This is a genomic window from Algibacter sp. L4_22 (genome assembly GCF_023473045.1).
In the GTDB taxonomy this organism is placed as follows: domain Bacteria; phylum Bacteroidota; class Bacteroidia; order Flavobacteriales; family Flavobacteriaceae; genus Algibacter.
On the sequence record NZ_JAMCOK010000001.1, the window covers coordinates 461,373 to 576,715 of the forward strand.

98 protein-coding genes and 1 tRNA gene (2 of these 99 cut by a window edge) are annotated in these 115,343 nt (G+C 31.6%); 75 read left to right on the top strand and 24 right to left on the bottom strand.

What is annotated here, in order from left to right:
* The 4 genes from M4I23_RS02015 to M4I23_RS02030 all read right to left on the bottom strand — a co-directional run.
* Positions 1-240: the beginning of an aspartate-semialdehyde dehydrogenase gene (locus M4I23_RS02015; RefSeq protein ID WP_158846354.1), read on the bottom strand. The gene continues 750 nt to the left of window position 1, outside the view; 240 of the gene's 990 nt are visible here — the first part of the coding sequence; it begins with the start codon at positions 238-240; its stop codon lies off the left edge, out of view.
* Between the two features lie 135 nt (positions 241-375).
* On the bottom strand, positions 376-783 hold the full coding sequence (mscL, locus tag M4I23_RS02020; RefSeq protein WP_158846356.1) for a large conductance mechanosensitive channel protein MscL: 408 nt from the start codon (positions 781-783) through the stop codon (positions 376-378).
* 87 nt (positions 784-870) lie between these two features.
* The gene (gene alr / locus M4I23_RS02025) at positions 871-1,980 is read right to left on the bottom strand and encodes an alanine racemase (protein WP_249753261.1); all 1,110 of its coding nucleotides are present in this window, start codon (positions 1,978-1,980) and stop codon (positions 871-873) included.
* Positions 1,973-2,620 (bottom strand): thymidine kinase, encoded by a 648-nt coding sequence (locus M4I23_RS02030; protein WP_158846360.1) that lies wholly within the window; start codon positions 2,618-2,620, stop codon positions 1,973-1,975. Before M4I23_RS02030 ends, alr begins: the two co-directional genes overlap by 8 nt.
* Before the next feature lie 97 nt (positions 2,621-2,717).
* Here M4I23_RS02030 and M4I23_RS02035 point away from each other — a divergent pair, with 97 nt between their 5' ends.
* The 10 genes from M4I23_RS02035 (at position 2,718) to lepA (ending at position 12,804) form a co-directional block, all read left to right on the top strand.
* Positions 2,718-3,461 carry a hypothetical protein gene (locus tag M4I23_RS02035; RefSeq protein WP_158846362.1) on the top strand — a complete coding sequence of 248 codons (744 nt, stop codon included), beginning with the start codon at positions 2,718-2,720 and terminating at the stop codon, positions 3,459-3,461.
* Positions 3,461-4,135, top strand: a complete 675-nt coding sequence (gene rsmI / locus M4I23_RS02040) for a 16S rRNA (cytidine(1402)-2'-O)-methyltransferase (protein WP_249753262.1) — start codon at positions 3,461-3,463, stop codon at positions 4,133-4,135. Before M4I23_RS02035 ends, rsmI begins: the two co-directional genes overlap by 1 nt.
* A gap of 3 nt (positions 4,136-4,138) precedes the next feature.
* Positions 4,139-4,483 carry a HopJ type III effector protein gene (locus M4I23_RS02045; RefSeq protein WP_249753263.1) on the top strand — a complete coding sequence of 115 codons (345 nt, stop codon included), beginning with the start codon at positions 4,139-4,141 and terminating at the stop codon, positions 4,481-4,483.
* 5 nt (positions 4,484-4,488) lie between these two features.
* Positions 4,489-5,058 carry a uracil-DNA glycosylase family protein gene (locus M4I23_RS02050; protein WP_249753593.1) on the top strand — a complete coding sequence of 190 codons (570 nt, stop codon included), beginning with the start codon at positions 4,489-4,491 and terminating at the stop codon, positions 5,056-5,058.
* 125 nt (positions 5,059-5,183) lie between these two features.
* Positions 5,184-6,194, top strand: a complete 1,011-nt coding sequence (locus M4I23_RS02055; RefSeq protein ID WP_158846368.1) for a dipeptide epimerase — start codon at positions 5,184-5,186, stop codon at positions 6,192-6,194.
* Complete coding sequence (locus M4I23_RS02060; protein ID WP_249753264.1) at positions 6,194-7,243, top strand: aminotransferase class I/II-fold pyridoxal phosphate-dependent enzyme; 1,050 nt, start codon at positions 6,194-6,196, stop codon at positions 7,241-7,243. The genes M4I23_RS02055 and M4I23_RS02060 overlap by 1 nt, the downstream gene beginning before the upstream one ends.
* A 76-nt stretch (positions 7,244-7,319) precedes the next feature.
* The gene (locus tag M4I23_RS02065; protein WP_158846372.1) at positions 7,320-7,742 is read left to right on the top strand and encodes an OsmC family protein; all 423 of its coding nucleotides are present in this window, start codon (positions 7,320-7,322) and stop codon (positions 7,740-7,742) included.
* A gap of 116 nt (positions 7,743-7,858) precedes the next feature.
* A complete protein-coding gene (gene recJ, locus M4I23_RS02070) occupies positions 7,859-9,553 on the top strand; it encodes a single-stranded-DNA-specific exonuclease RecJ (protein WP_158846374.1) in 1,695 nt (564 codons plus the stop codon).
* Between the two features lie 69 nt (positions 9,554-9,622).
* Positions 9,623-10,891 carry an MFS transporter gene (locus tag M4I23_RS02075; RefSeq protein WP_158846376.1) on the top strand — a complete coding sequence of 423 codons (1,269 nt, stop codon included), beginning with the start codon at positions 9,623-9,625 and terminating at the stop codon, positions 10,889-10,891.
* A gap of 116 nt (positions 10,892-11,007) precedes the next feature.
* Positions 11,008-12,804 carry a translation elongation factor 4 gene (gene lepA / locus M4I23_RS02080; RefSeq protein WP_158846378.1) on the top strand — a complete coding sequence of 599 codons (1,797 nt, stop codon included), beginning with the start codon at positions 11,008-11,010 and terminating at the stop codon, positions 12,802-12,804.
* 63 nt (positions 12,805-12,867) lie between these two features.
* On the opposite strand, the gene M4I23_RS02085 is transcribed toward lepA, so the two are convergent.
* The 3 genes from M4I23_RS02085 to M4I23_RS02095 are packed head-to-tail and all read right to left on the bottom strand — an operon-like array spanning position 12,868 to position 17,020.
* Positions 12,868-13,632, bottom strand: coding sequence for a LytTR family DNA-binding domain-containing protein (locus M4I23_RS02085; protein ID WP_249753265.1), 765 nt, complete (start codon positions 13,630-13,632; stop codon positions 12,868-12,870).
* 7 nt (positions 13,633-13,639) lie between these two features.
* A complete protein-coding gene (locus M4I23_RS02090; RefSeq protein ID WP_249753266.1) occupies positions 13,640-14,650 on the bottom strand; it encodes a sensor histidine kinase in 1,011 nt (336 codons plus the stop codon).
* Between the two features lie 15 nt (positions 14,651-14,665).
* Positions 14,666-17,020, bottom strand: coding sequence for a TonB-dependent receptor (locus M4I23_RS02095; RefSeq protein WP_249753267.1), 2,355 nt, complete (start codon positions 17,018-17,020; stop codon positions 14,666-14,668).
* A 739-nt stretch (positions 17,021-17,759) separates the two neighbouring features.
* Between M4I23_RS02095 and glgA the strand changes: the two genes are divergently transcribed.
* From glgA to M4I23_RS02125, 6 genes are all read left to right on the top strand, one after another.
* Positions 17,760-18,962, top strand: coding sequence for a glycogen synthase (gene glgA / locus M4I23_RS02100; RefSeq protein ID WP_249753268.1), 1,203 nt, complete (start codon positions 17,760-17,762; stop codon positions 18,960-18,962).
* Positions 18,963-18,995: 33 nt separating this feature from the next.
* Positions 18,996-20,261 (top strand): glucose-1-phosphate adenylyltransferase, encoded by a 1,266-nt coding sequence (locus M4I23_RS02105; RefSeq protein WP_158846388.1) that lies wholly within the window; start codon positions 18,996-18,998, stop codon positions 20,259-20,261.
* A 116-nt stretch (positions 20,262-20,377) separates the two neighbouring features.
* Positions 20,378-22,315 (top strand): alpha-1,4-glucan--maltose-1-phosphate maltosyltransferase, encoded by a 1,938-nt coding sequence (locus tag M4I23_RS02110; protein WP_249753269.1) that lies wholly within the window; start codon positions 20,378-20,380, stop codon positions 22,313-22,315.
* A 73-nt stretch (positions 22,316-22,388) separates the two neighbouring features.
* On the top strand, positions 22,389-24,296 hold the full coding sequence (glgB, locus tag M4I23_RS02115; RefSeq protein WP_249753270.1) for a 1,4-alpha-glucan branching protein GlgB: 1,908 nt from the start codon (positions 22,389-22,391) through the stop codon (positions 24,294-24,296).
* A 325-nt stretch (positions 24,297-24,621) separates the two neighbouring features.
* Positions 24,622-27,018, top strand: a complete 2,397-nt coding sequence (locus M4I23_RS02120; protein ID WP_158846394.1) for a glycoside hydrolase family 31 protein — start codon at positions 24,622-24,624, stop codon at positions 27,016-27,018.
* Between the two features lie 266 nt (positions 27,019-27,284).
* Positions 27,285-27,683, top strand: a complete 399-nt coding sequence (locus M4I23_RS02125; RefSeq protein WP_158846396.1) for an MFS transporter — start codon at positions 27,285-27,287, stop codon at positions 27,681-27,683.
* Positions 27,684-27,719: 36 nt separating this feature from the next.
* Here M4I23_RS02125 and M4I23_RS02130 read toward each other — a convergent pair whose 3' ends face one another.
* A complete protein-coding gene (locus M4I23_RS02130) occupies positions 27,720-28,388 on the bottom strand; it encodes a hypothetical protein (protein WP_158846398.1) in 669 nt (222 codons plus the stop codon).
* A 90-nt stretch (positions 28,389-28,478) separates the two neighbouring features.
* Complete coding sequence (locus M4I23_RS02135; RefSeq protein WP_249753271.1) at positions 28,479-30,314, bottom strand: sodium:proton antiporter; 1,836 nt, start codon at positions 30,312-30,314, stop codon at positions 28,479-28,481.
* Positions 30,315-30,415: 101 nt separating this feature from the next.
* On the opposite strand from M4I23_RS02135, the gene M4I23_RS02140 reads away from it, so the two are divergent.
* The 11 genes from M4I23_RS02140 to M4I23_RS02190 all read left to right on the top strand — a co-directional run bounded on the left by M4I23_RS02140 (position 30,416) and on the right by M4I23_RS02190 (position 43,896).
* The gene (locus M4I23_RS02140; RefSeq protein WP_158846402.1) at positions 30,416-31,258 is read left to right on the top strand and encodes a universal stress protein; all 843 of its coding nucleotides are present in this window, start codon (positions 30,416-30,418) and stop codon (positions 31,256-31,258) included.
* Positions 31,255-33,450 carry a SulP family inorganic anion transporter gene (locus M4I23_RS02145; protein ID WP_249753272.1) on the top strand — a complete coding sequence of 732 codons (2,196 nt, stop codon included), beginning with the start codon at positions 31,255-31,257 and terminating at the stop codon, positions 33,448-33,450. The genes M4I23_RS02140 and M4I23_RS02145 overlap by 4 nt, the downstream gene beginning before the upstream one ends.
* 54 nt (positions 33,451-33,504) lie before the next feature.
* The gene (locus M4I23_RS02150; RefSeq protein ID WP_158846406.1) at positions 33,505-34,365 is read left to right on the top strand and encodes an MBL fold metallo-hydrolase; all 861 of its coding nucleotides are present in this window, start codon (positions 33,505-33,507) and stop codon (positions 34,363-34,365) included.
* Between the two features lie 24 nt (positions 34,366-34,389).
* Positions 34,390-35,997 carry a S8 family peptidase gene (locus M4I23_RS02155; protein WP_158846408.1) on the top strand — a complete coding sequence of 536 codons (1,608 nt, stop codon included), beginning with the start codon at positions 34,390-34,392 and terminating at the stop codon, positions 35,995-35,997.
* 53 nt (positions 35,998-36,050) lie between these two features.
* Positions 36,051-37,898 (top strand): M1 family metallopeptidase, encoded by a 1,848-nt coding sequence (locus tag M4I23_RS02160; RefSeq protein WP_249753273.1) that lies wholly within the window; start codon positions 36,051-36,053, stop codon positions 37,896-37,898.
* A 240-nt stretch (positions 37,899-38,138) separates the two neighbouring features.
* Positions 38,139-38,984 carry a hypothetical protein gene (locus tag M4I23_RS02165; RefSeq protein ID WP_249753274.1) on the top strand — a complete coding sequence of 282 codons (846 nt, stop codon included), beginning with the start codon at positions 38,139-38,141 and terminating at the stop codon, positions 38,982-38,984.
* Between the two features lie 6 nt (positions 38,985-38,990).
* Positions 38,991-39,383: a hypothetical protein gene (locus M4I23_RS02170; protein WP_249753275.1), complete on the top strand. Its 393-nt coding sequence runs from the start codon at positions 38,991-38,993 to the stop codon at positions 39,381-39,383.
* A 108-nt stretch (positions 39,384-39,491) separates the two neighbouring features.
* Entirely contained in the window at positions 39,492-39,866 is a 375-nt protein-coding gene (gene rnpA / locus M4I23_RS02175; protein ID WP_158846416.1) for a ribonuclease P protein component, read from the top strand.
* Positions 39,867-39,877: 11 nt separating this feature from the next.
* Positions 39,878-41,512: a S41 family peptidase gene (locus M4I23_RS02180; RefSeq protein WP_249753276.1), complete on the top strand. Its 1,635-nt coding sequence runs from the start codon at positions 39,878-39,880 to the stop codon at positions 41,510-41,512.
* Between the two features lie 101 nt (positions 41,513-41,613).
* The gene (locus M4I23_RS02185; RefSeq protein ID WP_249753277.1) at positions 41,614-42,483 is read left to right on the top strand and encodes an OmpA family protein; all 870 of its coding nucleotides are present in this window, start codon (positions 41,614-41,616) and stop codon (positions 42,481-42,483) included.
* 6 nt (positions 42,484-42,489) lie between these two features.
* Complete coding sequence (locus M4I23_RS02190; RefSeq protein ID WP_249753278.1) at positions 42,490-43,896, top strand: T9SS type B sorting domain-containing protein; 1,407 nt, start codon at positions 42,490-42,492, stop codon at positions 43,894-43,896.
* 4 nt (positions 43,897-43,900) lie between these two features.
* Here M4I23_RS02190 and M4I23_RS02195 read toward each other — a convergent pair whose 3' ends face one another.
* From M4I23_RS02195 to M4I23_RS02205, 3 genes are read right to left on the bottom strand one after another with little or no spacing between them, the layout of a single operon-like run.
* Positions 43,901-44,344 (bottom strand): GNAT family N-acetyltransferase, encoded by a 444-nt coding sequence (locus M4I23_RS02195; RefSeq protein ID WP_249753279.1) that lies wholly within the window; start codon positions 44,342-44,344, stop codon positions 43,901-43,903.
* Between the two features lie 41 nt (positions 44,345-44,385).
* Entirely contained in the window at positions 44,386-45,303 is a 918-nt protein-coding gene (locus M4I23_RS02200) for a cation diffusion facilitator family transporter (protein ID WP_249753280.1), read from the bottom strand.
* A gap of 41 nt (positions 45,304-45,344) precedes the next feature.
* On the bottom strand, positions 45,345-45,779 hold the full coding sequence (locus M4I23_RS02205; protein WP_158846428.1) for an RpiB/LacA/LacB family sugar-phosphate isomerase: 435 nt from the start codon (positions 45,777-45,779) through the stop codon (positions 45,345-45,347).
* 896 nt (positions 45,780-46,675) lie between these two features.
* Between M4I23_RS02205 and M4I23_RS19900 the strand changes: the two genes are divergently transcribed.
* From M4I23_RS19900 to M4I23_RS02215, 3 genes are all read left to right on the top strand, one after another.
* Positions 46,676-46,765, top strand: coding sequence for a T9SS type A sorting domain-containing protein (locus tag M4I23_RS19900; protein WP_368736170.1), 90 nt, complete (start codon positions 46,676-46,678; stop codon positions 46,763-46,765).
* Positions 46,766-47,012: 247 nt separating this feature from the next.
* Positions 47,013-49,208 (top strand): ribonuclease R, encoded by a 2,196-nt coding sequence (rnr, locus tag M4I23_RS02210; protein WP_249753281.1) that lies wholly within the window; start codon positions 47,013-47,015, stop codon positions 49,206-49,208.
* Positions 49,209-49,706: 498 nt separating this feature from the next.
* Positions 49,707-51,926, top strand: coding sequence for an FUSC family protein (locus tag M4I23_RS02215; protein ID WP_158846433.1), 2,220 nt, complete (start codon positions 49,707-49,709; stop codon positions 51,924-51,926).
* Positions 51,927-51,934: 8 nt separating this feature from the next.
* On the opposite strand, the gene M4I23_RS02220 is transcribed toward M4I23_RS02215, so the two are convergent.
* Positions 51,935-52,462: a sigma-70 family RNA polymerase sigma factor gene (locus M4I23_RS02220; protein WP_249753282.1), complete on the bottom strand. Its 528-nt coding sequence runs from the start codon at positions 52,460-52,462 to the stop codon at positions 51,935-51,937.
* 291 nt (positions 52,463-52,753) lie between these two features.
* Here M4I23_RS02220 and M4I23_RS02225 point away from each other — a divergent pair, with 291 nt between their 5' ends.
* The 4 genes from M4I23_RS02225 (at position 52,754) to M4I23_RS02240 (ending at position 57,144) form a co-directional block, all read left to right on the top strand.
* On the top strand, positions 52,754-53,053 hold the full coding sequence (locus tag M4I23_RS02225; protein WP_249753283.1) for a heavy metal-binding domain-containing protein: 300 nt from the start codon (positions 52,754-52,756) through the stop codon (positions 53,051-53,053).
* A 111-nt stretch (positions 53,054-53,164) separates the two neighbouring features.
* A complete protein-coding gene (locus M4I23_RS02230) occupies positions 53,165-53,839 on the top strand; it encodes a head GIN domain-containing protein (protein ID WP_158846439.1) in 675 nt (224 codons plus the stop codon).
* Positions 53,840-53,965: 126 nt separating this feature from the next.
* Positions 53,966-54,559: a DUF3575 domain-containing protein gene (locus M4I23_RS02235; RefSeq protein ID WP_249753284.1), complete on the top strand. Its 594-nt coding sequence runs from the start codon at positions 53,966-53,968 to the stop codon at positions 54,557-54,559.
* 170 nt (positions 54,560-54,729) lie between these two features.
* Complete coding sequence (locus tag M4I23_RS02240) at positions 54,730-57,144, top strand: ATP-binding protein (protein WP_249753285.1); 2,415 nt, start codon at positions 54,730-54,732, stop codon at positions 57,142-57,144.
* Here the strand turns inward: M4I23_RS02240 and M4I23_RS02245 are convergent.
* The 3 genes from M4I23_RS02245 to M4I23_RS02255 form a co-directional block, all read right to left on the bottom strand.
* Positions 57,137-58,471 carry a sigma-54 dependent transcriptional regulator gene (locus M4I23_RS02245; RefSeq protein ID WP_249753286.1) on the bottom strand — a complete coding sequence of 445 codons (1,335 nt, stop codon included), beginning with the start codon at positions 58,469-58,471 and terminating at the stop codon, positions 57,137-57,139. The two genes, M4I23_RS02240 and M4I23_RS02245, sit on opposite strands and share 8 nt — an antisense overlap.
* A 114-nt stretch (positions 58,472-58,585) precedes the next feature.
* Positions 58,586-58,906 (bottom strand): hypothetical protein, encoded by a 321-nt coding sequence (locus tag M4I23_RS02250; protein ID WP_249753287.1) that lies wholly within the window; start codon positions 58,904-58,906, stop codon positions 58,586-58,588.
* A gap of 44 nt (positions 58,907-58,950) precedes the next feature.
* Positions 58,951-59,280 carry a hypothetical protein gene (locus tag M4I23_RS02255; RefSeq protein ID WP_249753288.1) on the bottom strand — a complete coding sequence of 110 codons (330 nt, stop codon included), beginning with the start codon at positions 59,278-59,280 and terminating at the stop codon, positions 58,951-58,953.
* Between the two features lie 302 nt (positions 59,281-59,582).
* On the opposite strand from M4I23_RS02255, the gene M4I23_RS02260 reads away from it, so the two are divergent.
* Positions 59,583-60,272: a LysE family translocator gene (locus M4I23_RS02260; RefSeq protein WP_158846452.1), complete on the top strand. Its 690-nt coding sequence runs from the start codon at positions 59,583-59,585 to the stop codon at positions 60,270-60,272.
* Positions 60,273-60,438: 166 nt separating this feature from the next.
* On the opposite strand, the gene M4I23_RS02265 is transcribed toward M4I23_RS02260, so the two are convergent.
* The 3 genes from M4I23_RS02265 to M4I23_RS02275 all read right to left on the bottom strand — a co-directional run bounded on the left by M4I23_RS02265 (position 60,439) and on the right by M4I23_RS02275 (position 61,131).
* Positions 60,439-60,509, bottom strand: a tRNA-Cys gene (locus M4I23_RS02265).
* A 50-nt stretch (positions 60,510-60,559) separates the two neighbouring features.
* Positions 60,560-60,922, bottom strand: coding sequence for a dihydroneopterin aldolase (gene folB / locus M4I23_RS02270; protein ID WP_249753289.1), 363 nt, complete (start codon positions 60,920-60,922; stop codon positions 60,560-60,562).
* A complete protein-coding gene (locus M4I23_RS02275; RefSeq protein WP_249753290.1) occupies positions 60,922-61,131 on the bottom strand; it encodes a zinc ribbon domain-containing protein in 210 nt (69 codons plus the stop codon). The genes folB and M4I23_RS02275 overlap by 1 nt, the downstream gene beginning before the upstream one ends.
* Before the next feature lie 114 nt (positions 61,132-61,245).
* Here M4I23_RS02275 and M4I23_RS02280 point away from each other — a divergent pair, with 114 nt between their 5' ends.
* From M4I23_RS02280 to M4I23_RS02295, 4 genes are all read left to right on the top strand, one after another.
* A complete protein-coding gene (locus M4I23_RS02280) occupies positions 61,246-63,255 on the top strand; it encodes a glutamine--tRNA ligase/YqeY domain fusion protein (RefSeq protein ID WP_249753291.1) in 2,010 nt (669 codons plus the stop codon).
* Between the two features lie 21 nt (positions 63,256-63,276).
* Positions 63,277-64,380, top strand: coding sequence for a YgcG family protein (locus M4I23_RS02285; RefSeq protein ID WP_249753292.1), 1,104 nt, complete (start codon positions 63,277-63,279; stop codon positions 64,378-64,380).
* 75 nt (positions 64,381-64,455) lie between these two features.
* Positions 64,456-64,941 carry a DUF1761 domain-containing protein gene (locus M4I23_RS02290; protein ID WP_249753293.1) on the top strand — a complete coding sequence of 162 codons (486 nt, stop codon included), beginning with the start codon at positions 64,456-64,458 and terminating at the stop codon, positions 64,939-64,941.
* Positions 64,942-65,008: 67 nt separating this feature from the next.
* Positions 65,009-66,169: a GNAT family N-acetyltransferase gene (locus tag M4I23_RS02295; protein WP_249753294.1), complete on the top strand. Its 1,161-nt coding sequence runs from the start codon at positions 65,009-65,011 to the stop codon at positions 66,167-66,169.
* Between the two features lie 73 nt (positions 66,170-66,242).
* Here the strand turns inward: M4I23_RS02295 and M4I23_RS02300 are convergent, their stop codons facing one another.
* Positions 66,243-67,175 carry an SPFH domain-containing protein gene (locus M4I23_RS02300; RefSeq protein ID WP_158846466.1) on the bottom strand — a complete coding sequence of 311 codons (933 nt, stop codon included), beginning with the start codon at positions 67,173-67,175 and terminating at the stop codon, positions 66,243-66,245.
* A gap of 77 nt (positions 67,176-67,252) precedes the next feature.
* On the opposite strand from M4I23_RS02300, the gene M4I23_RS02305 reads away from it, so the two are divergent.
* Positions 67,253-67,936 (top strand): hypothetical protein, encoded by a 684-nt coding sequence (locus M4I23_RS02305; protein ID WP_249753295.1) that lies wholly within the window; start codon positions 67,253-67,255, stop codon positions 67,934-67,936.
* Between the two features lie 16 nt (positions 67,937-67,952).
* Complete coding sequence (locus M4I23_RS02310; protein WP_249753296.1) at positions 67,953-69,068, top strand: glycoside hydrolase family protein; 1,116 nt, start codon at positions 67,953-67,955, stop codon at positions 69,066-69,068.
* A 54-nt stretch (positions 69,069-69,122) separates the two neighbouring features.
* Here M4I23_RS02310 and M4I23_RS02315 read toward each other — a convergent pair whose 3' ends face one another.
* Positions 69,123-69,761 (bottom strand): bifunctional 2-polyprenyl-6-hydroxyphenol methylase/3-demethylubiquinol 3-O-methyltransferase UbiG, encoded by a 639-nt coding sequence (locus M4I23_RS02315; protein ID WP_249753297.1) that lies wholly within the window; start codon positions 69,759-69,761, stop codon positions 69,123-69,125.
* Between the two features lie 409 nt (positions 69,762-70,170).
* Here M4I23_RS02315 and M4I23_RS02320 point away from each other — a divergent pair, with 409 nt between their 5' ends.
* Positions 70,171-73,287, top strand: a complete 3,117-nt coding sequence (locus tag M4I23_RS02320) for a BspA family leucine-rich repeat surface protein (protein WP_249753298.1) — start codon at positions 70,171-70,173, stop codon at positions 73,285-73,287.
* Between the two features lie 144 nt (positions 73,288-73,431).
* Here the strand turns inward: M4I23_RS02320 and gltX are convergent, their stop codons facing one another.
* Entirely contained in the window at positions 73,432-74,943 is a 1,512-nt protein-coding gene (gltX, locus tag M4I23_RS02325) for a glutamate--tRNA ligase (RefSeq protein WP_249753299.1), read from the bottom strand.
* A 191-nt stretch (positions 74,944-75,134) separates the two neighbouring features.
* Between gltX and M4I23_RS02330 the strand changes: the two genes are divergently transcribed.
* The 5 genes from M4I23_RS02330 (at position 75,135) to M4I23_RS02350 (ending at position 83,637) form a co-directional block, all read left to right on the top strand.
* Positions 75,135-78,563, top strand: a complete 3,429-nt coding sequence (locus M4I23_RS02330; protein ID WP_249753300.1) for a DUF4175 family protein — start codon at positions 75,135-75,137, stop codon at positions 78,561-78,563.
* Positions 78,556-78,966, top strand: coding sequence for an rRNA maturation RNase YbeY (gene ybeY / locus M4I23_RS02335; protein WP_158846482.1), 411 nt, complete (start codon positions 78,556-78,558; stop codon positions 78,964-78,966). The genes M4I23_RS02330 and ybeY overlap by 8 nt, the downstream gene beginning before the upstream one ends.
* An 84-nt stretch (positions 78,967-79,050) precedes the next feature.
* On the top strand, positions 79,051-80,922 hold the full coding sequence (gene mnmG, locus M4I23_RS02340; RefSeq protein WP_249753301.1) for a tRNA uridine-5-carboxymethylaminomethyl(34) synthesis enzyme MnmG: 1,872 nt from the start codon (positions 79,051-79,053) through the stop codon (positions 80,920-80,922).
* A gap of 967 nt (positions 80,923-81,889) precedes the next feature.
* Positions 81,890-82,750 carry a class I SAM-dependent methyltransferase gene (locus M4I23_RS02345; protein ID WP_158846486.1) on the top strand — a complete coding sequence of 287 codons (861 nt, stop codon included), beginning with the start codon at positions 81,890-81,892 and terminating at the stop codon, positions 82,748-82,750.
* Positions 82,751-83,106: 356 nt separating this feature from the next.
* A complete protein-coding gene (locus M4I23_RS02350) occupies positions 83,107-83,637 on the top strand; it encodes an OmpH family outer membrane protein (RefSeq protein ID WP_158846488.1) in 531 nt (176 codons plus the stop codon).
* An 87-nt stretch (positions 83,638-83,724) separates the two neighbouring features.
* Here M4I23_RS02350 and M4I23_RS02355 read toward each other — a convergent pair whose 3' ends face one another.
* Entirely contained in the window at positions 83,725-84,879 is a 1,155-nt protein-coding gene (locus tag M4I23_RS02355) for a DNA polymerase III subunit delta' (RefSeq protein WP_249753302.1), read from the bottom strand.
* A 205-nt stretch (positions 84,880-85,084) separates the two neighbouring features.
* On the opposite strand from M4I23_RS02355, the gene pgk reads away from it, so the two are divergent.
* The 3 genes from pgk (at position 85,085) to M4I23_RS02370 (ending at position 88,971) form a co-directional block, all read left to right on the top strand.
* Positions 85,085-86,272, top strand: a complete 1,188-nt coding sequence (pgk, locus tag M4I23_RS02360; RefSeq protein WP_158846492.1) for a phosphoglycerate kinase — start codon at positions 85,085-85,087, stop codon at positions 86,270-86,272.
* A 79-nt stretch (positions 86,273-86,351) separates the two neighbouring features.
* Entirely contained in the window at positions 86,352-87,938 is a 1,587-nt protein-coding gene (locus tag M4I23_RS02365) for a lytic transglycosylase domain-containing protein (RefSeq protein WP_249753303.1), read from the top strand.
* 25 nt (positions 87,939-87,963) lie between these two features.
* On the top strand, positions 87,964-88,971 hold the full coding sequence (locus M4I23_RS02370) for a DUF4837 family protein (protein WP_249753304.1): 1,008 nt from the start codon (positions 87,964-87,966) through the stop codon (positions 88,969-88,971).
* 72 nt (positions 88,972-89,043) lie between these two features.
* On the opposite strand, the gene M4I23_RS02375 is transcribed toward M4I23_RS02370, so the two are convergent.
* A complete protein-coding gene (locus M4I23_RS02375; RefSeq protein ID WP_158846498.1) occupies positions 89,044-89,232 on the bottom strand; it encodes a twin-arginine translocase TatA/TatE family subunit in 189 nt (62 codons plus the stop codon).
* 141 nt (positions 89,233-89,373) lie between these two features.
* Between M4I23_RS02375 and M4I23_RS02380 the strand changes: the two genes are divergently transcribed.
* From M4I23_RS02380 to M4I23_RS02500, 25 genes are all read left to right on the top strand, one after another.
* Entirely contained in the window at positions 89,374-90,243 is an 870-nt protein-coding gene (locus M4I23_RS02380) for a M23 family metallopeptidase (RefSeq protein ID WP_158846500.1), read from the top strand.
* A gap of 52 nt (positions 90,244-90,295) precedes the next feature.
* On the top strand, positions 90,296-91,141 hold the full coding sequence (locus tag M4I23_RS02385) for a S9 family peptidase (RefSeq protein WP_249753305.1): 846 nt from the start codon (positions 90,296-90,298) through the stop codon (positions 91,139-91,141).
* Between the two features lie 2 nt (positions 91,142-91,143).
* Positions 91,144-92,628, top strand: coding sequence for a GH3 auxin-responsive promoter family protein (locus M4I23_RS02390; protein WP_249753306.1), 1,485 nt, complete (start codon positions 91,144-91,146; stop codon positions 92,626-92,628).
* A 46-nt stretch (positions 92,629-92,674) separates the two neighbouring features.
* A complete protein-coding gene (locus M4I23_RS02395) occupies positions 92,675-94,366 on the top strand; it encodes a hypothetical protein (protein WP_249753307.1) in 1,692 nt (563 codons plus the stop codon).
* Between the two features lie 4 nt (positions 94,367-94,370).
* Entirely contained in the window at positions 94,371-95,438 is a 1,068-nt protein-coding gene (locus tag M4I23_RS02400) for a hypothetical protein (protein WP_249753308.1), read from the top strand.
* Between the two features lie 10 nt (positions 95,439-95,448).
* Positions 95,449-96,492 carry a dTDP-glucose 4,6-dehydratase gene (gene rfbB, locus M4I23_RS02405; RefSeq protein WP_249753309.1) on the top strand — a complete coding sequence of 348 codons (1,044 nt, stop codon included), beginning with the start codon at positions 95,449-95,451 and terminating at the stop codon, positions 96,490-96,492.
* A 13-nt stretch (positions 96,493-96,505) separates the two neighbouring features.
* Positions 96,506-97,372, top strand: a complete 867-nt coding sequence (gene rfbA / locus M4I23_RS02410) for a glucose-1-phosphate thymidylyltransferase RfbA (RefSeq protein WP_249753310.1) — start codon at positions 96,506-96,508, stop codon at positions 97,370-97,372.
* Positions 97,372-97,917 carry a dTDP-4-dehydrorhamnose 3,5-epimerase gene (gene rfbC / locus M4I23_RS02415; protein ID WP_249753311.1) on the top strand — a complete coding sequence of 182 codons (546 nt, stop codon included), beginning with the start codon at positions 97,372-97,374 and terminating at the stop codon, positions 97,915-97,917. Before rfbA ends, rfbC begins: the two co-directional genes overlap by 1 nt.
* A gap of 620 nt (positions 97,918-98,537) precedes the next feature.
* The gene (pseB, locus tag M4I23_RS02420) at positions 98,538-99,557 is read left to right on the top strand and encodes a UDP-N-acetylglucosamine 4,6-dehydratase (inverting) (protein WP_249753312.1); all 1,020 of its coding nucleotides are present in this window, start codon (positions 98,538-98,540) and stop codon (positions 99,555-99,557) included.
* Entirely contained in the window at positions 99,557-100,702 is a 1,146-nt protein-coding gene (gene pseC / locus M4I23_RS02425) for a UDP-4-amino-4,6-dideoxy-N-acetyl-beta-L-altrosamine transaminase (protein WP_249753313.1), read from the top strand. The genes pseB and pseC overlap by 1 nt, the downstream gene beginning before the upstream one ends.
* Positions 100,695-101,363: a pseudaminic acid cytidylyltransferase gene (gene pseF, locus M4I23_RS02430; RefSeq protein WP_249753314.1), complete on the top strand. Its 669-nt coding sequence runs from the start codon at positions 100,695-100,697 to the stop codon at positions 101,361-101,363. Before pseC ends, pseF begins: the two co-directional genes overlap by 8 nt.
* Complete coding sequence (locus tag M4I23_RS02435) at positions 101,364-102,185, top strand: aldolase/citrate lyase family protein (protein ID WP_262922210.1); 822 nt, start codon at positions 101,364-101,366, stop codon at positions 102,183-102,185.
* Between the two features lies 1 nt (position 102,186).
* Positions 102,187-102,642, top strand: coding sequence for a MaoC family dehydratase (locus M4I23_RS02440; protein WP_249753316.1), 456 nt, complete (start codon positions 102,187-102,189; stop codon positions 102,640-102,642).
* 4 nt (positions 102,643-102,646) lie between these two features.
* The gene (locus M4I23_RS02445; protein ID WP_249753317.1) at positions 102,647-103,531 is read left to right on the top strand and encodes a CoA ester lyase; all 885 of its coding nucleotides are present in this window, start codon (positions 102,647-102,649) and stop codon (positions 103,529-103,531) included.
* Positions 103,531-104,187 carry an acetyltransferase gene (locus tag M4I23_RS02450; RefSeq protein WP_249753318.1) on the top strand — a complete coding sequence of 219 codons (657 nt, stop codon included), beginning with the start codon at positions 103,531-103,533 and terminating at the stop codon, positions 104,185-104,187. Before M4I23_RS02445 ends, M4I23_RS02450 begins: the two co-directional genes overlap by 1 nt.
* A gap of 5 nt (positions 104,188-104,192) precedes the next feature.
* Positions 104,193-105,197 (top strand): hypothetical protein, encoded by a 1,005-nt coding sequence (locus M4I23_RS02455; RefSeq protein ID WP_249753319.1) that lies wholly within the window; start codon positions 104,193-104,195, stop codon positions 105,195-105,197.
* A 1-nt stretch (position 105,198) separates the two neighbouring features.
* Entirely contained in the window at positions 105,199-106,209 is a 1,011-nt protein-coding gene (gene pseI, locus M4I23_RS02460; RefSeq protein ID WP_249753320.1) for a pseudaminic acid synthase, read from the top strand.
* A 7-nt stretch (positions 106,210-106,216) separates the two neighbouring features.
* Positions 106,217-107,530: a hypothetical protein gene (locus M4I23_RS02465; RefSeq protein WP_249753321.1), complete on the top strand. Its 1,314-nt coding sequence runs from the start codon at positions 106,217-106,219 to the stop codon at positions 107,528-107,530.
* A 6-nt stretch (positions 107,531-107,536) separates the two neighbouring features.
* The gene (locus tag M4I23_RS02470) at positions 107,537-108,289 is read left to right on the top strand and encodes a hypothetical protein (protein ID WP_249753322.1); all 753 of its coding nucleotides are present in this window, start codon (positions 107,537-107,539) and stop codon (positions 108,287-108,289) included.
* On the top strand, positions 108,276-109,607 hold the full coding sequence (locus M4I23_RS02475) for an O-antigen polymerase (protein WP_249753323.1): 1,332 nt from the start codon (positions 108,276-108,278) through the stop codon (positions 109,605-109,607). Before M4I23_RS02470 ends, M4I23_RS02475 begins: the two co-directional genes overlap by 14 nt.
* Before the next feature lie 2 nt (positions 109,608-109,609).
* Positions 109,610-110,626, top strand: coding sequence for a hypothetical protein (locus M4I23_RS02480; protein ID WP_249753324.1), 1,017 nt, complete (start codon positions 109,610-109,612; stop codon positions 110,624-110,626).
* 508 nt (positions 110,627-111,134) lie between these two features.
* Entirely contained in the window at positions 111,135-111,848 is a 714-nt protein-coding gene (locus tag M4I23_RS19905; RefSeq protein WP_368736171.1) for an O-antigen ligase family protein, read from the top strand.
* Positions 111,849-111,859: 11 nt separating this feature from the next.
* Complete coding sequence (locus tag M4I23_RS02490; RefSeq protein ID WP_249753326.1) at positions 111,860-112,915, top strand: hypothetical protein; 1,056 nt, start codon at positions 111,860-111,862, stop codon at positions 112,913-112,915.
* Positions 112,916-114,184 (top strand): hypothetical protein, encoded by a 1,269-nt coding sequence (locus M4I23_RS02495; RefSeq protein ID WP_249753327.1) that lies wholly within the window; start codon positions 112,916-112,918, stop codon positions 114,182-114,184. It abuts the gene before it with no gap.
* Positions 114,184-115,343 carry the 5' portion of a hypothetical protein gene (locus M4I23_RS02500; RefSeq protein ID WP_249753328.1) on the top strand. Its footprint extends 85 nt past the window's final position, so the window shows 1,160 of its 1,245 coding nt (coding positions 1-1,160); its start codon is at positions 114,184-114,186; the stop codon falls past the right edge of the window. The genes M4I23_RS02495 and M4I23_RS02500 overlap by 1 nt, the downstream gene beginning before the upstream one ends.

Genomic DNA, 115,343 nt, shown 5'->3' on the forward strand with positions numbered 1-115,343 from the left:
AGGTGCCCATTCTTCAGATGTTTCACCACCTGCAGAAAAGATAGCGATATGTGGCTTTGCAGCAACAGCATCGGCTAAACCAATAACGGTATATTCTTTATTTTTGAAAGTTAATTTTTTTCCAACAGAACGCTCTGAAGCAACCAATAATAATTCGGTAACAGGAAAGTTACGTTCTTCTAAAACCTTTAGCATCACCTCACCTACCATTCCAGTAGCGCCTACAACTGCTATTTTCATAATTCTTTATTTATTAAAATTCTGTTAGCAAAATTAAGTATTAATTCCATTTTAAAATCTAAAAAAAGCCCTCATTTTATAAAAATGAGGGCTTTTTAACAACAAATAACAGCGTGTTAAATATTTAACAGATTGTTATTTTTTAAGTAAATCTCTAATTTCAGCAAGTAAATCTTCTTGAGATGGTCCAGCTGGAGCTTCTTCTTTAACCTCTACTGGTTTCTTTGTTTTATTATATGCTTTTACAATTAAGAACATTACAAGACCTACAATAATTAAATTAACAATAGTGTTAATCCAAGCACCATACATAATTGCATTTTCTGCAGTAGTTACCGCACCTTCAGCATTAACTGCTGCTTCTGTTAATACAATCTTCATGTTAGCAAAATCGGTTCCTCCTGTAAAATGACCAACAACCGGCATTACAATATTATCAACGAAACCTTTTACAACTCCACCAATAGCTCCTGCCATGATAACAGCGACAGCAAACTCTATAACGTTGCCACCTGTAATAAACTCTTTAAATTCTTTAAGCATAATTTTAAATTTTATAATTTTCTTGGTTAATAATAATTAAGACCCCAATATAGTTAAAAAGTCACAGTCTTAATAAAATGTATTCACTTAAGCTTCAATAATTCGTCGCTTTACTCGCTGGGAAATACTTGTAATCAGCTCATAAGAGATTGTGTTTGCCGTTTGCGCTAAAGTTTCTGCGGTAGAATTAGCATCGAAAACAATAACCTCATCACCCTCACAACAATCTATATCCGTAACATCCACCATAATCATGTCCATACAAACATTGCCAATTATGGGTGCTTTTTTATTATTTATAGTAACAAAACCTTTTCCATTTCCATAAATTCTACCAATACCATCGGCATGACCAATTGGTATAGTTGCACTTCTTAATACGGAATCACTTTTAAAAGCACGATTATAACCAACAGTTTCACCCTTTTCTAATTGATGAATTTGTGAAATGGCCGTTTTTAGTGTCGCAATAGGTTTAAAATTTTTATTTTCTTCTTCGGAATTTCCAAAACCGTACAATCCAATACCGCTACGCACCATATTAAATTGTGCTTCAGGATAATTTAAAATCCCTGAAGTATTACACATATGAAGCATAGGTTTGAAACCAAAAACGACTTCAAAATTATAAGCAATCGATTTAAAAATATCAATTTGATTTAAAGTAAACACTTTTTCTTCTAAATCTTCACTCGCAGCTAAATGCGAAAAGATAGATTTTACAGCAATATTTTTGGTTTCACCTATAATATTATGAATCATTTCAACATCACCATGCCAAAAGCCCAATCTATTCAAACCCGTATTAAACTTAATATGAATAGGGTAGTTTTGTGTTTTTTCCGCGGAAGCGATATCAATAAATTCTTTTAATATTTTTGAATTATAAATACTTGGTTCTAAATTATTTTCAATTAAGATTTTGAAATTAACAGTTTGTGGGTGTAGCACTAAAATAGGCTTAGTAACACCCGATTTTCTTAACGCAACACCTTCATCGATATAAGCTACAGCAAAATAATCGACTCCAAGATTTTCTAAATAATTTGCTATTTCCGAAGCTTCATTGCCATAGGCAAACGCCTTTACAACCGCTAAAAACAGTGTGTCCTTATTAAGTCTCGATTTTAAATACTCAAAATTATGTTTTAGTTTTTTTAAATCGATCTCAAGAACAGTTTCTTTTGCTTTAGACATCGGAATCTTTTATTTTAGATCCAACCTCCTCTTCATCTTTAACTTGCATGTTCCGCACCTTATCACGTTCCATAGCTTTGTAATAAGCCGCTCGACTTAAAGGTTCATACTCTTCAACTTCACCTAAAAGCACCAAACTATCACTTTTTGCTTTCCGGTAACTGTATTGTGCTAAATTCCCTGTTCGGGTACAAACAGCATGTACTTTGGTAACATAATCTGCGGTTGCCATAAGGTTTGGCATAGGTCCAAAAGGATTTCCTTTAAAATCCATATCCAATCCGGCAACAATAACACGCACACCTTTATTAGCTAAATCGTTACAAACGCGCACAATTTCGTCATCGAAAAACTGTGCTTCATCTATGCCAACTACATCACAACCATCGGCCAAAATAGGGATGTTTGCAGCTGCTGGCACTGGTGTAGAACGTATTTCGTTAGAATCGTGAGACACTACCATTTCCTCATCGTAACGCGTATCTACGGCAGGTTTAAAAATCTCAACACGTTGCCTTGCAAATTGGGCACGTTTAAGTCTACGGATGAGTTCTTCGGTTTTTCCCGAAAACATCGAGCCGCATATGACTTCAATCCATCCAAATTGTTCTTTATGATTTACCGTATTTTCAAGAAACATTTCGTAATTTTAACACTAAAATTGGTTTGTATAAAGGTGACGCAAATTTATTAAAAATCAAACGCCTTAATACCTTTAAATTTTAAATTTATAAACAATGAAGAAGAAATTAGAATCTGAACTTGTAAGCATAGCCCATAGAATTCTGAAACTGAAAGGTAAAGAAGATGTAATTAAAATGCATACCGAAGCTAAAGAATTATTTGAAAAGCTATCGGTTTTAAAATTTGCTCAGGAAAATTTTGAAGATAGCATCCCTAGTATTGGTAACGACTCGTCGTTTTTTAGCATGCTAGATACGGCTTTCAATAATAAATTTAGTGATAATATTGAGCATGAAGATAATATTTACACAAATTTAGAAGAAAATGAAAATGAAGAGATTACCGAACCTTTAATGGAAACTATTAAAGATATGGTAGCTCAAATGCCTTATGAAACGCAAGAAGTAGATGAATTGTTTGAAAGAACAGAACCTAAAACTCCTGTTATAAAACATAATTTGGAAGATCTTACTTTAGGCTTTGAAGAAACACCTATTTTTGATCCGGTTAAGAAAAATGAAAATGGCGTATTAAGCGATAAAAAATCGTTGAATGATAAGCTTAAATCGGGCGGATTGAAAATTGGCTTAAATGATAAAATAGCTTTTATTAAACATTTATTTGATGGTAAAAACGAAGATTACGATCGTGTAATATCGCAATTAAACACCAAGCAATCTTTTCCAAACGCCAAAGATTTTATTGAAACCATGGTTAAACCAGACTATAATAATTGGGCCAATAAAGAAGAATTTGAAACCCGCTTCATGGAAATTATTGAAGGTAAATTTGAATAATGAGTAAACTTTATATTGTACCAACACCGATTGGAAACCTAAAAGACATCACTTTTAGAGCTGTTGAAATTTTAAAAGATGTCGATTTAATATTAGCTGAAGATACCCGAACGTCAGGAAAACTTCTAAAGCATTTTGAAATTTCGACTCACATGCAAAGTCATCATATGCATAACGAGCATAAAACGGTCGAAAATATAATTCAGAAATTAAAAAGCGGTACTACCATTGCTTTAATAAGCGATGCCGGAACGCCTGCTATTTCCGATCCTGGTTTCTTATTATCGAGAGCCTGTATTGAAAACGGTATTGAAATTGACTGTTTACCTGGAGCCACAGCTTTTGTGCCAGCTTTAGTGAATTCTGGATTACCAAATGATAAATTTATATTCGAAGGTTTTTTACCCGTTAAAAAAGGACGCCAAACACGTTTACTTCTTTTAGCTGAAGAAACCAGAACCATAATTTTTTACGAAAGTCCGCATAAACTAATAAAAACTCTAGGGCATTTTTGTGAGTATTTTGGTGATGACCGACAGGTTTCGGTATCCCGCGAGCTTACAAAATTGTATGAAGAAACCATTCGTGGTACCGCAAAAGAAGTTTTAGAACATTACACCAACAAACCACCAAAAGGAGAAATAGTAATTATTGTTGGAGGAAAAAAGAAATAGAAAATGACATTAGAATTATTTATACAAAAATTAAAAAACACTCCTGAAACCATTGTTTTTACTGATACTACAAGTGCTATTGAAGCAAAATATAACTTTACACCAACCGCTTTTAAAAATGGAACATTAGAAAATGGTGTTGGAGAAAACTCAGGGTCTTGTAAACTATTTGCTTTTGCAAAACTCGAGAAACTAACTAAAGAAGACACTTTAGCATGTTTTGGTCAGTTTTATTTTGATGATGTTCTAAAAGATCCAAATGGAACCGGACACCAAAATATTAGAAACTTTATGAAAACCGCGTTTGATGGTTTAAGTTTTGAAGGTAATCCTCTAACCAAAAAATAATTATTCTGCAGGAACTTTTATCCAATATAAGACAATGTAAAATTTGCGAAGAACATCTCGTTTTAGGCGCAAGACCTGTGCTTTCTGCTCACCCAGATTCTAAAATTGTAATTATCGGGCAAGCACCAGGAATCAAGGTGCATTTGTCTGGAATTCCTTGGGATGATGCTAGTGGAAAACAACTGAGAAAATGGCTAAATGTTTCCGTTGAAGATTTTTACGATGAAACAAAATTCGCCATAATCCCGATGGGGTTTTGCTATCCTGGAAAAGGAAAAACAGGCGATTTACCACCAAGACCAGAATGTGCACCACAATGGCACGAGCTCTTATTTAATAAACTTAAAAACGTTGAGTTAGTTATTCTTATTGGTATGTATGCACAAAAATATTATTTAGAGAAAACAGCGAAAAAAACGTTGACAGAAACGGTTGATAATTTCCAAGAGTATCTACCCAAATTTCTACCCTTACCACATCCTTCACCTAGAAATAGGTTTTGGCTAACGAAGAATCCTTGGTTTGAAACAGAAGTTATACCCATGTTGCAAAAAAGGGTTGAAACGTTATTATAATTATGCTTCCTTCATTTTACGACAACAAAAACGCCCATTTCTGCAAAGATTTCAAATAAACGAATTCATGCATTCGTCACAAACATTATTTTCATTAACTTTATTTAAGTTTTAAAAACTCATACATGCAAATAGAATTAAAGCCGTACAACCTTAAACTAAAACACACCTTCACCATTTCTAGAGAGTCGCACGACATTCAACCTAGCTTAATCGCTTGTCTTACCCTAAACGGAAAAACAGGTTATGGAGAAGCAACATCTAACCCGTATTACAACATCACTGTTGAAAGTATGACGACAGAAATTAACGCGATTTCGAAGGATATTGAAAACTTCAACTTTACAACACCCGAAGTTTTTCATGCATTTTTAGTAAAAAAAGGCTTAACCAATTTCGCTATTTGCGCTTTAGATTTAGCTGCTCACGATTTATACGGCAAACTAGAAGGTAAACCTCTTTACGATATTTGGGGAACAACCTTAGAAGCATTCCCGACCACAAATTACACCATTGGCATTGCTAGCATAGATAAAATGGTTGCTAAAATGAAAGAAATGCCATGGCCTATCTACAAAATAAAACTAGGCACCAACGACGATGTTAACATTGTAAAAGCGCTAAGAAAAGAAAGCGATGCCGTTTTTAGAATTGATGCTAATTGTGCTTGGACAGCAGATGAAACTATTAAAAACGCACCTCTTTTAAAAGAGTTAGGAGTTGAATTTTTAGAACAACCGCTAAAAGCAGATGATTGGGAAGGCATGAAAAAAGTTATGAAACATTCTGTTTTACCCGTAATTGCAGACGAAAGTTGCATTGTTGAAGACGATGTAGAAGCTTGCTGCAAACATTTTAGCGGTATAAACATAAAACTTACTAAATGCGGAGGCTTAACGCCTGCACTACGCATGATTAAAAAAGGTAAAGCCATGGGCGTAAAAGTTATGGTTGGCTGCATGACGGAATCTACCGTTGGTATTTCGGCTATTGCCCAACTTATACCTCAACTAGATTATGTTGATATGGATGGTGCGCTTTTACTTAAAGAAGATATTGCAAACGGTGTAATTATTCAAGAAGATGCGAGTGTGATATTTCCAACTTTAGGAGGCAGTGGTGTAACTTTAAAATAATGATCTTTAATCTAAATTCTTTTCCATCTAGTCACATTTCAATTGAAGGTAAAACCTATCTTTATTTTGGCGGAACCTCCTATTTAGGACTTCAATCTGACATTGAATTCCAAAATATATTTATTGAAAACATTAGAAAGTACGGCACAAATTACGGTGCTTCACGAAAATCTAATATTCGTATTTCTATTTATGATGAAGTGGAGACTTACTTAGCAAAATATATTGGTGGTGAATCCTGCATTAGTTTATCTTCTGGATATCTAGCAGGACAACTTGTTGCTCAAGCTCTAAATACTGAAGATTATACTTTTTTTTATGCTCCAAACACACATTCCGCATTAAGTTTATCGGTTACAGAAAATAAATCTGCATCATCTTATCAAGAGTTAAAAACCGCTTTAAACCTTCATTTAAAAAGTAATAAAAAACAAACACCTGTTGTGTTTTTAGATGCTATTGATTTTCAAGGTAATAATTTCCCTGATTTTGAAGGGTTAAAAACACTTCCGCTTTCTAAAATTCTTTTAGTTATAGACGACTCACACGGCATTGGCATTGTTGGTGCAAATGGTGAAGGTATTTATAAAACTATTAAAAATTTAAACCCAATGGAATTAATAGTTTGCAGCTCCTTAGGGAAGGGTTTCGGAGTTCAAGCTGGTGTTATATTTGGATCAAAAAAGCGAATTACTTCATTTGAAAACACTTCATTTTTTGGAGGAGCAAGTCCTGCCTCACCCGCAAACTTAGCAACTGTAATTAATGCAAAATCTATATATGAATCTAAACGAAATGATTTAGAACGCAATACACAACTTTTCTTGAAACATGTAAAAAATCTTGAAGGTTTTAATTATATGAAAGGACACCCGGCGTTTACCTTTTCCGAAGAAAACTTAAATAAACACCTCGAAAACAACAACATTATAGTAACAAGTTTTCGGTATCCAGATGAAACTTCACCTATAATGAGTAGAATTGTTATAAGTGCAGCGCATACGGAAGATGATATCACTACGCTTTGCGAGGTTTTGAATGGGTATTGAAGCCATAGACCTTTACTTTAAGAAAAATCATTTTTACATTATTTTATACTATTTTTGAGCAAACAAATTAAGAAAAATGAAAAATTTAGTTACTACAACCTGGTTAGGTGAAATGAAATTTGAAAGCACTAACCCATCCGGACACAACCTTTTTATAGATGCAGGTGAAGAAAACGGTGGAAAAAGCGAAGGCTATCGCCCAAAAGCACTTATGCTGTCTGCTTTAGCAGGTTGCTCTGGACTTGATGTAGCATCATTAATTAAAAAAATGAAACTAGATGTTGATACTTTCAAAATTGAAACTGAAGCTAATTTAACAGAAGAACACCCAAAATATTACGATAAAGTGGCTATGCATTTCCATTTTTATGGAAATAATTTAAACGAAAAGAAACTTCAAAAAGCAGTCGATTTATCTATTGAAAAATATTGTGGCGTTATGGAAATGTTCCGTCAATTTTCAGAGTTAACCATTGAAACTCACTTTCATTTAAAATAATCTTTATTGAAGTTAAAAATGCAAAGGTATTTAAGTTCGAAAATTTAGATTTTTAGTTGAAGTACATTAAAGTATAAAGTTTTAACTACATTTGAAGGTTCTTAAATAAACACAAAATGCGTTGGACATTAAAAGAAAAACCACAAGTAGAAGAAACTGAAGCTTTGCAAAAAGCACTACAAGTAGACACTACCACGGCAACATTACTTTTGCAACGTGGCATTAAAACTTTTGAAGAAGCAAAAACTTTTTTCCGCCCCAGTTTAACAGATTTGCACGATCCATTCTTAATGAAAGATATGGACAAAGCTGTGGTGCGCATTGAAAAAGCGATTGCTAACCAAGAAAACATTTTAGTTTATGGTGATTATGATGTCGATGGCACCACTTCGGTTGCTTTAATGTCTACTTATTTAAAAACCCTACATAACCTTGTTTACACCTACATTCCAAATCGATATGATGAAGGTTATGGTGTATCATTTAAAGGTGTAAACTTTGCTTTAGAAAACAACTTCACATTAATAATCACACTAGATTGCGGTATTAAGGCGATTGATAAAGTAGAGCATGCAAAAAAATTAGGAATAGATTTTATTATATGTGATCATCACCGACCAGGCGATAAAATTCCAGATGCAGTTGCTGTTTTAGACCCAAAACGAGAAGACTGTAACTACCCATATAAAGAACTTTGTGGTTGTGGTGTAGGTTTTAAACTTATTCAAGCTTTAGCGTCTAAAAAGGGAAAAACAGCTGAGGATTTAACCGAATATTTAGATTTAGTAGCCACGGCTATTGGAGCAGATATTGTTCCTATAGATGGTGAAAATCGTGTTCTCGCCTACTTTGGATTACAGATTATAAACACCAATCCACGACCAGGAATTAAAGCGATTTTAACTCAAGTAGAAAAAACAGAACTTACCATAACCGATGTTGTTTTTATTGTAGCTCCACGCATTAATGCTGCTGGCCGCATGAAACATGGTAATTACGCTGTAACCTTATTAACCGAGGATGATGATGAGTTGGCTACCAAATATGCTGCTGAAATTAACGATTATAATCTTGAACGTCGCGAAACCGATAAAAGAATAACCGAAGAAGCACTTATACAAATTGAAGAAAATAAAGAACAAGACCGCATAACAACCGTAGTTTATCATAAGGATTGGCACAAAGGTGTTATTGGCATTGTAGCTTCTAGATTAACCGAAACATACCACAGACCAACTTTAGTTTTTACTAAAAGTGGTGAATTTTTAGCTGCTTCAGCACGTTCGGTTAGAGGTTTTGATGTTTACAATGCATTAGAAGCGTGTACTGAACATATTGAACAATTTGGTGGACATAAATACGCTGCGGGATTAACATTAAAAGAAGAAAATTACGAAGCTTTTAAGCAAGCTTTTGAAGATGAAGTCTCTAAAACCATCGACAGAAATTTGCTAACACCAGAAATAAAAATTGATCTCGAAATAGATTTAGAAAGCATTACGCCTAAATTTAATAGAATTTTAAAACAATTTGCACCTTACGGACCAAGTAATATGACACCCGTTTTTTTAACAGAAAACCTCATCGATACAGGCTACGGAAAACCAGTTGGTGCAGATCAAACCCATTTAAGATTAACAGCAACACAAGAAGGTACTTCAAAACAAATAGTTGGTATCGGTTTTAGCATGGCAGATAAATTTGAAATAATTTCAAATAGCAAACCATTTAAAGCCGTTTATTCTATAGACGAAAACGAATGGCAAGGTAATGTAAGCTTACAAATGAAAATACGCGATATTAAGGCTTAAAAACAAAACCTTAGTAGCTAATATAGCATAAGTTAAAACTAAAATTTCTGTCTTCACAGAAAGGTAATCATGGCAAAAACCGATCCCTACGCAGCATTGCGTATTAAAGAATTCAACATATTTTTATTAGTCCGCTTTCTACTAGTTTTTGGTTGGTCTATGCAATTTATTGTTATCGAATGGCAAGTTTACAGCCTTACAAAAGATCCATTATCTCTTGGTATTATTGGTTTAATGGAAATTATACCAGCCTTTACCATGGCGCTTTTTGCGGGTCATATTGTAGATCAAAAAGAAAAACGAAATCTCTTAGCAACTTGTATTGCCGCCTTTTCCTTAATTAGTTTAGGTTTATTTTTACTCACTTGGAATAAAATTGTTGGAGATTGGAATTCTAAAAGCATATTATATTCCATATACGCCTTAGTATTTTTTGGCGGCTTTTTACGTTCATTTTTTGGACCTACAATATTTTCACTCGTAGCTTTAATCGTGCCTAAAAGAGTATATCCAAACGCCGCCACATGGAACAGTTCTACATGGCAAATGGCTGGTGTTTTAGGCCCCGCTTTAGGAGGCTTCACCATTGGTTGGATTGGCGTACATTGGTCGCTTTGTATCATATTTGGGTTAATACTTTCTTCCCTTTTCATCTTACTAAAAATAAAACGCAAGCCTATTTTAAATCCTAAAATTGGCGAACCGGTAATAGAAAGTTTAAAAGAAGGCGTACGCTTTGTAATTAAAACCAAAGCCATTTTAGGTGCGATGACTTTAGATATGGTTGCCGTACTTTTTGGAGGTGCCATCGCACTTCTTCCGGTTTTTGCTCAAGATATTTTAAAAGTGGGAAGCGAAGGTTTTGGCGTATTACGCGCTACACCAGCCGTTGGAGCTTTTATTACCATGTTGATTACAGCTTATATTCCGATAAGTAAAAATGCAGGCATGAAATTATTAGTTGCCATTTTTGGTTTTGGAGTATGTATTATTGTATTTGGATTATCAAATATATTCTGGATTTCGGCAATAGCTCTATTTTTCAGCGGTATGACGGATGGAGTTTCTATGGTAATTAGGCAAACTATTTTTCAACTAAAAACACCCGATCATATGCGTGGGCGTGTATCCTCAGTAAACTCTATGTTTGTAGGATCATCCAATGAATTAGGTGCTTTTGAAAGTGGTGTTACCGCGAAACTTTTCGGAGCGGTTACCGCTGTGGTTTTTGGAGGCACAATGACTTTAATTACTGTAGTTGCCACCGGCTTAGCTTCACCTTCTTTTAGAAAATTAGATTTAACCGAAGATTTGAAAGCACATGAAAGTGACGAATAATTTTTACTTCATATTAAATTGAAATTCAAACATTGTAAGAAACCTAAAAAGTCTAATCGTAAAACTCAATGAAAACAGCTATCTTTGGCAAATCTTCCTTATGAAGACTGTTGACTATGAAGAACATTAGAAACTTTTGCATTATTGCACATATTGACCACGGAAAAAGCACACTTGCCGACCGTTTGTTAGATTTTACAGGATCTGTAACCGCTAGAGAGCAACAAGCCCAACTACTTGATAGTATGGATTTGGAGCGCGAACGTGGTATTACCATAAAATCGCACGCCATCCAAATGGATTATGAATTAGATGGTGAAAAATATATATTAAATTTAATTGATACTCCTGGCCACGTGGATTTCTCTTATGAGGTTTCTAGATCTATTGCAGCGTGCGAGGGTGCACTTCTAATTGTAGATGCCGCACAAAGTATACAAGCACAAACTATTTCTAATTTATATTTAGCTCTAGAAAATGATTTAGAGATTATTCCAGTACTGAATAAAATAGATTTACCAAGTGCAAACCCAGAAGAAGTAACCGATGATATTGTAGATTTATTAGGTTGCTCTCCGGAAGAAGTAATTCACGCTAGTGGAAAAACAGGTTTTGGTGTCGAAAATATTTTAAAAGCTATTATCGATCGTGTTCCTGCTCCTAAAGGAGATCCAAATGCACCTTTACAAGCTTTAATTTTCGATTCCGTTTATAATACTTTTAGAGGTATTGAAACTTATTTTAGAGTTTTTAACGGCGAAATAAAAAAAGGACAAAAAATTAAATTCGTTGCAACGGATAAAGAATATTATGCAGACGAAGTTGGCACCTTAAAACTAACTCAAGTTGCCAAAAAAAGTGTAAAAACTGGTGATGTTGGCTATTTAATTACTGGTATAAAAACTGCAAAAGAAGTTAAAGTAGGTGATACTATTACAGATTTTGACAACCCTACAACAAATATCGTTGAAGGTTTTGAAGATGTTAAACCTATGGTATTTGCTGGTATTTACCCAGTAGACACTGAAGATTACGAAGAACTTAGAAACTCGATGGAAAAACTACAACTTAACGATGCATCGTTAGTGTTTGCTCCAGAAAGTTCTGCAGCTTTAGGTTTTGGTTTCCGTTGTGGATTTTTAGGAATGTTACACATGGAAATTATCCAAGAACGTTTAGAACGTGAGTTTGATATGACAGTAATTACTACTGTTCCCAATGTATCGTACCACGCCTTTACGAACAAAAACCCAAACGAAGCTTTTATTGTAAATAACCCATCGGATTTACCAGATCCTTCTACCGTAAACCGTGTAGAAGAACCATATATTAAAGCGACTATTATTACCAAAGCCGATTTTGTTGGTAATGTAATGTCTCTTTGTATTGAAAAACGTGGTATCGTTCTTAATCAAACCTATTTAACACCAGAACGTGTTGAGCTAACTTTTGAAATGCCTCTTGCTGAAATTGTATTCGATTTTTACGATCGTTTAAAAACAGTTTCCAAAGGGTATGCTTCTTTCGATTACCATCCTATTGGAATGAAAGAATCTAAATTAGTACGTTTAGATATTCTATTAAATGCACTTACTGTTGATGCGCTTTCTGCCTTAATTCATGCCGATAATGCACAGAATATTGGTAAGAAAATGTGTGAGAAATTAAAAGAATTAATTCCACGCCAACAATTCGATATTCCAATTCAAGCTGCTATTGGTGCAAAAATTATTTCGAGAGAAACAATTAAAGCCCTTAGAAAAGATGTAACAGCAAAATGTTATGGTGGTGATATTTCTCGTAAAAGAAAACTACTTGAAAAACAGAAAAAAGGTAAAAAACGTATGCGTCAAGTTGGTAATGTAGAAATACCTCAACAAGCGTTTATGGCTGTTTTAAAGTTGAATGATTAAACTAAGAAAATAGATAACAATAGAAAAAAGCCTGATTAATTAATTTAATCAGGCTTTTTTTATTTACTGCTCCAACCACTTTCTAAAATCGGAAGTTGTTGACGAACTCGTCATAACTTTTTCTTTAATTCCTGTAATAGTAATTAATAAGCGATTTTTAAAATGACTTTCTATATTTTCGATAGCATCAATACATATAATTTCACTTCTATTAATTTTGAAGAATTTATTAGGATGTAATTGCTGATTAATAGATCCTAAATTTTGAGAAATAGTATGTCGTTTTCCTTTTAAATCGGTTGCAATACAAAAATCTCCAGAAGCTTCAATTTTTGTTATTTCCAAAACGTTTAATAACTGAATTCCTTTGGCTTTTTTAATAACAAATCGTTTTTTATAACTAGCGTGCTCTTCTTTTAAAGCCGACTTTAGTTCGGTTATTGTTTCTTGATTTAATGCTGTGTAATGCCCTTGTTTAAAAAGTGACTGGTATTTCTCGATAGCCTTCTTAAAGTCCGACTCTGTATATGGTTTTAAGATATAAGCAATACCATTGGTATTAAAAGCTTGAAATAAATAATCATCGTGAGCCGAACAGAAAATAATGGGCGTATTTATAGAAACGTCATTAAATAAATCGAATGAAAGTCCATCTAACAATTGTATATCCGACAGAATAAAATCGTAAGTATTATTAATCAACAAAGCTTTCCCTTCACTTAAAGAACGCGCCCAATCGTGAAGAATTTCATCTTCAAAATAATCGTTTACAAAAGATATTAGCTTTTGGTATGCTGGTATTTCGTCTTCTAAAATTAAAATCTTCATACTGTTTTCAATTTTCTTCAACTAATTTAATAACCGGAATTGTTATTTTAAATTCCTCTTCAGTATCAACAATAACAACCTCTTTATCCGATAAGAATTTGTATCGTGTTCTCAAGTTCTCTAAACCTGTTCCAAACGATTCGTTTTTAGATATAATGTCAGATTTCGTATTAACAACCGTTAATTCATTTTCATCAATACAAATTACCGTTTTTATAGCACTACCGTCAACAGGTTTATTATGTTTCACTACATTTTCTAATAATGTTTGTATTGCTCCTGTTGGTATAAACTTATCTTCAATATCGATTTTCTTTTCTATTTTAAAATCGTAATCTGTAGCAAAACGTGTTTTAATTAAAAACATATAATTTTCGGCTAGCTCAATTTCTTCAGATAACTCCATAACCTCAGCATCTTTAGTTTTTATTAAATACCTGTAAATAAGCGATAACCGATTAATATACTCTTTAGCTTTTACAGTATCACGATCAATAAGTGCATCTAGGGTGTTTAAATTATTAAATAAAAAATGCGGGTCTATTTGAGAGCGAAGTAATTTAAGTTCGTTTTCTTTCTGCTGTTTTTCAATTTTCAAGTATTCGGTTTGCCCTTCATAGAATTTTTTAGTTAGAAATAAAGCAAATGGAAAGGCCGATTGCTGAGTTCCTAAACTAATCATTTGTAAAACAAAATCGATGCCTTTTGGAAATTTCGCCCAATCGTTAGCCCCTGTCCAAAAACCGATAGTATAATCGATCCCTGGAATAATAAGTAAAATTAAAACGCCGTAAATTATAAACAAAACGTATTTTTTTTGAACAACTACTTTTGGTATTAACCAAAATGTAAATAAAAAAATAACACTTGTAACACTTATAATCTCGACAGGAAAATCGATTAAATATTCTCTCAGCAACGCATCACGTTCAATATAATACCTGCCTTGAATAATAAACGACACCAAAAAATAAACGCCTAAAATTAAAAAATCGGTTCTATTTATTTTCTTATTCATAGTTATACAAACATATTAATTATTATCATTAATTCTGTTTTCTTCATCTTCCGATGCATTTTTTCTACTCGTCTTTTTCCCGAATTTAGAACCAAAACTGTACGATAACCTTAATTGAATATTTTGTCTGGACTGGTTGCTCTCAATGTTAGCATATAAATTGTTATAATCGATAACACCAACAAATCCTCTATTTAGCATTTTACTAAAAGCTAAATTTACTTTTAGTTTATCGTCTAAAAACTTTTTTCCAAAAGAAAAATTTAAATCTGCAAACCAATCTGCATCAATACCACCTTCTAATGCACCCGTTCCATAATTTCCGTTTATTTCTGCATTAATTTTCCACGGCAGCTCATAACTAGCTTGAGCAATCCAAATTAAACTCCATTTTTCTAATTTTAAATTATTAAGGTTAGATCCAAATTTATTATGACTTACAATTATACCTGTGTAACCTTCTACATCCTTTATAAAACTTAGCGGGCCAAATAATCGAAAATTCAAATTCTTACTCTCATCTAGGTTAATTGTTGTACGTGCAATTTGCGCCGTATCATTATCTTGTGAAACAAACTGAAACATATCGTCTTTAGTTTCACTATAAGCTACGGTAAAAAACGGCTGCCCATCGAAAGTTAAATTAAATTGATAATTATTGGTAAAAGATGGTTTTAAATTCTCGTTTCCAACATCGGAAGACAAGGGATCGAAATACGTTACAAACGAGTTTAAAGTATTATAATTAGGCCTGCTAATACGGTAACTGTATGCCAAACTTGCGGCTAAATTTTTATTTACTTTCCTACTTAATGCTGCACTTGGAAATAATTTAGAAATCTTTCGTTCTCGAACTTCATTATCACTACTAGATGTACCTTTTGTGTTACTATCCTCAAAACGTAAACCACCAGAAAAAGACCATTTTCCTTTAGTGATGTTTATTTTTGAATAGAGTGCAAAAATATTTTCATCTACTAAAAAGGTATTACTCGCCGCTTCTTCAAAATCAAACCCGCCATTTTCATTTTGAGTAAAAGATTGTAAATCACTATCTGTATCTACTTGCGAATATTTTGCGCCAAAACTAAGTTTAAAATCTTCGGAAAACATCCGGCTATAATCACTCTTATAAGTTTTAATTTGATAATTTCCATTTTGTAAATATTGTTGGTTATTATAAGAAATAGTGCTTCCTTCCACAGATGATAACGTATTTACGTTATCATTTTTATAATCTACATAATTAAAATCGGCAGTAAGCTTATGCGCATCGGTTTTAAACTCGTAATACGGGTTTACATTAAACACTTTTTGGTCGCGATTAAAACTATTTTCAGAATACAAATAATCGGTAGTGGTAGATGTTGTAATAATATTTGAACTATTAGAAATCCTATCGGAATCTGTACTACTATTTTTAACACCAATACCAACCGAATGCTTATCGGTTATATAATAATCTACACTTCCGCTAACACGAAAGCTTTTTGGGTTATATGGCTCTATGGTGGCTTGATCGTAGGTTTCATCTCCAACCGTTCTTTTAATAAATAAATCCTCTCGCCATGTTGGGCTAGAATATCCAGTACTAGCTTGCCAATTTAGTTTATTCTTATAACTTGCAATAGACGCACTTGTACCATGCTCAAAACCTTCATCCTCTCCAACCCAAGTTGCCACATTACCATGCGTGCCTAGTTTTACGTTTTTCTTTAAAATAATATTAATAATTGGTCCAGAACCAGCCGCATCAAACTCAGCACCTGGTTGCTCTACCAACTCTACTTTTGCTATATTATCGGCAGGCATATCACGCAATAAAGTATCAATATCCATATAATCGGTGGTTTTCCCGTTTATAAGAATTCTAATATTACTTTGTCCGCCATAACTAATACCATTATTGGTTACAATAACTCCTGGTACACCTCGCATTACATCTTGTAAATTAGAGTTAATCATTTCCGATTGTTCTAAATCTATAATCAATTTTTCGGCCGTTTGCCTAATTACGGGGCGTTTGTGAGTTATTAAAATTTCATCTAAAACATCTTCCTCTAATATAAAATTTATAGTTTCTGGATTATTTTCTAGTTGAAAAGCTTCGGATGTTTTTGTTTTAAAACCTAATACTGAAATTTCTAAATAATAATTTCCGTTTTCTACACTTTCAAACCTGTAAAGTCCTTCTTCCGAAGATATAACACCTGTAATGGTTTCTTTTGAAGTTGTCTGATGCAAAATAACATTAGCAAACTCTAAAGGCTTGTTGTTAACGTCTAAAATAAGACCAGAAATATCGTTTTGAGCATAAGCTGAAACAATTCCTATAAGAAAAATAATGAGTGATTTAATGATTGTATCCATAACTGTCCGTTTTTTTGATATCACAAATCTGAATAAAAATAGATAGTAAATAAAATACAATTATCTAAAATGGGATAAAAAAAGGTTGAATGGGTTCTATTTAAAGTTAAGCTCCTTTTCATTAAAAAAATATAATTACACCCATTTATTCTTTCTTTTTTCTAATTATTAAACACCTTAAATATATAAATTATATAAGCCAACCCAAGCTTGTGGTTGTTTTCTTTCAGTACTAACAAAATACAATCACTATTCTTCAAGCCTTTTGATGTTTATGTAAAATTAATTATTGAATATTTTGAATAATATCGATAACACCTTTTTTTCTTTAAAAATAAAATTCCGCCAAATTTGTTAACAATAATTTTGTATGTTTATAACATAGGAAATATTAATAATATTTAAACTTGCAAAAACACTATTAATACTGTGTTTTCCTGAGTCTTTTTTCCAATTAATTAATATTTTTTCACATTAATAGTTACTACCAATTTTTCAAAACCTAGGCATCGTTTTGTTTCTTTTACAACAAAACACATTATATAAAATGATGTTAATATTTTTTTTAAATAGTCTTAAAAAAATGAAGTAATTAGATAAATTGTTTTTACTTTTATTGTGATACTAAACAAGTTATATTGATACTCCTATCATGAAAAATTTAAATATTCAAAATACAATTGCTCCAAACCATTTTGATATACATGTTTCTATTGACATAAAAAACAAAAACAACTAAATGAAAGCACTTTTTTACACAAGAGAATTTCCACCGTACGTATACGGAGGAGCCGGCGTACATGTTGAATATTTGGCTGATGAGCTGTCTAAACTAATGAAAATTGATGTTCGATGTTTTGGAGACCAAGACTCTAAATCGGAAAATTTAAGTGTAAAGGGTTACCCGTTTGATAATCCCATTTTTGATGGTGCAGATGATAAGTTAAAATCGGTATTTAAAACATTAAGCACAGGCATCCAAATGAACACGGAACCTATCGATGCAGATGTTGTTCATTGCCACACATGGTATGCGCATTTTGCCGGTATTATTGCTAAGCTTTGTTATGGCACACCACTAGTGATCACCACGCACTCTTTAGAACCTTTACGTCCATGGAAACGCGAGCAATTGGGTCGTGGTTACGATGCCTCTTCTTGGGTAGAAAAAACAGCTATTGAAATGGCAGATGCACTTATTGCGGTATCCAAAGAAACTAAAGAAGATGTTCTTAAACATTTTGATGTAGACGAAAGCAAAGTACACGTTATATATAACGGTATTAACCTAGAACAATATATTGAAACAAACGAAACAGCAACTTTAGATGCATACGGTGTAGATAAAACAAAACCTTATGTGCTTTTCGTGGGTAGAATTACCCGCCAAAAAGGTATTATCCACTTAGTGAATGCTATAAAGTATATAGATCCAGATACTCAAATTGTACTTTGTGCAGGCGCTCCAGATACACCTGAAATTGGTGAAGAAATGGAGAATGCGGTTAACGAAGTTAAAAAAACGCGTAAAAACGTGATTTGGATTGATAAAATGGTTACTAAAGAAGAAATTATTCAGTTATATTCTCATGCTGCCGTATTTTGTTGCCCTTCTATTTACGAACCTTTTGGTATTATAAACATTGAAGCTATGGCTTGTAATACTGCTGTTGTAGCAAGTGCCGTTGGTGGTATAAAAGAAGTTGTTGTTCACGGTGAAACCGGACTTTTAATTCCACTAGAACAACAAACCGAAGCACCTTTTGAGCCTATTGATCCCGACAAGTTTTCTAGAGATTTAGCCAACGGTGTAAACCAAGTTATTAGCGACAAAAACTTACGAGAAACCATGGCGAAAAATGGAAGGAAACGCGTTGAAGATTATTTCGATTGGGTGGCCATTGCTAAACAAGTAGAAACACTATACAAATCACTAATATAACCATTAACAACTAAGCACTAAAAAACTAAAAACATGATAAATAACAAAGTTTTAGCCATTGTTTTAGGTGGTGGTCAAGGATCCAGACTTTATCCACTAACCGATAGAAGATCTAAACCAGCAGTTCCTATTGCGGGAAAGTACAGACTTGTAGATATCCCAATATCTAACTGTATAAACGCCGATATTAAACGTATTTTCGTTTTAACACAATTTAATTCGGCATCATTAAACAGGCACATTAAAAACACATATCACTTCAGTTTTTTTAGTAGTGCTTTTGTAGATGTATTAGCTGCCGAACAAACTCCAGAAAGTAAAACTTGGTTTCAAGGTACTGCCGATGCGGTTAGACAAAGTATGCATCATTTTTTAAGTCACGAATTTGAATATGCGTTAATCCTTTCGGGAGATCAATTATATCAAATGGATTACGATAAAATGATTGAAGCTCATGAGGCCTCTAATGCAGAAATCTCTATTGCAACCATTCCTGTAAACGCAAAAGATGCTACTTCTTTTGGTATTTTAAAAGCGAATGAAGAACATGTTATTACATCATTTATAGAAAAACCCGATGCCGAATTATTACCAGATTGGACTTCGGAAGTAAGCGATGAAATGAAAGGCCAAGACCGTAATTATCTAGCCTCCATGGGAATTTATGTATTTAACAAGGATTTACTTGTTAAACTTATGGAAAACCCAGATACCATTGATTTTGGTAAAGAAATTATCCCACAATCTATAGGCGATCATAAAACTTTAAGTTACCAATATGAAGGTTACTGGACCGATATTGGAAATATTGATTCCTTTTTCGAAGCCAACTTAGGTTTAACTGATGATATTCCGAAATTCGATTTATACGATGAAAAAAAACGTATTTATACACACGCTAGAATGTTACCTACCACAAAAATTGCAGGAACCGTTTTAGACAGAAGTGTAGTTTCTGAAGGTTGTATTATTGGCGCTGCAAAAATCGAAAAATCCGTAATTGGTATTCGATCAAGAATAGGCAAAGAATCTACAGTAATTAACACCTATATGATGGGTAATGATTACTATGAAACTTTAGATGAAATTGAAAATCATCATATTAAAGTCCTTATCGGTATTGGAGAGCGTTGCTTTATAAAAAACTGTATTTTAGATAAAAACTGTCGTATTGGTGATGATGTTCGTATTAACGGTGGTAAACATTTAGAAGATAAAGAAACCGATATGTACTTTATTAAAGATGGTATTGTTGTAGTTAAAAGCGGAGCAACTATTCCTTCAGGATACGTTATTTAATCGAAATAAAATCTAAAAATATTCTTAGAAAAAGGTTACTCCTGTCTGTATTAAACTAATTAATGCAAGCAGGAATTTAAACCATATACTCATTACCATACATAACTAAGCAAATAATGCAAAATCAAAAAAGAGTTATAATTGATTATGTTTCACCAACCGTTAATGGTGGCGAATTTTATATAAAACGTGTTGTAAATGAAATTGTAAATATTGATGCACATATTATGGCCGATGGCCATGATGTTTTAGGAGCATCTGTATTATACAAACACGAAAATGAGACAACTTGGCAAGAAACTAGAATGATGCTAAGCTCGAACGATGAGTGGCGTTCATCATTTTCTGTTGAAAAACAAGGGTTTTACAGCTATAAAGTTGAAGCTTGGGTAGATTATGCCTTAAACTGGAGATACGGCTTAATTCGTAAAATAAACGATGGCCAACATGTGGTTTCAGAATTATTAGAAGGTGCAGAATATATCGAGCCATTAATAGAAAAAGTAAACGGTGAAGACAAAACATATTTAGAGCATTTACATCACATTTTTAAAGATGAAAACAGCTATGGAGAAGCTATTACCGAAGCTGTAAAGGAACGATTATACAATATCTTTTTTGCTAACCCAATTAAAATACTTGCCAACACTTCTAAAACATATCAAGTTTATGTAGATAGAAAAAAAGCAAGATTTAGCACATGGTACGAGTTTTTTCCACGTTCAGCTTCCGAGCACGAGGGTGTTCACGGTACATTTAACGATTGTAAACGCCTACTGGCAAGAGTAAAAAATATGGGATTTGATGTGGTTTACCTGCCTCCTATCCATCCTATTGGTGAAGTAAATCGTAAAGGGAAAAACAACACCACCGAAGCTAAAGAAGGCGATGTTGGTTCTACTTGGGGCGTTGGTTCGCAATATGGCGGCCATAAAGCCATCCATCCACAATTAGGAAATCTAGACGAATTTAAATCACTTATTCAAGCAGCAAAAGATAACAATCTCGAAATTGCTATGGATTATGCCTTGCAAGCCGCACCAGATCATCCTTGGGTAAAAGATCATCCAAAATGGTTTAAATGGCGACCAGATGGCACAGTACAATATGCTGAAAATCCACCTAAAAAATACCAAGATATTCTTCCTATATATTGGGAAAGTGAAGATTATAAAGCACTTTGGAACGAATGTTTAGACGTTATGCTCTATTGGATAGACTGTGGGGTAAATATTTTTAGAGTTGATAACCCACACACAAAACCTTTCTATTTCTGGAATTGGATTATTTCTGAAGTAAAAGCAAAACATCCAGACGTTATTTTCTTAGCCGAAGCTTTTACTGCTCCAAAAGTAATGAAGCAGCTAGCAAAACAAGGTTATACACAATCGTACACCTATTTTACATGGCGAGAAAGCAAACACGAAATAACCGAATATGTCGAAGAGTTAACACAAAGTGAACTTAAAGAATATATGCAACCAAATTTTTGGCCAAACACGCCAGATATTAACCCATATCACTTGCAGGGCGCCAACGAGTCTAAACACATGCAACGTTATGCTTTAGCAGCAACACTAAGCTCTAGTATTGGTATTTACGGACCTGTTTTCGAATATATGCTTTCCGATCCATTACTGGGAAAAGAAGAATATTTAAATTCAGAAAAATTCCAAATAACACATTACGATTGGAACCTTAAAAACAAACTAATAACAATAATTTCTAAAATTAATTTTATTAGAAACCTCAACGAAGCTTTGCAGCAAACTAATAATATTAAGTTCTGTAATATTCAGAATGATAATTTATTAGCTTTCTATAAATGGAACGATGATAGAACAAACGAAATTCTAGTTATTATTAGTTTAGATCCACATAACTCGCAACAAGCCAATGTGCAATTACCGTTGCAAGATTTAGCAGTCCATAACGGACACAATCTTGAAATGCACGATTTAATAACCGATAGCCGTTATAATTGGCATAGCGAATGGAATTATGTAGAGTTACACCCTACTATGCCATTTCATATTTTCAAGATTAATAAGTAAAAATTAAGGGTTAAAATCCCATACTAAAAAACGACATAATTTTCCTTTAAATAGGAACTAACAAAATAATTTTATGGCACAAGTAAAACCGTATAGTTTATTTACAGAATTCGATATCGACCTTTTTAAAGGAGGAAAACACTACAGGCTTTACGAAAAAATGGGGTCGCATTTAGTAACCGTAGATGGTATTGAAGGCACCTATTTTGCCGTTTGGGCACCCACAGCAAAACAAGTTTCTGTAATAGGCGATTTTAATTTCTGGATGGAAGGTGAGCACCAACTTAATGTGCGCTGGGATTCTAGTGGTATTTGGGAAGGCTTTATTCCTCTCGTTGGAAAAGGCGATACTTATAAATATAAAATCCAAAGTAATAATAACGATATAAAAACAGAAAAGGCAGATCCATATGCACGTCGTTGTGAGCACCCACCAAACACAGCTTCTATTGTTTGGGATGATTCTTATAAATGGAAAGATAAAGATTGGATGAAAAAGCGTAAAGACCACAACGCTTTAGATGCTCCTTACTCCGTTTACGAAGTTCATTTAGGATCTTGGAAAAGACAGGTTGAAGAAGACCGCTTTTTGTCGTATTTTGAATTAGCCGAAGATTTAGTGAAGTATGTAAAAGAAATGAATTTTACTCACGTAGAACTCATGCCTATTATGGAATATCCTTACGATCCATCTTGGGGTTATCAACTTACAGGTTATTTTGCTCCAACATCTAGATTTGGCTATCCTGAAGAATTTAAATATTTAGTGGATAAATTACACCAAAATGATATTGGAATAATTTTAGATTGGGTACCATCGCATTTTCCAGAAGATGCACATGGTTTAGGCTTTTTCGATGGCTCCAACTTATATGAACATCCAGACCCTAGAAAAGGTTATCACCAAGATTGGAAAAGTTTAATTTTTAATTACGAACGTAACGAAGTAAAATCGTTTTTAATAAGTAATGCTGCTTTTTGGATGGATCAATACCATGCCGACGGCTTGCGTGTAGATGCCGTAGCGTCCATGTTATTCTTAGATTATTCTCGTGAAGAAGGTGAGTGGGAACCAAACATTTATGGAGGCCGAGAAAACCTTGCCGCTATAGATTTCTTAAAAGAATTAAACCAAGAGATATATGCATCGTTTCCCGATGTACAAACCATTGCCGAAGAATCTACAGCATTTCCAGGCGTATCAAAACCCGTTTTTTTAGGCGGTTTAGGGTTTGGAATGAAATGGATGATGGGCTGGATGCACGATACACTAGAGTATTTTGCCAAAGATCCAGTATATAGAAAATATCATCAAAACGATATTACTTTTAGTTTAGCCTATGCGTTCTCAGAGAATTTTATGCTTCCACTTTCACATGATGAAGTGGTTTATGGTAAAAACTCTATTATAGGTCGTATGCCTGGCGATGAGTGGCAACGTTTTGCAAACCTGCGTTTACTTTACGGTTATATGTTTACACATCCTGGAACCAAATTAAACTTTATGGGTGGCGAAATTGCACAGTATAATGAGTGGGACTTCCAAGGTAGTTTAAACTGGAATTTATTAGAATTCGAACCTCATAAAAACTTTCAGAATTACTTTAAAGAATTAAACAAAATATACAAAACAACACCAGCTTTATATGAAAAAGCATTTTCGGGAGAAGGTTTCGAATGGATTAGTTACGACGATCATGAAAACTGTGTAATATCATACGTTAGAAAAGGTTATGAAGCCGAAAATGATGTGGTTGTAGTTTGTAATTTAACACCAACCATACGTGAAAATTACCAAATAGGAATTCCTGTAAAAGGAAGGCTTAAAGAAATTTTTAATAGTGATGCTAAAGAGTTTGGCGGTAGTGGTGTTTCAAACAAAAAACAAATTACTATCAAGAAAGAGCCTTGGAATGGCAAAGATTTTTCAGCTGAAGTTACTTTGTCACCTTTATCGGTTACTATTTTTCAGTTTAAATAAAAAAGAGGTAATACACTCACTTAAAACAAGTTATTGTATTTAAAAAAGATTAACGCCAATTAGCATATATTTTCATATTGAAAAAATACTAATTGGTGTTTTCTATTATATTAATTGATTATTTTCAAAAAAACTCAACACATTTAACATTTTATTAAAAATTCGAAATTCGAAAAACGGAACTTTTGCTGTTATTTAAGTATATTTCAATAAACCACTATATATTTGAGTTTTACACATTATTTCATTTCAATTTTTAGCAAAAAGAAGCCTATTGGCGCTTTAAAAATCAGTAAATTCGAAAATTAATTTTAATACCTTCTTTATGATATTAAATACAGAACTAGAATATAAAGGAAATTTATTTCCAGCCGATATAACAAACTATAGCAAAGATGTTGATGTTCTACATTTTTCAACTTCAAATAATGTCATTCTTAAACTTACGGTTCTACGCGATAGTGTACTTCGATTTACTTACAGTACTGTTGGTAAATTTGAAAGAGACTTCTCTTATGCCATAGATGAAAAAGCAAGTAGAGGTTACAACCATTTAGAAATTACTAATGATGATGAAAAATACGTCATTACTACATCAAAATTAATTTGCCACGTTCACAAATCAGATTTAAGAATTTCTCTGTTTGATGCTATTGATAATAAAATTATTTGTGAAGACGAACTTGGTTTTCACTGGGAAGAAAGTTACGAGCTTGGTGGAGATATTGTAAAAATGAGTAAAGCCGCTCAAAATGGTGAAAGTTACTATGGTCTAGGTGATAAGCCAGAGCATTTAAACTTAAAAGGTCGTCGTTTTGAGAACTGGGCAACAGATTCTTATGCCTTCGGAAAGCACACCGATCCTATTTACAAAGCCATCCCGTTTTATACAGGCTTACATAACGGAAAATCTTATGGAATTTTCTTTGATAATACATTTAGAACTTACTTCGATTTTTGTAGCGAACGTAGAAATGTAACTAGTTTCTGGGCACAAGGTGGTGAAATGAATTATTACTTCATTTACGGTCCTAAAATGCAAGATGTAGTAACAAGTTATACAGATTTAACAGGAACTCCAGAATTACCACCATTATGGGCATTAGGATACCACCAATGTAAATGGAGTTACTATCCAGAATCTAATGTAAAGGAAATAACAGCGAAATTTAGAGAACTTAAAATACCTTGTGATGCTATTTATTTAGATATCGATTACATGGAAGGTTTCCGTTGTTTTACTTGGAGTGAAGACTATTTCCCTAACCCAAAACGTATGGTTAAGGAATTGGCAGACGATGGCTTTAAAACCGTTGTAATTATAGATCCAGGAATTAAAATAGATAACGAATACAGCGTATTTAGAGAAGGTCTTGAAAAAGATTATTTCTGTAAACGTGCCGATGGCCCTTACATGAAAGGAAAAGTTTGGCCAGGTGAGTGTTATTTCCCAGATTTTACGAGACCAGAAGTTCGCGAATGGTGGGCCGGTTTATTTAAAGAACTTATTGAAGATATAGGTGTTAAAGGCGTGTGGAACGACATGAATGAGCCAGCTGTAATGGATGTGCCAGGGAAAACCTTCCCGCCAGATGTTCGTCATGATTACGACGGTAACCCATGTAGCCACAACAAAGCGCATAATATTTATGGTATGCAAATGGCCAGAGCCACTTACCATGGTGTGAAAAAATTTAATTACCCTAAACGTCCGTTTGTAATTACACGTTCGGCTTATTCTGGAACACAACGTTACACATCCACATGGATGGGTGATAATGTCGCTTCTTGGGAACATTTACAAATAGCAAATATTCAAGCACAACGTTTAGCCCTGTCTGGATTCTCTTTCGCAGGATCGGATATTGGAGGTTTTGCAGAACAACCTAATGGAGAATTATACGCCCGTTGGATTCAACTAGGAGCTTTCCACCCATTTTGTAGAACACACTCTTCTGGAGATCATGGTGATCAAGAACCATGGGCTTTCGATACAGAAATTACCGATGTTGTTAGAAAATTTATCGAAATTAGATACCAATTATTACCGTATTTATACACGTCGTTTTACCAATACTCACAAGACAATATACCAATGCTAAAATCTTTGGTTTTATTCGATCAAGAGGATGTACAAACGCATTACAGAATAGACGAATTTATCTTTGGTAATCAAATATTAGTCTGTCCAATAAACGAGCCAAATGCTAAAGGAAGACGCATGTATATTCCAAGAGGCGAATGGTTTAACTTCTGGAGCAAAGAACAAGTAATTGGTGGAAAAGAAATGTGGGTAGATGCCGATTTAGATAGCATGCCAATATTTATAAAAGCAGGTGCTGTTATTCCAAAATACCCTATACAACAGTACGTAGGCGAAAAAGTTATTGAAGAACTTGGTCTAGATGTTTACTATAAAAATGGTAAAGAAGATTCTGAGCTTTATGAAGATGCCGACGATGGTTATGATTACACTAAAGGCCGTTACAGTTTAAAGAAATTTAACTTAGCTGGAACAGAAGATAAATTAATTATCCGTATCCATAAAACAGGTCAATACATCACCAATTATAGCACTTTTAAAATTAACTTATATGGTTTACCTTTCGAAGTAAAATCTATAAAAGTAGATAACGAATATGTGGATTTAAAAGACGTACAATTTAAAGATAACACCCTAGTGGTAACTAAAGAATTTACAAACCTTCAAATTAAGGGTTAATATCAAAATACCAATAGTGCTAAAACCTCTTTGTGAAAACGAAGAGGTTTTTCTTTTTAGAGCAAATGGCAAGCCACCGCGCTATCCGTTACTAGTTTTGGCTCGATGCGCGCCTCGCCAAAAGCTAACCACTACTATCGCTTTTGCAGCAATCCGCTAAATTTATTAATAATTAAAGCAATTGGTTTACTTGTAATGTAAACTTTCTATTCAAATAAAAATTATCTAAATTCGTTCACCGAAATAACAACTAGATATTATTACTCATGGAAGAAAAACTAAAAGTTATTAAAATTATTCATTTAGCCTTATGTGCAGGTTTAGTAATGGCGTATATTCTAGTAGGCAATGTAACGTCTATAAACTTTAATATGCCACCGCTAAGTCAGTCTAATATTATTTATGTGCTTATTCCTGTAATAGCTTATGTGTTTAGTAATTTTATGTTTAAAACACAGTTAAAAAATGCCGACCGTAAACTAAAGCCAGAAGATAACATGGCGCTATATCAAACCGCATCTATAATAAGATGGGCTATCCTTGAAGGCGCTGCTTTTATAATTTTATTCCTGAATAAAGATTTTGTACTCTTTGGAATTTTAATAATTATATATCTTGCTCTAATTCACCCTACGGAAGATCGTGTAAAAACAGATTTAACATAAACATTAAAACCAAGTATTATATTCTAAGAAAACTGTTTATAGGTTTTCAGAAACCAATGTGCTATCTATAGAATTGTTATAATTAGTAAAATAATTGAATAAAAAATCTTCATATTCCATATCCGAAAGTCTCATTTTTCTATAAAGCTCTTTCCCTAATAATTCAGGGAATTTATTAAAATCAGATTTGTTGTTTATTTTGTGTAATCCATTTAAATCTTCAAAATAAAAAGACTTAAAATACTTACGCTTATAGCCTTGACGACTTTCTCCTGCAATATCTATTCCATTATCACCAAATGAATAAGCTCTTATATCTGAAAACTCATCAACATAAAAATTAACTTTTCCTTGTTCCATATCTGCAGATAAATTCTCAATATAAGTAAGCATAAAAGCATTGGAATAAATATAAGATCTAATAGATTTTTTAATAGGTAAAGATTTTAATCTAACAACCTCTCCCTTTGAATTTTTGAATATAAGATACTCAAAATCATCAGGATTTATATGTTCGCCAGTCTGCTTTCCTGCCTTATCTAACACAGCAAAACCACCACGTAATTTACTTATGGGTAGTTCAAAACCATAAACAGTAATATCTTCGTTTAATTTATTAATTAAGGTATATTCCCATAAATAATTAACACCTTGTGAATAGCTAGAAACCGTAATTCCAATAAAAAAAGCAAGTAAAATTTTCATTTTCATAGTAAAGAATTTAAATTAAAACAATACCAATAATTATACCAAGTTTACTAAATTTGAAAGAATTTTCACTGTTATTTTATAATATTAAACCTTCTCAACATCAATAGGTTTACCTAAATACACCAACTGAAAACCTTTTTCTATAGTTTCTACATTTAAATTATTAGAAGAAATAATATGTAATTCGCCCTCGTTATCTTTAATAAAGAGCGGGATAATATCTTTATCATGATTGGTGATTTCAATTAAATTTTCATAATGTGCTTTGTCTAGTAAATCAATTTCTTGAATTGATGGATGGTTTCTAGTAATATCACTCAACGCACGGTAATCATCGGTTTTGCTAAATAAACCTTCCTTAGGGTTGTTATTTTCATCTAGCATTTCTTCCTTAGTTATTAACCTAAACGAACCATTTTCGCCAAATTGTTTACTAAATTTATTAATAGCATATTTATTAATATCAGAATTTGCTGTTAAGGCCATTAAATACCCCATATTATTTAATTCAATATCATCCATTAAACTATCAGAATAAATATTCATATTTAAAGCTGTTAAACCTAATTCTTTTGCTTTTTGGATATTACGCTCATTACTATCAATAAGCACAACATTTCTTCCACTAGATTCTAAATAATGTCCTAATAATCGAGATACTTTAGATGCTCCAATTATTAAAACACCTTCAGATTTGTTCAAGAAAACACCAATCAATTTCGCAAATAACCGAGCTGTAGTTGCGTTTAATAATACAGTTCCTAGAACAATCATAAATACCAAAGGCGTAATATATTCAGCCCCTGGAACACCTTCTTTTGCCAGTTTCAACCCAAATAAAGATGCAATACCTGCGGCAACAATACCACGAGGGCCAACCCAACTAATAAATATTTTTTCGTTTAACTTTAATAACGAACCATGTGTACTTAGAAACACCCCAATTGGTCGAATTACAAAAACAATTACAGCAAAAAGAATAGCTGTTTTCCAGTCGTATATTAACATTAAATCCGAAACATTTATATTGGCAGCTAAAAGAATAAATAGTATAGAAATCAGTAATACACTTAACGATTCTTTAAAATAAAGCAACTCTTTTAAATACGGCGATTTTGAGTTACCTAAAACCATCCCCATAACTACAACAGCCAATAAACCAGACTCGTGAGCAAAAGCATCCGATAATACAAAAACACCCAAAACAGCAGCTAATGCAAATACATTTAATAAATAATGTGGCACCCACTTATTATTAATTATAAAATTCATGGCATGTGCAAAAGCAAAACCAAAAGTGGAGCCAAATAGTACAATTTTACCAAATTCAGTCAATGCTGTTTTGGTAAACTCACCACCTGCATCCACGCTTATAAACTCAAAAACCAATACGGCAACTAAAGCACCAATAGGATCTATTAAGATACCTTCCCATTTTAAAACAGCCGAAACATCTTTCTTCATTGGTATATTTCTTAAAATAGGCGTAATAACTGTTGGGCCAGTAACAATAATTAATGCTGAAAATAAATAAGAAATTTGCCAACTTAAATCAAAAATATAATGAGCAGCTAAAGCCGCACCAAAGAAAGTAACCATAGAACCTACAGTAATAAGCTTGGTTATTACAGGTCCAACATTTTTAATTTCACTTAGTTTTAAGGTCAATCCGCCCTCAAATAATATAACACTAATAGCTAAGGACACAAAGTAAAATAAGCTTTCCCCTGGGAACAAACCTTCGGTACCATTCCAAATAGGTTCTATCCATTTGGTTCCATCTCCACTCAAAAATTCGGCTGCAATAGGCCCAACTAATAAGCCAATTAAAATAAGCGGTAAAATAGCTGGAATCTTAAATTTCCAAGCTACCCATTGCGCCAAAATGCCTAAAATTATAATTCCTGCGAGTTCTATCATATTGAAAAATCTATAAAAAAGACTAATTTAAGTAAAACAGACGACTTGATGTTTTTAAAAAATGTTATCTTTCAACTTTTAGCAAAAATATAGTAAAGCACGTGAATTTAAAGCCTTTTAAAAGTATTGGGATTGGTGTGGCGTTTTCGCCAAACCTAAAAGCGAACCTTTTTGAGGCTGCAAGGCTTTCGGTATTTTTTGAGGCCAAGTTATTTTTAATCCATGTTGGTAATCCTTCCGAAGATAAAACTAAGACACTAAACGAAATTCTTAAAAGTTTTGAAAAAGACCATTTAAATTTTGAAGTTGTTTTTAAAACAGGTGATCCTGTAGATGTAATTTTATCTACTTCGGAAGAAAAAAAAATAGATTTATTAATACTTGGTGCAGTACAACGTGAACGCTTTTTAAAATATTATGTAGGTTCGATTGCTCGAAAAATTACACGTCAAGCTAAATGTTCTATTTTATTGTTAGTTAAGCCATCGGTTGTTCGTGCGCCTTGTCAACATATTGTTGTTAATGGATTGAAAGATCCCAAAACCGAAAACACCATTACGGCAGCTTTTTATGTAGCCAACCAATTAAAAGCTAACAAACTAACCATTGTTGAAGAAATTAACGAAGGACAAGTAAAAGTTAATGATGATAAGTCCTTACGTCGATCTACAATAACCAAAGAGCGTATTAAGCTAAGAGAGAACTCAAGAATAAAGGAAATAATTAGTCATATTCCAGAAGAATACACAATCAATAAAACCATAAAATTACAACCTATTTTTGGTAAAAAAGGATATTCTATTGGGCATTATGCTCAAATTTCGCGTGCCGATTTATTAGTTATGAACGCGCCAACAAAAATGACTTTTTGGGACCGTTTATTTCCACACGACATTGAACATATTTTAACCGAATTACCAACCGACGTCCTAATTTTGCAATGAGTTCAAAAAAAAATAACATAAGCACCTTTTTTCAAACCTTACCCAAAAACATATTTTCTGGTTTTGTGGTAAGCCTCATAGCTCTACCTTTAGGTTTAGGGTTGGCTATGGCAAGTGATGCACCTCCAATTGCTGGAATAATTTCGGCCGTTATTGGTGGTGTTTTGGTCTCTATTCTAGGTGGAAGTCATGTAACTATTGTTGGTCCGGGAAATGGTTTGGTAGGCGTAATTTTAGTAGCAATCACTACTTTAGGGTTGCAAAACGCGTATATCGCCATTATTTTTTCGGGTGTACTTTTAATGGGTCTTGGCTTTCTACGCATGGGCGCATTGGCTAATTTCTTTCCGTCATCGGCCATACAAGGTATGTTGGCAGCCATTGGCTTGATTATTTTAGGAAAACAATTTCATATTATGTTCGCGCACAAAATAAAGCGCGAAGACACCATAGATTATTTATTAGAAATACCCTTTACAATTAACGACGCGTTACATTACGAGAGTAAGGGCCTTGTTTTTGCTGCTTTGGCAGGTGTAATTAGTTTAGCTATTATGCTATTTTATTCTAAAATTAGAAATAAATATTTACAACTTATTCCTGCACCAATGTGGATTGTTATTTTATCCATTGGGTTTAGTTATTACTTTGAAATTGGCTTGCACGAACCCAACCCAATTGCTAAAGAATACATGATTTCTGGCATACCGAGTTTTCATGATATTATTGCCGATATACCAACCCCGAACTTTAATGGTATTTGGAGTTTTTCATTTTGGGCAAGTGTTTTAGCGCTTACGCTTATAGCCAGTATAGAATCGCTTTTAAGTATTAAAGCCGTTGATAAACTTGATCCAGAAAAAAGACGATCTAATGTAAACAGAGATTTAAAAGCCCTAGGTTTAGCAACTATTGGTAGTGGTTTTTTAGGCGGATTAAATGTAGTTACTGTAATTGCACGTAGTTCGGTAAACGTTAATAATGGAGCCACTAACCGATCGGCAAATTTTTTCCATGCTTTTTTCTTGGTTTTATTTATTGTATTATTTAGTACACAACTTACCCGAATTCCGTTACCAGCTTTAATGGCTATTTTGGTTTATACAGGTTATAAATTAGCATCACCAAACGTAATTACCAAAATATTTTCTATAGGAAAAGAGCAGCTTGTTATCTTTTTTGTAACGCTTATTATCACCTTAAAAATCGGATTAATTTCTGGTATTATCTCTGGAGTAATTGCAACATTAATTATTCATATTATCATTAATAAAAGTGTTGGGTTGTTTATAAGAAATGTTTTAAAACCCAATGTTTTAATGTATCAAGAAACAGATGGGGAAAATAATTTCTATGTGAGTGTAAAGCATTTTTGTAGTTTTTTAAATTATTACAGACTTAAAGAACAACTAGATGAGGTACCCGAAGACCAAGATATAATTGTAGATTTTTCGCTTTGCGAATTTGTGGACCATACCGTAATGGAAAACATGAATAGTTACCAAGAATTGTTTCAAAAACGTGGTGGCCATTTTGATGTTATTGGTTTAGATATGCACGATACAGATTCTAAGCATCCATTCGCTTTACGACGCATGCTTCCTGTACCTAAAATTATTAAAAACAGCTTGACGAGACGCCAAACTAGTATGAAAAGTTTAGCAAACGATTATCGTTATAACTACAATCCTGAAAAAGAAAAAGAAATTTCGTTTTTAAATAATTTCCAATTTTTCAACACCAAAAATATCAATCATATTTATAACAAATTATCGCATGAAGATAAAAAGATGAAACTTTTTGATATTGAATTTTCCGAAGGAGAATTTATAGCAAAAGAAGTTATTAGAAAAACCATGCTTTATATTAACTTAAATACCGATATCCCTAAGTTTACCTTAGATAAAGAAGGCTTCTTAGAAAAAGTATCTGCTTTTGCCGGATTTAAAGATATTGATATTGAAAACCATGATGATTTCTCGGATCGTTTCTACCTTTTAGGTGAAAACGTAAACGAAATTAGCCAGTTTTTTAATGATGATATTACCCACTTTTTTGAAAGTAACCCTTACTATCACGTTGAATCTAACGGCTCTGCCCTACTTATTTTTGGCAGACAACGTTTGGCTGGTATGAAAGAGATAAAAGCTCTCTTCGATTTTGGAAAACGTTTAAAAGCAGTTATCTCTTAATAAATTCCTAACGTTTTGAACAATTAACAATAGATTTCGTAATTTTACGGTTCTATGAATTTATACCCTATTAACTCCGGTAATTTTAAACTAGATGGAGGCGCTATGTTTGGCGTTGTACCCAAATCTTTATGGCAACGCACCAATCCTGCAGATGCTAATAATATGATTGATATTGCAGCACGTTGCTTGCTTATTGAAGATGGCAACAGGCTCATTTTGATCGATACAGGCATGGGAGACAAGCAGTCCGATAAGTTTTTTGGTTACTACTTTCTTTGGGGAAACGACACGCTAGATCGTTCTTTAAAATCACATGGTTTTCATCGTGATGATATTACCGATGTTTTTTTAACGCATTTACATTTCGACCATTCTGGTGGAAGCATTGAATGGAATAAGGATAGAACTGGTTACCAACCGGTTTTTAAAAATGCACACTATTGGACTAATAAAGACCATTGGCAATGGGCAACGCAACCCAATAATCGTGAAAAAGCATCCTTTTTAAAAGAAAATATTCTTCCTATTGAAGATAGCGGACAACTAAAATTTACTGGACTTCCTGATTCTAATCTACTTAAAAACTCAGATTTAGGATTCGATATCTTTTTTGCCGATGGCCATACCGATAAACAAATGATTCCGCTTATAAATTACAAAGGAAACACCATCGCATTTATGGCAGATTTGTTACCAACCGTTGGGCACTTGCCTTTACCTTTCGTTATGGGGTACGATACCAGACCATTACTTACTTTAAATGAAAAGGAAACCTTCCTTAATTTAGCTGCCGATAATAATTTCTATATGTTTTTAGAACACGATGCACATAACGAAATTATTACCGTAAAACACACCGAAAAAGGTGTACGCTTAAACAAAACTTATACAACTCAAGATATTTTCAAATAAATAAAACTAATTCAAATAGCAAACATGAATACATTTAAATTAATTACCGTATCTGCTTTTGCAGCACTACTAATTACAGGCTGTGGAGGTGCAGCACCAATAATTTCTACACCAGTTGAAAGCATTGATAATACACCATTAAAAGTTTCGGATTTAACACTAATCGAAAAACATAATTGGGGACATTTAGATTTAGTAAAAGATACCATTCCTGGAATGAGTGTTGATAAAGCTTACGCTGAAATTATTAAGAACAAAAAAGGAAATAAAGTTATTGTTGCCGTTATCGATGCAGGTATTGATATTGACCATGAAGATTTAAAAAATGTTATTTGGACCAATACAAAAGAAATAGCAAACAATGGAAAAGACGACGATAAAAACGGATACATTGATGATATTCACGGATGGAATTTTCTAGGAGATACTTACAACGAACAATTAGAGTTTGTTAGAGTTTTAGCAAAAGGAGACACAAGTGATCCTGATTATGCTAAAGCTAAGGCTGAATATGATGCTGAGTACCAAAAATACATGGGTTATAAAACTAATTATGATCAAATGGCTCTTCAAATTGCGAATGCCGATGAAACTCTAGCTAAACATTTAAATAAAAAAGATTACACGAAAGCAGATGTAAACGCTATTAAAACTGAAGATGAAACACTTTTAAAAGCTGTGCAAATTGCAAAATATTTTTACAGCAACGGTATGGAGTCTTTAACTGAAGCTAAAAAACAAATTGATAATAGCTCAACTCAAATTAACGATCGTTTAAACTACAACCTAAATAAAGATTTTAAAGGACGTATTAATGGAGATAACCCAGATGATATGTCTACTAAATATTACGGAAATGGTAATGTAAAACCAACCGTAAAAACAGAAAGCCATGGTACACACGTAGCCGGAATTATTGCTGCAGAGCGAAATAATGGTAAAGGTGTAAACGGTGTAGCTAATAACGTTGAAATTATGAGTGTTCGTACAGTACCAAACGGTGATGAGTACGATAAAGATATTGCTTTAGCTATTCGCTATGCCGTTGATAATGGGGCATCTATTATAAACGGAAGTTTCGGGAAATACTACTCACCACATAGTGATTGGGTACGCGAAGCGATTACTTACGCAGGAAAAAACGATGTCCTTTTCGTAAATGCAGCAGGTAACGAAGGTGCTAATTTAGATGAGAAAAATGTGTATCCTAATGATGCTGTTGGTGTTGGTCCAGAAGTATCAGATACTTTTATTACTGTTGGCGCTTTAGAGCCTAAATATGGTTCTGGAATTGTTGCAGGATTTTCTAACTATGGAAAAATAAATGTAGATGTATTTGCTCCAGGAGCAAAAATATATTCTACTGTTCCAGAAAACGAATACGATACAAAAGGTGGTACGTCTATGGCTGCTCCTGCTGTAGCCGGTGTTGCAGCGTTAATACGCTCTTACTATCCTAAATTAAGTGCTGCTCAAGTAAAACAAATTCTTATGGATTCCGGTTTAGCTATTAAAAGCAAAGTGATTGTTGGTGGCGACACTAATAATATAAAACCATTTGCCGATTTATCAAAATCCGGTAAAATAGTAAACGCTTATAACGCATTAATTTTAGCCTCGAAAACACATTAATCAAAACTTAAAAAGAGGCTTTAAACAGCCTCTTTTTTTTTATTCAATTTTTTATGAGAAAAATCTATCTTTCTATTCTAAGTATCGCTTTACTTTCTTCTTGTACAACAACAAAAACGGTAACATCTACAACAAATTCTAGCACATCAATGGTTTTAAATTCACCTGCAACTGCAACCTATTGGCAACAGCATGTGGATTATAAAATGGATATTGATATGGATGTAAATAACTTTCAATACCAAGGGAAACAAACATTGGTTTATACCAATAATTCTCCCGACGTTTTAGATCGTGTATATTATCATTTATTCTTCAATGCCTTTCAACCAGGTAGTGAAATGGATATACGCTCTCAAACTATTCCCGATCCAGATTCTCGCGTTGGTAATAGAATTGGTGAACTAAAACCAAACGAAATTGGTTATATAAAAGTTAACAGTTTAAAACAAAATGGAACAACATTAGAGTACGAAACAGTTGGTACTGTTTTAGAAGTTCAATTAGTAAAACCTATCCAACCAGGAGAAAAAGTAACTTTTACCATGGATTTCGATGCACAAGTACCTGCACAAATTAGACGTTCTGGTAGAAATAATGCAGAAGGTGTAGCTTTATCTATGGCTCAATGGTATCCAAAATTAGCCGAATACGATTTTGAAGGTTGGCATGCAGATCCTTATATTGGACGTGAATTTCACGGTGTTTGGGGTAATTTTGATGTAAACTTAACTATTGATAAAAATTATACGGTTGCTGGATCTGGTTATTTACAAAACCCAAACCAAATTGGTCATGGTTACGAAACCGGAACAGTTAGCAAAACAAATTCAGATAAACTGACTTGGCATTTTGTTGCACCAAACGTGCACGATTTTACTTGGGCTGCAGATACCGATTATATTCACGATACTAAACAAGTACCAAACGGACCGCTTTTACATTTTTTCTACAAAAACACTTTAGATGCCGAGCATAAAGCTAATTGGAAAAAAATGCAACCTAAAACGGTTGAGCTTATGCAATACTACAGTAAAAATATTGGCCAATATCCATACAAACAATATTCGGTAATTCAAGGTGGCGATGGCGGTATGGAATACGCGATGAGTACTTTAATTACTGGAAATAGAAGTTACGGAAGCTTAGTTGGTGTAACAGCTCACGAATTAGCACACACTTGGTTTCAGTTTTTATTAGCTTCAAATGAGTCTAAACACGAATGGATGGACGAAGGTTTTACAACTTATATAAGTAATATGGCCATGAACGATATTATGGACGAAGGAAAAGCAAATCCTTTAGCCAACGCTTACAAAGGTTATATTTATTTAGCCAATTCTGGCAAAGAGCAACCCTTAACTACCCATTCTGATCGTTACGCTTATAATAGATCTTACAGCATCGCAGCATACAGTAAAGGCGCTGTGTTTTTAAGTCAGTTAGGTTATGTCATTGGTGAAGAAAATTTAAAGAAAACTATTAAAAAGTATTTTACAGATTTTTCTTTTAAACATCCAAAACCATTAGATATTGTGCGCACTGCAGAACGTGTTTCTGGTTTAGAACTTGATTGGTATTTAACCGATTTTGGGCAAACTACAAATACTATTGATTATGGCGTAAAAACGGTTGAAGGAAAAACAATTACTCTAGAGCGTATTGGCCTAATGCCAATGCCTATAGATTTAAAAGTAACGTATGTTGATGGTTCTTCGGAAGATTTCTACATTCCTTTACAAATGATGCGTGGTGAAAAACCAACCACGGCTACCATAATTAGCGATTGGGCTTGGGCCTACCCAACTTATAGCTTTGATGCAAAAAAAGCTGTAAAAACGGTTGAAATTGATCCGTCGGGATTAATGGCCGATGTTGATAGCACAAACAATAAAAAGTAATAATTTTTTAATACAGTTTTAAAGGCCTTTTTGTGAAAACGAAAAGGCTTTTTTATTTAGTAAACTCATGTAAAAAAACAAAAACACTTAATAATCAATGGTTTAAAATAATTTTAACAACTACTATTTTTGAAAAAATTTTTAATTTGTCAGAAAAATATATAATTTAGTAAAAACACACGCTTCAATTTACTTATTCATACTTATCTTTAAACAAGGTTAATTAAAAATCTTTTCCAAATGATAAAACATCTTAAAATTTATGGTATTCTATTTATATGCCTTATTAGCATTTCAAGCTGTGTAAACCTAAAACATGTTAATGCCTACTCTTTAGAATCCCTTGAAGGTGTTCAATATTTTGAAGCAATAAACTATAGCTTTCAACAAAGTTGTTTGGATAAATGTTTTGAACAAAAAATTATCGATTTAGAATTTCTAGATCAAAATTGCGATTGTGAACAAGAAAAAGTTGCCGATAGCATTACATTAAAGATTTACGCTTCTGTTTTTGGTTATTTTGATGGCTTAACAAATCTTTCGGATAACGATTTAACATCTTATAAAACAGATGCCTTAACAAATGCTTTATCCGAAGGTGATTTTGGCTCAATCACCATAAAAAAAGAACATGTAGAATCTTACACTACAGTATCCCAACTTTTAATTCATGCCTTTACCGATTCTTATAGAAAAAAGAAAATTAAAACATACGTTAAAGATGCTAATGAACCGGTAAAAGAATTAATTTTATTTTTAGATTTTAATATTTCATCGAATTTAAGCGGAAAATTAGAGGTGAAAAAAAACAGACTTAAAGCTGATTATTTCGATTTAATAAAAGATAGTTCACTTTCAAGTTTTGAAAAAAGAAACGCTATAAAGGAATATTACAACAATATAATAGAAATTGAACAGCAACAAGCCAAATTTGTAGCTTATTCTAAAACCTTATCAGCGATATCTAATGGTCATCAAAAACTTTATGATGATATCGAGCATCTATCCGTAAAAGCCATTCAACAAGAAATATTCCAGTCGGCAAGTGAAATTAAATCGATTATTACCGAATTAAAAAAAATATAGAAAACCATGGCAAAATTAACTTCAAAACAGGTGAATGAGCTCGCTAACAAATTTTTAGCATTAGCACAATCTATGGGTGATTATAGAATTTTAAACTTCGATAATTTAACTAAACTTCAGAATAAAAAACTACGAGAAACTCATAGAAAAACATTGGATTATTCAGATGATTTATTTACTATGTCGGCAACCTTCGTGATGGACGATGTTACAGCATCATTGGAAACTCTGGATGGTATTACCGAAAAAATTAATAAATCGTACAAGGATTTACAAGATGTTCAAAAAGCCATCGACATATCTACACATGTGGTTACGTTGGGTGCTTCTATTTTTACTTTTAATACACAAGCTATTGTAGACTCGTTGGGTAATTTAAAAGATTCTATAAAGGCTTAATTAAGATAGAAATATTCCTTTATCATTCTAAAAGAACCAAATATTTACTACAAACCACTTCACAGTGGTTTTTTTATTTCATTACCTTTGACCAATAATATAAAGGCATTGAGTTTTACATACCCACAACAAGAAAAATTAAAAAGTAGAAAGCTAATTGAAAAGCTGTTTACCGAAGGAAAATCGGTTTCGGCATATCCTTTGCGCATGGTTTATTTGTCAACCAGTTTTGATGATGGTGTTTTAGCTAAAACTGGTGTATCGGTTAGTAAACGAAACTTTAAAAAAGCTCCAGATAGAAACCGTATAAAACGTTTGTTACGTGAAGCTTATAGGTTAAATAAAGCCGAGTATTTTAACAATTTAACCGCACAACATGCGTTTATGATTTTGTACATTGGCAAAGAAAAGCCTGAATTTTTACAAGTTGAAACCAAAATGAAACAACTTTTCGAAAAATTTTCAAATAAAATTTCTGAATAAAATTACGCTCCATGAAACAATTCTTCAAAAAGAAAATAATAATTCCAGTTTTAGCTGGTATCCTGTTTTTATCGACTACAGCTTTTAAAAACGACTTTTTTGAAATTGCCAAACAATTAGAAATTTTTACCACATTGTTCAAAGAAATCAATATGAATTATGTTGATGAAACCAACCCTGGTGATTTAATGGATATTGCCATAAAAAGTATGCTTGAAAGTTTAGATCCGTACACAAACTTTATGAACGAGCAAGATGTGGAAGCAGCTAGAATTAACAATACTGGTGATTATACAGGTATTGGTGCAAAAATAAAAACTTTTGAAGATAAACTAGTTGTTGTAGAACCATACAAAGATTATCCAGCCGATAAAGCCGGATTAAAAGCGGGTGACGAAATTATAAAAGTAGGATCTGTGCTAATTGAAACTTATAAAGATTATGCTGGCGATTTATTAAAAGGTGCACCAAATTCTGAAATTGAAGTTACTTACATACGCCAAGGTAAAACACAAACAGCCACTATAAAAAGAGCCGAAGTAGAAATAAAAGCTGTGCCTTATTTTTCAATGATTAACGAAAAAACGGGATACATAGTTTTAAGTAAATTCAATAAAAAAGCACATAAGGAAACTAATTATGCACTGCGCGATTTAAAAGCTCAAGGTGCCGAGCGTATTATTTTAGATTTACGCGGAAATCCTGGTGGTTTATTAAACGAAGCGATTAAAATTGTGAATCTTTTTGTACCAAAAGGCCAACTGGTAGTCACCACAAAATCTAAAGTTAAACAATACAATAAAACCTATTATACCCAAGACGAACCTATTGATACAGAAATACCGTTAGTAATTTTAATTAACGGTAGAAGTGCATCGGCAAGTGAAATTGTTTCGGGTGCTTTACAGGATTTAGATCGCGCCGTGGTTGTTGGTTCTAGAAGTTTTGGAAAAGGACTTGTACAACGCCCAAAACTACTTACTTATGGTACACAGGTTAAAATTACAATTTCTAGATATTATACACCTTCTGGACGTTGTATTCAGGCTTTAGATTATTGGCATCGTGACGAAAAAGGAGATGCTGTTCGTGTAAAACAAGAACAATACAATGCGTTTAAAACCAAAAACGGTCGCCAAGTTTTCGATGGTGGTGGTGTTTATCCAGATGTATTAGTTGGGCAAAATAAAAAATCGCCTGTAGCTACTGCAATTGTTAATAACGATTTAATTTTTAACTACGCTACCAACTATTATTATTCACATAAAATTGATGATATTAATACGTTTGAATTATCGGATGCCGATTTTTCAGATTTTAAAAAATATTTAAAAACAAATAACTTTTCTTTTGAAACCGAAACAGAAAAGGCACTTTATAAAGCCTTTGAAATAGCTACTAACGAAGAACTTAACGATAATATTGAAAAAGATTATAACACTTTAATTGCTAATTTAAAACAATCTAAATCTGATGTTATTGACGAGAATAAATCATTTTTAATGGAATCTATAACTGAAGATATTGTGAAGCATTATGCATATCGTGAAGGTTTATTCGATTACTATAAAACACACGATGCTCGAATTAAAAAAGCAACCGAAATTCTAAATAATCCTAACAAATATTCGGAGTTTTTAAAATAGGAAAATGCAGTATTAATTGCTTTAAAAAGTTCTCTTAGTTTCATTATAAATATTAAAAATCTTAAAAACAGTATATTTACAGTCAAAATAGCCTCCAAACAATGCATAAACTCGTTTTATCGATACTTTCCATTTTAACCATTGGTATTACTTTTTCACAAAGTGAACTAAGCCACGACGTTTATTTTGATACCGATAAATTTGATGTGCCTTCTACTGAAAAAAATAGGTTACTCCTTTTTATTTCAACCTTATCAGATATTGAAATAGAGTCTATTTCCATCTATGGTTTTTGTGATGATGTTGGTGCCGATACTTATAATCTAAAACTATCTCAAGATCGTGCAGATGCTATAAAAATTATTTTTTCGGACAATGAAATTAGCGAAGATTTAATTACCAATGTTGATGGCAAAGGAGAAATTTTACTCAAAATTATTGAAGAAAATAATCTATTAAACATTCGCGGTTTAAACCGAAAAGTAGAAATTAACGTTAAGCCAAAACCACCAGTTATTGAAGAGGTTGTAGTTGAAGAAATTATAGAAGTTGTAGAACCACCAAAACCTAAAAATGCGCCAGAAAAACTTCAAGGTAAACTTAAGGTTGGTGATAAAATTATTCTAGAAAATATATTATTCAAAACAGGATATAGCACTATTTTATCTTCATCTAAAAAAACATTAGATACGCTTGCTGAAATTTTAGTAGCCCGTAAGAACCTATACTTTACGATACAAGGTCACGTTTGCTGTACACAACTTACTAGAGATGCTGTGGATAGAAAAACAAAACAACGTAATCTATCGGAAACAAGAGCTAAATTTGTTTACGACTATTTTGTTAAAAAAGGCGTGAATAAAAGACGTATGCGATACATGGGCATGCGCCGAAAGTTTCCACTTGGTGGCGATCCAAAATTAGATAGGCGCGTAGAAGTTTTAGTAACCTATGTTGGTGACTCTAATTAATATTTTATGCGCAGGAAAACCTATTTTTTATTAGTTTGCCTGTGTGTATTTAGTAATTATATACAATCGCAAAACACCTTTATTCCTGATGATAATTTCGAACAATTTTTAATAGATTCTGGCTTCGACTCTGGAGCTTTAGACAACTTTGTACCTACTGCAAATATTAACACAGTTACTAATTTACAAATTGACTCTAAAAATATTGCAGACCTTACCGGAATTGAAGATTTTAATGCCTTATCCATACTTAATTGCTCGGATAATAACTTATCAAGTTTATCGATTTCTACAAATATAAACTTAACACAATTATACTGTAATAGTAATGTTATTACAGATTTAAACGTAACCTCACTTCCTGATCTAAAAATATTTTGGTGCGATAATAATCTACTTTCAAAACTTGATATTACTAAAAACCCTAATTTAATTTCGTTAGTATGTAACACTAATTATTTAAATTATTTAGATACTAGCGAAAATGAAAAATTAACTGTATTATCCTGCTCAAATAACGGTTTGTTAGACTTAAATGTTACTGAAAATAAAAATTTAAATTCACTATTAGTCAATGGAAATCTCCTTACCAATATAGATCTTTCGGAAAACAATATCCTAACCATTTTAGATTGTAGTTTTAACGCATTAAAAACTTTAGATATTTCCATAACTAAAAAACTAAGAACTATAGATTGCAGTAACAACCAGATTGAACAATTGGATGCTTCGGAACATCCCGATTTAGTAGAGCTAAATTGCAGTTATAATGATTTGTGTAGTTTGAATATTAAAAATGGAAACAACAACAATTTAAATGCTTTAGATTTTAGTGTAAATTCTAATTTAAGCTGTGTGGTTGTCGATAATCCCGGAAATAAATATTCGTATTGGGAACCTAGTTCATTTACTGATTATGTTAATTCTACAGCAGAATGCCATTTTAATGTTCCCGTAGATAGCTTAAATAATTTTGTTGGTATAAGTTATGTTTTACCAGAAATTACCAACGGAAGTTATTTTACAGAATCTAACGGGAACGGCCTATCATTAAAGCCTAACGAAGTTATTAACACAACACAAAATATATTTATTTTTAACAACACAGCGTGCCATAATAACGAGTCCTTTTTTAATGTAACTATTATTAATGATGCTTTTTATATTCCGAAGTATTTTACACCAAATAATGATGGAAATCACGATTTTTGGCAGGTTTACGACACTTTAAATTTGGTGGAGAGCATTTATGTGTATAATAGACATGGAAAGCTTTTAAAAGCGTTTAATACTAATTCTATTGGTTGGAATGGTATTTATAATGGACAATTACTACCACCTTCAGATTATTGGTATGTTATTACCTTAAATACAAAAGAAACTTTAAAAGGGCACTTTACGCTAAAACGCTAGTGTATTACTGCTTTATCATCGCAATATGTGGAATATTATCTTCTAAATAAGGATCTCCAATTTCAGAAAAACCTAAATTATTATAGAATTTTTTAAGATATAACTGTGCTGAAATTTTTATAACAGTCTCTCCAAAATGTAACTGTATCGCTTCCGCGGAAGCGTGCATAATATCGTAACCATATTTATGCTGCCTTTGATTTTTAGCGACTACTACCCTACCAATACTAGATTCTTTAAAATAATCGCCTGGTTTAAAAATACGTGTGTAAGCTACAATTTTGTCATTTTTAACACCTAAAACATGTAGTGATTTTTGGTCTTTACCATCAATATCTTGATATACACAATCTTGTTCTACTCCAAAAACTTCACTTCGTAATTGAAGTAATTTATACAGTTCTATTTTAGTGAGTGCTTCGAAAGTTTTTACTGTAATATTTATCATAAATTTTTAATTCTGATTGGTTTCGATTAACTCAATAATCATCAATCCTGAACAATAATATCTTTAGAATCGTTTTTATTAAATTCTGGCTGAATGGTAACGTGATTAATATCGTATTTTTTATGAAGATAGGCTTCAATTTCACATAAAACAGCATCGAATTCGGTTATAGAAACATCTTCTTCTAAATCTAAATGGGCCTCTAAATGCAACTCATCATCGCTTAAATTCCAAATATGAACATGATGCAATAGTTTTACGTTTTTAATGGTACCAACATCGACCACCAATTCTTTAATATCGATATGCTCGGGTGTAAAGAGCATAAGCATTTTGGTGGAGGTTTTTAAAAGATCTAAACCCATCCAAATTAAATACAATGCTATAAGAAAAGTTAATAAACTATCTACCCAAAAAAGTTGATAATATTTCATTAACATACCACCAATAAACACGGCTACACTAGCCAACATATCTGTCAATAAATGAATGTAAGCAGATTTTATATTGATATTATTCTCGGCATTTTTTTTCAATAATAATACGCTAAATCCATTACCAGCAATAGCAAGTAAGGCTAAGAATATAACTAAATTAGACTCGATAGCTTGCGGATTTTGAAATCGTATTACAGCTTCCTTTATTAAAATAACAGCAACAATTATTAAGGTAGATGCATTGATGAAAGCTGCTAAAATTTCAGCACGTTTATAACCAAAAGTTCTATATTCTGATGCTTCCTTTTTTGATAATTTAGAAGCTACATAACTTACCACTAGCGATATAACATCACTAAAATTATGTAGCGCATCACTTAACAAGGATAAACTACCAGAAATTAATCCACCAATTACCTGCGCTACTGTAATTACAATGTTTAAAAGAATAGAAATCATAAGATTTTTATCCTTCATATCATTATGATTGTGCGAATGACTATGTTCGTGATTGTGCCCCATTTTTTATTTAAACTGTAGTTTATATAGAAGCAAAATTTAAATTAACATGATAATGGAATTTTATCGATGCGGTTTTGGTGACGTCCGCCTTCAAACTCAGTATTTAAAAAAACATCCACCATTTCTATAACTTGTTGTACCGCAGTAAAACGAGCTGGTATGCATAAAATATTAGCGTTATTATGGCTACGTATTAAATGTACAATTTCTTTATTCCAACATAAACCTGCACGAATTTTTTGGTGTTTATTAGCCGTCATAGCCACACCATTAGCGCTTCCGCAAATTAAAATGCCAAAAGTAGAAGTTTTGTTTTCAACATCATCTGCAACTGGATGTACAAAATCGGCATAATCAACACTATCGTTAGCATCTGTTCCGTGGTTAATAATTGTAATTCCTTTTGCTTCTAAATGCTTTATAATTGCAAATTTGTACTCTGTTCCTGCGTGGTCGTTTCCTATGGAAATTGTCATTATATATATATTAAAGTAAACTTAAACAAAGGTACTAAATAATGTAGTCCTATTATATATTTGCATCGTGCTATCTATATGTACAAATGCTAAATTTGTGCTAAAATGGATTAATACTTTACAAATCAATAGCTTGAAAATTATAAAGCATAATTACCGTTTAGGTTATTAACAATTAACAATTATGTGTATTAAAATATTCATTAGTTGTTAATAAGTGTTCATTAGTTTGTAAAAGAAAAACATTGAATATCCAATAATTTTCACAATCAATAACATTTAGGTAACATGCAAATAAGTTAATGTAAATTTTTGGTTAAGTTATTAGCATCAAAAAGGGTACTTCTTAGATTTGTTAATAGCTTTAGTTATTAAAAATTGTTGTTAATATAGGTTATTAACAATTGTTAATAGCGTTTTTAAAAACCTTTAAATTAAATGAGTTAGAGTGTTTAAAGCTGTTCATTTGTTATCAACAACATTCAATAAAATACAAATCAAAATAAAGCTTGAAAAAGTTATACCGCTATTCACAAGCTATAATAAGCACCATTTATTTTTTTAAATTTAAAAGAAAAACTGATTATATATATATATATGTGGATAACTCTAAAATTTAAGGAAAATTGAATTTTTTATAAAACGAATTGTGAATAGTAAAACTCACTTTGTTTTAAATAAATTTTAGTTTCTAAATTCGTTTAACCTTTTTCAATTTAAAATAATTTAGTCTATAAATAAAAGTTTGTTAATAAGATAGATTAACTATTAAAGGTGTTGAATTCTTTTTATTTAGTTTTATTAAAATAAGGGTTGTATTAGAAAGTTTATTATTAAATATCTATATATCAAATAATTAATGTTTTTTTAAGATTAAAATTCACTAAAAATTAGAAATAAATTTAGCCCATTTATCTTCGGGCATGTATCTTATAAAAATGGAAGGTGATTATAAAACAGTGATAAAACGCATTGTAAAGCAATAAATTAAGTATTCAAGTTTAAAATTTAAGATTGTAGATATCGTTTTTAATTAAATAATATTATGAGGCTTAATTATTTATTAAATTTATGTTTTTAACATTTTGTTTTCAGAAATTTAACGCTATCAAAATGTCATTTAATATATAAATTGTAGCTTTGTATAAAATAAATAGCGCATCTTCTCTAAAATTACGCTATTAGATAACAGAATTTCCATTATCTTAGGAAATCAAAATGATTACAAATTAAATGACAAGAAAGAAAAAAGGAAAATCCAAAAGTAAAGGGATTTCCAACCTATCAAATACAATCTTAAGTATATTAAAAAAAGAAAGAAACCAAACTTTTAACTATAAGCAAATTGCAGCAAAAATTGATGTTAACGATGCTAGTAGTCGAAATCAAATTATAAAAAAACTTCGCGATTTACAAGGTAAAAATGAAATTGAAGAAGTAGAACGCGGTAAGTTTAAAGCTGTTATTAATGCAGAATACCATACCGGAATTTTAGATTTAGCAGCTAGAGGTAACGGCTATATTATTTGCGATGATTTTGAAGACGATGTTTATATTGCCGCAAACAATATCAATAAAGCGTTAAATGGTGATGAAGTAGAATTTTACGCTTATAAACGTAGAGTACGTGGTAAAATGGAAGGTGAAATTACCAACATTATCAAACGTGCTAAAAGTGAGTACGTTGGGGTAATCCAAATTCACGAAAAAAAGAATTTTGCTTTTGTAGTTTGCGATAGCAACAAAATGAGCAAAGATATTTTTGTACCTATCAACAAAATTAATAAAGCCGAAGATGGCGATAAAGTACTTGTTTCATTAGAAGATTGGCCAGAAAAATCCGATTCTCCTAACGGAAGAGTAATAAAAGTACTTGGTAAACCAGGCGAACATAATACAGAAATTCACGCTATTTTAGCAGAGTACGGCTTACCAATGGAATTTCCGCACGAAGTCGAGGAGTTTGCTAACAATATTGATACTACAATTACTGAAGAAGAAATTGGAAAGCGTAGAGATATGCGTAAAGATTTAACCTTTACCATAGATCCAAAAGATGCCAAAGATTTTGATGATGCCTTATCTTTTGAGGTATTAGACAACGGTTTATACGAAATTGGTATTCACATTGCCGATGTATCTCATTATTTACAAGAAGGTACTATTTTGGACGATGAAGCTTACGAGCGTGCCACATCGGTTTATTTAGTCGATCGTGTAGTTCCTATGCTTCCAGAAGTATTATCGAACAACGCCTGTTCTCTGCGTCCACACGAAGAGAAATTAACCTTCTCTGCCGTTTTCCAGATGAATGATAAGTGTGAGATTAAAAACGAATGGTTTGGCCGTACAGTAACGTATAGCGATTCGCGTTTTGCTTACGAGGAAGCGCAAGCCATTATAGAAAGTAAAACCAATAACATTCCAAAAGAAGTTTCGTTAACAGGCGAAGCCTATAAAACTGATCAAAAAGTAGCCGATGCCATTTTAAAAATGGATGATCTAGCTAAAATAATGCGTGGAAAACGTATGGGTTCTGGTGCTATTTCTTTCGATAAAGTAGAAGTAAAATTCGATTTAGACGAAAACGCAAATCCAGTAGGCGTATTCTTTAAAACCAGTATGGATGCTAATAAATTAATTGAAGAATTTATGTTATTAGCAAACCGAAAAGTATCGGAATTTGTTGGTAAACAAGATCCAAAAAAGACGTTTGTTTATCGTGTGCACGATGAGCCGGACGATAGTAAATTAGAAACACTACAAAATGTAGTGAGTAAATTTGGTTATAAATTAGATTTTAAAGATCGTAAATCCGTATCATCATCTCTTAATAATTTACTAAAAGAAGTAAACGGTAAAAAAGAGCAAAACCTAGTAGATACTTTAACAATTAGAACCATGAGTAAGGCCGAATATACTACCAAAAACATTGGGCATTACGGTTTAGCTTTCGATTATTACAGTCACTTTACATCGCCAATTCGTCGTTATCCAGATGTTATGGCACATCGATTATTACAGTTGTATTTAGATGGAGGAAAATCGGCAAACCAAGATGTTTACGAAGAAAAATGTCAACATTCCAGTAACATGGAAGGTTTGGCAACTAGAGCCGAGCGCGATTCTATAAAATACATGCAAATTAAATTCATGCAAGATCATCAAGATGAAGAATTTGTGGGTGTTATTTCTGGAGTAACCGATTGGGGAATTTATGTAGAAATCATTTCAAATAAATGCGAAGGCATGGTAAGTGTTCGTGACATGAAAGACGATCACTACGCCTTTGATCAAGATACTTACAGCATGGTTGGAAGTAAAAATAAAATTTCTTACCAACTTGGAGACGAGATTATTGTAAGCGTTAAAAATGCCGATTTAGTTAAAAAGCATTTAGATTTTCATTTAATAGGAAAACCAGAATAAGAAATATAAAATAATAATTTGGGCGTTACTCTAACCACGCTTTTAAGGCGTGGTTAGAGTCGGGCTTTCACTACTCAATCTTTTTGTTTTTAAAGAAAAAACAAAAAGGATTTCAAACAAACCGTTCAATCCCTAACGCACATATTTACTGTGTTTCATGGGGTATTGAAGGGTTTTTTTATTACAATTAGAATCCAAAAATATAAAACCTATTTTTTTAAAATATCTAAGAAATTTATAAGCTACAAACTTTACTTTTTTAGTTGTTTCTTAGTTTTTTTGATAATACTAATAAAACATTTTAATAAGTTTACTTAATTAAATTACTAGCTATACCTAAACCGTATTTATAAATTTCTACCCTTTTTTTTAATCATTTATAAAATTTTAGAGTAGTTAATCCGCTTAAAGTAATTTTAGCATTATTTTAAGTTTAAATATTCCAAATAGGTAGACTTACCTAAAAATCCTTCTTAAATTTGAAACTTAATCCTAATTATGGTTAATAATTTAATTAGATACTTTAAAAGTATACATTTTATTAAAGCACTTTTGGTTGCTTTAGCAATGGCAATACCTGTATTAATATCCATTTATTTTTTCGATAGATTTGATATAGGATTTAGCATTGCTTTAGGAGCTATTTTATGTGCACCATCAGATGTTCCAGGTAGTTTAAAACATAAGTTTTACGGTATATTGGTGTCGATAATTTTGGCTTTTTCAATAACTTTTTTAATAGGTTATTTTAGTAATTATGTTATAGTATTAGTGCCTCTAATAATCGTTTTAGTTTTCTCAGTTTCTTATATTTCTGTATTTGGTTTTAGAGCATCGCTAATCTCATTAGTTGGACTATTATCCTTGGTTTTAGCTTTTGCGCATCAAGGTGGAGAAATTTCTATTTTAGAACATTCATTATTTATAGCTTTAGGTGGAGTTTGGTTTTTATTTTTAACCATGTTAACGCAATTGGTATTACCAAGAGTTCAAGTAGATTATTTATTTATTGAACTGATTGAAAAAACTTCGGAATTTGTAAAAATTAGAGGGAAACTATTGGTTGAAATCGATGATAGAAGTAATCTTTTAGAACAGAATTTTAAACTTCAAACAGAAATAAATGAGCTTCACGAAACCATAAGAGAAGTTATTTTAGAAAAGAGATTAAGCTCTGGTTTTAGTAATAGAACAAGACGACAACAGTTAATTTTTTCCAAAATAATGGAAATATATGAGTTGGCTATTTCTAATACTATTGATTATGATAAGCTTGATGCTTCGTTTAAAGAACATCCTGAAATAATAGATGAGTTTAAACTATTAATTTTTGAAATTTCAAATAGATTAAAACATGTTTCCAAAGTTATTCTAAATGAGGAAAAGCTTTCGTTTAAAAACAATTTTAAAGTTTTACTTAAAAAAATAGAAAATCATATTCAAATTTATAAAGTAAGCATTGGCATATCAGAATCTAGAGAAGGCACTATATTTTTATTAAACTACAAAACATACCAAGAAAAGCAAATAAGTAACCTAATAGATATTTTTAGAATATTAAATGGTTACTCTAAAAACGATACAATTAGAGGTATAAAAGACGCCGAACAATTTATTACACCTCAAGATTATGATCTTAAAAAATTAATAGCAAATTTTAGTTTTGAGTCACCAATATTTAGGCATTCATTGCGGTTAACACTCACTATGTTAATTGGTTTTATTATTGGTTATGTAATTGAAATGCAACAACCTTATTGGATTTTATTAACCGTGGTGGTTATTATGAGGCCTAGCTATGGTTTAACTAAAGAGAGAACTAAGCACAGAGTAGTAGGAACGTTAATTGGAGCTGCAATTGGTGTTGGAATTGTTTTTTTAACTCAAAACCCAATAATTTATGCTTTAATAGCGGCTTCGTCGTTAATAATAGGGTTTTCTTTAGTCAAAAACAACTACAGAAATGCGGCTGCATTTATTACAGTGTATGTAATTTTTATGTTTGCTTTAATTAACCCGAATATTTTAACAGTTATAAAGTTTAGAGTTTTCGATACTTTAATTGGTTCTTTATTGGCTTTTGTGGGTAATTACTTTTTTTGGCCCGCTTGGGAATCTAAAAACATTAAAGAATTCTTTTCAAATTCGATTGAAAGTTTTTTAGAGCTTTTAAAGGAAATAGATAAATTATATCATGTAAAAGGTGAAGCATCTACAGCATATAAGTTAGCTAGAAAAGAAGCTTTTTTACAAGTAGGAAATTTAAATGCAGCATATCAAAGATTAATTCAAGAACCAAAATCTAAACAAGAAAATAGTGCTATAGTTTATGAGTTAATGACTGTTTTTAATACTTATTTATCATCCCTTTCAGCATTAGGAATGTACATTAGAACCAATGAAACTGGTAAAGTTCCGGAACAATTTGAAATTTATGTAAAACATATTTTATCTAATTTAGAAATAGCAAATGGAATATTAAATAATGAAGAGGAATCTAATATAAGTTTAGATAATAAAGAATTAGCCATGGCAACTGGAAATTATGAAAACTATTTTCATAATTTATCTACACAAAGAGATAAAGAAATTGAAAAAGGATTACCTATTTCAAAAGAAATGAGAATGCAATTACATGAAACGCAATTAGTATTCGAACAAGTAAGATGGTTATATAGCTTATCGGAAAGTTTAGTGAAAAAAATAAGAAAAATTTAGGAAAAACCTTAAACACGGTTGCAAACCGAACAATTTGGCTCTCCAGTTAAATTACCGTTTTTATCTAGGTCGTATTTACAACATGCTTTAAAGTTATTTTTCAAAATTTCTTTAGATCTTTTTATTCTGACTTTTACATTTTCTAAGCTTATATCTAGAGTATTTGCAACTTCTTTTTGTTTTAAACCTTTTATATAAACGAGCTCGATAACGTCTCTGTGAATTTTTGGTAAATCGGTTATGAAGCGATCAAAACAGCATACATCTTGATATATGTTTTGTGGAGTTTCTTTATTTGTATTTACTTCTTTTACGTAAACAGATTCTTTATTAAAATGATTTATTATTTCATTTCTCGCTATCTGAAAAACCCAAGCTTTTACTTTTTCGTTGTTTTTAAGTTTCGTTAGATTTTTATGAATTTTTAAGAATGTATTCTGGAAAATATCCTTGGTATCGTTTTCGTTTTTTACTTTTTTAAGAATAAAAAAATAAAGCTCGTCATTGAAATTGTTCCATATGTTTTTAGTTTCCATATTCAAAAATAAAGAAAAGGTTAGTATTAATACTAACCTTTATAAAGGGTTTAACAACAATTACATTTATTGCATTCGCATGTATTACAAGAGCAATTGTTTTCTAAACAATTTGTGCAATTGCATTTTGTACAATCGCAATTAGTACATTTACAAGTAGTCATATCTTTTAAATTTTATTATTCATTAAGGAGACCTAGAAAAGGTAAAAAGGATACATTTTTTTTAAATAAATTTAATAACTTGTAACATTATCGGCTAATTAAACACCAATATAAAAAATACAAGAATATGATTTTAACAACAACAGACACTATAGAAGATCACAGTATAAAAAATTATTTAGGCATCGTAACAGGCGTAGATGTAAGTATGCCAAAAACAACGCTTACGTTTAATATGGAAAAATATTATGAATCTTACGAGAATAAAATAAATCTAGTTAAAGAAGAGGCATTTCAGAAATTAAAAGATAATGCTAGCAAACTTGGGGCAAATGCAGTTGTTGGTATTGGCATAGATGTAGAAACTTTACCGAGTTCGGGTATTATTGTGGTTTCTGTTACAGGTACCGCTGTTACTGTGGTTTAGTTTTTTATATTGCAAATGAATGATAATGTTTTGCTAAAGTTTAAAACTTCGGAACAATTATTGATAATTTTACGTCTAATAGAAACAGGAATCAAATAATATAAAATACAGATGAAAACAATAGTTAAAATTTTAGTGCTTTGTATCACTACAAGTTTATTTGCGAATAACGGTATAGACAAAGAAATCGGAGAATTTACAACCTTAAAAGTTTACGATTTAATAGAGGTAGAGCTTGTAAAAGATAATGTTAATAAGGTTGAAATTTCGGGTAAAAACTCTCAAGATGTTGTAATCGTTAATAAAAACGGATTATTAAAAATAAAAATGAGTTTAGATAAGATTTTCGATGGTAACAATATAAAAATAAAACTACATTATACAGCTGTGGATGTTATTGATGTTAACGAAGGAGCCAAAGTGATTTCTAATGATGTTTTAAAGCAATTTGAAATCGATTTAAGAGCTCAGGAAGGTGCATCTATAAATTTAGCTCTAGATGTTACTTTTGCTAACATTAAAGCTATTACAGGTGGTATTATTGAAACTACGGGAACGTCAACAAGTCAGAAAATTTCTTTATTTAGTGGTGGAATATACCAAGGTCAAGAACTTAAAACTACTAAAACTGAAGTAGCTATTAAAGCAGCTGGTGATGCTCATGTTACCGCTACCGATGAAATTGATGTTAATATTAGAGCTGGAGGCGATGTATTTATTTATGGTAAACCAAAAAATGTTACCGAAAATAAAGCTTTTGGTGGACGTGTTATATACGTAGATTAGGTTATTATAATAGTCTCATTTATTTCAATAAAAATTCTTTTAAAATTCATGTAGTTAAAAACTTTAGATTTGTAATATTTCTGATAAAAAGTGTCTTAGGTGTTTTAAAACTAAAAAACTAACTACATGAATTTTAATTTTTATCTATTCAGTATTATTTTATTTCTAGGAACATTTCAAATATATGCTCAAGATGTAGAAGAAAGAAATTTACCTAAAAGAGAAACTTACATTAAAGGTAATGCTGCAACTATTTTATTAGCGGTTCCACACTTCGGAATTGAAACTACTGTTGGTAAAAAATTTAGTTACCAATTTGATATTATGGCTTCTTTTTGGAATTCTATCGATGGATTACCATATAAATTCGGCATAGCAACTTCAGAATTAAGATATCATTTTAAAGAGCGTTTTCATGGTTTTTATGCGGGAATACACTTAGCTGGTACAACGTTTAAAATAGCTAAAAATTTTAGAGATCGGGATTATGTATATCAACAAGGTTTGGGTTATATGCTTGGTTCTACTATTGGTTTTCAGAAAAAAATAAATGATAAGTGGATGCTCGATATTTTTCTTGGTGGTGGATGGCATCAAGGGTTCTATAAAGGCTATCACATAGACACTGGTGAGCGTCTTGAAGGTGCTACAAAGTATAATAAAAGTGGGGAGTGGTTACCTTATCGTGGTGGTCTTATGCTAGCTTATAAGTTAAACTAGTATTTTTTATTGCAAAAAGTATGTAAAAAAAACAATAAGTTAAACAGTTTATAGTTGAAAGAATAGTAATTAATATTATTACTTTTTTTATTTAAAAAATTAGATTTAAGTATAAAGCAAAAACAGTATTATTAACCAATTTTTATAAGGTTAAACATTATTTATTTTTTATGAAATATGCTAAACGTGCTATTACTTTTAAAGTTATAATTGGTTATATTATACTAGTTATTTTGGCTGTTACTTCTGGGTTTTTAATTTTTTACGAAATAAAAACATTTACAAGCTTACAAAAACAAGATATTTCAGATCGTAGTAAAATTATTAAAACAGGAAGTTTAATCGCCGATATTTATGAAAATGAAAGTTTAGCAAGAGCTGCAATTCAATTAAATTCTTCGGAAAAGTTTAAGGAATATGTTTTTGAAAATGATCAACTACTTTTAAAAATAGATTCGCTTAACTTGCTTATTAATAGTAGTTCTCAAAAAAATATTTTAGATAGTATTAGAGTATTTGTAGATAGAAAGTTTGAAAACATTACGTATTTGAAAAACTTAAAAAACGGTGATAACTCTAATGAATCTATAAATAAAGCAATTAGTAAACTTACCTCAATCGATTCTCATTTAGGAAAGGTTTCTATAAACGATCTTGTTAAGAATCCTGAAGCTTTAGATAAAAAAACACGTTTAAATTTTGAAGAATACGTAAAAATACTAAATAAATATAACCCTAGAGATTCAATAAATAAAGTGGATCAAGAAGAAATAGATTCATTATTATCTATTTCAAAAAACATGCTAAAAGATGCTCAGGTTAAATCTAATAATCAGCGTGCATTTTTACAGAAAAAAGAAGGAGAGCTTATAGAGAATGATTTAATTATTTTTAAAAAATTACAAGAATTATTAAGCGCTTTAGAACGTGATATTATTCGTTACACTAGTAATATCAATAAACAAAGAGAAGTAACGATTAACCGTAGTAAAAATATTATTTTATTTGCTGCAGGCATTAGTTTTGTAGTTATCATTATTTTTTCAATTATCATTTTAAATGAGTTTAGAAAAACCCAACGTTATCGAAAACAATTGGAAACCGCTAATGAAACTGCATCTTCTCTATTAAAAAGTAGAGAACAATTAATATCTATGGTTAGTCATGATTTACGAACACCTTTAAGCACAATTACAGGGTTTAGTGAATTACTTCAAAATTCAATACAAGATAAAAAGGATAAGAATTATATAGAACACATTTTTAGTGCTTCTAATTATATGGGGAAATTAGTGGATGACCTCTTAGAGTTTTCGAAACTTGAAAATGGAAATATAGCTATAGAGCCTGTACCGTTTAACTTAGAAAAACATATAGATGAAATTGTCCAAAACGTAAAAAATATTGTTAAATATAAACCTGTTGAATTTATTATAGAACACGATAAATCTATAAGTAAACTTATAATTACCGATCCATTTAGATTAAAGCAGATTTTGTTTAATTTAATTATTAATGCCTATAAATTCACTAATGCAGGTAGTATCACAATTTCTAGTTCTCTAAAAAATAGCACTTTAGAAATTAAAGTTACCGATACAGGAGTTGGTATTAGTGAAGACCAAAAGGAACATATCTTTAAGGAATTTGCACAGGCAGATAATAACCAGGATATTAACCATACTGGTTTTGGATTAGGTTTAACAATCTCTAAAAAACTAGTTGAACTTTTAGAAGGAAAATTAACGTTAGAGAGCGAAATAAATAAAGGAAGTGTATTTGCTTTAAAGATACCTGTAAAGCTTTCGGATAAGGTTTTAAATACGTCTAGTAAGCCGTTAGAAGCCTTAAATTTTAATTTGAAAGCCATAGTAGTAGAAGATGATGTTTCTATGCGACAACTTATTCATGATGTGCTAAAACAATACGGTGTTGAGGTTTATATGTTTGATAATGCAAAAACGGCTTTAGATGAAATAAAACATATAGATTACCATTTTGTTTTAACCGATATTCAGTTGCCAAAAATGAATGGTATTCATTTTATGGAAGTTCTTAAAAATGATTCGTCTTATAAAAATCAACCTATAATTGCAATGACTGGAAGGGCAAATATGGCTACCAAAGATTATATAAATAGTGGTTTTTCCGAAGTATTAATAAAACCATTTAGTTCTAGTAAAATTGAGGGTATTTTACAATCTTTTTTTAGTAGTAAAGCATCTCATAAAACAATTAACTCTATTACGGATAGTGGCATACAAACAGAAGGATTTAGTCTCGATTCATTGAACGTTTTTTTTAATAATGATACTGCTGCAATAGAAGGTATATTAAATACTTTTTTAGAAGATACTAAAAGGAATTACCTACTATTAGAAGTTGCTAAAAATAGTAACGATATTGATACCATAAATGGTACAAGCCATAAAATGCTTACTATGTTTAAACAGTTAAATGTAGACTCTGTTATTCCTTTTTTAGAAAAATTTGAATCAGGTAAAACTATTGAAAATAATGATTTTATAGATTTTAAAAATTATTTAGATAAGTTTATAAAGAATTTAGAAGCTTACCTTAGTTAAGGTTATATTCCTTAATTTTATTATAGAGTGTTTTTCTTGTGATATTTAATAATTTTGCAGCGTTAGTTTTATTATTTCCAACTTCTTTTAAAGCTTTTATAATAAGCATTTTTTCATTTTCTTTAGTTGAAAATGTGTTGCTAATTGTATTCGATTCTTTGGGTTGTTTTAACTCAACGGGTAAAACATTTGTATCAATAATTTCAGTTTGTGTTAATAAAGTGGCTCTTTTAATCACATTAGATAATTCTCTTAAATTACCTGGCCATTGGTAATCTTGAAAAATATTTAAAACACTTTTTGAAAAACCTATTACCGATTTATTTAATTGCTTATTCGCTTTTTCTAAAAAGAAATCTGCATAAAGAATTAAGTCGTTGTTTCTATCTTTTAGATTGGGAATTTTAATAGAAAATTCATTTAAACGGTGGTATAAATCTTCACGAAAAGTACCTTTTTCAACAGCTTGAAGTAAATCTTCGTTTGTTGCTGTTATTAACCGGATATCAACATTAATTTCATTATTGCTTCCCACGGGCTTAACCTTTCTTTCTTGTAAAGCTCGCAGTAATTGTATTTGATTTTCATAGGTTAAATTGCCAACTTCATCTAAAAATAAAGTACCGCCATTGGCAGCTTCAAAATGACCTATTTTATCGTCTGTTGCACCTGTAAAAGCTCCTTTTTTATGTCCAAAAAACTCACTAGATGCTATTTCTTTAGGTATAGCACCGCAATCTACAGGTATAAATGGTTTACCGTTTCGTAAACTTTCTAAGTGTATAGTTTTTGCTACAACTTCTTTACCTGTACCACTTTCGCCGGTAATTAACACAGATAAGTCTGTTGGTGCTACTAATTGAATATATTCGTTTAGAGTGGTAGAAGCTGCACTAATACCTTTAACAAAATCTATATTAGTTTTGTCTTTTGGAGGTTTAGTTGTTTCAAAATTAGAATCAATGGTTTTCTTTTCTAAAGCGTTACTAATAACCTCTAAGACTTCCTCTGGATTAAAGGGTTTAGAAATATAATCGAAAGCACCTTGTTTCATCGCTTTTACTGCGGTCGAAACTTCAGCGTAGCCAGTCATTAAAACTACAGGAACCGTGTTTTTACTATCCTTTATTTGTTTTAGTAAATCTATACCATTTCCATCGGGAAGGCGTAAATCTGTAAAAATTAAATCGTAGTTCTGTTGTTTTAAAAGCGTAGACGCACTATTAATATTATAACTTACAGTAACTGCATAATTATGCCGTTCTAAAAAATGTTTTAGCATTTTAGAAAAGGAGACATCATCTTCAATTAATAAGATTTGCTTCATAAAAAGTGATTGATCAACAAATGTATTAAGTTTAGTTGATTGGTATATTTTTAAAACAGAAAAAAAGACGTTTTATTTCAAAACGTCTTTTTATAATAAATGTGATAGAATATATTATTCTTCAGTAACTTCAACATCGCTTGCTTTCAACCAATTACCATCTTTATCAATATATACTACATTGTCTGTACCATCGATAGTTATCTCAAGTTTATATTGTTGCTTAATGTTTACATAAGCTTTGTTAAGCGTAGCTGAAGTAAAGTCTTTTGCAATAGTTGCTGTAACTTCTGCTGGTAAGCTTTCTAAAGTAATTTCCTTAAATTCTTGTTTAATAGAAACACTTATCATTTCGTTTTGAATAGGATTAATTGTTGATGCGAAAGTTGAAAATCCACCTGCTACGATTGCTATTGCTAAAATTAATTTTTTCATGATTTTGTTTTTTGATTATTATATACTTAATTATTTATAAAATATTATTCCTCGCTATTTTCAGTAGCTTCAACATCACTTGCTTTCAACCAGTTACCATCTTTATCAATATATGCTACGTTGTCTGTACCATCGATAGTCATTTCAAGTTTAAATTGCTCTTTCCCGTTTACATATGCTTTATTAAGCGTAGCTGAAGCAAAATCTTTTGCTATAGCTGCTGTAATTTCTGCAGGTAAACTTTCTAAAGTAATTTCCTTAAATTCTTCTGTAATAGAAACGCTTATCATTTCATTTTGAATAGGATTGATTGATAATGCGAAAGTTGAAAATCCACTTGCTACGATTGCTACTGTTAAAATTAATTTTTTCATGATTTTTGTTTTTTGATTATTGTAAATTGTTTTACGATTACTTAAGAGAAATAAATATGCCGTAAATAGAATTAAATATTTTTTATTTTTAATTAACTGAATAATAGTATTTTATGAATTTTTGTAAAAATGAGTTATAATATTTTATGTGTAAAAAGTGTGTAAAATGGTAGGAGAGTGTGTAAATATTACACTGTTATTTGTTATTGAACGCTAAGTAAACTTTGATTATGGGTTTCTTTTGTTATTAACAAGAAAGTTTTAAAATATTTCATTACTTTGTATAAACTTCTATTAAGTTTATGTTTGACGATATTTTAAGAGCTATTCCCTTCGGAATTATTCTAGCTTTCACCATTGGTCCAGTATTTTTTGTACTGTTGGAAACGAGTGCCACAAAAGGTTTTCGGAGCGCGCTAATTTTTGATAGTGGCGTAATGCTAGCCGATATTATTTTTATTTTGGTTGCATTTTTTAGTACCAATAAGCTTCTTGAGAAGATAAAGGACGATCCAAATTTTTTAGTATTTGGTGGCGTATTATTATTAGTCTACGGATTAATTTCATTCATAAAAACTTCAAAATCCTTTCGTGAAATTGTTAGAGAATATCATAAAGTTGAAGTTAAAAAAGGCTACGGAAAATTATTTTTAAAAGGCTTTTTGCTTAATTTTATAAATATTGGTGTGTTGCTTGGTTGGGTGGCTTTTATTGTTTTAGCAAACTCGTTAACCACATCTAAAAATGGAGTAGTTGTATTTTTGAGTACTATTTTAATTGTTTACTTTTTGACTGATTTAGCAAAAATTGTAGTCGCTAAAAAACTTAAAAACAAATTAACACCACGCCTTATATATAAAACAAAAAAGGTAATTGCTTTGGTTATTTTGGGTTTTGGTGTATTGCTTTTAGTGCAAGGATTTTTTCCGAAGGAAAAGGAGCTTTTAAAAGAAAAGTTAGAACAAATTAGTCCATTAGGAGAAAATAATTAATTAAAAGCATTTCCTTCATAATTCATCTATTTTTTACAGTTTAAACGGCTTGGTTGAAAATCAATATGGCGTAATTGTGCGTTTAAGTTAAATAAAATGAGATTTTATCTTAGAAAATATAAGGCATAAAAAAAGCTTCCTAAATAAATAGAAAGCTTTTTTGTTGAGGTGTCGAGCGGATTCGAACCGCTGTAGCAGCTTTTGCAGAGCTGAGCCTAGCCACTCGGCCACGACACCTTAATGGAGGTGCAAATTTAAAAAAAAATTACAATTTCCAACACTTTAAATTACTTTTTATGCTTTTCGGTCATTTTTACGGTAACACGAGCAACATCTCCGCCAATTGGAGGGTTTAATTTACTTACCGAAACCGTTGCTTTTGTAACCATAGTATCTTCTTTAAAAATACGATCTAAAATACGCTTAGCTACGGTTTCTAAAAGATACGATGGAATTTCCATTTCCTCTTTTATAATACGGTTTAAAAACACATAATCTACAGTATCACTAAGTTTATCCGATTTTGCCGATTCTTGTAAATTCGCCTTTACTTTTAAATCTACACGGTAATCGCTACCAATTTTTGTTTCTTCTTTTAAACAGCCGTGGTATGCAAATACGCGAATGTTTTCTACTTTAATTATTCCCATTAGTTTGTAAATAAATCAAAAATGTTACTCAAGGCGCTGGTTTTGGCTTTGTAAAATTCGGTATATGTACAACGTTTACAAGTTACCGAAGTAAATTTTTTGTTTTGTACATCAAATATTTTAGACCATCGACCACCAGTGGCGCGCATTTCACTGGTTTCAAATTCTCTGTTTGCGCATTTTGGACAACTGTAATTATTATTTTTCATAGCATAGCTTTTAAAATATTAGTTACAATAAATCCAAATTTGTTACGCTTCTTAGCTAGAATTAGGTCAAAAATAACTTGAATTTACGTAATTTTGAAGCTTATTTATTTAAATATGTCGGAAGAAAGAAAATCACTCAACTTTTTAGAGCAAATTATAGAAGAAGATTTGGCAAACGGAATGCCAACAAACCGTCTTCGTTTTAGGTTTCCACCAGAACCAAACGGCTATTTACACATTGGCCATACCAAAGCTATCGGAATTAGTTTTGGTTTGGGTGAAAAGTATAATGCACCGGTAAACTTGCGTTTTGATGATACCAATCCAGCTAAAGAAGAGCAGGAATATGTAGATTCAATTAAGGAAGATGTTTCTTGGTTGGGGTACAAATGGGATAAGGAATTGTTTTCATCCGATTATTTTCAAGAATTATACGATTGGGCAGTACAATTTATAAAAGATGGCAAAGCGTATATCGATTCGCAATCTAGCGAAGCAATGGCCGAACAAAAAGGAACACCAACGCAACCAGGTGTAGATGGACCTTTTAGAAATAGAACTGTTGAAGAAAACCTTGATTTATTTGAGCGTATGAAAGCGGGAGAATTTAACGAAGGTGAACATATTTTACGTGCTAAAATAGACATGCAACATGTAAATATGTTAATGCGTGACCCTATTATGTATCGTATTTTAAAGAAACATCATCACCGTACGGCAAACGATTGGTGTATTTATCCAATGTACGATTGGACGCATGGTGAAAGTGATTATCTAGAGCAGGTATCACACTCGTTATGTTCACTTGAATTTAAACCTCACAGAGAGCTTTACGATTGGTTTTTGGACCAAGTAGTTACAACTGATAAATTACGCCCAAAACAGCGCGAATTTGCCCGTTTAAACCTAAGTTACACCATTATGAGTAAGCGTAAGTTGCTTAAATTGGTTGAGGATGGTGTGGTGAATGGTTGGGACGACCCACGTATGCCAACCATTTCTGGTTTGCGTCGTAGAGGTTATACACCAAATTCTATTAGAAAATTTGTGGAAGCGGTTGGTGTTGCCAAGCGAGAAAACATGATTGATGTATCGCTTTTAGAATTTTGTATTCGCGAAGATTTAAACAAAACAGCACCACGTGTTATGGCGGTTTTAGACCCGATTAAAGTGGTTATTACAAACTATCCTGAAGATAAAGAGGAATGGTTTGAAGCTGAAAATAACCAAGAAGATGATGCCGCTGGTTTTAGAAAAGTGCCATTTTCTCGTGAAATTTATATTGAAAAAGAAGATTTTAAAGAAGAAGCAAGTAATAAGTTTTTCCGTTTGAAATTAGGCGGAGAAGTACGTTTAAAAAACGCTTATATTATAAAAGCAGAATCGGTTGTAAAAGATGCTAACGGAAATATAACAGAAGTACATTGCACCTATTCTGATGATACCGAACGCCGTATAAAAGGAACATTACATTGGGTATCTATTAAGCATGCTGTAAAAGCTGAAGTTAGAGAATACGATCGTTTATTTTTAGATGAAGCTCCAGATAGCCATCAAGATAAAGACTTTATGGAATTTATAAATCCAGATTCTTTAAAATTAGTGGAAGCTTTTGTTGAGCCAAGTTTACAAGATGCTGAAATAGGGCAAAGGTTCCAATTTCAACGTTTAGGATATTTTAATGTAGATAACGATTCGTCTTCAGATAAATTAGTATTTAATAAAACGGTTGGTTTACGCGATTCTTGGGCAAAGGTGAAGCCGCAGGCAGAAGCGAATAAAAATGCAAATAATAATCAACAAAAACCACAACAACAGTCGCAAAGAAAAGCGATTGATGTGATTCAAAAATTAGGAAAAAAATACACGAATCTACCTGAAGAGAAACGACTAAAAGTTAGAACTGAAATTTTAGAACTAGCCAAAGATGTTACTTACCATGAGGTAGAACCACTTTTTAACACCGCTGTTAAAAAAGTAGGAACACGTATTGCTGTGGCCCTTATTTTAAAAGTTTTGTTGGAAAATGGACAAGCTAAAAATGATGATATTAATGCGTTTATTGAAAAGGCATTAGATGATAAAAATGAGTTATTAGTGAAAGAAGCTAAAACATTTAATTAAATCGTAGGTTACTAACAGCATTTGAGTAAAATAAAATTAATAATCCTCTTGTTTTTTGTTTGGTTTCAATATACCAACGGGCAAGAAGATTTTCCTGTTTTAACCGAAATTGTAACCGATAATGCGGCACTTTTCCGCGAAAGCGAAACTTTAGAACTTCGAGAAAAACTTAAGGCTTACGAAACTGAAACCACACATCAGATAGTGGTTTTAACAATTAATTCCTTAGAGAATAATACCGTTGAAAATTATGCTTTAAAGGTTTTTGAAAACAATGAACTCGGACAAAAAGAAGCTGATAATGGACTCTTAATTTTAATAGCTAAAAATGATAGAAAGTTTAGAATTGAAGTAGGTTATGGTCTAGAACCTATAATTACCGATGCTTTTGCGTCTCGAATTATAAGAGAAACCATGACACCCGAATTTAAAAAGGGTGATTTTTACAAGGGTGTAGATTTAGCAACATCGGAAATTATAAAACTTATAGACGACCCTAAATACCGTGAAGAATTTGCTAACTTAAATGAAGAAGGAAGTGAAATGCCGTTATGGGGAAAAATAATAATAGGGTTTATTTTACTTATATTTTTGGGTCTTTTTATAGGAGCGGGAGGGACTTTGTTTTATAAAGGATATAAGCAATTAATAAATTTATTTAGAGGTTTAATTACTGGGAAGGTTAGTATTGTTTCATTTCCATTTTTCCTTTTTTTCTCCATAATTACAGTTGCTTTTAGTTTGCCATTTATTATTATGCCTTTGATTTTTGGTGCAGTTTTTATTAATATTGGAATGAATAATAATCAAATTGGTGATCCTTTTATGTTTATAGAAAATGCCTCATTTTTAAACATAGCTAACTTAATTATTTTCGTAGTTGTTTTGTTTATTGCTATTCCTTTAATTATAGTTTTTTTAACCCGTTCTAATAAAAATCATGAGCCTTTTAAATTATCAATACTAAAAAGTGATAAAAGTTTTATGAGCAAGAATTTTTCTTCTAGTGGTTCTAGCTCAAGTTATAGTAGTTCAGGTTCAGGTTATAGCAGTTCATCTTCAAGCAGTAGTTTTTCTGGTGGTGGAGGAAGTTCTGGTGGCGGTGGTTCTAGCGGAAGTTGGTAATAGTAATTTATTGATAATAAATAAGTTATTATCTAAATTTAACTACCTTTAAAAACTAACTAAACTTAAAATATTATGGATTTTTTTAACCCAATAGCACTTTTAGTAGCTGCTATTTCTGCCTTGGTTGTTGGTTTTATTTGGTACAACCCAAAAGTTTTTGGAACTATTTGGATGAAAGAAGCTGGAATGAGTGCAGAAAATATGAAAGGGGCAAACATGTCTAAAATTTTTATTATGGCTTTTATTTTTGCCTTTTTATTAGCGATGACCATGATGCAAATGAGTATTCATCAAACTGGAGCGTTGAGTTTGGTTGGTGGAGATCCTTCAAAAGCTTTGCCTTCTTATGCTGCGTTTATGGCCGATTATGGTAATCATTTTAGAACTTTTAAACACGGTGCTTTACACGGTGTTTTAGCAGGCGTATTTGTGGCTTTACCAATATTAGGCACCAATGCATTATTTGAACGAAAAAGTACTAAATACATTTTGGTGAACTCTGGATATTGGATTGTGACTTTAGGTATTATGGGAGGCATTATATGTGGTTGGAAATAAAATTTTTGTAAACTTTTAACATATTTATAGACTGAGAAGTGTAATTTTCGGTCTTTTTTATTTTCTATTGATACATTATAAAATTTATAATTCATTTAACAAACTTCCAGAAGGCTGGAACGCACTTGTAAAACACGATGTTTTCTTGCAAACGCCCTATTTACAAGCTTTGGAAGAAGCCTCGCCAAATAACCTAGAGTTATTTTACATTGGTGTTTTTAAAGAAGGTGTTTTGGTTGGTGCAGCCATTACACAACGTGTACAGTTGTATTTGCAAGATATGTTTAGAAAAACTGAGTTGTCTTGTTTTAAAGCTTATGTTCGGGATTTAGTTTCTAAAATTTTAAAAGGTAATATTTTAGTTATAGGAAACTTAACACATACTGGGCAACATGGTTTGTTTTTTGGAAAGAAAGATCTATCTAATCGAGAATTTTTTGAAGTTATTGATAAGGCTTTAAATGAAATTAAAACGATTATAAAAACCAAACAAAATAAAACAATTAGAATGTTTGTTTTGAAAGATTATTTTGAAAACGATCCTATTCACAAAGAAAAAGAAAGCTTAAATGCTGCCAAATTACATCAGGTGCACATGCAGCCTAATATGATACTTTCTCTTAGAAAGGATTGGTTTACTATCGAAGATTACACGGCTTCATTATATAAAAAATACAGAGATAGATATAAACGTGCCAAGAAGAAATTTAACTCAATTAAAGCTATAGAATTATCTTTAGATGATGTTAAAAACAATTCTGAAGTATTACATAAATTGTATCTAAATGTTTCAGATAATGCTAAGTTTAATACATTCATTTTACCCGAAAATCATTTTTATAGTTTGAAATTTCAACTAAAAGATAATTTTAGAATTTTTGGATATTATTTGGATGATAAACTTGTTGGTTTTTACACGTTAATCTTGAATAATAAAGCTTTGGAAACCTATTTTTTAGGGTATGATAGTGAACACCAATATTCGCATCAGCTCTATTTAAACATGCTTTATGATATGCTAAAATTTGGTATAGAAAATAGTTTTAAAAGCATAGTTTATGCACGTACAGCCATGGAAATTAAAAGCTCGGTAGGTGCAGAGGCTAAACCTATGCTGGTGTATTTAAAACACACCAATGGTGTTATGAATGCCTTGTTGAAACAGATATTTAAACTCATGAATCCGTCGCAAGAGTGGGAAGATCGCCATCCTTTTAAAAGTTTATAAACTTTCCTAAACATAAAAAATCCCCAAAGCTGAACTTTGAGGATTTAATTTCAATTAAAGGAAATTCGATATTCTATTCTTCCTTTTCCTTTTTATTATTATTAGAGTTTTTCATGGCCTCTCCAATTTGGTTACTTGCTGTAAAACTAGCAACCATATCGTTTAGCATATTGCTACCAGCTTGTGGAGAATTTGGTAATAGAATTAAGTTACTATTAGTTTCACTACCAATGGCTTGTAATGTATCATAATGTTGGGTTACAACAATAAGCGCAGATGCTTCTTGGCTGTTAATACCAACACGGTTTAATACATCTACAGATTCTTCTAAACCACGTGCAATTTCACGACGTTGATCGGCAATACCTTGCCCTTGTAAACGTTTACTTTCAGCTTCAGCTTTTGCTTTTTCAACAATTAAAATACGAGCCGCATCACCTTCATATTGTGCCGCAGTTTTTTCTCTGTCGGCCGCGTTAATACGGTTCATTGCTGCTTTTACTTGTGCATCTGGATCAATATCGGTTACTAATGTTTTTATAATATCGTAACCATAATTTTGCATGGCTTCATTCAATTCTGTTTTTACAGCAATGGCAACATCGTCTTTGCGTAAAAACACATCGTCTAAAATCATTTTTGGAACTTCGGCACGTACCACATCAAATACATAACTTGTAATTTGATCGTGGGGATAATCTAGTTTATAGTAAGCATCTTCCACTTTTTCTCTAATAACTTTATATTGCACAGAAACTTTAAGACGAACAAATACATCGTCTTTCGTCTTCGTTTCGACTATAACATCCAATTGTTGGATTTTTAGGCTTAAACGGCCTGAAACGCGATCTACTAACGGTATTTTCATTTGTAAACCAGACTGACGAATACTATGGAAGCGCCCGAAGCGTTCTATAATTGCAGCGGTTTGTTGTTTTACCGTAAAGAATGATGAAATTAAAATAAATAGCCCAAATACAATTAGGGGAATTAAAAGGAAATCCATAGGTTTTATATTAAATGATTAGAAAATTTAAGATACAAAAATTATATTATATTTGGTCGTTTATAAGCTCAACTCGTATGAAATTTAATCGACTTTTACTATTAGTAGCCATTACACTATGTTTTGTTACAAAAAACTTTGCACAACATGGTAATGTGCGAATTACTAACAATATAAATATAGGCGGGGGTATTACCCAATTTGATATTACTACAGATAATTTTAACACAAAAAGTGCACAAGGTTTTTTAGGAGGAATGAGTGCAATAGTTGATATACCGCACAGATGGTATAATATGAGTTTTGGTATGCAGCTCTCTGAAAATCATATTGAAATACTAGGACGACCAAGTTTAATTAGTTTCGATGAAACTTATATTGATTATAAAATGTTTGCGGCTCAATTGTCTTTATTGATGCATATAAAAGTGATTCCAAAATATTTTACAATAGATGTTGGACCCATGTTACAATACAATGGTAAATTGGAGTTAAATGATAGAAATCAAGATGGTTATTACATTGCTAACTACACTAATTTATCGGCAGAAGATATTCTTAATATTTCTCAATTCAATTTTAATGGTGCAGTAGGTGCTTCTGTTGGTATTAAAAACTTTAAGTTAAAAGCGCAATATATTTATGGTTTTACCAATATTTTAAAGAAATTAGACAATGCTAGTTTAGACACGCTAGGTGGTAATACTCGTTTTGAAGGAAACCAAAATATGTTGGTTTTTGGAGCCGTAGTAGAATTTTAAGATTTTAAAAGAAGACATGAAAAGAAGAACATTTATTGAAACAACTATAAAAGGATCAATCGCTTTATCATCGGTAAGTTTATTATCCTGTATGTCGGGAAAACAAACACCCGAAGCATTTATAGATCGTGTTTTACCTGCACCGATAGGAGGTGGTTTTCGTGATGATAATTACTGGATTTGGGGATCTTCGGTTATAAAAGGCGAGGATGGTAAATACCATATGTTTGCTTCTAGATGGTCTAAAGATGTTGGTTTTGGTAATTGGGTTACAAATTCTGAAGTTGTTCGTGCAGTTGCCGATACTCCAGTTGGACCTTACGAATTTCAAGAAGTTGTGCTTCCTGTTCGAGGAAAGGAGTTTTTCGATGGTATGTGTACGCATAATCCAAGAATTGTAAAATATAAAGACAAGTATTTATTATATCATTTTGGAACAACTTACGATTTTGATCAACCAACAAAAGACAATCCGAAACCAGATGGTTATGATTGGAATAAAGCATGGTTAAACAAGCGTGTTGGTTTGGCTATTAGTGATTCTATTTTTGGTCCTTGGGAACGTGTTGATAAACCAGTTATAGAGCCTAGACCAGGACATTGGGATGCTACTATTACATCCAACCCTTCGCCAGCAGTAGATCCAAAAACAGGTAAAATTTTATTGATGTATAAATCTTCTGTAACTCCAAAACCACCGTTATTATTGGGGGTTGCTATGGCAGATAACCCAAGAGGTGAGTATAAACGTTTAAGTGAAGAGCCTGTATTTAGGTTTGAAACGCCAGGAAATAGCCATGTAGATGTTGAAGATCCATACATTTGGTGGGCAGGTGATAGATATGAAGGAGTGATGAAAGATCGTTCTGGTGAAATTTGCGGAGAAGAAGGCGGCGGCATCCACATTTGGTCTAAAGATGGTGTAGAATGGAACTTATTCGAAAACGTTAAGGCATACAGCCGTGATGTTTTATGGAACGATGGAACAACATCTCACCAAAATCATTTTGAACGTCCTTTTGTTTTAGTTGAAGATGGAAAACCTACACATTTATTTGCTGCAGTTGGTAATGGACCAGAAGCTTGGAAATTTGAGAATACTTGGAATATGGTGATTCCGTTGAAGCATTAGGGAAGTTTGTTTTTGAGGTTTTTGGAGCTGATTTGGTGTTTACTAGATAGTGTTTTAATGCAGTTTAGGTTGTATGGTATGCTGTTTTTTACCCACAAAACGTATTACCTTGGCAGTTCCAATATGAAACTTACCTTCATTTAATTCGGTTTCAACATCTTCTAGTTCGATTATGTCAAAATCTGGAAAATCCCTTTTAATAGTATCTATTGAAAACAACATTTCTAGTTTATCTGGACCACCAACTTGAGGGTTTTGTTTTCTTAGTTCTAAATGTCCAGTACTAAAACCTTCAAGAATTATGTAGCCATTAGGTTTTACTAGCTCTGCAATTTTCTTATGATAATTTGATAGGATGGAAGGCGGTAAGTGAGCGTAAATAAAAATAGCACTGTCAAATTGTTCATTAATGAGATCTAAATCAAACAAATTACCAATCTCATAGTTGATTTTTACATTTTCTTTTTCCGCTAATTTTAGGGCTTTCTTTTTGCCTTCGTTACTTATATCAAATGCTGTTACATTTAAGCCTTTTTTAGCCGCATATACAGCATTTCGTCCTTCTCCTTCTGCGGGTAAAAGGATTTTACCTGTTAGTTTGTATTTATCAATTGCATACTTAAAAAAATCATTTGGTAATATTCCATAAGCGTAATCTTCATTTGAATATCTATTATCCCACATTTCTTTCATTTTATGTAATTATTTAAACGTATACGTAATACATATTTTCAATACTAAACGAAGATAATAGATTTTTTTATGTTGGCACAACAGCACAATAAAATCATTTTAGACGTCTTTTCATTTTAGTTGAGGATGGAAAACCGACGCATTTATTTGCTGCAGTTGGAAGTAGAGCAGAAGCACGGAAATTTGAAAACATGGAATATGGTGATTCCTTTGAAGCATTAGGTTATTATTACAATCTGCTTTATATTTCTGGCACACACAGTTTTCAGTATGGTTAAGTATTGTATCTCAGTTCGATTATTGATAATCGAACTGAGGTTATTATAAGTTCAACTACAAAACACACTTCAACGAAAAGAAAGTAAATACAATACAAAAAAATGTATCTTTAATGTTCACATAAATTTATATGTCTAAATTGTTTGCAAACAAGTATTGCGCTTCACTTTTTATCATAGCCTTTTTTTTCATTTTAAAAAGCTATGGTCAAGCCACCATACCTTTTGTTACCACTTGGAAAACAGATAATTTAGGAGCCTCAGGCTACAATCAAATAGACATACGTACGTATCCAGGCTATACCTATAATTACGCGGTAGATTGGGGCGATGGTACAACGCCTACGGTAGAAACTGGAAACGCCATTCACACCTATGTCAGCACAGGCACTTATACCATTAGCATTACTGGTACCTTTCCAGGCATTTATTTTGGAGGTACTATTGAGCATGACGAACAAAAGTTGTTGACGGTTGAGCAATGGGGCAATAACCAGTGGCTTAGTATGGCATATGCCTTTGAAGGCTGTTCTAATTTACAAGGTAATTTTACAGATGCTCCAGATTTATCGCAGGTAACCGATATGAGTTACATGTTTGCAGGGGCATCGGCCTTTAATTATAATATAGGAGATTGGGACGTTAGTAATGTAACCGATATGAGCTATATGTTTGCAGTAGAAGAAGAATCTGTTTCTTATTTTAATCAAGATATAGGGGATTGGGATGTAAGTAGTGTTACCAATATGAGTTATATGTTTGCAGGAGGAGAAGATACTGTTTCCTATTTTAATCAAGACATAGGGGATTGGGATGTAAGTAATGTTATCAATATGAGCAATATGTTTGGAGGACTGGATGGTATAGGTTCTTATGGGCAGGAAGCGTCCGTTTCCCATTTTAATCAAGATATAGGGGGTTGGGGTTTTAGTAGTGTAACCAACATGAGTGGTATGTTTATAGAGGCAGAATATTTTAACCAGAATATAGATGCTTGGGATGTCAGTAATGTAACCGATATGTCTTATCTATTTTTTGGAGCTTCCGTATTTAACCAAGATATAAGTGCTTGGGATGTTAGCAACGTAACAAATATGAATGGGCTGTTTTTTGAAGCAAAATTGTTTAACCAAGATATAAGTGCTTGGGATGTTAGCAATGTAACCGATATGTCTTATCTACTTTCTGGAACTCTCGTCTTTAACCAAGATATAAGTGTTTGGAATGTTAGTAATGTAACAGACATGAGAGGGATGTTTCAACATACAGAATTGTTTAATCAAGATATAGGTGTTTGGGATGTTGGTAACGTAACAGATATGTCGTCTATGTTTTTTGGAGCTCTTGTTTTTAATCAAGATATAGGCAATTGGGATGTTAGTCATGTAATTGATATGGTTACTATGTTTACTTATGCAGAAACCTTTAACCAAGATATTGGCGGTTGGGATGTAAGTCATGTAACTAATATGACTAGTATGTTTAGTTTTGCAGAATCCTTCAACCAAGATATTGGCGGTTGGGATGTAAGTCGTGTTACTGATATGAGCGGGATGTTTTCTAATACTAAATCATTTCAACAAGATATTGGTGGTTGGGATGTTAGTAGTGTTACTTATATGAGCGAGATGTTTGCTGCTACAGAATCCTTCAATCAAGATATTGGAGATTGGGATGTTAGTAGTGTAACTCATATGAGAAATATGTTTAATGGAGCAAAATTGTTTAATCAAGATATTGGCGGTTGGGATGTAAGTCGTGTTACTGATATGTGGAGGATGTTTGACGGTAATGTTTATTTTATTAATGGTATGTATGTTAATGGTGTTAATCCTTTTAATCAAGATATAGGCAATTGGGATGTTAGTAGTGTAACAGATATGGGGTTTATGTTTAGAAATGCCACTTCGTTTAACCAAGATATTGGAGGTTGGAACGTAAGCAATGTTACCAATATGGAGAGCATGTTCGATAATGTAAAGTTATCCATAGACAACTATGATGCTTTACTCATAGGTTGGGGTGCGCAAACCTTACAGCCCAATGTGGTGTTTAGTGGTGGCAATAGCCAATATTGCGCTGGAGAAGCTGCAAGAAACGACATGATAACTAAAGACCATTGGACCATTACCGATGGTAATAGCATAGCAACCCCTTTTATTTATCCTAAAGTAGATCGTAAAAAGTCTTTCACGTTTACATTACCAACAATTACAGGAGGCAACCTTTCGGGTAACCAAAGGTTTTATACAGGTCCCAATGGTACCGGAACAGCTTATGAAGCAGGCGATATTATAAGTTTTAGTGATTTTCCGTCGTATCCAGTTACTATATACATGTACGATAGCTATGAATTTGGTTGTGTCTCTGAAGAAAGTTTTGAGCTTACTATCACCTCCATTCCAATTTGTACAGCATTGGTATTCCCGCTGGCAGGCTCCACCGATGTGTCTGTTGACACAGATTTATCATGGCAACCCGTTGACACAGCAATAGGATATAAAGTATCGGTTGGAACTAGTTCTGGAGGCGTTGATATTTTAAATATATTTGATGTTGGAAATGCTACTACCTACAATTTACCCGAAAACTTACCTGGAGAGACCATGGTTTACGTTAGTATAACACCTTATAATGACGATGGCGATGCTGCTGCTTGCACTGAGGAAAGTTTTACCACTGGCGTGCCTATTTTGATTCTAGAGTGTACGGGTTTAATTGAGCCATTACCTGGTGCAAAGCAGGTTCCTATTTATACTAATTTATCGTGGACTCCGGTTGAAAACGCGACAGGTTATATGTTAACTTTGGAAACATTTACTGAGGATGTCGATGTTTTGAACAAGTTGGATGTTGGAAACATTACGAATTACGACATACCAGTAGATTTACCCAAAGGGACAACTATGTATGTAATTATAGAACCTTATAATTCATCTGGAGAAGCAGTTGGATGTTTGGAGGAGACTTTTACTACAAGTAAAGAGATCTCAGGTTTACCGCCACGTTTTTTTACACCAAATAATGATGGTATTAATGATTATTGGGTGGTTCCTAACGCTTTAAATGACGTATTGAGTGTTTATATTTATGACCGATACGGAAAGCTTTTAAAACAAATAACGAATATAAACGAAGGTTGGGACGGTACATTTGAAGGTGAACTTTTGTCAAACAATGACTATTGGTATGTAATAACCTATCATAATGGAACTACCCAAAAAGGTAATTTTAGTTTAGTTAGGTAAAACGAAACTTTTTTCTAAAGTTTTGCTTTTATTATCTGGTGAATTAACAGAATATATGGGGATATTTAAAAATGACTTAAATAAAAAGACTTCTAAAAAATATTTAAACTTTTTAGAAGTCTTTACGTTTTAATAAATGTGTTGTTATAGTATCGCTATAATTTTTTCAATACGCTTAACCGTTTCATCTTTTCCAATCATGTAAATAATATCGAAAACATCAGGACCTTGTAAAGCACCAACAAGAGCTAAACGAAGTGGCATCATAACTTTTCCAAAGCTAATTTCGTTGCTTGTAATCCAACCTTTTATTTCGGTTTGAAGTGTTTCTACCGTGAAGTCCATATTCGCGTTTAAAAGGCTTATTACTTCATTCATTAAGTCCGCTGTACCTTCTTTTAAAGCTTTTTTAGAGGCTTTAGCGTCATATTCTGTTGGTGTAACAAAAAAGAAGCTTGTTAAGTCCCAAAAATCACTAACAAAAGTAGCGCGTTCTTTAATTAAATTAACAGCCATGGCGATATAGCTTGTATCAATATCGGCTAATTCTGGTCTTGAATTTTTAAAGATATCTGCTAACTCGTCGTTATTTTGTTCTTGCATATAATGGTGGTTAAACCATTTTATTTTGTCTGGATCAAACCTTGCACCAGATTTGTTTACCTTTTTTAAGTCGAAGGCAGCAATTAATTCCTCCATGTTAAAAATTTCTTGCTCCGTTCCCGGATTCCAACCTAAAAAGGCTAAGAAATTTACCATAGCGTCGGCAAAATAACCGTCTTCTTTATAACCTCTAGATACTTCGTTTGTTTTTGGATCTTCCCATAATAAAGGAAAAACAGGGAATCCTAATTTATCACCATCACGCTTGCTTAATTTTCCTTTACCTGTTGGTTTTAGTATCAATGGCAAGTGTGCAAATTCTGGTGCATTCCATCCAAAAGCTTGGTATAATTGGTAGTGTAATGCCAAACTTGGTAACCATTCTTCACCACGAATAACATGCGATATTTCCATTAAATGGTCGTCCACAATATTTGCTAAATGGTAGGTAGGCATACCGTCACTTTTAAACAAAACTTTATCGTCTAAAACGTTAGTATCAATTTTAATATCACCACGAATAAGATCTTTGAGATGAAGTGTTTCATCCTGCGGGCTTTTAAAACGGATTACGTAATCTTCGCCAGCATCTAATTTAGCCTGAGTTTCTTCTGCGGTAAGCGATAAAGAATTACTTAATTTTAAGCGGTTGTGCCAATTGTAAATAAATGTTTTTTTATTGGCTTCATGATCTTTTCTATGAAAATCTAATTCATCTGAAGTATCAAAAGCATAATAAGCATTTCCTGAAGCAATTAATTCTTCAGCGTAAGCTTTATAAAGCGGTTTACGTTCACTTTGGCGGTATGGACCAAATTTTTCGTTGGTGTTCGGGCCTTCATCAAAAGGCATATTACACCAATTTAAGGCGTCAATAATGTATTTTTCGGCACCTTCAACATAGCGGTTTTGGTCGGTATCTTCTATTCTTAAAATAAAAGTTCCGTTGTGTTTTTTTGCGAATAAATAATTGAATAGAGCAGTACGAACACCACCAATATGTAGTGGTCCTGTTGGGCTTGGTGCAAAACGCACGCGAACATTTTTGGTCATTTTGAAATTTATAATAAGGCTTAAATTTTTACATTTAAGTGTTAATTGAAATGGTTTTGTAGTTTAAAAACTAAGTTTTGTTCCTAGAATTGCGACAAAGATACAATTAACAACTAATTATAAACCTTGTAAAAAATAAAATTGTAGTTTAGTGGGTTAATACTTTTGTCCCGAATAGTTTTTAGAAAAGCATGAATAATTTTGAAAATATACAGAGTAAATTAGAAGCATTTATTAAGCGGTTTTATACCAATGAATTGCTTAAAGGCATCATTTTGTTTTTTGCCATTGGTTTGCTGTATTTTTTATTTACACTTTTTATTGAGTATGTGCTATGGTTAAATACCACGGCACGAAGTATTTTGTTTTGGTTATTTATTGCTGTGGAATTAGCATTACTAGTTAAGTTTGTAATTTTTCCGTTGGCTAAATTATTCAAACTTCAAAAAGGAATAAATTATAAGGTAGCTTCAAAATTAATTGGAGAGCATTTTCCTGAAGTGAACGATAAATTACTTAATGTACTTCAGCTTAATGAAAGCGATTCTAAATCAGAATTATTGTTGGCAAGCATTGATCAAAAATCTTTAGAGTTAAATCCAATTCCGTTTAAGCTTGCTATAAATTTTAAAAAGAATTTAGGTTATTTAAAATATGCAGCCATTCCGGTTTTAATTTTATTACTTACTTTTTTTACAGGAAATTTTAATTGGTTTAGCGATAGTTATACGCGTGTTGTGAATTATAAAACGGCTTATGAGCCACCTGCTCCATTTCAGTTTTTTGTGGTTAACGAAAGTTTGAATGCGATAGAGAATAAAGATTTTAAACTTATTGTGAAAACTACGGGAGATGTTATTCCAGAGAGCGCACAAATAACTTATAATGATGAAACTTACTTTTTACAACAGAAAGCAATAGGTGAGTTCGAGTACGTTTTTTCTCAACCTAAAACGGCAATTAATTTTCAGTTATCGGCAAATAAAGTGAATTCAAAACCATATACTATTAATGTGCTTGAGGTGCCTTCACTTTTAGATTTTGAAATGGTTTTAAATTACCCTAATTATACCAGAAAGAAAAAACAAACTTTAAAAAGTACGGGTAATGCAACTGTGCCAGAAGGAACAGAAATTAGTTGGAAGCTAAAAACAAAATCTACTACTTCTGTGAGTTTATTTTCTAGAGACACTATAAATTTCAAAAAAGTTGATACTGGTATATTTGGCGTAAACCGAAAAATATTTAAAAATTTTGAATATACGCTAAGCACGAGCAACGCAGATTTAAAAAATTATGAAAACCTCGCCTTTAATATAAATGTGGTTAAAGATGAATTTCCAGAATTAAAACTAAAAGTAGAAACAGATTCTGTGGATTTGCAAAGTTTATATTTTTATGGACAGGTTAGCGACGATTATGGTTTTAGTAAATTACAATTAGTTTATTACCCTTCGGAAGATGAAAAAAATAAGCAAGTTGAAAATATTCCGATCGGTAATTCAAATATTGGAGAATTTATAAGTGCTTTTCCTAATAATTTAAAGGTTAAAGAAGGAGTTTCTTATAGTTTTTATTTTCAAGTATTTGATAATGACATTGTTAATAGCTATAAAAACACTAAAAGCAAGATTTTTTCATATAGAAAACGGACTAAAGACGAGGAAAAGCAAAAACAACTGCAAGAACAGAAGGAAAATATTCAGGATTTAAATAAATCTCTAGAAAATTTTGAAAAACAGGATAAGCAATTAAAGGATGTAACCAAAACTCAAAAAGAAAAAGAGAACTTAAATTTTAATGATAAGAAGAAGTTAGAATCATTTTTTAAACGCCAGAAGGAGCAGGACGAAATGATGAAAAATTTCAATAAAAAGCTAAAAGATAATCTTGATGAATTTGAAAAGGAGAATACCAAGGAAGATGAGTTTAAGGAAGATTTAAAAAAGCGACTAGAGGATAATGAAGAGAAATTAAAAGAAGATGAAAAGTTACTAGAGCAAATAAAACATCTTCAACAAAAAATTAGAAAAGATGAGTTGGTACAAAAGTTAGATGAACTTGCTAAGCAAAATAAAAACAAAAAGAAAAGTTTAGAACAGCTGTTGGAATTAACGAAACGTTTTTATGTTGAAAAGAAACTGGAAAAACTTAAAGAGGATTTAATGAAGCTTGCTACAGATCAGGAAGAATTATCTAACAAACCTGAAGAAGAAAATACAAAAGAAAAGCAAGAAGAATTAAATAAAGAGTTTGACGATTTTAAGAAACAGATTAGCGATCTAGAAGAGGAAAGTAAATCCCTTAAAAAGCCAATGGAAATTCCGCGTGACAAGCTAGATGAAAAAGAAGTACAGGACGAACAAAAAAAAGCGTCTGATGCTTTAGATAAAAAGGAACAGGATCAAGCAGGAGAAAAACCAGAAGGAGAGCCAAAATATTCTAAAAACGCAAATTCTAAAAAAGCAAAGGATAGCCAAAAGAAAGCTGCCAAGAAAATGATGGAGATGAGTGAGCAAATGGGCGCGGCTATGAGTTCTATGCAAGGTGATAAGATGCAAGAAGATGTAGAGATGCTTCGTCAGGTTTTGGACAACTTAGTATTGTTTTCTTTCGATCAAGAAGCACTTATGAATAGTTTTAAATCTATAGAAGTAAACCATAACAAGTTTGCTTCATTTTTAAAGAAACAAAAAGATTTAAAGGAAAACTTTGAGCATGTAGATGATAGCTTATTTGCTTTATCGTTGCGTCAACCAAAAATATCCGAAACTGTAAATAAAGAAATTACGGAGGCGTATTATCACATGGATAAAGCAATGGAATTGTTAGCCGAAAATAGATTATATCAAGGCGTGTCTAGTCAGCAATTTGTTGTTACAGCCGCTAATAATTTAGCTAACATTTTAAGTGGTATTCTCGATAATATGCAAGAAAGTATGAGTATGTCTATGGGGCAAGGGAAAGATGGTGATATGCAATTACCAGATATGATTATGAGCCAGGAGCAACTTAATAAAATGATGCAGGAAGGAATGAAAAAGGGTGAAAATGGAAAACCTAAAGATGGTGATGGTAAGAAAAAAGGTGAAGGTGAAAAAGATGGTAAAGAAGGAGAGAGTGGTTCTGATGGAGATGGTAATGGAAAAGGTGAAAACGGAAAACAGTCTGGAGAGGATGGCGAAGGTTTAAATGAAGACTTAAATGGTGAGCTTTTTAAAATTTACCAACAACAACAAGAATTACGTCAAGCCTTAGAAGAGCAATTAAGCAATGAAGGTAAATTTGGAAAAGGTGGAAATGGAGATAAGCTTGTAAGGCAAATGGAAGATATAGAACTAGACCTTCTGAATAAGGGTTTTGATAATAGCACGCTTCGGAAAATGATGCAATTAAAACATCAGTTATTAAAATTAGATAAAGCGAGTTTTCAGCAAGGTGAAGATAGTAAGCGTCAATCTGAAAGTAATAGTAATGATTTTAATAATAGTTCTAACAACCAAATACCTACAGCTAAACAATATTTTAATACAACTGAAATATTGAACAGACAAAGCTTACCTTTGCAGCAAATTTACAAACAGAAAGTTCAAGAATATTTTAAGCAAAGCAATGATTAATTTTAATTACGAAACAGTTTTTATATTAGAGGAAGAGGAAGTGATTTCTAAATGGATTATGGAAGCAATCTCTAACGAAGGTTTTAAGTTGGAAGAAATAAACTATGTGTTTTGTGATGATGAGTATCTTCATAAATTGAATGTGGAATTTCTTAATCATGATACTTTAACAGATGTAATAAGTTTTGATTATTGTGTTGGCAAAATTATACAAGGGGATATTTTTATTTCCATTGAGAGAGTTATTGATAACGCAAAGGATTTTGAAGTCAATTTTCTTTCAGAATTAAAACGAGTTATTGTTCATGGTGTTTTACATTACTGTGGGTATAAAGACAAGACGGAATCGGACGCTAGTTTGATGCGTGAAAAAGAAGAGTACTATTTAAATTTGATTAAGTAGTAATTACGATTTCTAAATAAAATTTCAACAAAAAAATATTTATGTTCCACGTGGAACACTATAGGTTTTAAAAAAAGAAAAAGCATGTTTAATGATGTTTATGATGTTATAGTTGTTGGGGCTGGGCACGCAGGAAGCGAAGCCGCGGCCGCTGCTGCTAATATGGGTAGTAAAACACTGTTGGTTACCATGAATCTACAAAACATCGCTCAGATGTCTTGTAACCCTGCTATGGGAGGGATAGCTAAAGGACAAATTGTTCGGGAGATAGATGCGCTTGGAGGATACAGTGGAATTGTTTCTGATACGTCGGCTATTCAATTTAAAATGCTGAACAAATCTAAAGGGCCTGCTATGTGGAGTCCGAGAGTGCAGAGTGATAGAATGCGTTTTGCTGAAGATTGGAGAATGATGTTAGAAGGAACTCCAAATTTAGATTTTTATCAGGATATGGTTTCTGGATTAATAGTTGAAAACCATAAAGTAGTTGGTGTTAAAACATCGCTTGGAATTGAAATAAAAGCGAAGTCTGTTGTGCTTACAAATGGTACTTTTTTAAATGGGCTTATTCATATAGGTGATAAAAATTTTGGTGGTGGTAGAGCAGGAGAAAGAGCAGCAACTGGAATTACAGAACAGCTTGTGGAATTAGGTTTTGAATCTGGTAGAATGAAAACAGGTACACCTCCAAGAGTTGATGGTCGTAGTTTAGATTATTCTAAAATGGCAGAACAACCTGGTGATGAAAACCCTGAAAAATTCTCTTATTTAGATATTACAAAACCATTGGAAAAACAACGTTCTTGTTACATGACTTATACAAGTCTTGAAGTGCATGATTTGCTTCGGGAAGGGTTTGATAGGTCGCCAATGTTTAATGGTAGAATTAAAAGTTTAGGACCGCGTTATTGCCCATCTATTGAAGATAAAATTAATCGTTTTGCAGATAAGGATCGTCATCAATTATTCATCGAGCCGGAGGGTTGGAATACTTGTGAGGTTTATGTAAATGGTTTTTCTACATCCTTGCCAGAGGATGTTCAATTTAAAGCTTTGCGGTCTGTAGTTGGTTTTGAAAACGTGAAATTCTTTAGACCGGGTTACGCTATAGAATACGATTATTTCCCGCCAACACAATTGAAACATACCTTAGAAACTAAGTTAGTTGAAGGTTTGTATTTCGCTGGCCAGATTAATGGAACTACAGGTTATGAAGAAGCTGCTTCTCAAGGATTAATGGCTGGTATAAATGCAGCTTTAAAAACCCAAGAACGAGATGCTTTTACATTAAAAAGAGATGAAGCATATATAGGTGTTTTAGTTGATGATTTAATTACGAAAGGTACAGAGGAGCCATATAGAATGTTTACTTCTCGTGCTGAATATAGAACGTTATTACGCCAAGATAATGCAGATATTAGGTTGACGCCAAAAGGTTTTGATTTAGGTTTAGCTTCTGAAAAACGTTTAAAACGCATGGAGGAAAAGCATGAAGCTGCGGAGAAATTTGTAAGCTTTTTTGAGACACAAAGTGTAAAGCCAGAAGAGATAAACCCAATATTAGAATCTAAAAAATCGGCTATTGTAAATCAATCTGGTAAGCTTTTTAAAGTGTTTGCTCGACCTAATGTTGACATGGAAGATATACGTAAAGTTGAAAGTGTTGAGGCTTATATCCAAGAGCATAATCTGGATAGAGAGGTGATAGAACAGACCGAAATTCAGGTTAAATATTCTGGGTATATTGCTAAGGAAAAAGTGAATGCTGATAAATTATCGCGTTTAGAGTATGTGAAAATTCCTGAAAATTTTGATTACTCTCAGATAAAATCTATGAGTTTAGAGGCGCGTGAAAAGCTTAAAAAAATTCAACCGGCAACAGTTTCTCAAGCGTCAAGAATTAGTGGGGTATCTCCAAATGATGTATCTGTTTTGCTTGTTTATATGGGTAGATAGATTAACTTTTGGGTAGTATAAGTTGTTTTGCTATTAGATTATTTAGCTCGTTTTATAACGTTCCACGTGGAACATGTGTAGTGTAAGTTCTGTTTTTTTAGTATGAATTATTAAAGATAAATAGATGTTTCAACGCTGAAATAGATTTGTTATAATGTGATTTTTGAAAGACTTTTTGATGTATTTTCGATCTGTTTTTTAAAAATTTATATGCTACATTCAACATGTCATTCAATATTAAAATGAAACATTTAGACTAATACTTTTATATAAACAGATGTTTGTTTTTGTTTTTTTAATTCAATTTAAATCAGTTTTTTGTTATTATTAACGAGTTTTAAATACTGTTTTTTGAAACAAAAAGAATTAAATCATGAAAGAATAGTGATTTGTTTGTTTTTGATTTTATAGAAAATCAAAACCTAAAACATGTTTTTGAAAACCTTTTTTAGTAAAGGTGTTTAAACTTTTAATGCGTTATTTTTTAGTTTTTAGAAAATAAAAACACATTATTTTACTTAATTTTTTTAGGAATAGGGAGAGGTTTATATAGTTTTTAGAAGTGTTTTTATGTAAATAGTGTTTTTAAAATGAACGCCAATTGTTTAAAAACACGTTAATTTATCTTTGTAATTTTAAAATGTGATCTTACAGAATAAAAATATTGAATTAAATTGGGTTTTATAAACGATGTTTGCTTCTTCTTTTTTTGATAGATTAAGTCTGTTTTTTTTGAGTTTTCAAGAAAAAAAGCGAAGAGTAAAAAGAACAAGAAGCAAAGATTAATTTAATTATAATTCAAAAATTTGCTATTATATTATGTTTGAAGAAACATAATATAATATAAACTCTAACTAATAAGTTGATTAAAAACAGTTGTAATTAGTATTTAAAAGTTCAAAGTAAATCGGGTTAAATCAAAAAACTAATCGTTTTTAGTTCAATAATAAAGTAAACTATTTATTCAGTGTCCAATTATCAATCATCAAAAAGTCCGTTAAAAGTTAAAGATTTTTCCGTTTCCGGTGAAGAATTTCAGTTAATAGAAAACAAAGTATATGGTTTTTTAGAAACAATTCCTCAGCCAACCTCAGATAAATTACCAGGATATTATCAAAGCGAAGACTATATTTCTCATACAGATTCTAAGCGAAATTTATTTGAAAAGGTATATCATTTAGTAAGAAGCATTTCGCTTAAAAAGAAGTTAAAGCTTATTAATTCGTTTTCATCTCAAACAAAAATACTACTAGATGTAGGTTGCGGAACAGGTGATTTTTTACAAACAGCACAACAAAATAAGTGGAGTGTTTCTGGTATTGAACCAAACAATGAAGCGCGAACTATTGCTAATAATAAAACAAATGATTCTGTTTTTGGGACAGAAAAGCTTCAAGAGTTTGAATCAAACAGTTTCGATGTTATTACGCTTTGGCATGTATTGGAACATTTGCCAAACTTAGAAGAGCAGGTTCAAATTTTTAAGAGCCTATTAAAAGAGGACGGAACTTTAGTTATCGCAGTACCTAATTATAACAGTTTCGATGCACAATATTATAAAGAGTTTTGGGCTGCTTATGATGTGCCAAGACATCTTTGGCATTTTAACAAAAACTCAATTTCTAATTTAGTTGCTAAACAAAACATGAAAGTTGTTGAAACAAAACCGATGTTATTTGACGCGTTTTATGTGAGCATGCTTTCGGAAAAGTATAAAACCGGGAAGATGAATCCAGTAAGAGGATTTTGGTTTGGTTTGCGCTCAAATATTAAATCTTTGAGAACAAAAGAGGCTTCTTCGTTAATTTATGTCATAAAAAATAGATAAAAGTTAATTTAACACGTCTATTTTGATTGTATTATTTGACAACATCTAAATATATAACGATTTTTTAAAAACGCCTTAAACGCCTTTAAAACATCTTGTTTTTAATAATAATTTACTATTTTATATAAATTATGAATAGATTTTATCTATATGTATTGTTTTTGGATAAGATTTTCTATAGATTTTAATTTTGGCTTCTATTCTAAAAAAATTAGCGATAAAGTCGTTTAATCGAATAGTTTTTAATTTAGAAGTGATTTATGTTAAAATCAGAATAATTCGTCTTTAGTTTTAATCTTACTTTATTACATTTGTTTGGATTAAAAAAAATAACCAAAAACTAATCAACGAATAAAATGAAGAACATACTTTATGTTGCCATCGCGATGCTTGTTTTAGCATCTTGTGAAAAACCAAACAAAATTGGTTTTGTAGATAACGGAACCGTTATTAACGATTTTCAAGAAAAAATCGATTTAGAAGCAAAATACAAAACGAAAGAAGAAGCTTTTAGAAAAAGAGCAGACAGTATTGGTTTGGCTTTCCAAACGGAAGCTCAAAAAACTCAAGCTGAAGCTCAAAGAATAGCTAGAAGTAATAGAAAAAAGGCTGAAGAATTAATGGCTGGCTTACAACAAAAACAACAACAATTACAACAGCAAATGCAAGTAGAGCAACAACAATTAACGTTGGCTTTTCAATCGGATATCGATTCTGTTATTGTAAGAGTTAAAGACTTTGTTGGAGCTTACGGAAAAACTAATGGTTACAACTATATTTTAGGAACTAGCGAAGCTGCTGCTACAGTAATGTACGGAGCAGAAGAAAGCGATTTAACTAAAACTATTGTTGATGCTTTAAATGCTGATTATAAGAAGGCAGAATAAGCTTAGATTATAAAAACTAAAAAAGGTCTATTAAATTCTCATTTAATAGACCTTTTTTTATGTACTGTTATTTAAATAGACACAGATTTAATCTGCTTTTTTATGAAGTAATCTGGTTAGTTTAATAGATAAATCTGTTAGGATAATTTTGGAATTCCCGTTACGTTCAATATGATAAATAGCATCTTGAAGTTCGTTACTAATATCCATAATGTTATTGCCATGTACGTATGGGGCAAAGTTTTCTAGCTTAAATTTTTTTGTTTTTGGTTCAAAAAAAACGAGATCGTCTGCGTTATAATTAAGTAATAAAGCTTGGCGAAAAAAGTCTAAACAAAAATTTAAAAATTGCTTTTGAGTTTCTCGTCCTGTTTTGGCAATGTCCTCACTCCAAGAAATTAAATCTATAATTGCTGCCTTGTTTCCTTTGGCTTTAAATGCACTACGTATCCATAGAATAAACCAAGTTTCAAACTGGTTATCTTCGGTATCTTGATATACTAAATCGCTTGCTTTATTATAATTTCCGTTGCTTTGGTGTGCTATTTTTGTAGCAACATTTCTATCAATATTAAATTGTTTTACCAAAGCTTCAACTATAACATCTTCGGCTAGCGGCGGGAAATGTAAAATTTGGCAGCGCGAACGAATGGTGTTTATAATTTGTTCTTCTTCTTCAGTAATTAAAATAAAAACCGTTTTGTTTGGTGGCTCTTCTATAAGCTTTAAAAGCTTGTTTGCACATGCGGTGTTCATTTTTTCGGCCATCCAAATTAGCATCACTTTGTAGCCGCCTTCGTAAGATTTCAGCGTAAGCGATTTTACAATATTTAAAGCTTCTTCTACACCAATTTGCCCTTGTTTATTATCTACGCCAAGGAGTTTATACCAATCGAATAAATTCCCGTAAGGCTGTTCTTTTACTAGTTTTCGCCATTCTTCTAAATAAAAACTAGAAACGGGTTTGCTTTTTACCTTATCGCTAGTGGTTACAGGAAAGGCAAAATGTAAATCGGGATGCGAAAGGTTGTTAAATTTTAGGTTACAAGACTCATTTCCTGTACTGTTTTCACCACCAGAATTTGAGCATAATATATATTGAGCATAAGCAATGGCCATGGGTAGTGTGCCCGAACCTTCGTTGCCTACAAATAATTGCGCGTGGGCAATTCGTCCATTATCAACACTAGTGGTTAAATGGTTTTTTATATGGTCTTGACCTAAAACATCTTTAAAAAGCATGAAACAAACCTACATAAAATTTCGATATTTTTTATTATTTATCGGTGAATCTCTCCGAAAAATCCATGTATCTGAGTGCAACAATTCTAATTTTTAAAAATTATTGCTTGTCTATATCGTTTTCGTTAAAAAACACGTTTTAAATGGCTTTTTATTTAGTTACATTTGTGAATCAAATAGTTAAAAATTAAAACATATAAATAAAATGAAAACGGTTAACGATTTTAATTTCGAGAATAAAAAAGCATTAATTCGTGTAGATTTTAATGTGCCTTTAAATGATAAATTTGAAGTTACGGATGATACGCGAATTGTATCTGCAAAACCAACAATTATCAAAATTTTAGAAGATGGTGGAAGCTGTATTTTAATGTCTCATTTAGGTCGTCCTAAGGGTTTTCAAGATGAGTTTTCATTAAAACATATTGTAAATAAAGTTGAAGATATTTTGGGTGTTGAAGTTATAATGGCACCGGATTGTATTGGTGCAGATGTTGAAGCATTAGCGGCAAACTTACAACCAGGACAAATTTTATTATTAGAAAACTTACGTTTTTATAAAGAAGAAACTGCAGGTGATAAAGATTTCGCTGAAAAACTTTCTAAATTAGGAGATATTTATGTGAATGATGCATTTGGAACAGCACACCGTGCGCATGCATCTACAACTATAGTAGCTCAATTTTTTGAAGGTAAAAAATGCTTCGGAAAATTATTAGCTCAAGAAATTGAAAGTATTGATAAGGTTATGAAAACTGGTGAGAAACCTGTTTTAGCTATTCTTGGTGGTGCAAAAGTATCGTCTAAAATTACAATTATCGAAAACATTTTAGATAAAGTAGATCACTTAATTATAGGTGGTGGAATGGCGTTTACCTTTGTTAAAGCTCAAGGTGGAAAAATAGGAAATTCTATTTGTGAAGATGATAAAATGCCATTAGCTTTAGATATATTAAAGCAAGCCAAAGAAAAAAATGTACAAATCCATATTCCTGTAGATACTATTGCTGCAGATGATTTTAGCAATGATGCTAACACTCAAATTGTTGATATTAATGAAATTCCTGATGGTTGGGAAGGTGTAGATGCTGGACCAAAATCGAGAAAACAATTTCACGATGTTGTTATGCAATGTAAAACCATACTTTGGAATGGACCATTAGGTGTTTTTGAAATGGAAAAATTTGCTGGAGGAACTATAGAATTAGGAAATTCTATTGCAGAAGCTACTAAAAAAGGTGCTTTTTCTCTTGTTGGTGGAGGAGACTCTGTTGCAGCTGTAAAACAATTTGGTTTTGAAGATAAAGTAAGTTACGTAAGTACTGGAGGCGGAGCAATGTTAGAAAGTTTAGAAGGTAAAACATTACCTGGAATTGCTGCTATTTTAGAATAATTTGAATTAAGTTTTCAGATTCTCATAAAAAAGACGAATTTAGCCATAATATCATTCAACAATTAACTGAATAGATTTTATGGCTTTTCGATTTTTTACAATCTTATTATTTATTAATGTTAGCTTTTGTTTTTCGCAAGAAGCCGATTCCACAGTGGTGCAGCCCCTTCAAATTAAGGATTCGCTTGTTCAGAAAACAATAGTTATTAAAGATTCTTTAATAGATAATACATCCCAAAAAGTAACAGGGATTGATCTTGAGAAAGATAGTATGGCTTTTAAAAATCTGTTAGACGACGTTTATGCAGCCAAAATTGATGAGAAATGGCATGAAGAACTATATAGTAATACGCTTTTCGATTCTATCTACGAATCGGTTACCGAGTTAACTTACGAGCCGGTTGATTATCCAGAGCTATCTACAGAAACCTTAAAAGCGCGTTTAAAAGAATTAGACGCTAGAACGCCTTTTAACGTAGAATATAACGAGTCGCTAGAGAGTGTTATAAAATCTTATTTAAAACACAGGCGCAATCATTTACAGAAGCTAATAACGCTTAGTTCGTTCTATTTTCCAATGTTTGAGCGTGAGTTAGATAATCAAAACATTCCTTTAGAAATAAAATATTTAGCCATTGTAGAGTCGGCTTTAAAACCACGCGCAAAATCTCGAGTTGGAGCAACCGGTTTATGGCAATTTATGTTTGCTACAGGTAAAGAGTACGGTTTAGATGTGAGTAGCTATGTTGATGAGCGTAGTGACCCTATAAAATCTACTGTTGCAGCATCTAAATACTTATCAAAATTATATGGTATTTTTGGCGATTGGGATTTGGCGTTGGCTGCTTATAATTCTGGTCCAGGAAATGTATCTAAAGCTATTAGACGCTCTGGTGGGTATAGAAACTACTGGAATATTAGGCATAATTTACCTCGGGAAACTGCTGGGTATTTACCTGCTTTTTTAGCTAATATGTATATTTTTGAATATGCTGAAGAACACGGTTTTAAACGTTACAAACCGGAAGTTGCATATTTTGAAACTGATACTATTCGTGTAAAACGCATGATTACTTTAGATCAAATATCTGAAGTGACTGATGTGCCTATCGAGAAATTACAGTTCTTAAACCCTTCATATAAATTAGATGTTGTTCCTTTTGTAGAGGGTAAAAATTATAGTTTAAGATTACCGAATGAAGTGATTGGTAAATTTGTTAATAACGAAGATAAAATTTATGAGTTCGTTAAAGCGGAATTTGCAAAACGCGAAAAACCATTACCTCAATTTTTTAAGGCCGATAATAAAACGACGTATCGTGTAAAATCTGGTGATTATTTAGGTAAAATTTCTAGAATGCACGGTGTTCGTGTAAGTGAATTAAAACGTTGGAATGGTTTACGAAGTAACAGTTTGAAAATTGGCCAACGATTAACTATTTATAATAAAAACCCTAATGTTTCTGGGACTTCGAAACCGGTAAAAACAATTAAACCTAAACCTATTTCGGGGCCATTTTTCTACTATACGGTAGCCGATGGTGATTCACTTTGGACTATTTCTCAAAAATTTACTGGAGTTTCTGTTCAAAATATTAAAGATTGGAACGGTATTAGTGGTACTAAACTGAAAATAGGAATGAAACTTAAAATAGCTAAAAGCTAAATTTTAAAAACTAAATAACAATATTATGCGACAAATTATTTTTTCTGCAATGGCTTTAATTCTATTAGTGTCTTGCGGTAATGAGAAAAAAAATGATCAATCTTTGTTACCAGATTCTTCTGGGAATATGAGTCATGTCTCTGTAGTTCTCGGTAACGATTTATGGGATGGTGGTGTAGGCGAGACCATTAGAAACATATTGGGCACACCTATTTACGGGCTTCCTCAAGACGAACCTATGTTTTCTGTTAGTCAGATTCCTGCTTCTGTTTTTTCAGGTTTTGTTACAAAAAACAGAACTATTTTAAAAATAGCACCAAATAAAGAAGCTGGAATTGAAATTACTGATAATGTGTATGCTAAGCCTCAAAAGGTAATTACTGTTTCGGGAAAAACAAGGGAAGAAATTATTAGTACACTAAACGAAAATGCAGATAAAATCATTGAAACTTTTCGTAATACTGAGTTAAGTGAACGCATGCGCCAAATGAGTAAATCGCATCACACGTATACTGCTATTGAAGAAAAGTTAGGTTTAACTATCGATTTTCCTTCTGTTTATATAATAGCAAAAGAAAGCGATAATTTTTTCTGGGTTAGAAAGGAGATTACAACAGGAACCAATAATTTAATGATTTATAGTTTGCCCTATGATGCTATTAAAAGAAACGATAGTGTGGTTAATCAAATTATTAAAGTAAGAGATTCTGTTGGTAAGTTATACATTCGAGGACGTCAAGATGGTGATCTAACCGCAAGTGGAGATAAAATAGAGTCTTATATGGTTACGGAGAACGCGTATACGCCATTTTACGGTGAAACTATTGTAGATAATAAACCAGCCTTAGAAACTAAAGGTTTATGGGACTTAAAAGGTGATTTTATGGGAGGTCCATTTATAAGTTACGTTATTGAAGATGAAATTAATAAACGCTGGGTAGTTGTTGAAGGTTTTGCTTTTGCACCATCGGTAGAAAAGCGTAATTATATGTTAGAACTTGAAGCTATAATTAGATCTGTTAAAATAAAATAGTTGATAAAAAATTGACATAAAAAAAGACCAACATTTATAAAATGTTGGTCTTTTTTTTAACTAAAATTAGTTTTATTTCTTTTTGTCGCTTGCTGGATCTTCTTCTTCTTTGCTGGCATCCTTAAACTCTTTAATTCCGCTACCAAGTCCTCGCATCAATTCAGGTATTTTTTTACCTCCAAATAAAAGTAAAACAATGACTACAATTAATGCTATTTGCATTGGTCCAATCATTCCTAAAAATATGTTTGATAATATCATAACTGTTAATTTTGTTTTGCAAAGTTAATAATTAAACTTAAATAACATCGTTTTAAACATAACTTTAGCATATTGTTAAAGGTGTATTTAAATAGTTGAATTTGTAATTACTTAATAAATTCTATTTATTTTTGTTTTAACATGATAGAGAAAAAGAAAGAACCCAAAAAAATAAAAAGTAAATTACTCGATAAGTATAAATTGGTTATACTTAACGAAAACACGTTCGAAGAGCGCTTGTCCCTTAAGTTAACACGTTTAAATGTGTTTGTTTTAATATCGCTATCTGCTATATTTTTAGTGGCTGTAACGTATACTTTAATAGCATTTACACCTCTTAGAGAGTATATTCCTGGCTATTCTTCAACAGCATTAAAAAAGAAAGCTACCGAATTAAACTACAAAACCGATTCATTGCAAAGGGCTATTTCTGTTAACGAATTGTATTATGCATCTATAAAAAAGGTTCTAAAAGGTGATTTGAGCCCGACGGACTTTAATAAAGATTCAATAATATCGGCGGTTAAGTTGGAGGTAGGTGAGGTAGATTTAAATCCGTCGTCGGCCGATTCATTACTTCGTGAAAAGGTAGACAAAGAGGATAAGTATAATTTATTCGAGTCGGCAACATCGGCTACCAGTTTTATATTATTTCCACCGGTAAACGGTACCATTAGTGATCCTTACAATGTAAAAGAAAAGCATTACGCTGTTGATATTGTTGTTGCGAAAGATACACCTATTAAAGCCACGGCCGATGGTATTGTTATTTTTGCCGAATGGACAGCCAGTACAGGTTACGTTATTATCATTGAGCATAGTTATGGTTTAATTTCTGTTTATAAACACAACGCGAGTTTAACAAAAGCGCAAGGCGATCTGGTTAAGGCTGGGGAGGTAATTGCCACTGCAGGAAATACAGGAGAATTATCTACGGGCCCACATTTGCATTTTGAGCTTTGGAATGATGGTTATCCAATAGACCCAACAAACTTTATAGATTTTAAATAGAATGTTTGGTTTTAGGCAAGTGTTTTACTCTTTAGTTTTAGCGTTGATTGTCATGTCTTGTATAAAACGGTCAAAAAACGAATCATTTCACGAAGCCATCAGTTATCAAAATCTATTAAATAATACTGACTTTTTTAATAATGATTTTGTCGATTTTTATAAAATAAAATATTTGGTAGATACCTTAAATATAGAAGGATTTATAGTTAAGCCAAACCAAAATAAAACAGAAAAATTACCAGCGATAATATTTTGTCGTGGAGGTAACCAAAGTTTTGGGATGTTAAATGGCTATCAGTTAAGAATGATGGGGAATTTGAGTGCAGAAGGTTATGTAGTTTTGGGATCGCAATTACGTGGAAACATGGCTAGTGAAGGTGTTGATGAATTTGGCGGAAAAGATTTGAATGATATTTTAAAATTAATAGAAATTGCAAAGGAATTAGATTTTGTTGATGAAAAAAATATTCATATTTTAGGTTATTCAAGAGGAGGTATGAATACCTATCAAATTTCTAAATTAACCGATAATATAAACAGTATTGCTGTGGTTGGAGCTCCTACTAATAAATTTGAATCTATTAAATTCCGCGAAAGCATGTATCATCAAGTTTATAAGCCGCTTTTTGGAGATACAATTACAAACAAAGAAGCTTATTTTAAGCGTTCTGCCGTATATTGGCATAAAGAAATAAATGAACCAATACTTATTTTGCATGGAACAGATGATAATAGAGTGGCGGTTGAAGAAGCAAAACAACTTATAGATTCGCTTAAAATTTCTGGTAAAACAGATTTTAGCTATAAATTGTTTGAAGGCGGTAATCATACGTTATCAAATTTCGCTGACGAACGTGATAGTTTAATTATTAATTGGTTTAAAACGCATTCAAAATAAATATGTTTTCATTAAAATCTGCATTAGCAAAACCATTTGCAAAGCGTATTTTTAAATCCATTCAAAAATGGAGTAATAATCCTGTGGAAACTCAGGAAAAAGTATTTCAAGATTTAATTGCAAAAGCAGCAGGAACCGAATTTGGAAAAGATCATGATTTTATTAGTATAAACTCTTATGCTGATTTTATTAAGCGTGTGCCTGTTCGTGATTATGAAGCTTTAAAACCGTATGTTGAAAAAGTTGTTGCTGGAGAAAAAGATATTCTTTGGGTAGGCAAGCCTCTTTATTTTGCCAAAACGTCTGGAACTACTTCTGGATCAAAATACATTCCTATTACAAAAGAAAGTATGCCTAGCCATGTGGAAGCTGCTAGAAATGCTATTTTAATGTACATTCACGAAACAGGTAATGCTAAGTTTGTTGATGGTAAAATGATTTTTTTACAAGGAAGTCCTATTTTAACGGAGCAAAATGGAGTGCAATTAGGCCGGCTTTCAGGAATTGTTGCGCATTATGTACCTAAATATCTTCAGAAAAACCGTTTACCATCATTGAAGACCAATTGTATTGACGATTGGGAAACTAAGGTGGATGCTATAGTTGAAGAAACACTGCCTGAGGATATGACTATCATTTCTGGAATTCCATCTTGGGTACAAATGTATTTCGAGAAACTTCAGGAGAAAACAGGAAAGAAAGTCGGTGATATTTTTAAAAATTTTAATTTATTTATATTCGGAGGCGTTAATTACGAACCTTACCGCGCAAAATTTGAGAACCTTATCGGAAGAAAAGTAGATAGTATTGAACTGTATCCGGCAAGTGAGGGCTTTTTCGCCTTTCAAGATAAGCAGAATGAAAAAGGGATGTTACTTCAATTAAATTCGGGTATTTTTTTCGAATTTATTAAAGCTGACGAATTTTTTGATGAAAGTCCAGTACGAATTAGCATAAAAGATGTTGAAATTGGCGTTAATTATGTGATGATAATTTCATCTAACGCAGGACTTTGGGCTTATAATATTGGCGATACTATTGAGTTTACATCAACGAAACCATATCGTGTTATTGTTTCTGGGCGTATAAAACATTTTATTTCTGCCTTTGGCGAACATGTTATTGGGAAAGAGGTAGAGCAAGCTATGCAGGAAGCTACTGCTAATTCGGATATTAGAGTTTCAGAATTTACTGTAGCGCCTCAAATTAGTCCTTCGGAAGGATTGCCGTATCATGAATGGTTTGTAGAATTTGAAAATAACCCTGAAGACCTTTCCGCTTTAGCGAAAAAATTAGATGAGTCATTACAGAAACAAAACAGCTATTATTTCGATTTAATTGAAGGTAAAGTGTTGCAGCCATTAAAGATTACAAAGGTTGAAAAAGATGGTTTCCAAAATTATATGAAATCTATTGGGAAATTAGGTGGGCAAAATAAAATCCCGAGGCTTTCAAATGATAGGAAAATTGTAGACCTATTACAGTAAGAAAATTAATTAAAATAGTAGTACCTTTGACGCACTAAATTAAAATATGAGTAATAAAAAACATCACGAAAGAACGAGAGCACAAGAGAGCTCGAACGCCATTGAAAGGCTATACATTACTATGCGACACTTATTTAACCGAGGTTTCTATAAACCAATGGGTATTTCTGGTGAAACGCTAAGGAGTTCTTTGTTGTTGTTGCGACCTGAAATTTATGGTTCTATTGGCGACGAAAAAGCTGAATTAGAGGGTTTACTTTATGTAATTGATAGATTACCAATTGGTATTGAAGAGTGCATGTTTATCAATTTAACAAGTGATGAGGGTTATGGAGATTCGCATTTTGAATCTATAATTCCACCAAAAAGACGTCGTAACTGTTATCGAATCGATGACGAGCAAATGAATATTGAAATTACACGTGGACGCTCGGAAATTTATGATATTTTAACGCACCTTACTTTTCTTTTTGTTGAGTCTCATAAAATTAGTAGGCGAGTACTAACCAATGAAGAGGGTGAAACCACTCGCGATTGGGTAAAACTTGAAAATACTGTTTTATCTAAAAAGAAACTTAGTAAAGAAGAGCGTGAGGTTGCTATATCGCATACGGCAAATATTTTAGGGCGAACCTTTAAAGAGATTACATCTGTTTATAATGCTTTTGCAACAACTTCACAGCCTGAACGATTGTTACATATTGTATATTGGTTAGGGAAATTAGCTATAGAAGAGTTAATTGGTAACGATAAGCGTACTATTACTTTTAGTCCCGTTTTAAGAGAGCGTATAGGTCACCATATCCATGGTGAAATATGGTCGAATACAATTAAAGAAACCTTACATAGAAATAATTTATTAGAAAGACCGATCCATGTTATTAGTGCAAACATGCACAGTGTTATGAATACGCTTTTTACACCAAATGCTTTAAAATCTATTGTAGCTAAAAAAGATATATTCGATGTTTACGAATCTTTAAGTCATAAAGAAAACGAAAGCTTGCGCAATAAAATTTCTAAAGAAGCGTTGCAAAAAGGGATGTTTTACATCAAAGATACATCGGGTGCTAATATTGATGTCCAAATATTTGATACGAGTAAAATTGATACTTCAAAACTGGATATTCAGGTATCTGAAGCTGTTTTACAAGATAAAAAACCAGTTATTATAGTTATGGACTATGCTTTTGGAGAGCAAGCTTATGAAACTATAGACGAATTATTAAAGCCTTATAAACCAAAAGGAAAAGAAAAGGTACATTTAAATATAGAGTCTTTATCGATTATGGGAAAGGCAGGTATTCTAGAAGGTGGTAAAGGTGATATTATGATACCATCTGCACATATTTTTGAAGGAACTGCAGATAATTATCCTTTTGATAACGAATTGAAAAGAGAAGACTTAGAAGGTAAGGGTGTAAATGTTTACGACGGAGCTATGATTACGGTTTTAGGAACATCGCTTCAAAATAAAGATATTTTAAAGTTTTTTTACAATTCTACATGGAATGTAATAGGTTTAGAAATGGAAGGTGCACATTACCAAAAAGCAATACAAGCCGCATCGAAAGTAAGAGGAAGTATAAGCCGAGATGTAAAAGTGCGTTATGCATATTACGCGAGTGATAACCCTTTAGAAACAGGAGGCACATTAGCATCGGGAGGTTTAGGAGCCTCTGGAGTAAGACCTACATATTTAATTACAAGAACTATATTAGAACAAATATTAAATTAAAATTATGAGTAAAGAGTTACCACAACCAAAACAATCTGAAGAGGTAGATTTAGGTCAGTTATTTAAATTGATAGGCAAAGCTTTCGATAGATTATTTAACTTTATTGGAGGGTTTTTTATTGGGATATTTAAATTGTTTATAAATATCCTTTCTCATTTTTATAAAAGAAAAATTTGGTATGCGTCAGCAGTGATTTTAGGTCTTATTATTGGTTTTGTAATGGATTCAAAGTCTGATAAATCTTATGGGGCCAATATGTTTATTGAAACTAATTTTAATTCGGCGAGACAAGTTTATGAGAATATTAAGCAGTTTAATCAATTAGCGGGTAAAGATAAAGATGTAGTAGAGCTTTCTAAAAGGTTAAATATTACCGAAGAAGAGGCTTCTGCCTTAAAAGGTTTTTATATTGAACCTGATATGGATGAAAATATTATTGCAGAGGAATACTCGAATTATTATAAAAAATTGGATTCTATTTCTAGATTAGAAATGACTTATGATCGGTATAAAGAATCTTTAACACCATATAACTTTAAAACACATCAAATAGGTGTAGCGGCAACGGATAAAAGAATTTATAAGAAAATTGAAAAAGCTTTTATAAAAGAAATTTCTAGCAACAGTTATTTAGAAGAAGTTCTTAAGGTTAATGTTGATAACTTAGATAAACAAGATGATGCTCTTTTAATACAGATAGAAAAAACGGACTCATTAGTAAAAGAGTATTTAAGTATTAGAATTAACGAATCTAATAAAGAAGGCGTTTCGAGTTCTGGAACCAACTTATATATGGGTAATGCTGAATCTGCTAGTTTAATTGTGGATGAGTCTAAAATCATTGAAAAACGTCTTGATTTAGAAGCAGAACGGAGAACGATTAATACTAATAGGGTTGAACAAAAGAATGTTATTAACGTCTTAGCTAATTTCCCGGCTACAGGTTACGATATAAGAAACTGGTACAATAAAATGAAAATTTTAGCACCGTTAGTTATGTTTTTATTAACATTTTCGGTTTTTATGATTATTGGGTTAGGTAAGTATTTAGATAAGGAAAGTAACAAGTAAAACTAATTAAATGACTATTTTAATTACTGGCGGAGCGGGTTTTATTGGGTCTCATGTAGTTAGGTTATTTGTAAAAAAGTATCCAGATTATCATATTTTTAATTTAGATGCATTAACATATGCAGGTAATTTAGAAAATCTTAAAGATATTGAGTCTAGTAATAATTATACATTTATAAAAGCCGATATTACTAATGAGGTCGTTGTTAACGATCTTTTTACTAAGTATAAATTCGATAAAGTTATTCATTTGGCTGCCGAATCACATGTAGACCGTTCGATAAAAGACCCTTTGGCATTTGTTAGAACCAATGTTATTGGAACCATGAATCTTTTGAATGCTTTTAAATTATGTTGGAAAGCCGACTTTAGTAATAAACTTTTTTATCACGTAAGTACAGATGAAGTTTATGGAACATTAGGAGAAACGGGGTTGTTTACAGAATCAACTTCTTATAATCCAAATTCGCCTTATTCGGCATCAAAAGCAAGTTCCGATCACTTTGTTAGAGCGTATGGTGAAACCTATGATATGCCTTATGTTATCACAAATTGTTCAAATAACTATGGTCAAAATCAGTTTCCAGAAAAATTAATTCCTTTATTCATTAATAATATTATTAAAAACAAACCATTACCGGTTTATGGAGATGGTAATTATACTAGAGATTGGTTGTATGTTAAAGATCATGCTACTGCTATCGATTTGGTATTTCATAAAGGAATAAATAAAGAAACATACAATATAGGAGGTTTTAATGAGTGGAAGAATATCGATTTGGTAAAACTTTTGTGCAAACAAATGGATGTTGAACTGAATAGAGAGGAAGGTACTTCAGAAAAATTAATTACCTACGTTAAAGACCGTCCAGGACACGATTTAAGATACGCTATTGATGCTTCAAAAATAAATAAAGAATTAGGGTGGAAACCATCAGTTACTTTTGAGCAAGGTTTAGAAAAAACAATTAAATGGTATTTGAGTAATGAGGATTGGTTGAAGAATGTAACAAGCGGAGCCTACCAATCCTATTATAATAAACAATACAACTAAAGATAAGGGAGATATGAAAGGAATAATATTAGCAGGTGGTTCAGGAACGCGATTACACCCATTAACATTATCGGTAAGTAAGCAACTTATGCCTATTTATGATAAACCTATGATTTATTATCCTCTTTCCACATTAATGCTTGCTGGTATTAATGAAGTTTTAATTATTTCAACACCTAAAGATTTATCGTTATTTAAAGATTTGCTAGGTGATGGTAAAAAGTATGGTTGTAAGTTTGAGTATGCGGTACAAGATGCTCCAAACGGTTTAGCAGAAGCTTTTATAATAGGAGAAGAGTTTATCGGTAATGATAAAGTGGCATTAATTCTAGGTGATAATATTTTTTATGGCACTGGATTAACACAGTTATTACAAGCTAATAACGATCCTGATGGTGGTATTATTTATGCATATAGAGTGCATGATCCTGAACGTTATGGTGTTGTAGAATTCGATAAAAATGGGCATGCTATTTCAATAGAAGAAAAACCAGAACACCCTAAATCGAACTATGCTGTTCCTGGTATTTATTTTTACGATAATTCTGTTGTAGAAATTGCGAAAAATATAAAACCAAGCCATAGAGGTGAATTAGAAATAACAGACATCAATAGAGCGTATTTAGAGCAAGATAAACTAAATGTTAGTATATTAGATAGAGGAACCGCTTGGTTAGATACAGGAACCTTTCAATCGCTTATGCAAGCATCACAATTTGTAGAAGTGATTGAAGAACGTCAAGGGTTAAAAATTGGCGCTATAGAAGGTGTTGCCTTCGAAATGGGGTATATTAATAAAGAAGAATTTAAAGCCTTAGCAGAACCATTATTAAAAAGTGGATATGGTAAAAACTTGTTAGGCTTATTGTACAATAAGTAATGAAAGCTATAGAAACTAAATTAAAGGGGTGTTTTGTTTTAGAACCCAATATCTTTAAGGATAATAGAGGTTATTTTTTTGAAAGTTTTAATGAAGCAACTTTTAATGAGCTTATTGGTCAAAAAGTTAATTTTGTTCAAGATAATGAGTCCTTTTCATCTAAAGGGGTATTAAGAGGTTTACATTATCAAACAGGAGAATATGCACAAGCTAAACTGGTTCGTGTTGTTAAAGGAAGTGTTTTAGACGTAGCTGTAGATTTAAGAAAAGAGTCTGTAACATTCGGTCAATATTTTTCAATTGAATTAACAGAAGAAAATAAAAAGCAATTATTTATTCCTCGTGGTTTCGCACATGGTTTTGTTGTTTTAAGTGATACTGCGATTTTTTCGTATAAATGCGATAATTTTTATAATAAAGCTTCAGAAGGAGGTATTCTTTTTAATGATCCAACATTAAATATTGATTGGGTTATGCCAGAGGAAAAGCTTATTGTTTCTGAAAAAGATTTGATTTTACGAACCTTTAACGATTTATTCAAATAATTATTAGAGTATTAGTATTGAGGTCTACAAGTCAATTAGGTAAAACGATAGAAAATTGTATCTAAACAACAATTAAGGTATTGAATTTATATTTACCTCTAAATCGAAATTGGATATTGCAAGTATTAACTCAATACAAAATATATTTAAAACAGAACAATGCGAGTACTGTATTAGTTGTGCGGCATATACTAATGTTTAGCAAGCTGAAAAAATACTAAAAGTGGCTTTTGAGGTAAAAGCAGAAGTTGTTAAGAGGCTTTATAAAGTCTGTAAATAATTTTGTATGGTTTCAATTTGTACTTCAACAGATTATGTATTTGATGGAGATAAAGAAATAGACTATATACGCGAAGACTGACCTAATTCAATCAATGAATATGGAAAGTTAAAATTGCAAAACAGAAAATTGTTTTCAATATATTTAGAGTCTTATTTTATCAAAAGAACCTTTTTGTTGTAGAGTAAAAACAAAGAAATATCGTACTTTTGCCTAACGACCAAAACAATCAATTTTGGTGATTTAAGCGTATAAGTGATATTAGTTTTTTTGAGAAGTATTCTATTCTCAATAATTAAGTAGTTTTAAAATATTAACAAAATTGTAATTAACAAAAGAAATGTTTGATTTAACGGGAAAATCTATTTTAATAACAGGAGGAACGGGTTCTCTTGGGAAGGCGCTTACGTCTCATATCCTAAATAAATATCCAGAAACGAGAAGATTAATTATTTATTCAAGAGATGAACAAAAACAATTTCAAATGGCTCAAGAATATTCCCCAAAGGATTATCCGCAAATACGTTATTTTATTGGGGATGTTAGAGATAAGGAACGATTAATTAGAGCTTTTCAAGGTGTTGATTATGTTATTCATGCAGCAGCAATGAAACATGTGCATATTGCAGAATATAATCCAGACGAGTGTATAAAAACAAATATAGGTGGAGCTGAAAATGTTGTAGAAGCTTGTTTACAAACAAAAGTAGAACGTGTTGTCGCTCTCTCAACAGATAAGGCTTGTGCTCCAATTAATTTGTATGGAGCAACGAAGCTAACATCAGATAAGTTGTTTATAGCCGCCAATAATATTAAAGGTGATAAACCGATACAATTTTCAGTAGTGCGTTATGGAAACGTTATGGGGTCTAATGGTTCTGTAATACCATTTTTTATTAATAAGAAAAATGTAGAAAATAAGTTACCTATAACAGACCCTAATATGACCCGCTTTAATATCTCATTACAAGGCGGTGTAGATATGGTAATGCATGCTTTAGAACATGCATGGGGAGGTGAGTTATTTGTACCTAAAATACCATCATACAAAATAATGGATGTTGCAAATGCAATAGGTCCAAATTGTGATAAACCTGTTGTGGGTATCCGCCCCGGAGAAAAAGTACACGAAGAAATGATTACACCTTCAGACTCGTTTTATACTTATGATTTGGGGAAATATTATACTATTTTACCAGCAACACATTCTTGGAAATTAGATGATTATATTAGTGAATTTAAAGCTGAAAAAGTTGAATTAGGATTTAGTTATAATTCGGGAGATAATACAGAATGGGAAACTGTTGAAACGTTAAGAAGCCTAATAAAACAACACGTTGACATTAATTTCGAAGCATAATGAAAGATATACCGTACGGAAGGCAACATATCGATCAAGATGATATTGATACAGTAGTGTCTACGCTGAAAGCAGATTTTTTAACTCAAGGACCAAAGGTTAAAGAGTTTGAAGATAAGTTTGCCGAATACGTTGGCGCAAAATACGCAGTAGCAGTAAACAATGCAACCTCTGGGTTGCATTTAGCTGTTTTAGCCTTAGGTTTAAAAGAAGGTGAGCGTGTTATAACAACACCAATAACTTTTGCAGCATCAGCAAACTGTGTAAGATATGCAGGAGGCGAGGTTTGGTTTGCAGACATAGACCCAGATTCTTACGTACTGTCTTTTGAAAGCACCAAAACACTTATTGAAAGCAAACCAAAAGGGTTCTTTAAAGGAATAATTCCAGTAGATTTTGCAGGCTTACCTGTAAACCTAGAAGCCTTTAGAGACCTTGCCAATAAACACGATTTATGGATTATTGAAGATGCTTGTCATGCTCCTGGAGGATATTTTACAGATTCTAAAGGTGTTAAGCAAATGTGTGGTAATGGTAATTATGCAGATATAGGCATATTTTCTTTTCACCCAGTAAAACATATTGCTTGTGGAGAAGGAGGAATGGTAACAACAAATTCTGAAGAACTATATAAAAAGCTAGCATCACTCAGAACACACGGAATAACCAAAGAAAACATGGCAGAAAACCATGGAGGATGGTTTTACGAAATGCAAGAATTAGGGTATAATTACAGACTTACAGATATTCAATCTGCATTAGGTATTACACAGTTAGCAAAAAATAAAGTAGGTGTAGAAAGGCGAAACGAAATAGCTACTAATTATAAGAAAGCATTTAAAGGTAAAATAAAATGCCAAAGCCTATCAAAAGGAGATTTAAATGCGCACCACTTATTTGTTATTGAAGTTGAAGACAGAAAAGGATTATATGACTTTTTAAGAACATATAAAATCTATGCACAAATACATTATATTCCTGTACACACATTACCTTATTATAAACAGATTGGGTATGGTAGTGCCGGTTTAAATAACTCAGAAAACTACTATTCCAAATGTATTAGCTTACCAATGTATCCGAGCTTAACAAACGAAGAGCAAAATTTTGTAATGGAAAAAGTATTAAATTACATCAATGGCTAATTTAGCAATTATACCTGCAAGGGGAGGAAGTAAACGCATACCAAGAAAGAATATTAAACACTTTTTAGGCAAACCTATTATTGCATATTCTATAGAGGCTGCACTAAAAAGCGGCCTTTTTGATGAAGTAATAGTTTCTACAGACGATGCAGAAATAGCAAATGTTGCAGAACAATATGGTGCTAAAATAGTATTAAGATCTCAAAAAAATTCTGATGATTTTGCAACATTAGCAGATGTAATAGAAGAGGTGAAAAATCAATACATTAGTAATAAAATAGTGTTTGATTCAATCTGCTGTATTTTAGCAACAGCTCCTTTAATAACACCAGATATTATAAAAAAAGGATATACCAATTTGGAGGAAAACAATGCCGACTCTGTTCGGCCGGTAGTAAGGTTTGCTTACCCAATTCAAAGAGCTTTTAAACTGGATGAGGGTAAAGTTTCGTTTATTAATAAAGAACACGCAAGTACAAGGTCTCAAGATTTAGAACCAGCGTTTTTTGATTCTGGAATGTTTTATTGGATGAGGTTTGAACTTGGATTAAAAGGAACTAATAGATATGCTTTTGAGATTGCAGAAATGCAAGCTCAAGATATAGATACGTTAGAAGATTGGCAGATGGCAGAATTAAAATATAAACTAAATAATCAATAAATGGAATCCTATTTTTTTGTACCCGCTTCAAAAATGAATAAGATTCAGGAACTAAGTAAATTAAAAATAAATACGTTTATTATAGATTTTGAAGACGCTATAAAAGCCTCTCAAAGAAACGATTTTTTTTTAGAATTAGATAACTTAGAAAATGCTAAAGATTATTATTTAAGAGTGCCGTTACATGCTTTAAGTAAAGCAGACGAATTAAATTTAACATTAATACATAAATTTATTAAACAAGGATTCACAAAGTTTGTGTTTCCAAAAATAAGCTCTACTAATCAACTAGAAGACGTTTTAAAACAACTTAAAACAGATGTTTTGGAAATAATACTATTGGTAGAAACCCCAAAATTTTACTTACAATTACAATCAACTATTTTTAAATATTCTAATAAATTAACAGGTATTGGTTTAGGAAGTCATGATTTTATGTCCGTAGTCGGAGGAAAACATACATTAAAAAATCTTGAAGTTGTAAGACAAAATATTTTATATTTAGCTAAATCATGCAATTTAAATTCAATAGACATAGCTTCAATGGATATAAATGATGATGAAAGTTTTAAAAAAGAAGTAGTAGATGGATTTAATAAAGGGTATGATGCTAAATTTATTATTCATCCAAAACAGTTGAAAATAATTAATAGTATTCAGTTTTATTCTGAAGAGGAATATAAACAGGCCTTAAAAATAGAAGAAGAACTGTCTAAATTAGAAAATAAAAAGGAGTTTAATCCAATAGTTATTGATGGTAAAATTATTGAACAGCCACACATAAATAGAGCAAAACAGATTTTAAAAAACTATAAAAAATAATATGAAAGCGTTTGAATTAGGTCATTATTTTGAAGATTTTATAGTAGGAGAAGTTGTACAACACAGCACATCAAAAACCATTTTTGAAAGTGATAACAATCTTTTTAGCCTATTAACAATGAACCATCATCCTGTTCATACCAATTTAGATTTTGTGAAAGATCATCAACACAAACAAATACTTGTAGTTGGAACATTGGTATTTAGTCTTGTAGTAGGTATGACAGTGCCAGATATTAGTGGAAAAGCAGTTGCTAATTTAGAATACGAAGCTATAAAACATTTAGGGCCAGTTTTTATAAATGATACCATTTATGCAAAAACTGAAGTATTAGATAAATGGGAAACCAAATCTAATAAAAACAGAGGGATCGTATACGTTGAAACAGTAGGATATAACCAGAATAACGAACCAGTCCTTAGTTTTAGAAGAAAAGTTTTAATTCCTAAAAAGTAAAATTATGGACAAAATGTTAATGAGGAGTTTAATGTTTGTTCCTGCACATAGCGAGAAACTTATGGCAAGTGCAGCAAAAATAGATGCAGATATTTTACTGCTTGATATAGAAGATTCTGTGCAACCTTTAGAAAATAAACAGGTTGCAAGAGATAAAGCCATAAAATATATTCAAGAAGGAAAATTTAAAGGAAGACATATTTTTCCAAGAATTAACGATAGAGAAAGCGGGCAATTACTAAAAGATGTTACTCAATTATCTATAAGTGGAGTAGATGGTTTTATGTATCCAAAAGCAAGAACAGGAAAAGATATTTATTTTTTTGACAAGCTTTTAGAAACCATAGAGTATGAAAAAGGAATAGAAATAGGAACCTACAAAATAATACCTTTAATTGAAACAGCTTCAGCCGTAATGAATGTTCAAAGCATATGTTCAGCATCAAAACGAGTTATTGCTATTGCTTATGGTTCTGAAGATTTTATAACAGATTTAGGAGGAATTCACGATAATGATCACCAAAGCTTATTTACACCTAGAGCATTGATTGCTATGGGGGCAAGAGCACAAAATGTAATACCAATAGATACAGTACATGTTCGTGTTAAAGATTTAGAAGATTTAGAAGAAAATCTTAAATTATCAATTAAACTAGGATTTGAAGGTATGTTGGTGTTAAACCCAATGGAATTAGATTTAGTACATAAATACTACTCGCCAACAGAAGAACAAGTAAAGCACTCTCAAGATATTTTAAAATATGACGATGAGGCTAAACAAGAAGGAAAAGGAGTTGCAATAATTAACGGAAAATTTATTGGTCCCCCTTTTGTAGCAAAAGCAAAAAAAATATTATTAAAAAACGAGCTAGTTAATAAAAAGAAATAATGAAAAAACTAATCATTATAGGAGGTTACGGAAACGGAACAGTAGTACAATCAACAGTAGAAGATATTAATGATGTTAAACCAGAATGGGAAATTTTAGGTTTTTTAAACGATAAAGAAAAAGATTCAATTAACGGATATCCTGTTTTAGGTGCAATAGATAAAGAAACAGTAAACAAATATTTAAACGATCCAGACGTTTACTTTTTTTATAGCCTAATATCTGTAAAATTAAACCATAAATTTTTATATAAATTACAAGATTTAGAAATACCTACAAATAGGTTTGCAACCATAATACATCCAACAGCAGTTGTTGCTAAAACAGCAAAAATTGGATACGGAGTTTGTATACAACCATTTGTGTCTGTAGGACCAAATACTATTATAGGTAACTATATTCACATATTTGCACAATCTTTAATAGGGCATGGATCAACTTTAGACGACTATAGTTACGTAGCAAATAACGCATGTATAGGAGCAGATGTGCACTTAAAAGAAGGAGCGTATCTAGGTACTAACGCAACCACATTAGAGTATGTAACATTAGGTAAATGGTCTATAACAGGAATTGGGGCAGTAGTTTTAAAAAATGTAGAAGACTATGCAAAAGTTGTAGGTAGTCCAGCAAGAGTAATTGGGACAACAAAATAAAACTTTTGGATAAGAAAATACTTTTTAGAGTGGATGCCGGTGGAAAAGTCGGTTTAGGTCATTTTTACAGAAGTTATAATCTTGCTTTAGCATTAAAAGACAAAGCGTATTTGGTGACATTTGTTCATGAAAAATCTAACTTTTGGGATGCTATTTCAGATTTTGAATTCAAACATATTGAATTAGATAGTAGTAATGCAAATAACAATATGTTTGATATTTGTTTAAAAGAAAATTATACAATACTCTACATAGATGGTATTATAGAATTTGATAGTGCATCTATAAAAAAATTAAAAGATAAAACCAAAGTTGTGTTTTACCAAAACATAAGCAAATCAAGGCATTTAGCAGATGTTTTTATTTTACCATCAATACATCAAGAAAAACCTTTTTTTAAAAAATTTAGTACAAAAAGCACAAAAATTTTTCAAGGATTAGAATATTTCACTTTTAATTCAAAAATCAGTAAATTAACTACAAAGCAAATAAGCTCCAATAATAGCTTAAAAAACATAGGGATTATATGCGGAGGTAGCGACCCTAAAAACGTAATGCTTTCAATTTTTGAGTTAATAGATTATAAAGAATGGGATACATTAACGTTTAATTTTTATTACGGAGATAATTATATGCACCAAGAAAGTATACCAAAAAGGTATGCTAACAATGTAAGTTTTTTGCCTTATAATGTAAATAGTATTAATAAAAATGATGTTTTAATTGCTGCTTTTGGAGTTAGCACGTATGAATTTATGGCACTAGGAATGCCAATTATAAGTATTGGCCACCAAGAAGCAAACGCAAATGCTTCAAAAATATTAGCAGAAAAAACAAACTCAATTTATCATTTAGGTTTAATAGATTTATTAACCAAAGAGGTATTGAACCAAACAATACGTAAATTTGCATCAAACTTAACTATAAGTCAAAAGTTAAGCGAAAAATCTAAACAAATTTTAGATTTAAAAGGAATAGAGAGAATAGTAAAAATTATTGAAACCATATAAAATGAAAAATTCGGAAGAATTATTTATAATAGCAGAACTTTCAGCTAACCATAATAACGATTTAAATCTAGCACTTAAAACCATTGATGCAATTGCAAAAACTGGAGCTAACGCTGTTAAAATACAGACCTATACTGCAGATTCTTTAACATTAGACGTGGATAATGAGTTTTTTGGACCTAGAAAAGACGGTTTATGGAAAGGAAAAACTCTTTATGAATTGTTTACAGAAGGGAGCTTACCATACGAGTGGCATGCAAAAATTAAAGAGCATGCAGAATCTTTGGGATTAGTATTCTTTTCATCACCTTTTGATAAAGAAGGTGTCGATTTTTTGGAAAGCTTAAATGTTAGTTTATATAAAATAGCATCGCCAGAAATTACAGATATTCCTTTAATAGAGTATGTCGCTTCAAAAGGCAAACCAATGATTATGTCTACAGGTATGGCAAGTCTCTCCGATATTGAATTAGCTGTGAGTACTTGTAAAAAAGCAGGAAACAATGATGTAACATTGTTAAAATGCACATCGGAGTATCCAGCAACGCCAGATATGGCAAACCTTTTAACAATACCAAACCTAAGAGATACGTTTAATGTTAAAATAGGATTGTCTGATCATAGTTTTGGAAGTACAGTGCCGGTTGTAGCGGTAGCTTTAGGAGCAACAGTTATAGAAAAGCATTTTGTTTTAGATAGAGATAAAGGAGGGATAGATGCTGCTTTTTCGATGGAACCACATGAATTTGCGGATATGGTAAAATCGGCAAGAGATGCACAGCAAGCCCTAGGAAAAATAACTTATAATTTAACAGATAGGAATAAACTAAGAAGACGCTCGTTATTTGTTTCTACAGATGTTAAAAAAGGAGATAAAATAACAGCTGATAACATAAAATCTGTAAGACCAGCAGCAGGATTACACCCAAAACATTACACCGTTGTTTTGAATAAAACATTTACTCAAGACGTGAAAAAAGGAACCCCATTAAGCTTTAATTTAATTAGTTAATAATATAATGAATATTTTATTTATAGAAAACAGATATAAGACCTATACTTTTGAAGCTGTAGCTAACTTGCTTAAAAAGGAGGGGCATCATGTTTTTTTTTTAATTCAAAATAAAGATTATACGCCTAAAAGCGACTTTAGTTTTTTTGAGATCCCATTTCCAAAAAAAGAAGATTTAATAAAAAGTTACAAAGTTAGTCAAGATGTTGAAAATGTTATAGCATCTGATAGAATGCAAAATTTTTTTAAAAAGAAGGGGACTAGTTATTTTTATTATTATAATAAAAAAATAGAAGAGGTTTTAGATTCCTGTAAACCTGATTTTGTGTTTGGAGAATCGACAGCATTTCATGAGCTATTAACTATAAATAATTGTAAAAAGAAAGGTGTTTTATATTTACACCCTTCATCTTGCAGATATCCAAAAAATAGATTTGCGTTTTATAAGTATAACACACTCGAGCCTTATAAAGGAAGTAATGAAGATTTAAGTGAAACAGAAGCACTAACTATTATTAATAATATTGTTGATAGATCTGCAAAGCCAGATTACATGAATGTTATAAAGGCTCCTAAACTAAAGGGTATTAAAGATAAGATACGAAAAGTGAAATCCTTTATTGGGGGGGATTCTTATAATACACCAAATCCAATTGTAAAATATAATAGAGAAAAAATAAAACAAAAAAATATTATTGATTGGGATAATTTTGCAGAAGAGAAAATTAATAAAGGTAATAACTTTATTATTCTTTACCCTTTACAAATGCAACCAGAGGCCAATATAGATGTTTGGGGACTCAAATATAGAAACCAATTACAATTAATTGGAGATATTTGTAATAGGCTTCCAGAAAACGTGAAATTAGTAGTTAAACCTAATCCTAAATCTAAATATGAGTTGTCGAAGGATTTAGTAGATTATGTACAAAATAACTCAGATATTATTGCGTTACAACATGCTGTTAAAATGGATGATATTTTGGTAGATTTAGACCTAGTAGTTACTGTTACAGGAACTATTGCGATTGAGAGTATATTATCTAACATCCCGGTAATAACATTGGTTAAAACATTAAATAACGAACAAGAAAACTGTAAGTTTATTGATAATTTGGATCAGATAATACCAATCATTAAACTAATACAGCAAAAACAGTTTCCAAAAATTGATAATACTAAAAAAATAGCATATTTAAATCGATTAAATAAAACGAGTTATGAAGGTCGGGTATCTGACCCATTCAGTTTTGCGGGGTGTTTCTCGGAAAAAAATTTAACGGATATACTGAGTGCTTTTAAACATGTTATTAATAACTAGAATAGTTTGAAAAAAATAATTACATTAATTGCTTGTTTGCTTTTACCTAGCGTCGTTTTAAGGTCTGTTTTAAGGCTTTTAGGGCATAAAATAGGTAAGCGTAGTAAAATTGGATTTTCTTTAATTAGAGTGCGGTCTTTATGTCTTGGAGATGATGTCAAAATAGGACACTTAAATTTAATTTTAAATACAAAAATTGAATTAAGCAATAATGCTAGGATAGGTTATTTAAATATTTTAAAAGGCCCTTTTGCACTGCAATTATTAACAAGAGCAGCTATAGGTAATAAAAATTATATTACAAGAGGTGCTATAGGTTTAACTTATGGTGAAAGTATTTTAAAACTAGGAGAATTAACTAAAGTAACAACTGGGCATCATTTAGACGTAACACAATCTATTCTTTTTGGTGATTTTTCAATTCTTGCAGGCATTAGGTCTCAAATGTGGACGCATGGTTATTATCATGCAGAAACGGGAAAAGATAGAATTAGAATAGATGGTAAAATAAAAATAGGTAATAATGTTTATATTGGCTCTGGATGTATTTTTAATCCTGGAGTTAGTGTTAATAATGCGGTACATGTTGGAGGGGGCAGTACAATTTCTAAAAATTTAATAGCACCAGGAATGTATGTTGGTCAAACTTTGAGGTTTATTGATAATAATTTGGAAAAAATAACAAATAAACTGAATAAAGTAGAAGATCCAGGATTAATTGAACAAGTTTACACTAAAAAAGAAAATGGTAGTTCCTAGCCCAATAAAATTATTGTTAATATCTCTAGTTATTTGGAGTTTTATTTTTGCACAAATCCCTGTAGTATATTTATATAGCGGTAGTGCTTTTTTTCCTGTTTTAACATTGCTATTGTATATAGTGTGCTTTATTCTAGGAGTTTTATCATTAAGAGGAGTGTCAATAAAGAGTATAAATTATTCATCTAATAAGAAGCTTAAGCAAGTTATAGGTTTCTTTTTTATAATTGGTTGTATTGGAGTATTACTTAAAATTTATGTAGGCTTTTTTAAATCTGGAATTTTTGTTGCAGAAGATATTTTCGAACAACGAATAGAAAACATGGGTAAAGAACTATCAGGAGGAGGAGTTGGTGTTCTTGCTTCTATGCTATTTCCTTTTGCTTATGTGGCAATGTTAATGGCTATTTATAATTATAAAATTTTTAATAAATTATTTTTAATTGTTATTTGTTTGTTTGGTTTTTATCCGATGATAGAAACTATTTTCATGGGAGGAAGAACTATCTTGGCATTATTAGGCTCTACGCTATTATTTGTTGCACTTGCTAGCTTTAATAAAAACACTAAAACACTATTTTTTAATGTTAATTTTTCGAAAATAAAATTATTTAGTTTTCCTCGGTTTATATTAAAAAAAACCATAATTATTCCAGTTTTAATACTAGGTATTTTATTTGTTTCGTATTCCATAGATGTTATAAATAAAAGAGTAACACGGTATGGCTATGGAAATACAACGCTTCAAGTTTGGGAGCAAAAAAATTATCAATGGGTAAAATTTGATAAAGATTTTAAAACGGAGTACTTAAGAGCGTCCGAAGATGAAAAGGCAAAAATGGTTGGGTTATATAGCTTAAAGCATTATTTTGCACATGGCATGATTGAGTATGTGCGTCTAGTTAATCACTTAGAAAGTACTACAGGCTATTATTATGGCCAATATGAATTTAATGTGTTTTTTAAATTTTTTAGAAGCTTTGGTATTCCATTAAAGTCGGCAAAAGAGCTAAATGGTATTGTAGAAAGAAAAGCAGTATATCAAACTTTTTGGGGACCTTTTTATATTGATTTTGGTATGTTTGGAGTGGTTTTGATATTTTTCTGGGGTAGGTTTGTTAAAAGGATTTATGTATATGCTAAAAGAGGGAATACTGAATATGTAGTTTTTTATTGTTATTTAGCAACTATTATTGTAACATCAGCTTTTATCAATTTTCTTCTAGGGTCTTCTTCATATTATCTTTTTGCTTTTTTAACGAGTCTTTTGTTTTTCAAATTTTGGCCTAATAATCTTGTTTTGAAATTAAAAAATTAAAAGTGAATAAATTAATAATTTTACAGATTATAGCATTGAGTTTTTTTTCTTGTAAGAAAAAAGATACAGCACTCAGGATATTAGAACCAAAAATTAGCATAAATGTAGATGATACGAAATATGTGATTAATAATGTTTTTTCTAAAGGAGATGTAAGACGATATGGCGTGCTTCCTAATGAGGATATACTCGAAAAAAGATTAAAAAACATTATTGATTTAGCAAGTCAAGGTGTCGTAATCAATTTTCCTAAAGGGCATTATAAGGCTAATTTGATTTTAAAAGGGAAGTCTAATATTCATTTTATATTTAATGACGCTATACTGAATGGGTATGTTAATATCATTGAAAGTAATGATATAGAATCTAGTCGTATTAAGTTTGAAGGTACAATAACTATACTGGATAAATTGTTTATTAGAAAATCGAACAACATTGTATTTGATAATATTATAGTTAAAACAGATACAATAAATAGCCTCAGTAAAAAAAAGAATAGAGGGGTGAGTATATATGCTGGAAGTAAAAAGATTGAATTTAATAATTTAATCATAGAAAATACAGGAGGTACCAGTGATAATTTTTACAAATACACTGCTGCAGCGTTGCAAATCCATGGTTGGAATAATAACCCTAAAAAAATTACGATTAATAATCTTCATATTACTAATTCAGATAGAACAGGACTTTATATAACCGGAGAAGGGCATAAAATAGAAAAAGCTACGATTACAAATTTTGGTTTAGGGAGTATAAAAAACATGTCAGGTTTGAGTGATACCGCTCTTGGAGAAGAAAAAGCGTTTGCAGGAGTTTGGATAAACAAATGTAATAACTGTATTATAGACTCTTTAATTGTTAGTAATATAAAAAATAAGGGCACCTATAGTTTAAATTTAGATGCAGGTAAATATTACGAGCCAACTTTTATTAATAATATTAGTATTAAGTATAGGCAAAGCGCACTCCCTATAAAAGATGTAAAACTTACAAACATACTAGTAAAAAATGAGTTTTAAATTAAAGGATATTATAGCAAAAAGAGAACTTGTTTTTTTTGTATTACTAGCACTTGTTTTTACGACGTTTATTTTTTCGTATGCTTTAAACAGTATCTCTCTGTTTTTATTTATTCCATATTTTTTTTTAGATACCAAGGTTAATATTAAAACCAAGTTTGCACTAATTATAAAGAACAGATTAGTTAGATTATTTATTCTGTTTTTTATTGCTCAGCTTGTAGGTGTTTTTTACTCAGAGCATTTTGATTTTGCAATAAAAAGGGTGTTAGTAATGTTGCCTTTACTATTTTTACCTGCAATATTAAGTGTTGAGTTTTTAACTAAAAAAAAGCAAGATAACTTAATGAGTTTTTTAAAGTATAGCATTGTGTTAATTTTTATTGGATATTTTATTATTCATGTTTTTGTTGATAAGAGAGCGGTCAATACGTTTGTTTACTTTACGATAAATGAAAAGATGCATGTTAGTCAATTTTATTTAATTTTTATTTTAATGTTGCCGATTATGGAGGGTTTAAGACAACTACATAAAAAACATCAAATTTTTGTAAATTTTTTAATAGTTGCAGTAACAATTGGTTTTGTTTTTTTACTAGGTAATAAAACGGTTCTTATTTTTCTTTTTCTATTCACTATAGGGATTGTATACAAGTTGTGGCAAACAAATAAAAAACAATCAATTTTATTAGCGTTATCATTTTTGACTTTAGCTTGTTTTGCATCTCAGATGCCCATAATAAAAAATCGAGTAAATGTATTTTTAAAAACTACAGATTTTAATATGGAAACCATTATTACTAAAAATAGTTTTACTCAAACAAAAAATACAGCTGAGCATCGAGTTTTAATTGATTATTTGGCTATTAAGGAAATTATGGCAACATTACCTTTTGGAGTAGGAACAGGTGATTTTCAAGAAGCTTTAAATAAGCAGTATAACACGGTTAATTTTAAAGTAGCAATTAAAAACAAATTCAATAACCATAACCAATATCTAGCCGAGTTTTTGAAAACAGGAGTGCTTGGGGGTGTTTTATTTTTAATGTTGGTATTTACTTTATGGAAAACAAAAAAGAGTAGAATGGGTTTTTACTTTGTTTTATTGTTTTCAATAGGGTGTTTAGTCGAGTCGTATTTAGATAGGCAACACGGAATTGTTATATTTGCTTGTATTATTCCATTTTTTTTAAATCAAAATAGTAATTCGCTTTCAGCATAAAATTTAAGTAAATGAAAAATTTTTTATTAATTGTTTTTGTAATCGTTGTATACTCGTGCTCATTTGGTCAAAAGTCTATTTCTGAAAAAAAAGAAAAGAATGTAGTTAAGGAAGTCTTCAGTGATTCTATTTATGTTCTAAATAATGAGTATGCTATTGGAGATGCTAGGCGTTATGGCGTAACCGCAAAAACTGCTAAATTGCAACATCCAAATACAGGTAAGAATAGAATTGCGTCTGTTTTAGATTTAGCTGAGCAATCTGGTTTAGAAATTTCATTCCCATCAGGATATTACGGTATGGACTTAACATTAGATTCTAGAAAAAATTTAAATTTAAAATTTAATAGATCAGAGTTTAGTTTAATCCATATTACTCAACGAAAAAAAGAAGATGAAATTCCTGAGAACATTCGGTTAAAAGGAACTTTAATTTCTTACGATAGGTTGGGGATAACGGAAGCAAAAAACATCACTATTGACACGGTGTATTTAAAGACTGATGTTACAAAGAGTTTGAGAAATATGAGAAATAGGGGTTGTCATATTTATCATGGTTGTTCAAATATTAAAATTAATTATTTAGAAATTGATGATTTTGGCTCTGGAGATGCGAGCTATCAATATAATCATGCAGCTGTTGCAATAGATGGTTACAGTAATAATCCGGATAATATAGTTATAAGTAAAGTCTATATAAAGTCTAGTGATAGACACGGTGTTTATATGACGGGAACAGATAATACTATAAAAGAACTAATTATAGACTCCTTCGGAACAGGTAGTTCAGAGTTTATGTCTGGAATGCAAGACGCTAATAATAAGGCAGGAGAAAACAAAGAGTTTACTGCTTTATGGATGAATAAGTGTGATTATTGTTATGTAGACAAAGTAACAATTAATGAAGCTGGAAGTCGCGGTGTAAATACGGTATTTTTAGATGCAGGAGACCCCTTAAAGAAATCAGAGGTATCTAAACTAATAATATTGAACGATAACTCAAAGATGGGTGTTAAAAAAGATGCTAATACTAATATAGTAATTGTTAATACAAAGATTAGTAATTAAATGAAGGCATTTATACAATTTGTAAAAGCTAAATTTTGGTTTTTTGTAACCTTTGTGTTTTCTAAGGGAATTGTGTATTTGGCACCACTAATTTTAGCTGAAATCTTAACAAAGGAAGATTTTGGTATTTTAGAATATGCTTTAGCTGGTTTAGGTATGGTTGTTAACGCATTAGTAAGTATGGGAGTTCCAGGAGGCTACCCTTACTTTATTTTAAGATTAAAAAAACTATCTATTAGAAACGGTTTTTATCTTCACCCTATTTGGCTTCTTTTATTATTTACTTTAAACCAGTTAAGCTTCTTTTTTTTAAGCCTAAAACCCGAGTTGTATTTAGCTTTTAATATTTCATATATAATAGCCAATCAAGTTTTTTATTCCACGCAGTTAAAAAGTCACGAATATTCAACAAAAGCTATTTTTTTAGATTCTGGTGTTTATTTAGTTCTGGCTATCCAAATCGTTTTATTCAAATTAAACCTTTTGGAGCTATCTATTAAGTCCATAAATATAACAATAGCTTTGTATGCCTTAGTATATGGGTTTATTGCCATATATAGGTTTTATAAAGTTAAAAAACATGAAATTACATTTCACTATAAGAGTATTCTCAAGTATAGTTTGAATGTCATGATGGGTACTTTTTTCATTTTTTTAATTACTTCGTCAGGACGCATTTTAGCAGAATATTTTTTTACTTTTGAGGAAGTAGCTGTTTATAGTTTTTATTACCGATTATCTGCAGTTGTTGTCATGATTTATCAAATGATAAGTATTGTTTTTTTTAAGAAGATTTATACTTTAGATCCTAAAATTTTAGATAAGTATTATAGTTTGTTTTTTGTTGGCATCGCTATACTCTCTTTTATTATATTCACGATTTCCCCTTTTATTTTAAACCCGCTATCTTCCTTTTTCAAAGATAACTATATTAAAAATAAAGAAGTGTACTTTTTGTTATCTTCCCAAATGGTAATGTGGATTGCAACAGCTTTAAACTCTAGTATTATAGATAGAGAGAACTTAGCCAAGAAAAATAATGCTTTCTTTTTATCTTTAATTGTTATGTCTTGTGGTAGTTTGCTGTTTTTAAAAGATATACTTTCATTAGAATTACTTGTACTTATACATTATTCTATAATTTTTATAGCGTGTTTAATTCAGTATTTTACTTTAAGTAGAAAAAGTATTTATTTTAAGAAATCAATAACCGTCTTAGTAATAAGTTATCTGGTTTCTTTGGGAGTCTATCTTTTTGTTTTTAAATAATGGACAAAATTATAAAACATCGTTTTTTTTTAGGAAGTATTCTGGTTGGAATATTAACTTGGCTAGTGTTGTATCTAATTTTACCAGTAATCCCAAAGGTTTTACTTCAATTTGAAACAATAACGTTTATAGTGGTAAATTATTTAGCCTTAATTTTGGGTTATTTTGTGTTTAACTTTAAGATAAAATCTTCTAATAAAAAGAAGATAGAAATTCAAATAAAAATATTAATTTGTTTTATTCTTGTTTGCTTTATTTTTAGATGGGTTGATTTGTTTTTTGTTCGGGGATTGTCATTTTTAAACGATTTTAAAACAAACAGAGTAATAAATAAAGTGAATTTTGATAAAACGAATTACCTTTTAATATTAGCGGCCGTTTTAAAGAGTTTATATTTTTTCCCTTTTGTTATAGTTTATTCTGTAAGGACTTTACAAAAAAAGAAAGCGTTGGTTGTACTGGCTTATTTTTTGCTTACATTACCTTTTATTGAAGCTGTTTTAATGGGTACAAGAAAACCGTTTCTCGAGGTTTTTTGTGTTTTGTGTTTTACCTTTTTTTCTTTTAATAGGACAAAGATTAGCTTTCAGAAGATTGCTTTTGCTGTTTTAAGTATTGTTGTCTTATTGACGATATCAATGTCGATATTATTTATAAGAGAAAAAAAAGAAAAAAATAATGAAGAATTTTATAGTAAGCTTTTAAATGTAAAGTATAATGATCTTTTAGTTCCTAATCAAGTAGTAAAAAACTATGTCAAAGATTCAAGTAAAAATGAGGTGTCTAGGTTGCTTTTGGTTACAGGTCTTCATATGGGACAATATTTTTCCCATGGAATTTATGAATTTAATTATGTAATGTGTAGTGATTCTGTACCTTATACAAAAGGAAAGTATACTTTTTTTGTCTTTCCTAAGTTTATAAATAAAACTAATTTATTTGAAAAAATAAGTTTAAAAAACCCTTCTCCGCGCAAAATAGTTTATTTAACCGCCTTTGGTGGTTTATATTTAGACTTTAGATGGTTTTCTATATTGTTTATGCTTTTTTTTGGTGTTTTTCAAAAATATTGCTTTCAAATATCTGTCAATTTTCCTATTTGGAGACCCCTTTTAATGTATATCTTAATAATTAATGTATTTTTGCCGAGCATAAATTA

What these genes read in the sequence shown, in the direction of transcription:
- mscL (WP_158846356.1), bottom strand. Translation starts at nt 783, where the DNA reads ATGCTTAAAGAATTTAAAGAGTTTATTACAGGTGGCAACGTTATAGAG.
- alr (WP_249753261.1), bottom strand. Translation starts at nt 1,980, where the DNA reads ATGTCTAAAGCAAAAGAAACTGTTCTTGAGATCGATTTAAAAAAACTA.
- M4I23_RS02030 (WP_158846360.1), bottom strand. Translation starts at nt 2,620, where the DNA reads ATGTTTCTTGAAAATACGGTAAATCATAAAGAACAATTTGGATGGATT.
- M4I23_RS02035 (WP_158846362.1), top strand. Translation starts at nt 2,718, where the DNA reads ATGAAGAAGAAATTAGAATCTGAACTTGTAAGCATAGCCCATAGAATT.
- rsmI (WP_249753262.1), top strand. Translation starts at nt 3,461, where the DNA reads ATGAGTAAACTTTATATTGTACCAACACCGATTGGAAACCTAAAAGAC.
- M4I23_RS02045 (WP_249753263.1), top strand. Translation starts at nt 4,139, where the DNA reads ATGACATTAGAATTATTTATACAAAAATTAAAAAACACTCCTGAAACC.
- M4I23_RS02055 (WP_158846368.1), top strand. Translation starts at nt 5,184, where the DNA reads ATGCAAATAGAATTAAAGCCGTACAACCTTAAACTAAAACACACCTTC.
- M4I23_RS02060 (WP_249753264.1), top strand. Translation starts at nt 6,194, where the DNA reads ATGATCTTTAATCTAAATTCTTTTCCATCTAGTCACATTTCAATTGAA.
- M4I23_RS02065 (WP_158846372.1), top strand. Translation starts at nt 7,320, where the DNA reads ATGAAAAATTTAGTTACTACAACCTGGTTAGGTGAAATGAAATTTGAA.
- recJ (WP_158846374.1), top strand. Translation starts at nt 7,859, where the DNA reads ATGCGTTGGACATTAAAAGAAAAACCACAAGTAGAAGAAACTGAAGCT.
- M4I23_RS02075 (WP_158846376.1), top strand. Translation starts at nt 9,623, where the DNA reads ATGGCAAAAACCGATCCCTACGCAGCATTGCGTATTAAAGAATTCAAC.
- lepA (WP_158846378.1), top strand. Translation starts at nt 11,008, where the DNA reads ATGAAGAACATTAGAAACTTTTGCATTATTGCACATATTGACCACGGA.
- M4I23_RS02085 (WP_249753265.1), bottom strand. Translation starts at nt 13,632, where the DNA reads ATGAAGATTTTAATTTTAGAAGACGAAATACCAGCATACCAAAAGCTA.
- M4I23_RS02090 (WP_249753266.1), bottom strand. Translation starts at nt 14,650, where the DNA reads ATGAATAAGAAAATAAATAGAACCGATTTTTTAATTTTAGGCGTTTAT.
- M4I23_RS02095 (WP_249753267.1), bottom strand. Translation starts at nt 17,020, where the DNA reads ATGGATACAATCATTAAATCACTCATTATTTTTCTTATAGGAATTGTT.
- glgA (WP_249753268.1), top strand. Translation starts at nt 17,760, where the DNA reads ATGAAAGCACTTTTTTACACAAGAGAATTTCCACCGTACGTATACGGA.
- M4I23_RS02105 (WP_158846388.1), top strand. Translation starts at nt 18,996, where the DNA reads ATGATAAATAACAAAGTTTTAGCCATTGTTTTAGGTGGTGGTCAAGGA.
- M4I23_RS02110 (WP_249753269.1), top strand. Translation starts at nt 20,378, where the DNA reads ATGCAAAATCAAAAAAGAGTTATAATTGATTATGTTTCACCAACCGTT.
- glgB (WP_249753270.1), top strand. Translation starts at nt 22,389, where the DNA reads ATGGCACAAGTAAAACCGTATAGTTTATTTACAGAATTCGATATCGAC.
- M4I23_RS02120 (WP_158846394.1), top strand. Translation starts at nt 24,622, where the DNA reads ATGATATTAAATACAGAACTAGAATATAAAGGAAATTTATTTCCAGCC.
- M4I23_RS02125 (WP_158846396.1), top strand. Translation starts at nt 27,285, where the DNA reads ATGGAAGAAAAACTAAAAGTTATTAAAATTATTCATTTAGCCTTATGT.
- M4I23_RS02130 (WP_158846398.1), bottom strand. Translation starts at nt 28,388, where the DNA reads ATGAAAATTTTACTTGCTTTTTTTATTGGAATTACGGTTTCTAGCTAT.
- M4I23_RS02135 (WP_249753271.1), bottom strand. Translation starts at nt 30,314, where the DNA reads ATGATAGAACTCGCAGGAATTATAATTTTAGGCATTTTGGCGCAATGG.
- M4I23_RS02145 (WP_249753272.1), top strand. Translation starts at nt 31,255, where the DNA reads ATGAGTTCAAAAAAAAATAACATAAGCACCTTTTTTCAAACCTTACCC.
- M4I23_RS02150 (WP_158846406.1), top strand. Translation starts at nt 33,505, where the DNA reads ATGAATTTATACCCTATTAACTCCGGTAATTTTAAACTAGATGGAGGC.
- M4I23_RS02155 (WP_158846408.1), top strand. Translation starts at nt 34,390, where the DNA reads ATGAATACATTTAAATTAATTACCGTATCTGCTTTTGCAGCACTACTA.
- M4I23_RS02160 (WP_249753273.1), top strand. Translation starts at nt 36,051, where the DNA reads ATGAGAAAAATCTATCTTTCTATTCTAAGTATCGCTTTACTTTCTTCT.
- M4I23_RS02165 (WP_249753274.1), top strand. Translation starts at nt 38,139, where the DNA reads ATGATAAAACATCTTAAAATTTATGGTATTCTATTTATATGCCTTATT.
- M4I23_RS02170 (WP_249753275.1), top strand. Translation starts at nt 38,991, where the DNA reads ATGGCAAAATTAACTTCAAAACAGGTGAATGAGCTCGCTAACAAATTT.
- M4I23_RS02180 (WP_249753276.1), top strand. Translation starts at nt 39,878, where the DNA reads ATGAAACAATTCTTCAAAAAGAAAATAATAATTCCAGTTTTAGCTGGT.
- M4I23_RS02185 (WP_249753277.1), top strand. Translation starts at nt 41,614, where the DNA reads ATGCATAAACTCGTTTTATCGATACTTTCCATTTTAACCATTGGTATT.
- M4I23_RS02190 (WP_249753278.1), top strand. Translation starts at nt 42,490, where the DNA reads ATGCGCAGGAAAACCTATTTTTTATTAGTTTGCCTGTGTGTATTTAGT.
- M4I23_RS02195 (WP_249753279.1), bottom strand. Translation starts at nt 44,344, where the DNA reads ATGATAAATATTACAGTAAAAACTTTCGAAGCACTCACTAAAATAGAA.
- M4I23_RS02200 (WP_249753280.1), bottom strand. Translation starts at nt 45,303, where the DNA reads ATGGGGCACAATCACGAACATAGTCATTCGCACAATCATAATGATATG.
- M4I23_RS02205 (WP_158846428.1), bottom strand. Translation starts at nt 45,779, where the DNA reads ATGACAATTTCCATAGGAAACGACCACGCAGGAACAGAGTACAAATTT.
- rnr (WP_249753281.1), top strand. Translation starts at nt 47,013, where the DNA reads ATGACAAGAAAGAAAAAAGGAAAATCCAAAAGTAAAGGGATTTCCAAC.
- M4I23_RS02215 (WP_158846433.1), top strand. Translation starts at nt 49,707, where the DNA reads ATGGTTAATAATTTAATTAGATACTTTAAAAGTATACATTTTATTAAA.
- M4I23_RS02220 (WP_249753282.1), bottom strand. Translation starts at nt 52,462, where the DNA reads ATGGAAACTAAAAACATATGGAACAATTTCAATGACGAGCTTTATTTT.
- M4I23_RS02225 (WP_249753283.1), top strand. Translation starts at nt 52,754, where the DNA reads ATGATTTTAACAACAACAGACACTATAGAAGATCACAGTATAAAAAAT.
- M4I23_RS02230 (WP_158846439.1), top strand. Translation starts at nt 53,165, where the DNA reads ATGAAAACAATAGTTAAAATTTTAGTGCTTTGTATCACTACAAGTTTA.
- M4I23_RS02235 (WP_249753284.1), top strand. Translation starts at nt 53,966, where the DNA reads ATGAATTTTAATTTTTATCTATTCAGTATTATTTTATTTCTAGGAACA.
- M4I23_RS02240 (WP_249753285.1), top strand. Translation starts at nt 54,730, where the DNA reads ATGAAATATGCTAAACGTGCTATTACTTTTAAAGTTATAATTGGTTAT.
- M4I23_RS02245 (WP_249753286.1), bottom strand. Translation starts at nt 58,471, where the DNA reads ATGAAGCAAATCTTATTAATTGAAGATGATGTCTCCTTTTCTAAAATG.
- M4I23_RS02250 (WP_249753287.1), bottom strand. Translation starts at nt 58,906, where the DNA reads ATGAAAAAATTAATTTTAGCAATAGCAATCGTAGCAGGTGGATTTTCA.
- M4I23_RS02255 (WP_249753288.1), bottom strand. Translation starts at nt 59,280, where the DNA reads ATGAAAAAATTAATTTTAACAGTAGCAATCGTAGCAAGTGGATTTTCA.
- M4I23_RS02260 (WP_158846452.1), top strand. Translation starts at nt 59,583, where the DNA reads ATGTTTGACGATATTTTAAGAGCTATTCCCTTCGGAATTATTCTAGCT.
- folB (WP_249753289.1), bottom strand. Translation starts at nt 60,922, where the DNA reads ATGGGAATAATTAAAGTAGAAAACATTCGCGTATTTGCATACCACGGC.
- M4I23_RS02275 (WP_249753290.1), bottom strand. Translation starts at nt 61,131, where the DNA reads ATGAAAAATAATAATTACAGTTGTCCAAAATGCGCAAACAGAGAATTT.
- M4I23_RS02280 (WP_249753291.1), top strand. Translation starts at nt 61,246, where the DNA reads ATGTCGGAAGAAAGAAAATCACTCAACTTTTTAGAGCAAATTATAGAA.
- M4I23_RS02290 (WP_249753293.1), top strand. Translation starts at nt 64,456, where the DNA reads ATGGATTTTTTTAACCCAATAGCACTTTTAGTAGCTGCTATTTCTGCC.
- M4I23_RS02300 (WP_158846466.1), bottom strand. Translation starts at nt 67,175, where the DNA reads ATGGATTTCCTTTTAATTCCCCTAATTGTATTTGGGCTATTTATTTTA.
- M4I23_RS02305 (WP_249753295.1), top strand. Translation starts at nt 67,253, where the DNA reads ATGAAATTTAATCGACTTTTACTATTAGTAGCCATTACACTATGTTTT.
- M4I23_RS02310 (WP_249753296.1), top strand. Translation starts at nt 67,953, where the DNA reads ATGAAAAGAAGAACATTTATTGAAACAACTATAAAAGGATCAATCGCT.
- M4I23_RS02315 (WP_249753297.1), bottom strand. Translation starts at nt 69,761, where the DNA reads ATGAAAGAAATGTGGGATAATAGATATTCAAATGAAGATTACGCTTAT.
- M4I23_RS02320 (WP_249753298.1), top strand. Translation starts at nt 70,171, where the DNA reads ATGTCTAAATTGTTTGCAAACAAGTATTGCGCTTCACTTTTTATCATA.
- gltX (WP_249753299.1), bottom strand. Translation starts at nt 74,943, where the DNA reads ATGACCAAAAATGTTCGCGTGCGTTTTGCACCAAGCCCAACAGGACCA.
- M4I23_RS02330 (WP_249753300.1), top strand. Translation starts at nt 75,135, where the DNA reads ATGAATAATTTTGAAAATATACAGAGTAAATTAGAAGCATTTATTAAG.
- ybeY (WP_158846482.1), top strand. Translation starts at nt 78,556, where the DNA reads ATGATTAATTTTAATTACGAAACAGTTTTTATATTAGAGGAAGAGGAA.
- mnmG (WP_249753301.1), top strand. Translation starts at nt 79,051, where the DNA reads ATGTTTAATGATGTTTATGATGTTATAGTTGTTGGGGCTGGGCACGCA.
- M4I23_RS02350 (WP_158846488.1), top strand. Translation starts at nt 83,107, where the DNA reads ATGAAGAACATACTTTATGTTGCCATCGCGATGCTTGTTTTAGCATCT.
- M4I23_RS02355 (WP_249753302.1), bottom strand. Translation starts at nt 84,879, where the DNA reads ATGCTTTTTAAAGATGTTTTAGGTCAAGACCATATAAAAAACCATTTA.
- pgk (WP_158846492.1), top strand. Translation starts at nt 85,085, where the DNA reads ATGAAAACGGTTAACGATTTTAATTTCGAGAATAAAAAAGCATTAATT.
- M4I23_RS02365 (WP_249753303.1), top strand. Translation starts at nt 86,352, where the DNA reads ATGGCTTTTCGATTTTTTACAATCTTATTATTTATTAATGTTAGCTTT.
- M4I23_RS02370 (WP_249753304.1), top strand. Translation starts at nt 87,964, where the DNA reads ATGCGACAAATTATTTTTTCTGCAATGGCTTTAATTCTATTAGTGTCT.
- M4I23_RS02375 (WP_158846498.1), bottom strand. Translation starts at nt 89,232, where the DNA reads ATGATATTATCAAACATATTTTTAGGAATGATTGGACCAATGCAAATA.
- M4I23_RS02380 (WP_158846500.1), top strand. Translation starts at nt 89,374, where the DNA reads ATGATAGAGAAAAAGAAAGAACCCAAAAAAATAAAAAGTAAATTACTC.
- M4I23_RS02385 (WP_249753305.1), top strand. Translation starts at nt 90,296, where the DNA reads ATGTCTTGTATAAAACGGTCAAAAAACGAATCATTTCACGAAGCCATC.
- M4I23_RS02390 (WP_249753306.1), top strand. Translation starts at nt 91,144, where the DNA reads ATGTTTTCATTAAAATCTGCATTAGCAAAACCATTTGCAAAGCGTATT.
- M4I23_RS02395 (WP_249753307.1), top strand. Translation starts at nt 92,675, where the DNA reads ATGAGTAATAAAAAACATCACGAAAGAACGAGAGCACAAGAGAGCTCG.
- M4I23_RS02400 (WP_249753308.1), top strand. Translation starts at nt 94,371, where the DNA reads ATGAGTAAAGAGTTACCACAACCAAAACAATCTGAAGAGGTAGATTTA.
- rfbB (WP_249753309.1), top strand. Translation starts at nt 95,449, where the DNA reads ATGACTATTTTAATTACTGGCGGAGCGGGTTTTATTGGGTCTCATGTA.
- rfbA (WP_249753310.1), top strand. Translation starts at nt 96,506, where the DNA reads ATGAAAGGAATAATATTAGCAGGTGGTTCAGGAACGCGATTACACCCA.
- rfbC (WP_249753311.1), top strand. Translation starts at nt 97,372, where the DNA reads ATGAAAGCTATAGAAACTAAATTAAAGGGGTGTTTTGTTTTAGAACCC.
- pseB (WP_249753312.1), top strand. Translation starts at nt 98,538, where the DNA reads ATGTTTGATTTAACGGGAAAATCTATTTTAATAACAGGAGGAACGGGT.
- pseC (WP_249753313.1), top strand. Translation starts at nt 99,557, where the DNA reads ATGAAAGATATACCGTACGGAAGGCAACATATCGATCAAGATGATATT.
- pseF (WP_249753314.1), top strand. Translation starts at nt 100,695, where the DNA reads ATGGCTAATTTAGCAATTATACCTGCAAGGGGAGGAAGTAAACGCATA.
- M4I23_RS02435 (WP_262922210.1), top strand. Translation starts at nt 101,364, where the DNA reads ATGGAATCCTATTTTTTTGTACCCGCTTCAAAAATGAATAAGATTCAG.
- M4I23_RS02440 (WP_249753316.1), top strand. Translation starts at nt 102,187, where the DNA reads ATGAAAGCGTTTGAATTAGGTCATTATTTTGAAGATTTTATAGTAGGA.
- M4I23_RS02445 (WP_249753317.1), top strand. Translation starts at nt 102,647, where the DNA reads ATGGACAAAATGTTAATGAGGAGTTTAATGTTTGTTCCTGCACATAGC.
- M4I23_RS02450 (WP_249753318.1), top strand. Translation starts at nt 103,531, where the DNA reads ATGAAAAAACTAATCATTATAGGAGGTTACGGAAACGGAACAGTAGTA.
- pseI (WP_249753320.1), top strand. Translation starts at nt 105,199, where the DNA reads ATGAAAAATTCGGAAGAATTATTTATAATAGCAGAACTTTCAGCTAAC.
- M4I23_RS02465 (WP_249753321.1), top strand. Translation starts at nt 106,217, where the DNA reads ATGAATATTTTATTTATAGAAAACAGATATAAGACCTATACTTTTGAA.
- M4I23_RS02475 (WP_249753323.1), top strand. Translation starts at nt 108,276, where the DNA reads ATGGTAGTTCCTAGCCCAATAAAATTATTGTTAATATCTCTAGTTATT.
- M4I23_RS19905 (WP_368736171.1), top strand. Translation starts at nt 111,135, where the DNA reads ATGGAGGGTTTAAGACAACTACATAAAAAACATCAAATTTTTGTAAAT.
- M4I23_RS02490 (WP_249753326.1), top strand. Translation starts at nt 111,860, where the DNA reads ATGAAAAATTTTTTATTAATTGTTTTTGTAATCGTTGTATACTCGTGC.
- M4I23_RS02495 (WP_249753327.1), top strand. Translation starts at nt 112,916, where the DNA reads ATGAAGGCATTTATACAATTTGTAAAAGCTAAATTTTGGTTTTTTGTA.